Annotated in this window: 111 protein-coding genes and 5 pseudogenes (1 of these 116 running past the window's edge); 30 read left to right on the top strand and 86 right to left on the bottom strand. The window is 51.8% G+C overall.

Annotated elements, in window-relative coordinates; translation table 11 throughout:
• Window positions 1-398: LysR substrate-binding domain-containing protein (locus tag EDM55_RS19210; RefSeq protein WP_259676097.1), on the top strand; the 398-nt coding region annotated here is incomplete at its 5' end.
• A gap of 129 nt (window positions 399-527) precedes the next feature.
• Here EDM55_RS19210 and purU read toward each other — a convergent pair.
• The 5 genes from purU to EDM55_RS19235 form a co-directional block, all read right to left on the bottom strand.
• Entirely contained in the window at window positions 528-1,424 is an 897-nt protein-coding gene (gene purU / locus EDM55_RS19215) for a formyltetrahydrofolate deformylase (protein ID WP_092273584.1), read from the bottom strand.
• Window positions 1,425-1,554: 130 nt separating this feature from the next.
• Window positions 1,555-2,232 carry a TetR/AcrR family transcriptional regulator gene (locus tag EDM55_RS19220; RefSeq protein ID WP_122961112.1) on the bottom strand — a complete coding sequence of 226 codons (678 nt, stop codon included), beginning with the start codon at window positions 2,230-2,232 and terminating at the stop codon, window positions 1,555-1,557.
• A gap of 18 nt (window positions 2,233-2,250) precedes the next feature.
• Complete coding sequence (locus tag EDM55_RS19225; protein WP_092273589.1) at window positions 2,251-3,390, bottom strand: ABC transporter permease; 1,140 nt, start codon at window positions 3,388-3,390, stop codon at window positions 2,251-2,253.
• Window positions 3,387-4,154: an ABC transporter ATP-binding protein gene (locus EDM55_RS19230; protein ID WP_092273592.1), complete on the bottom strand. Its 768-nt coding sequence runs from the start codon at window positions 4,152-4,154 to the stop codon at window positions 3,387-3,389. Before EDM55_RS19230 ends, EDM55_RS19225 begins: the two co-directional genes overlap by 4 nt.
• Window positions 4,154-5,353 carry an HlyD family secretion protein gene (locus tag EDM55_RS19235; protein ID WP_122961113.1) on the bottom strand — a complete coding sequence of 400 codons (1,200 nt, stop codon included), beginning with the start codon at window positions 5,351-5,353 and terminating at the stop codon, window positions 4,154-4,156. Before EDM55_RS19235 ends, EDM55_RS19230 begins: the two co-directional genes overlap by 1 nt.
• Window positions 5,354-5,648: 295 nt before the next feature.
• On the opposite strand from EDM55_RS19235, the gene EDM55_RS31070 reads away from it, so the two are divergent.
• On the top strand, window positions 5,649-5,774 hold the full coding sequence (locus tag EDM55_RS31070; RefSeq protein WP_259676098.1) for a hypothetical protein: 126 nt from the start codon (window positions 5,649-5,651) through the stop codon (window positions 5,772-5,774).
• A gap of 51 nt (window positions 5,775-5,825) precedes the next feature.
• Here the strand turns inward: EDM55_RS31070 and pyrH are convergent, their stop codons facing one another.
• From pyrH to EDM55_RS19275, 7 genes are all read right to left on the bottom strand, one after another.
• The gene (pyrH, locus tag EDM55_RS19245; RefSeq protein WP_122923694.1) at window positions 5,826-6,560 is read right to left on the bottom strand and encodes a UMP kinase; all 735 of its coding nucleotides are present in this window, start codon (window positions 6,558-6,560) and stop codon (window positions 5,826-5,828) included.
• Between the two features lie 166 nt (window positions 6,561-6,726).
• Window positions 6,727-7,245, bottom strand: coding sequence for a ribonuclease FAU-1 family protein (locus EDM55_RS19250; protein ID WP_122961114.1), 519 nt, complete (start codon window positions 7,243-7,245; stop codon window positions 6,727-6,729).
• A gap of 108 nt (window positions 7,246-7,353) precedes the next feature.
• On the bottom strand, window positions 7,354-8,772 hold the full coding sequence (bcaP, locus tag EDM55_RS19255) for a branched-chain amino acid transporter BcaP (protein ID WP_122961115.1): 1,419 nt from the start codon (window positions 8,770-8,772) through the stop codon (window positions 7,354-7,356).
• 93 nt (window positions 8,773-8,865) lie between these two features.
• Window positions 8,866-12,708: a helicase-exonuclease AddAB subunit AddA gene (addA, locus tag EDM55_RS19260; RefSeq protein ID WP_122961116.1), complete on the bottom strand. Its 3,843-nt coding sequence runs from the start codon at window positions 12,706-12,708 to the stop codon at window positions 8,866-8,868.
• Window positions 12,705-16,175, bottom strand: coding sequence for a helicase-exonuclease AddAB subunit AddB (gene addB, locus EDM55_RS19265; protein ID WP_122961117.1), 3,471 nt, complete (start codon window positions 16,173-16,175; stop codon window positions 12,705-12,707). Before addB ends, addA begins: the two co-directional genes overlap by 4 nt.
• A gap of 15 nt (window positions 16,176-16,190) precedes the next feature.
• Complete coding sequence (locus EDM55_RS19270) at window positions 16,191-19,844, bottom strand: AAA family ATPase (protein ID WP_122961118.1); 3,654 nt, start codon at window positions 19,842-19,844, stop codon at window positions 16,191-16,193.
• A complete protein-coding gene (locus tag EDM55_RS19275; protein ID WP_092273619.1) occupies window positions 19,841-21,082 on the bottom strand; it encodes an exonuclease SbcCD subunit D in 1,242 nt (413 codons plus the stop codon). Before EDM55_RS19275 ends, EDM55_RS19270 begins: the two co-directional genes overlap by 4 nt.
• Before the next feature lie 277 nt (window positions 21,083-21,359).
• Here EDM55_RS19275 and EDM55_RS31075 point away from each other — a divergent pair, with 277 nt between their 5' ends.
• Together EDM55_RS31075 and EDM55_RS31080 are read left to right on the top strand one after the other, a co-directional pair.
• The gene (locus tag EDM55_RS31075) at window positions 21,360-21,719 is read left to right on the top strand and encodes an MBL fold metallo-hydrolase (RefSeq protein ID WP_246070891.1); all 360 of its coding nucleotides are present in this window, start codon (window positions 21,360-21,362) and stop codon (window positions 21,717-21,719) included.
• Window positions 21,720-21,768: 49 nt separating this feature from the next.
• Entirely contained in the window at window positions 21,769-22,182 is a 414-nt protein-coding gene (locus EDM55_RS31080; RefSeq protein ID WP_246070890.1) for an MBL fold metallo-hydrolase, read from the top strand.
• 65 nt (window positions 22,183-22,247) lie between these two features.
• Here EDM55_RS31080 and EDM55_RS19290 read toward each other — a convergent pair whose 3' ends face one another.
• The 4 genes from EDM55_RS19290 to EDM55_RS19305 all read right to left on the bottom strand — a co-directional run bounded on the left by EDM55_RS19290 (window position 22,248) and on the right by EDM55_RS19305 (window position 25,742).
• The gene (locus EDM55_RS19290) at window positions 22,248-23,168 is read right to left on the bottom strand and encodes a COX15/CtaA family protein (RefSeq protein ID WP_092273627.1); all 921 of its coding nucleotides are present in this window, start codon (window positions 23,166-23,168) and stop codon (window positions 22,248-22,250) included.
• Between the two features lie 136 nt (window positions 23,169-23,304).
• Window positions 23,305-24,240, bottom strand: a complete 936-nt coding sequence (gene cyoE, locus EDM55_RS19295; RefSeq protein WP_092273630.1) for a heme o synthase — start codon at window positions 24,238-24,240, stop codon at window positions 23,305-23,307.
• Window positions 24,241-24,352: 112 nt separating this feature from the next.
• On the bottom strand, window positions 24,353-24,811 hold the full coding sequence (locus tag EDM55_RS19300) for a DUF420 domain-containing protein (protein ID WP_092273633.1): 459 nt from the start codon (window positions 24,809-24,811) through the stop codon (window positions 24,353-24,355).
• A gap of 34 nt (window positions 24,812-24,845) precedes the next feature.
• On the bottom strand, window positions 24,846-25,742 hold the full coding sequence (locus EDM55_RS19305) for a cytochrome c oxidase assembly protein (RefSeq protein ID WP_092273636.1): 897 nt from the start codon (window positions 25,740-25,742) through the stop codon (window positions 24,846-24,848).
• Between the two features lie 201 nt (window positions 25,743-25,943).
• Between EDM55_RS19305 and EDM55_RS19310 the strand changes: the two genes are divergently transcribed.
• Window positions 25,944-26,624, top strand: a complete 681-nt coding sequence (locus EDM55_RS19310) for a Crp/Fnr family transcriptional regulator (RefSeq protein WP_259676099.1) — start codon at window positions 25,944-25,946, stop codon at window positions 26,622-26,624.
• Window positions 26,625-26,702: 78 nt separating this feature from the next.
• Window positions 26,703-27,086: a carboxymuconolactone decarboxylase family protein gene (locus tag EDM55_RS19315; RefSeq protein ID WP_122961120.1), complete on the top strand. Its 384-nt coding sequence runs from the start codon at window positions 26,703-26,705 to the stop codon at window positions 27,084-27,086.
• Between the two features lie 81 nt (window positions 27,087-27,167).
• On the opposite strand, the gene EDM55_RS19320 is transcribed toward EDM55_RS19315, so the two are convergent.
• The 28 genes from EDM55_RS19320 to coxB form a co-directional block, all read right to left on the bottom strand.
• Window positions 27,168-28,610: an NAD-dependent succinate-semialdehyde dehydrogenase gene (locus tag EDM55_RS19320; protein WP_122961121.1), complete on the bottom strand. Its 1,443-nt coding sequence runs from the start codon at window positions 28,608-28,610 to the stop codon at window positions 27,168-27,170.
• 23 nt (window positions 28,611-28,633) lie between these two features.
• Window positions 28,634-29,137: a 1,2-phenylacetyl-CoA epoxidase subunit PaaD gene (paaD, locus tag EDM55_RS19325; RefSeq protein WP_122961122.1), complete on the bottom strand. Its 504-nt coding sequence runs from the start codon at window positions 29,135-29,137 to the stop codon at window positions 28,634-28,636.
• A gap of 44 nt (window positions 29,138-29,181) precedes the next feature.
• A complete protein-coding gene (gene paaC, locus EDM55_RS19330) occupies window positions 29,182-30,015 on the bottom strand; it encodes a 1,2-phenylacetyl-CoA epoxidase subunit PaaC (RefSeq protein ID WP_122961123.1) in 834 nt (277 codons plus the stop codon).
• Between the two features lie 17 nt (window positions 30,016-30,032).
• A complete protein-coding gene (gene paaB, locus EDM55_RS19335) occupies window positions 30,033-30,374 on the bottom strand; it encodes a 1,2-phenylacetyl-CoA epoxidase subunit PaaB (RefSeq protein WP_092273654.1) in 342 nt (113 codons plus the stop codon).
• 9 nt (window positions 30,375-30,383) lie between these two features.
• Complete coding sequence (gene paaA, locus EDM55_RS19340; RefSeq protein ID WP_092273657.1) at window positions 30,384-31,352, bottom strand: 1,2-phenylacetyl-CoA epoxidase subunit PaaA; 969 nt, start codon at window positions 31,350-31,352, stop codon at window positions 30,384-30,386.
• A gap of 127 nt (window positions 31,353-31,479) precedes the next feature.
• Complete coding sequence (locus EDM55_RS19345) at window positions 31,480-32,304, bottom strand: methyl-accepting chemotaxis protein (protein WP_122961124.1); 825 nt, start codon at window positions 32,302-32,304, stop codon at window positions 31,480-31,482.
• A gap of 111 nt (window positions 32,305-32,415) precedes the next feature.
• Window positions 32,416-33,600: an ABC transporter substrate-binding protein gene (locus EDM55_RS19350; protein ID WP_092273663.1), complete on the bottom strand. Its 1,185-nt coding sequence runs from the start codon at window positions 33,598-33,600 to the stop codon at window positions 32,416-32,418.
• 28 nt (window positions 33,601-33,628) lie between these two features.
• Window positions 33,629-34,378 (bottom strand): ABC transporter ATP-binding protein, encoded by a 750-nt coding sequence (locus EDM55_RS19355; RefSeq protein ID WP_092273666.1) that lies wholly within the window; start codon window positions 34,376-34,378, stop codon window positions 33,629-33,631.
• Window positions 34,379-34,382: 4 nt separating this feature from the next.
• A complete protein-coding gene (locus EDM55_RS19360; RefSeq protein WP_122961125.1) occupies window positions 34,383-35,165 on the bottom strand; it encodes an ABC transporter ATP-binding protein in 783 nt (260 codons plus the stop codon).
• Complete coding sequence (locus tag EDM55_RS19365; protein ID WP_092273672.1) at window positions 35,162-36,175, bottom strand: branched-chain amino acid ABC transporter permease; 1,014 nt, start codon at window positions 36,173-36,175, stop codon at window positions 35,162-35,164. Before EDM55_RS19365 ends, EDM55_RS19360 begins: the two co-directional genes overlap by 4 nt.
• Window positions 36,175-37,053 carry a branched-chain amino acid ABC transporter permease gene (locus tag EDM55_RS19370; RefSeq protein WP_122961126.1) on the bottom strand — a complete coding sequence of 293 codons (879 nt, stop codon included), beginning with the start codon at window positions 37,051-37,053 and terminating at the stop codon, window positions 36,175-36,177. The genes EDM55_RS19365 and EDM55_RS19370 overlap by 1 nt, the downstream gene beginning before the upstream one ends.
• Window positions 37,054-37,197: 144 nt before the next feature.
• Window positions 37,198-38,022 (bottom strand): phenylacetic acid degradation operon negative regulatory protein PaaX, encoded by an 825-nt coding sequence (gene paaX / locus EDM55_RS19375; protein WP_122961127.1) that lies wholly within the window; start codon window positions 38,020-38,022, stop codon window positions 37,198-37,200.
• Window positions 38,023-38,173: 151 nt separating this feature from the next.
• Complete coding sequence (locus EDM55_RS19380; RefSeq protein WP_122961128.1) at window positions 38,174-38,596, bottom strand: thioesterase family protein; 423 nt, start codon at window positions 38,594-38,596, stop codon at window positions 38,174-38,176.
• Window positions 38,597-38,623: 27 nt separating this feature from the next.
• Window positions 38,624-39,823: a thiolase family protein gene (locus EDM55_RS19385; protein ID WP_122961129.1), complete on the bottom strand. Its 1,200-nt coding sequence runs from the start codon at window positions 39,821-39,823 to the stop codon at window positions 38,624-38,626.
• A gap of 43 nt (window positions 39,824-39,866) precedes the next feature.
• Window positions 39,867-41,063 (bottom strand): thiolase family protein, encoded by a 1,197-nt coding sequence (locus tag EDM55_RS19390; protein ID WP_122961130.1) that lies wholly within the window; start codon window positions 41,061-41,063, stop codon window positions 39,867-39,869.
• Entirely contained in the window at window positions 41,063-41,818 is a 756-nt protein-coding gene (locus EDM55_RS19395; protein WP_092273691.1) for a 3-hydroxyacyl-CoA dehydrogenase family protein, read from the bottom strand. The genes EDM55_RS19390 and EDM55_RS19395 overlap by 1 nt, the downstream gene beginning before the upstream one ends.
• Window positions 41,802-42,659, bottom strand: coding sequence for a 3-hydroxyacyl-CoA dehydrogenase NAD-binding domain-containing protein (locus EDM55_RS19400; protein WP_122961131.1), 858 nt, complete (start codon window positions 42,657-42,659; stop codon window positions 41,802-41,804). The genes EDM55_RS19395 and EDM55_RS19400 overlap by 17 nt, the downstream gene beginning before the upstream one ends.
• Before the next feature lie 20 nt (window positions 42,660-42,679).
• On the bottom strand, window positions 42,680-43,459 hold the full coding sequence (locus EDM55_RS19405; protein ID WP_122961132.1) for an enoyl-CoA hydratase-related protein: 780 nt from the start codon (window positions 43,457-43,459) through the stop codon (window positions 42,680-42,682).
• A 9-nt stretch (window positions 43,460-43,468) separates the two neighbouring features.
• Entirely contained in the window at window positions 43,469-44,242 is a 774-nt protein-coding gene (locus EDM55_RS19410; RefSeq protein WP_122961133.1) for an enoyl-CoA hydratase-related protein, read from the bottom strand.
• Window positions 44,243-44,289: 47 nt separating this feature from the next.
• Window positions 44,290-45,606 carry a phenylacetate--CoA ligase PaaK gene (paaK, locus tag EDM55_RS19415; RefSeq protein WP_092273703.1) on the bottom strand — a complete coding sequence of 439 codons (1,317 nt, stop codon included), beginning with the start codon at window positions 45,604-45,606 and terminating at the stop codon, window positions 44,290-44,292.
• Window positions 45,607-45,651: 45 nt separating this feature from the next.
• Window positions 45,652-46,437: an enoyl-CoA hydratase-related protein gene (locus tag EDM55_RS19420; RefSeq protein ID WP_092273706.1), complete on the bottom strand. Its 786-nt coding sequence runs from the start codon at window positions 46,435-46,437 to the stop codon at window positions 45,652-45,654.
• 28 nt (window positions 46,438-46,465) lie between these two features.
• Entirely contained in the window at window positions 46,466-46,852 is a 387-nt protein-coding gene (locus EDM55_RS19425; protein ID WP_092273709.1) for a PaaI family thioesterase, read from the bottom strand.
• Window positions 46,853-46,935: 83 nt separating this feature from the next.
• The gene (gene paaI / locus EDM55_RS19430; RefSeq protein WP_092273712.1) at window positions 46,936-47,397 is read right to left on the bottom strand and encodes a hydroxyphenylacetyl-CoA thioesterase PaaI; all 462 of its coding nucleotides are present in this window, start codon (window positions 47,395-47,397) and stop codon (window positions 46,936-46,938) included.
• Window positions 47,398-47,400: 3 nt separating this feature from the next.
• A complete protein-coding gene (locus EDM55_RS19435) occupies window positions 47,401-47,700 on the bottom strand; it encodes an EthD family reductase (RefSeq protein WP_092273916.1) in 300 nt (99 codons plus the stop codon).
• Between the two features lie 1,131 nt (window positions 47,701-48,831).
• Complete coding sequence (locus EDM55_RS19445) at window positions 48,832-49,143, bottom strand: cytochrome C oxidase subunit IV family protein (protein ID WP_092273715.1); 312 nt, start codon at window positions 49,141-49,143, stop codon at window positions 48,832-48,834.
• Between the two features lie 3 nt (window positions 49,144-49,146).
• Window positions 49,147-49,773 (bottom strand): cytochrome c oxidase subunit 3, encoded by a 627-nt coding sequence (locus tag EDM55_RS19450; RefSeq protein ID WP_092273718.1) that lies wholly within the window; start codon window positions 49,771-49,773, stop codon window positions 49,147-49,149.
• Window positions 49,774-51,618: a cytochrome c oxidase subunit I gene (gene ctaD, locus EDM55_RS19455; RefSeq protein ID WP_092273721.1), complete on the bottom strand. Its 1,845-nt coding sequence runs from the start codon at window positions 51,616-51,618 to the stop codon at window positions 49,774-49,776.
• A 56-nt stretch (window positions 51,619-51,674) separates the two neighbouring features.
• Entirely contained in the window at window positions 51,675-52,694 is a 1,020-nt protein-coding gene (gene coxB / locus EDM55_RS19460) for a cytochrome c oxidase subunit II (protein ID WP_092273919.1), read from the bottom strand.
• 330 nt (window positions 52,695-53,024) lie between these two features.
• On the opposite strand from coxB, the gene EDM55_RS19465 reads away from it, so the two are divergent.
• Window positions 53,025-53,873 (top strand): oxidoreductase, encoded by an 849-nt coding sequence (locus tag EDM55_RS19465; RefSeq protein WP_122961134.1) that lies wholly within the window; start codon window positions 53,025-53,027, stop codon window positions 53,871-53,873.
• Window positions 53,874-53,886: 13 nt separating this feature from the next.
• Here EDM55_RS19465 and EDM55_RS19470 read toward each other — a convergent pair whose 3' ends face one another.
• The 9 genes and pseudogenes from EDM55_RS19470 to EDM55_RS19510 form a co-directional block, all read right to left on the bottom strand.
• Complete coding sequence (locus tag EDM55_RS19470; RefSeq protein WP_122961168.1) at window positions 53,887-54,810, bottom strand: DMT family transporter; 924 nt, start codon at window positions 54,808-54,810, stop codon at window positions 53,887-53,889.
• A gap of 126 nt (window positions 54,811-54,936) precedes the next feature.
• Entirely contained in the window at window positions 54,937-55,293 is a 357-nt protein-coding gene (locus tag EDM55_RS19475; RefSeq protein WP_092273922.1) for a hypothetical protein, read from the bottom strand.
• A 26-nt stretch (window positions 55,294-55,319) separates the two neighbouring features.
• On the bottom strand, window positions 55,320-55,829 hold the full coding sequence (locus EDM55_RS19480; RefSeq protein ID WP_246070895.1) for a GerAB/ArcD/ProY family transporter: 510 nt from the start codon (window positions 55,827-55,829) through the stop codon (window positions 55,320-55,322).
• Window positions 55,733-56,113: a GerAB/ArcD/ProY family transporter gene (locus EDM55_RS31085; RefSeq protein WP_139228110.1), complete on the bottom strand. Its 381-nt coding sequence runs from the start codon at window positions 56,111-56,113 to the stop codon at window positions 55,733-55,735. The genes EDM55_RS19480 and EDM55_RS31085 overlap by 97 nt, the downstream gene beginning before the upstream one ends.
• Before the next feature lie 44 nt (window positions 56,114-56,157).
• Complete coding sequence (locus EDM55_RS19490; RefSeq protein WP_092273734.1) at window positions 56,158-56,388, bottom strand: hypothetical protein; 231 nt, start codon at window positions 56,386-56,388, stop codon at window positions 56,158-56,160.
• Window positions 56,355-57,467: pseudogene (locus tag EDM55_RS19495) on the bottom strand (Ger(x)C family spore germination protein). Before EDM55_RS19495 ends, EDM55_RS19490 begins: the two are co-directional and overlap by 34 nt.
• A gap of 183 nt (window positions 57,468-57,650) precedes the next feature.
• Window positions 57,651-59,039: pseudogene (locus EDM55_RS19500) on the bottom strand (spore germination protein); the annotation flags it as partial.
• A gap of 150 nt (window positions 59,040-59,189) precedes the next feature.
• On the bottom strand, window positions 59,190-59,831 hold the full coding sequence (locus tag EDM55_RS19505) for a SurA N-terminal domain-containing protein (protein WP_122961136.1): 642 nt from the start codon (window positions 59,829-59,831) through the stop codon (window positions 59,190-59,192).
• Between the two features lie 121 nt (window positions 59,832-59,952).
• On the bottom strand, window positions 59,953-60,375 hold the full coding sequence (locus tag EDM55_RS19510; protein ID WP_170184371.1) for a hypothetical protein: 423 nt from the start codon (window positions 60,373-60,375) through the stop codon (window positions 59,953-59,955).
• A gap of 252 nt (window positions 60,376-60,627) precedes the next feature.
• Here EDM55_RS19510 and EDM55_RS19520 point away from each other — a divergent pair, with 252 nt between their 5' ends.
• Complete coding sequence (locus EDM55_RS19520) at window positions 60,628-61,185, top strand: hypothetical protein (RefSeq protein WP_092273743.1); 558 nt, start codon at window positions 60,628-60,630, stop codon at window positions 61,183-61,185.
• 57 nt (window positions 61,186-61,242) lie between these two features.
• Here the strand turns inward: EDM55_RS19520 and EDM55_RS19525 are convergent, their stop codons facing one another.
• Both EDM55_RS19525 and EDM55_RS19530 read right to left on the bottom strand, forming a co-directional pair.
• Window positions 61,243-63,045 carry an ABC transporter ATP-binding protein gene (locus tag EDM55_RS19525; RefSeq protein WP_092273746.1) on the bottom strand — a complete coding sequence of 601 codons (1,803 nt, stop codon included), beginning with the start codon at window positions 63,043-63,045 and terminating at the stop codon, window positions 61,243-61,245.
• Window positions 63,042-64,817 (bottom strand): ABC transporter ATP-binding protein, encoded by a 1,776-nt coding sequence (locus EDM55_RS19530; RefSeq protein ID WP_122961138.1) that lies wholly within the window; start codon window positions 64,815-64,817, stop codon window positions 63,042-63,044. The genes EDM55_RS19525 and EDM55_RS19530 overlap by 4 nt, the downstream gene beginning before the upstream one ends.
• A gap of 209 nt (window positions 64,818-65,026) precedes the next feature.
• Here EDM55_RS19530 and EDM55_RS19535 point away from each other — a divergent pair, with 209 nt between their 5' ends.
• The gene (locus EDM55_RS19535; RefSeq protein WP_122961139.1) at window positions 65,027-67,129 is read left to right on the top strand and encodes a multicopper oxidase family protein; all 2,103 of its coding nucleotides are present in this window, start codon (window positions 65,027-65,029) and stop codon (window positions 67,127-67,129) included.
• Between the two features lie 433 nt (window positions 67,130-67,562).
• On the opposite strand, the gene EDM55_RS19540 is transcribed toward EDM55_RS19535, so the two are convergent.
• Window positions 67,563-68,093 (bottom strand): proline dehydrogenase family protein, encoded by a 531-nt coding sequence (locus EDM55_RS19540; RefSeq protein ID WP_122961140.1) that lies wholly within the window; start codon window positions 68,091-68,093, stop codon window positions 67,563-67,565.
• The gene (locus EDM55_RS30360; RefSeq protein WP_170184370.1) at window positions 68,062-68,199 is read right to left on the bottom strand and encodes a hypothetical protein; all 138 of its coding nucleotides are present in this window, start codon (window positions 68,197-68,199) and stop codon (window positions 68,062-68,064) included. Before EDM55_RS30360 ends, EDM55_RS19540 begins: the two co-directional genes overlap by 32 nt.
• Window positions 68,200-68,324: 125 nt before the next feature.
• Between EDM55_RS30360 and pdxR the strand changes: the two are divergent.
• Window positions 68,325-69,759, top strand: a pseudogene (gene pdxR, locus EDM55_RS19545) (MocR-like pyridoxine biosynthesis transcription factor PdxR).
• Here the strand turns inward: pdxR and EDM55_RS19550 are convergent.
• The gene (locus EDM55_RS19550) at window positions 69,756-70,229 is read right to left on the bottom strand and encodes a DUF4362 domain-containing protein (protein WP_092273757.1); all 474 of its coding nucleotides are present in this window, start codon (window positions 70,227-70,229) and stop codon (window positions 69,756-69,758) included. The pseudogene pdxR and the gene EDM55_RS19550 sit on opposite strands and share 4 nt — an antisense overlap.
• A gap of 705 nt (window positions 70,230-70,934) precedes the next feature.
• On the opposite strand from EDM55_RS19550, the gene EDM55_RS19560 reads away from it, so the two are divergent.
• Both EDM55_RS19560 and EDM55_RS19565 read left to right on the top strand, forming a co-directional pair.
• Entirely contained in the window at window positions 70,935-71,513 is a 579-nt protein-coding gene (locus EDM55_RS19560) for a GNAT family N-acetyltransferase (RefSeq protein WP_122961142.1), read from the top strand.
• A gap of 17 nt (window positions 71,514-71,530) precedes the next feature.
• Window positions 71,531-72,853 (top strand): serine hydrolase domain-containing protein, encoded by a 1,323-nt coding sequence (locus EDM55_RS19565; RefSeq protein WP_122961143.1) that lies wholly within the window; start codon window positions 71,531-71,533, stop codon window positions 72,851-72,853.
• Window positions 72,854-72,871: 18 nt separating this feature from the next.
• Here the strand turns inward: EDM55_RS19565 and EDM55_RS19570 are convergent, their stop codons facing one another.
• Entirely contained in the window at window positions 72,872-74,221 is a 1,350-nt protein-coding gene (locus tag EDM55_RS19570) for a ribonuclease H-like domain-containing protein (protein ID WP_122961144.1), read from the bottom strand.
• Window positions 74,211-76,493, bottom strand: a complete 2,283-nt coding sequence (locus EDM55_RS19575; protein ID WP_092273768.1) for a DEAD/DEAH box helicase — start codon at window positions 76,491-76,493, stop codon at window positions 74,211-74,213. Before EDM55_RS19575 ends, EDM55_RS19570 begins: the two co-directional genes overlap by 11 nt.
• Before the next feature lie 188 nt (window positions 76,494-76,681).
• On the opposite strand from EDM55_RS19575, the gene EDM55_RS19580 reads away from it, so the two are divergent.
• On the top strand, window positions 76,682-78,115 hold the full coding sequence (locus EDM55_RS19580) for a SulP family inorganic anion transporter (protein ID WP_092273928.1): 1,434 nt from the start codon (window positions 76,682-76,684) through the stop codon (window positions 78,113-78,115).
• A 124-nt stretch (window positions 78,116-78,239) separates the two neighbouring features.
• Complete coding sequence (locus tag EDM55_RS19585) at window positions 78,240-78,671, top strand: MarR family winged helix-turn-helix transcriptional regulator (RefSeq protein WP_175530581.1); 432 nt, start codon at window positions 78,240-78,242, stop codon at window positions 78,669-78,671.
• Between the two features lie 80 nt (window positions 78,672-78,751).
• Here EDM55_RS19585 and EDM55_RS19590 read toward each other — a convergent pair whose 3' ends face one another.
• Window positions 78,752-79,912, bottom strand: coding sequence for an iron-containing alcohol dehydrogenase (locus EDM55_RS19590; protein WP_122961145.1), 1,161 nt, complete (start codon window positions 79,910-79,912; stop codon window positions 78,752-78,754).
• A 238-nt stretch (window positions 79,913-80,150) separates the two neighbouring features.
• Window positions 80,151-80,732, bottom strand: a complete 582-nt coding sequence (locus EDM55_RS19595; protein ID WP_092273777.1) for a dienelactone hydrolase family protein — start codon at window positions 80,730-80,732, stop codon at window positions 80,151-80,153.
• A gap of 251 nt (window positions 80,733-80,983) precedes the next feature.
• Here EDM55_RS19595 and EDM55_RS19600 point away from each other — a divergent pair, with 251 nt between their 5' ends.
• Window positions 80,984-82,531: a vWA domain-containing protein gene (locus EDM55_RS19600; RefSeq protein ID WP_122961146.1), complete on the top strand. Its 1,548-nt coding sequence runs from the start codon at window positions 80,984-80,986 to the stop codon at window positions 82,529-82,531.
• A 65-nt stretch (window positions 82,532-82,596) separates the two neighbouring features.
• Here EDM55_RS19600 and EDM55_RS19605 read toward each other — a convergent pair whose 3' ends face one another.
• The 5 genes from EDM55_RS19605 to EDM55_RS19625 form a co-directional block, all read right to left on the bottom strand.
• A complete protein-coding gene (locus tag EDM55_RS19605) occupies window positions 82,597-83,739 on the bottom strand; it encodes an HlyD family secretion protein (protein WP_122961147.1) in 1,143 nt (380 codons plus the stop codon).
• 25 nt (window positions 83,740-83,764) lie between these two features.
• Window positions 83,765-85,327: a DHA2 family efflux MFS transporter permease subunit gene (locus tag EDM55_RS19610; RefSeq protein WP_122961148.1), complete on the bottom strand. Its 1,563-nt coding sequence runs from the start codon at window positions 85,325-85,327 to the stop codon at window positions 83,765-83,767.
• 12 nt (window positions 85,328-85,339) lie between these two features.
• Window positions 85,340-85,999, bottom strand: coding sequence for an efflux RND transporter periplasmic adaptor subunit (locus tag EDM55_RS19615; RefSeq protein WP_092273788.1), 660 nt, complete (start codon window positions 85,997-85,999; stop codon window positions 85,340-85,342).
• A gap of 84 nt (window positions 86,000-86,083) precedes the next feature.
• Entirely contained in the window at window positions 86,084-86,644 is a 561-nt protein-coding gene (locus EDM55_RS19620) for an amine oxidase (protein WP_092273791.1), read from the bottom strand.
• A gap of 99 nt (window positions 86,645-86,743) precedes the next feature.
• On the bottom strand, window positions 86,744-87,358 hold the full coding sequence (locus tag EDM55_RS19625) for a DedA family protein (protein WP_122961149.1): 615 nt from the start codon (window positions 87,356-87,358) through the stop codon (window positions 86,744-86,746).
• Window positions 87,359-87,511: 153 nt separating this feature from the next.
• On the opposite strand from EDM55_RS19625, the gene EDM55_RS19630 reads away from it, so the two are divergent.
• From EDM55_RS19630 to EDM55_RS31095, 3 genes are all read left to right on the top strand, one after another.
• Window positions 87,512-88,438 (top strand): AEC family transporter, encoded by a 927-nt coding sequence (locus tag EDM55_RS19630; RefSeq protein WP_170184368.1) that lies wholly within the window; start codon window positions 87,512-87,514, stop codon window positions 88,436-88,438.
• A gap of 98 nt (window positions 88,439-88,536) precedes the next feature.
• Window positions 88,537-89,157: a DUF1254 domain-containing protein gene (locus EDM55_RS31090; RefSeq protein WP_246070888.1), complete on the top strand. Its 621-nt coding sequence runs from the start codon at window positions 88,537-88,539 to the stop codon at window positions 89,155-89,157.
• Between the two features lie 110 nt (window positions 89,158-89,267).
• Window positions 89,268-89,780: a DUF1214 domain-containing protein gene (locus tag EDM55_RS31095; RefSeq protein WP_246070887.1), complete on the top strand. Its 513-nt coding sequence runs from the start codon at window positions 89,268-89,270 to the stop codon at window positions 89,778-89,780.
• Window positions 89,781-89,947: 167 nt separating this feature from the next.
• Here EDM55_RS31095 and EDM55_RS19640 read toward each other — a convergent pair whose 3' ends face one another.
• Genes EDM55_RS19640 through EDM55_RS19650 form a run of 3 tightly spaced genes read right to left on the bottom strand, consistent with a single transcriptional unit; the run spans window position 89,948 to window position 92,951 of the window.
• Window positions 89,948-90,877: a glycine betaine ABC transporter substrate-binding protein gene (locus tag EDM55_RS19640; protein WP_122961150.1), complete on the bottom strand. Its 930-nt coding sequence runs from the start codon at window positions 90,875-90,877 to the stop codon at window positions 89,948-89,950.
• A gap of 11 nt (window positions 90,878-90,888) precedes the next feature.
• Complete coding sequence (locus EDM55_RS19645) at window positions 90,889-91,728, bottom strand: ABC transporter permease (protein WP_092273803.1); 840 nt, start codon at window positions 91,726-91,728, stop codon at window positions 90,889-90,891.
• Window positions 91,728-92,951, bottom strand: a complete 1,224-nt coding sequence (locus EDM55_RS19650) for a quaternary amine ABC transporter ATP-binding protein (RefSeq protein WP_092273806.1) — start codon at window positions 92,949-92,951, stop codon at window positions 91,728-91,730. The genes EDM55_RS19645 and EDM55_RS19650 overlap by 1 nt, the downstream gene beginning before the upstream one ends.
• A gap of 263 nt (window positions 92,952-93,214) precedes the next feature.
• Between EDM55_RS19650 and EDM55_RS19655 the strand changes: the two genes are divergently transcribed.
• Window positions 93,215-93,763, top strand: a complete 549-nt coding sequence (locus EDM55_RS19655; protein WP_122961151.1) for a GbsR/MarR family transcriptional regulator — start codon at window positions 93,215-93,217, stop codon at window positions 93,761-93,763.
• A gap of 384 nt (window positions 93,764-94,147) precedes the next feature.
• The gene (locus tag EDM55_RS19665) at window positions 94,148-94,711 is read left to right on the top strand and encodes a cysteine hydrolase family protein (protein WP_092273815.1); all 564 of its coding nucleotides are present in this window, start codon (window positions 94,148-94,150) and stop codon (window positions 94,709-94,711) included.
• Window positions 94,712-94,772: 61 nt separating this feature from the next.
• On the opposite strand, the gene EDM55_RS31100 is transcribed toward EDM55_RS19665, so the two are convergent.
• Together EDM55_RS31100 and EDM55_RS19670 are read right to left on the bottom strand one after the other, a co-directional pair.
• A complete protein-coding gene (locus EDM55_RS31100) occupies window positions 94,773-94,904 on the bottom strand; it encodes a hypothetical protein (protein WP_258957831.1) in 132 nt (43 codons plus the stop codon).
• Window positions 94,905-94,970: 66 nt separating this feature from the next.
• Window positions 94,971-95,171 carry a YwbE family protein gene (locus EDM55_RS19670; protein WP_092273817.1) on the bottom strand — a complete coding sequence of 67 codons (201 nt, stop codon included), beginning with the start codon at window positions 95,169-95,171 and terminating at the stop codon, window positions 94,971-94,973.
• A 96-nt stretch (window positions 95,172-95,267) separates the two neighbouring features.
• Here EDM55_RS19670 and EDM55_RS19675 point away from each other — a divergent pair, with 96 nt between their 5' ends.
• The 8 genes from EDM55_RS19675 (at window position 95,268) to EDM55_RS19705 (ending at window position 102,279) form a co-directional block, all read left to right on the top strand.
• Entirely contained in the window at window positions 95,268-95,744 is a 477-nt protein-coding gene (locus EDM55_RS19675; RefSeq protein ID WP_092273820.1) for a hypothetical protein, read from the top strand.
• A 187-nt stretch (window positions 95,745-95,931) separates the two neighbouring features.
• Window positions 95,932-97,542: a response regulator gene (locus tag EDM55_RS19680; RefSeq protein ID WP_092273823.1), complete on the top strand. Its 1,611-nt coding sequence runs from the start codon at window positions 95,932-95,934 to the stop codon at window positions 97,540-97,542.
• A gap of 24 nt (window positions 97,543-97,566) precedes the next feature.
• Entirely contained in the window at window positions 97,567-97,929 is a 363-nt protein-coding gene (locus EDM55_RS19685; protein ID WP_092273826.1) for a response regulator transcription factor, read from the top strand.
• Window positions 97,926-100,004: a histidine kinase dimerization/phospho-acceptor domain-containing protein gene (locus EDM55_RS19690; protein ID WP_246070886.1), complete on the top strand. Its 2,079-nt coding sequence runs from the start codon at window positions 97,926-97,928 to the stop codon at window positions 100,002-100,004. Before EDM55_RS19685 ends, EDM55_RS19690 begins: the two co-directional genes overlap by 4 nt.
• 7 nt (window positions 100,005-100,011) lie before the next feature.
• Window positions 100,012-100,281 carry a response regulator gene (locus tag EDM55_RS31105; RefSeq protein WP_246070896.1) on the top strand — a complete coding sequence of 90 codons (270 nt, stop codon included), beginning with the start codon at window positions 100,012-100,014 and terminating at the stop codon, window positions 100,279-100,281.
• A 150-nt stretch (window positions 100,282-100,431) separates the two neighbouring features.
• Window positions 100,432-100,635: a cold-shock protein gene (locus EDM55_RS19695; RefSeq protein ID WP_092273828.1), complete on the top strand. Its 204-nt coding sequence runs from the start codon at window positions 100,432-100,434 to the stop codon at window positions 100,633-100,635.
• Window positions 100,636-100,707: 72 nt separating this feature from the next.
• A complete protein-coding gene (gene yxiS, locus EDM55_RS19700) occupies window positions 100,708-101,016 on the top strand; it encodes a protein YxiS (RefSeq protein ID WP_092273831.1) in 309 nt (102 codons plus the stop codon).
• A gap of 228 nt (window positions 101,017-101,244) precedes the next feature.
• The gene (locus EDM55_RS19705) at window positions 101,245-102,279 is read left to right on the top strand and encodes an acyltransferase family protein (protein WP_122961152.1); all 1,035 of its coding nucleotides are present in this window, start codon (window positions 101,245-101,247) and stop codon (window positions 102,277-102,279) included.
• 30 nt (window positions 102,280-102,309) lie between these two features.
• Here EDM55_RS19705 and EDM55_RS19710 read toward each other — a convergent pair whose 3' ends face one another.
• The 5 genes from EDM55_RS19710 to EDM55_RS19725 all read right to left on the bottom strand — a co-directional run bounded on the left by EDM55_RS19710 (window position 102,310) and on the right by EDM55_RS19725 (window position 105,489).
• The gene (locus EDM55_RS19710; protein ID WP_122961153.1) at window positions 102,310-103,437 is read right to left on the bottom strand and encodes a histidine kinase N-terminal domain-containing protein; all 1,128 of its coding nucleotides are present in this window, start codon (window positions 103,435-103,437) and stop codon (window positions 102,310-102,312) included.
• Window positions 103,438-103,719: 282 nt separating this feature from the next.
• Entirely contained in the window at window positions 103,720-104,595 is an 876-nt protein-coding gene (locus EDM55_RS19715) for a hypothetical protein (protein WP_122961154.1), read from the bottom strand.
• On the bottom strand, window positions 104,564-104,923 hold the full coding sequence (locus tag EDM55_RS19720; protein ID WP_122961155.1) for an alpha-helical endospore appendage domain-containing protein: 360 nt from the start codon (window positions 104,921-104,923) through the stop codon (window positions 104,564-104,566). The genes EDM55_RS19715 and EDM55_RS19720 overlap by 32 nt, the downstream gene beginning before the upstream one ends.
• 57 nt (window positions 104,924-104,980) lie before the next feature.
• The gene (locus EDM55_RS30365) at window positions 104,981-105,130 is read right to left on the bottom strand and encodes a hypothetical protein (protein WP_170184367.1); all 150 of its coding nucleotides are present in this window, start codon (window positions 105,128-105,130) and stop codon (window positions 104,981-104,983) included.
• A 17-nt stretch (window positions 105,131-105,147) separates the two neighbouring features.
• On the bottom strand, window positions 105,148-105,489 hold the full coding sequence (locus EDM55_RS19725) for a glycosyltransferase (RefSeq protein WP_307723923.1): 342 nt from the start codon (window positions 105,487-105,489) through the stop codon (window positions 105,148-105,150).
• A 170-nt stretch (window positions 105,490-105,659) separates the two neighbouring features.
• Here EDM55_RS19725 and EDM55_RS31110 point away from each other — a divergent pair.
• Together EDM55_RS31110 and EDM55_RS19735 are read left to right on the top strand one after the other, a co-directional pair.
• Window positions 105,660-105,788, top strand: a pseudogene (locus tag EDM55_RS31110) (glycosyltransferase family 2 protein); the annotation flags it as partial.
• A 381-nt stretch (window positions 105,789-106,169) separates the two neighbouring features.
• Window positions 106,170-107,573 (top strand): methyl-accepting chemotaxis protein, encoded by a 1,404-nt coding sequence (locus EDM55_RS19735; RefSeq protein ID WP_170184366.1) that lies wholly within the window; start codon window positions 106,170-106,172, stop codon window positions 107,571-107,573.
• 165 nt (window positions 107,574-107,738) lie between these two features.
• Here the strand turns inward: EDM55_RS19735 and EDM55_RS19740 are convergent, their stop codons facing one another.
• The 9 genes and pseudogenes from EDM55_RS19740 to hisD all read right to left on the bottom strand — a co-directional run.
• On the bottom strand, window positions 107,739-108,224 hold the full coding sequence (locus tag EDM55_RS19740) for a copper amine oxidase N-terminal domain-containing protein (RefSeq protein ID WP_092273851.1): 486 nt from the start codon (window positions 108,222-108,224) through the stop codon (window positions 107,739-107,741).
• Entirely contained in the window at window positions 108,225-108,689 is a 465-nt protein-coding gene (locus EDM55_RS19745; RefSeq protein WP_092273854.1) for a phage holin family protein, read from the bottom strand.
• Between the two features lie 603 nt (window positions 108,690-109,292).
• Complete coding sequence (locus tag EDM55_RS19750) at window positions 109,293-109,436, bottom strand: helix-turn-helix domain-containing protein (protein ID WP_258957834.1); 144 nt, start codon at window positions 109,434-109,436, stop codon at window positions 109,293-109,295.
• Between the two features lie 509 nt (window positions 109,437-109,945).
• A pseudogene (locus EDM55_RS19755) lies at window positions 109,946-110,182 on the bottom strand (MgtC/SapB family protein); the annotation flags it as partial.
• A 33-nt stretch (window positions 110,183-110,215) separates the two neighbouring features.
• The gene (locus tag EDM55_RS19760; RefSeq protein ID WP_246070885.1) at window positions 110,216-110,872 is read right to left on the bottom strand and encodes an ArpU family phage packaging/lysis transcriptional regulator; all 657 of its coding nucleotides are present in this window, start codon (window positions 110,870-110,872) and stop codon (window positions 110,216-110,218) included.
• A 238-nt stretch (window positions 110,873-111,110) separates the two neighbouring features.
• Window positions 111,111-112,058 (bottom strand): 3-hydroxyacyl-CoA dehydrogenase family protein, encoded by a 948-nt coding sequence (locus EDM55_RS19765; protein ID WP_092273860.1) that lies wholly within the window; start codon window positions 112,056-112,058, stop codon window positions 111,111-111,113.
• Complete coding sequence (locus tag EDM55_RS19770; RefSeq protein ID WP_092273863.1) at window positions 112,055-112,816, bottom strand: SDR family NAD(P)-dependent oxidoreductase; 762 nt, start codon at window positions 112,814-112,816, stop codon at window positions 112,055-112,057. Before EDM55_RS19770 ends, EDM55_RS19765 begins: the two co-directional genes overlap by 4 nt.
• 29 nt (window positions 112,817-112,845) lie before the next feature.
• Window positions 112,846-114,159 (bottom strand): GntP family permease, encoded by a 1,314-nt coding sequence (locus tag EDM55_RS19775; RefSeq protein WP_092273866.1) that lies wholly within the window; start codon window positions 114,157-114,159, stop codon window positions 112,846-112,848.
• A gap of 113 nt (window positions 114,160-114,272) precedes the next feature.
• Window positions 114,273-115,343: the 3' portion of a histidinol dehydrogenase gene (hisD, locus tag EDM55_RS19780; RefSeq protein WP_092273869.1), read on the bottom strand. 207 nt of this gene lie beyond the right edge of the window; the window shows 1,071 of its 1,278 coding nt (coding positions 208-1,278); the start codon falls outside the window, past its right edge; the stop codon is at window positions 114,273-114,275.

The following is a 115,343-nucleotide window of genomic DNA, read 5'->3' on the forward strand; positions in this document are numbered from 1 at the left end:
CTCCCACCCACCCATTTGCCGGTCGAGAGATTTCACTGGAGGAGCTCGTTCAAGAGCCTTTTTTGCTGCGTGAGCCGGGCAGCTCCACTCGAGAAAAGCTGTTTTCGCTCTGCCGCGAGCATCAAGTCCAGCCACCGCAAATCGGTCTGCAATACCACGGTCTGTTTGAATCGATCCAATCCGTTCGCGCTGGCTACGGTACCATGCTCGCCCCCGAGCTCGCTGTCCGTGAGCTGATTAGCCGCGGCGAAGTGGGACAGGTCACCGTTCCCGGGATCGATATCAAGCGCCCTCTCTATTTGTGCCTGCGCATGGATGCGAGCAGGCAGCGCCCGGTTGTCGCTCGTTTTGTGGAGACAGTACTGGACTTTTCACCGCCCCGCCTCTATCCGCTATAAAGCAACCGGTTTATAAGCGGTGAGAAGCTACCAACCTCTTTCAAAGCTCTGAGTCGTAAAGCCGGCGGCCAAAAAGAAAAAGAGCCCAATCCGAAACGGATGGGCCTTTGTTTTTGCCAGCATGATTCTTTACGGAAACACAATCGTCTTGTTGCCATAAACCAGCACGCGGTCTTCCAGATGCCAGCCCACTGCACGAGCGAGCACGGTGCGCTCCACCTGACGTCCCAGCTGTTTGAGGGTTTCCACATCTTCCTGATGAGTGACTCGCTGTACGTCCTGCTCGATGATCGGACCTGCATCCAGCTCTTCGGTTACGTAATGAGCTGTGGCTCCGATCAGCTTTACACCGCGGCGATAAGCCTGCTCATAAGGCTTTGCCCCCACAAAGGCAGGCAGGAACGAGTGGTGAATGTTGATGATGCGCATCGCGTAGTCTTCCAAAAAACGCGGCGAGAGGATCTGCATGTAGCGAGCCAGCACGATGAGGTCTGCCCCTTCGGCTGCGGCGATTTGGGCTATTTCTGCTTCCGGCTTGTTCTCTTTGGTAACAGGGATACAGTGGTAAGGGATACCAAAGGACTCTACGGTTTCTCTCATGTCCGGGTGATTGCTGATCACGACCGAGATGTCTGCGTACAGCTCGCCCGAATTCCAGCGCCACAAAAGCTCAAGCAAGCAGTGATCTTCCTTGGATACAAAGATCGCTACCTTTTTGCGCTTGCTTGCCTGCACCAAGGAAAATTCCATCTCGAAGTTTTTTGCAATCGGACTAAATGCAGCCTTGATCACCTCGCAGCGCTCTTCCAGGTTGCTCAGCTCAAATTCAATCCGCATGAAAAAGCGGCCGGATTCCGGATCGGTTGTGTATTGGTCTGACTGTACGATGTTTGCCCCCTGCTGGAACAGGAAATGGGAAATCGCCGCTACGATTCCGGGTCTGTCCGGGCATGATATGAGCATGCGTGCACGATTCTTGTATTTCTCCGTATACGCCTGCCATTCTCTCTCTGATAAACGTTGCATGATATACTCTCTCCTCCATGATGAACAGCAAAAAGTTGTTTGCAATTATACCATTCCCCGCCAGCTTTTCCATAGCCAAAATGGGTCCATCATGATTCACTTATCAATAAAATTTTTATTCACGGCAAAACTATGGTTCCCGATAACCGATTCCGTTCATCAAAATATCGACAGTGAAATCAATCTGCTCCTCGTCGCTATGCTTCTGGAAATCGTCTTTGTCCAGCACTTGGCGAAACAGGATCAACCCAAGCATCGAGGACAACAGCGCACGAAAAACGACTTCAGATGGCAGTGGGCGCAGTTCCTTTGCTATGATTTTGGCTTCAATCAGCTTTTGCACCGTGTCTTTTATTTCCGAAAAAACAGTCGCGATCAACGCTTCCCGGATCTCGTCGTGAAAAAAAGCTTCCTGCAGCAAGATGCGAATCGTTCTTTCGTTGCTCACGATCAAATCCAGACGGTTGCTGTACAGCTCCTGGGCGATTTGCGCAAATGGCTTCTTCGCCTGCTCGCGAAAGATTTCCCGCACGTCCTTTAAAATAAACGGCCCTGCGAATTTGACCAGCACGGGGGCCACGACTGCAAGTAAAATATCCTTCTTGGATTTGTAATGCCGAAAGATCGTGCCCTCTGCTACTCCGGCTTCCTTCGCGATTTCCGCCGTAGAGCTGGCATGGAATCCTTTTTCGGCAAACAGCTTGATCGACGCGCGCAGAATGCTTCTCTGCTTTTCCGTCATCTCGCTCTCATCTTTTAATTCCTCTACGAATTGCAACAGGCCCTCTTCCAAGGATGGCTTGTTCATCTTTTTCCATACGCTCCTCTATTCAATCTTTTTGCGGAAACGAAGCATGGACACCGTCAAGATCAGGAGAAAAAAGATCCCCATCCCCAGCGCGTCCTTCCAAAGCGCCGTCAAATCCACCGCTTTTAAAAAGATTCCCCGCAAAATCTCTAAAAAATAGGTCAACGGGACAAGACCACCCAACCATTGTATCACGAGCGGCATGGATTCGCGCGGGAACATGAAGCCTGATAACAGCACGCTCGGCAGGATGAAGGCAAAGGCGATCTGCATCGCTTGCAGCTGCGTTTTGGCAATCGTCGAAATAAAAATCCCGAGTGTCAGCGTCGTGAGAAGGAACAAAATCGAAAGGCTGACCAAAAGCGAGATGCTACCTTTGACCGGTACGCCAAACCAGTACGTCCCTACCAAAAGCACGAGGCAAAACGAAAAGAGACCAATCCCGACGTAGGGCGTAATTTTCCCAAGCATCAGCTCGAGCGGGCGGATCGGGGTGACGATCAGCTGCTCCATCGTCCCGCGTTCCTTTTCACGCACGAGGGAAAAGGCGGTCAGGATCATCGTCACGTTCTGCATGATGAGGCCAATCAGTCCGGGGATGTTAAAGACGATGCTCTCCATATTCGGATTGAACAAGACCCGTGAATCCAGTGTCAGCGGCGGCTCCAGCTCGCTCATGCCCTGCTTTTGCATACGTGACTCCTGCATAGTAACCGAGCGATTTTGCACGATCAGCTGGGCATTGGAGGTAGCCGTACGAGCGATGTTTGGATCGGAGCCATCGATGAGCATCTGGATGTTGGCTGGTTCGTTTCGATCCCGTTTACGTGCATAGTCAGGAGGAATCACCAGGGCGACACTGGCACTGCCGTCGTCGAGCATCGACTCGATCGCTCGGTAGCCACTCGCATGGGCAGATACTTCAAACACGCGTGTATTCGTGAACTGATCGATCAGCTCGCGGCTGTAGGCTGTCGCGCTTTGATCCCACACCACCATCTTGATATCGTTTACGTCCGTATTGACAGCATAGCCAAACAAAAACAGCATCATGAGCGGCATCACCAAAGCGATCCCTAGGCTCGGGCGGTCCCGCTTGATCTGGATGACTTCCTTTTTCACCACCGACCAGTAGCGTCCAAAGACAAAGCGCTTCATCGCCCTCCCTCCCCTGCGCGAGCCTGTGCAAGCCGGGCTTCCTCCTGCTTGACCAAATCGATAAAGACGTCCTCCAGGTTGTTTGCATCCATCCTCTCAATCAGCTCCTGTGGGGTACCTTGGGCCAGCAGGTTGCCGAAAAAGATAAAGCCGATCCAGTCACACGTCTGCGCCTCGTCCATGTAGTGCGTGGTGACCAGCACGGTAATGCCTTGCCGAGCCAGCTCGTGGATCACGTCCCAAAAGATTCGCCGGGATACGGGATCAACCCCCGCAGTCGGCTCATCCAGAATCAATAGCTCGGGCCTGTGCAGGAGGGCGCAGGAGAGAGCCAGCCTTTGCTTCCAGCCCCCAGACAAGGAGCCTGCGATCTGCTTTTCCCGGCCAGTCAGTCCGGCCATCTCGATGAGCTCTGCCTTGCGCTGCTTGCGCTCTGCTGCATTCAACTGATAGACACCTGCGTAAAAATCGAGATTTTCCTCGACAGTCAAATCCTCATAGAGGCTGAACTTCTGTGACATGTAGCCGATCCGCTGCTTGATCTCCTCACTCTGCGTCATGACATCCAATCCAAGCACCGTGCCGCTTCCAGAGGTAGGCACCAAAAGCCCGCACAGCATGCGAATCGTCGTCGACTTGCCTGAGCCGTTTGGACCTAGGAAGCCGTAGATGGAACCTTTTGGCACACTCAACGTCAGACTGTTCACAGCGACGCGATCACCAAAGCGCTTCGTCAGCTCGTTGCAGGAAATAGCGGCATTCATCATTTTCCCTCCTCCGACGCTCCCGACAAGATCACATCGGCAGGCATGCCTGGCTTCAATTTGTCCAGCCCTTCCGTGATCTGAATCGTGACGGCAAAGACGAGCTTTGTACGCTCATCAGGGGTTTGCACATTTTTGGGGGTAAACTCAGCCTTCTCGGAAATCAGCGTGACCTTCCCCGCAAAGGTCTCACCGGGATAGGCATCGACCCCAATCCCCACGTTTTGTCCTTGCTGCACGAGGTTGAGCTGCGCTTCCGGGATGTATACCTTGAGCTTGAGCTGGTCGGCTTTCATCAGCGTGAACAGGTTTGCATCCGTTTTGGCAACCTCGCCTTGCACAATCGAGGAGCGCAGCAGTATCCCATCTGCAGGAGCGGTAATCCGTGTCTTTTCCAGCAGAAGAGCCGCCTGGTCCAGCTTGGCCTGCGCCTGCTGCTGGGCGGCCAACAGCGCACGTATGGTGTAATCCGTACTGCCCTCTTTGAGCAGATCCAAATCCGCTACAGCCCCCGCCTGCTGTGCTTGTGCTGTTCCCGTCTGCGCGTTGGCGGCTGCAGCTTCACCTTGTGCGGACGCATATTGCGCCTGTGCTGCTGCGACCTGTGCCTCGAACTGGTCTACCTGTGTCTGCGCCTGACTGACGGCCTCCTGCTGGGCCTCCAAGTCCTTTTGGGAAACCGCCCCCTGCTTGAAGAGCGCCCTGGTCTCCGCTAGCCGATTCTGTTGGTAGGAAAGCGTGTGCTTGGCGCCTGCCAGCTGCGACTGTGCCTGTGCCTGCTGCTCCTTTGCTCTGCGTATCCCTGCTTCTGCCTGTTTTTGGCGCGCCTGCGCAGTCCTGATGTTCGCATCCGCCTGTTGAACAGCTGCCACTCCTTTTTGAATCGACGAATCCCGGCTGCCCGCTTTCGCTTCCTCCAGACGTGCCGTTGCTTGTTCGAGCGCTGCCTTCGCCTCGGAGACACTGATCTGGTAGCTTCGCTCATCGATCACGGCCAGCTCCTGTCCTGCTTTGACACGTGTTCCCTCCTCTACCTTTACTTCTGTTACCAGCCCGCCTACTTCCGCTACGATTGGCCATTCATCCGCTTCGATCGTGCCGGATAGAGCAGCCTTTTCCTGAGAAAATCCTGTACATCCTGAAAGTGCAAGTGTGAATACCAGCCCTGCCGTTAGCAGGTAAGGATGAATCCGTCTCATACGATCACCTCTGCTCTTCAATAGTGAGTAGTCACTCATTTAGCGCGAGTGAAAATAGACCGGTCTCCTTTTGGATTGGACAACTGGTCTCATTGAATAATGGTTAGGTCAACTCGATGCGAGTGATTACTCACTTTTTTATTTTGATTATATGCTTCCCATCGCGTTTTCGTAAACCATTTTATTCAGTGACAGATCTCGTCAGCTCAGCCCCGTATCATTTCCCCTTGTGGATGCTTCTTGCTGGAGAGCTGCTCGCTGTAAATCCAAGGGAATATCGCCTGGAGGTATCGTCATGGGCCCCGTGGCAGATCTCACCTCTTATTCCACGATGTATACACTTTGCGCGATCCTCGGTGCAGCGGTGATACTGGTTGCCTACGACCGGCGTTCGCTGACCACCGAGGAAAATGTGTCCTAAACAGGAAGAGCTCTCTCGCCATGAGAGAGCTCCTCGCCTTTTCCGTAACCCCTATTTCAAAACAGCCTCCACGTCCCGCGCGATATACGTCCCAATCTGCTCTCCCTGGCAAATTCTTGCCATCGCACCAGGCTGATCGAAATTGAACACATGCAAAGGCAAACCGTGATCGCGTGCCAAAATCATGGCTGACTGATCCATGACCTTCAAGTCCTTGCGAATAACCTCGTCACAGGAAAGGGCCTGGTACTGCTTCGCTTCTGCATCCTTTCGCGGATCTGCCGTAAAAACACCGTCCACGCCATGCTTGGCGACTAAGATAGCATCTGCTTCGACCTCCAGCGCTCGCTGGACAGCTGGATAATCTGTGGTCACGTACGGCTGACCATTGCCCCCCGCAAAGATCACCACGTAGCCCTTTTCCAGATGGTGTACTGCGCGCAGACGAATGTACGGCTCGGCTACGGCATTGATCGGAACGGCCGTCATGACACGGACTTCCCGGTTCACTCTCGCCTTGAGCACACCGCGGAGCATCAAACTATTGATGACTGTCGCGAGCGTACCGATGTTATCTGCTTCAACGCGCTCGATTCCCCACTGATCCGCCATATTCCCACGGAAAATGTTGCCCCCTCCGATGACGATGGCGACCTCTACTCCCATGTCCAGAAGAGCCAAAATCTCCCCTGCAATGTTCTCCAGCTGCTCAGGATCAAAGCCAAAGCCGTTGTCGCCCGCTACAGCCCCTCCGCTCAATTTCACCAAGACTCGCTTGTAACGCATGCTGCTCCCCCCTCCTGTGATGGTCCATTCTTGCTATACGAAAAAAAGAACGAAAGCAAATGTCGCTCTCGTTCTTTCAGCAAAAGGTATCGGGCTGGCTAATCCATGTGATCATTGTCATAACCTGCCCCTCCCTTTTTTAAGAATCCCCAAACTCTTCATCATTTTAAGCAAAGAAATTCGGAAAGTCAAAAGCATCCCGATCGCCAGCCAAAATTTTCTGCAACAGCTCATCTGCTGTCTCGCAAGCAAAGCGATGCTCCGACTTGCTGATGATTCCTTTTTCCATCGCCTCATCCAGTTCGTCCTGATCGAGCAAGTGCACGCTGCCATCCGGTAATACTACAATATCCAAATAAAGATCGTCGTACCACAAATGACCATTCTGATCCTTGCCATGTGCCTTGCAAATATCTATGTACCACTGCACCACGTTTCCCAATTCGTCCAGCATCTTGGTCACAGCATACGCCTTTCCATGAGGAAAATACTGCAGGTACACATAGCCTCTATCCCCGACACATAGACGTTTTGCTCCTACCCACATATAGGCAGGATCAGTGACCTCCTCCAGTGTCAAGCGAACGGCATAGCCGGTAAAGGATAGCGCTTCTACCCATTTCTCCTGGTAACCTAGACGTCTGACTCGTCTCCAGCCTGGACGATCTGCTCGTTTTCGCTTCATGGCCCGTTCTCCTCATCATTTTCCTTCTCTTCACTCTACCACGAAATGGATCTTTTTGGCAGATACGAAGAAGGCATGCTCCTGTAGACACATGCCTTCCTTACATCTTCATCGATTTTTGGTGGCTTCCTTATGCAAATGACTGTGTCTGCGTCCGTAAAGAAAATAAACGAAAAAGCCAACGACAAGCCAGCCGATAAATCCGAGCTTCGTTATCAGCGGCAAGCTATAAACCAAATACCCGCAAAATATCACGGCCAAAATCGGAACCACGGGGACGAGCGGGACACGGAAAGAGCGCCGCAAATCCGGATTGGTATTGCGCAGGACAACCACCCCGATGGACACGAGAATAAAGGCGAATAGCGTCCCGATATTCGTCAGCTCTGCCAGCTTATTTAGCGGGAGCAGGCCGCTGAAAATCGCGACCAGTATGCCGACAATCAAGGTGCTTTTGCGGGGAACCTGTGTCTGTTCATGCACTTGTGAGAACACCTCTGGCAAGAGGCCATCCCGGCTCATCGCAAAGAACAGCCGTGCTTGTCCGTACATCATCACGAGCAGCACCGTAGTGATCCCGACGATTGCTCCCAGCGAAATAAAGCCTGCCACCCAATCCTGCTGAACGTAAGACAGGGCAAATGCCACCGGATTTTTGACGTTCAGCATCTCGTAGGGGACGATTCCTGTCAGCGTCAGGGAAACCGCGATGTAGAGAACCGTGCAAATCAATAGCGATGCAATAATCCCGATCGGCATATCTCGCTGGGGATTGCGGACTTCTTCTGCCGCAGTCGATACAGCATCAAAACCAATAAAGGCAAAAAACACGGTAGCCGCTCCTGTTGCTACCCCGGAAAAGCCAAACGGCATAAACGGACTCCAGTTCTCAGGTTTGACATAGCCAATCCCGACAGCCAGAAACAGCAGGATGACGACCACCTTGATGATGACCATGAGGGAGTTAAATCGGGCGGATTCCCGCGTTCCTTTCATCAGCAGCATGGCTATGACAAAAATGATGACCACCGCCGGCAAGTCGATGACGGTTCCTTTGGAGGCATCAAACGCGCTGGTAATCGAGGTCGGCAAATGAATGCCAAAACCAGTCAAAAGCCCTTGTGCATACCCGGACCATCCGCTGGCTACCGCCGCTGCCGCCACGCCATACTCCAAAATCAGGTCCCAGCCAATCATCCAGGCTACCAGCTCTCCAAAAGCCGTGTAGCTATATGTGTACGCACTGCCGGATACAGGTACAGTAGAGGCGAACTCTGCATAGCACAAGGCCGCAAAGACACAAGCGAGGGCAGAGAGGACAAAAGAGAGCACCAGAGCAGGTCCTGCATGCTCGGCCGCAGCCACACCGGTCAAAACAAAAATGCCCGTCCCGACAATCGCTCCAATCCCCAGCATCGTCAAATCAAAGGCGCTGAGCGATTTTTTCAAGGCGCCTTCTTTGCTCACTGACTGTTCCAGCAGCGTCTCGGCCTTTTTTTTCCGCAATAATTGCTGACTCAATGACATCGTAGAGTACCCCCAATAATGGCCGCGCTTGCCTATTTTTCCAAGAAGAAAAACAGTTGAAGTTTGAGCCGAATCAGGGGAATTTATGCATCCTTACACGCGAATCGCAAAACCACCGGCGAGCAGGTACAAATAGCTGTCGATTTCCTGCTCTGTCCTTGTGATTTGTCGAATCGCTCTGACATAGAGCTTGAGCTGGCCCTCGTACCTTTTCGTGAGCTCCTCGATAACGGCAGGGGACGGTTCTTTGGCGATCCAGTCTGTCTTGAAGTCGATGAGGATCAATCGACCATCATGGTCCTCCAGCAAGCAGTCGATAACGCCTTGGACAATCACCTGCTCCTGCGTGTGCTCTCCCAGCTCGGGCTCCACTTCATTGGCCGGGATCGTCATCGTGAACGGCAACTCGCGATAGACTACTTTTGCCTGCTTCATCATCTGTCCCAGCGGATCGGCAAAGAAGCGTGCAATCTGGCCCACATCCACCGCTCCCAGCTGTTCCTCGGTCAAGAAACGCCTTGCAGCCAGATCAGCCAGCTGCTCCCTGATATCTGCCTCATCGAGTGGACGTCTCAGATCAAGATGCTGCATGAGCAAGTGCGTGATCGTTCCTTTTTCAGCGCCACTCAATCGATGCGACTTTTGTTCCGACAAAAACTTCGGCTTTTCCGTGATCGATGGCAGGACGATCGGAGTACCACTCTTTCCTGTTCGTGCGTGTCGCTTCAGCTCACTGACACTCCACTTCGCTGCGACACGGGAAGCTACCGGATGAGGATCGCTCCAGCTCAGTCTGCGCTCGATCAGCTCTCGCTTGGCGGCGTCAACCGGACGATCAGGAATCTCTTCTCGTCGGCTCATACGCTCCCATAGAGCAGCCGCGTCTTCTGCTGTCTGTGCTTGCTCTCTTAAGTCATCAGCCAAATAAAAGTGAAAGGACCATTCCGATTCGTCCGGGATCGATCGTACCTGAATCCTCTCTCCCGTTCCCCGATCTTCTGGATAAGAACGAAGCGAGTCAGCTGCTGGATGGCGCAAAAGAGCTCTGCCGACCCAATCTAGGTAGCCTTTTGCCTGTATCAGATCCTCGTCGCTAAGCCGCTCTTCGTCCCCTTGTCTTCCCCATTCCGTTATACTTTTCACCAGATCCTTGGAAGAGCCTAGCAAGATCAGCTTTTCACGGGCACGGGTCAACGCCACGTAAAGAACGCGCATTTCTTCCGCGAGCATATCGCGTCGAAGCTGCTGACGAATCCCTAGCGCTGCAAGACTCGGATATCGCAGCTGCAGCTGTGGCTCGAAAGCCATCGGTCCAAAGCCCAGATCCTTGTGCAGCAAAAACTGGCTTTTGAGATCCATCGTATTGAACTGCTTGCCCATCCCAGCAACGAATACGACAGGGAACTCCAGCCCTTTACTTTTATGGATCGTCATGATGCGCACGACATCTTCATTTTCTCCGATCGTCCGCGCTTCTCCCAGATCATTGCCCGCTTCCTGCATCCGATCGACAAAGCGCAGGAAACGGAACAGTCCTCTGTAGGAGCCTGCTTCGTACTGACGGGCACGATCGTACAAGGCACGCAGGTTGGCCGCACGCTGCTGGCCATTTTCCAGGGCAGCCACGTAATCCAGATAGCCTGTCTCCCGATACAGGACAGACAGAAGCTCTGATAGTGCACCGCGCCGCGCCTGCGTCCGCCAATGCTTCAGTCGCGTAAAGAAGTAACGCAGCCTTTTTTCCCAGCCCTCATCTGCCGCTTGTTCATCTGCGTACTGGACGACAGCCTGGTAGAAGGAACCCGTCGTATAGCGAATCCGAATCTGCGCGAGATTTTCCTCTTTTAAGCCAACGATGGGAGATCGAAGGACCGCCGCCAACGGAATATCCTGAAGGGGATTGTCGATCACTCGCAGCAAAGAGAGCATCGTTTCGACCTCTGTTGCAGCAAAATAACCCGCGGTCTGTTCGGCGTAGACGGGAATTCCCGCCTCACGCAGCTCCTCCTGCATCGTTTCTCCCCAGCCGGAGGTGGCACGCAGGAGAATCACAATATCCCGGTACGCAAGCGGCCGAAGCCCCCCTGCCTTCTTATCAAAAACGAGCAGCGGCGCCTCACCCTCTCCAGGCTCCATCCAACTCCGTATCCGTTTTGCGATCAGGCGTGCTTCCAGCTGGGCTACACTCGCCTCTTCTGCATTTTCTATGGCGTTATCCGGGATGCTGGCTCCTTCAGACTCCTCGCTTCCCTCTGATATAGATGCAGCCTCTGGTTCTGTCTGATCGCTTTTCCTGTCGATGAGAAGAACTTCTGCCTGCAGCCGCCCTTCCTCCACATCTGGATAGCTCGCCCGATTGATCAGCTCTGCGGACAGATCGTAATCAATCTCCCCGACTCCCGGCGACATGATCTGGCGGAACAGGAAATTGACGGTATCCACCACTTCTCGTCTGCTTCGGAAGTTGGCAGCCAGGTCGATTCGCAAACCGATGGGCTCTTCATCACCAGCCAGCTCGGAAGATTCGCCGTCCTTTTGATAGGTCAGATATTTTTCCAAGAAAAGCTTTGGCTCTGCCAGCCGGAATCGGTAAATACTCTGCTTCACGTCTCCTACCATAAAACGGTTGGCTGTACCATTGGTCTCCACATCGCGGGATACCATCTGCAGCAAGGTCTCCTGCACCAGGTTAATATCCTGATATTCGTCAACGAGGACCTCGGCAAATTGCTCGCGCAGCTGCAAGGAGACCTGCGACGGTGCGATAGTGCCGTCCTCCTGCTTCTCCGTGAGCACGCGCAAGGCCAGATGCTCGAGATCGCCAAAGTCCACAATAGACCGTGAACGCTTCTCCAGCTGGAATGCATCAGCAAATGCCGTCACCAGGCGGGCAAGCGTATTCATATGGGGTGCGATGGCATGCAAATCCGCTATATACTGATCGGCTGTCATGGAGAAGTACTGCTCCTCCAAATCGCCCAAAGACTTCTTCACACTATTGCGCAGATCTTGCACCTGTTCTTTGACTTCTTTGCTCGAATCAGCGGCCTTCACTGGCGGCAATTTGGCAAAGGTGACGAGGCTGACTGCCTGCCGCGCTGCTTCCCAGCCAGCTCGGCACGCTTCGTGCGCGCGCTTGAGCGCCTCTGCTTCTGCCTCCAGTAACGGCAAGTAAGCGGCAGGACCTTCTGGCGAGGATGCGAGCGCAGCCGCACGCTGCAGCTTGCCGGCTAGCCCTGCAAGCTCGAGCTCCAGCGAACGCAAGACACTCCGCGCCCACATCAGCCCGTCAATTCCCTTCCGTCCTGCCTCCGCGAACATGTCAGCCGCAGACTGCAGCCACTGCGCTGGCTCCGGATGACTGCGCGAAAACTCGTACAGACGCAGAAGAAGATTTGCTAGAATCTGATCATCCTGCCCATCCAGCATGACATCTGCCAGTGCGTGGAAGTCGGCGTCGTCCTCGTACCAGCTCTCCAGCTGCTCTTCGAGGACATCCTGCCGCAGAAGCTCCCCTTCCATCTGATCCGCAATGCGAAAATCCGGATCGAGATCGATCAAATAGTAATACTGCCGCAAAATCCCCAAGCAAAAAGAATGTAAGGTGGTGATCGTCGCACGTTGAAGCAAAGCCAGCTGACGACGCAAATGAGCGGAATGAGGATCTTCCTTCAGTGCCTTGCGCAAGGCGTCGCCGATCCGATGACGCATCTCAGCGGCAGCTGCGTTCGTAAACGTCACGACAAGCAGCTGGTCGACGCCAATCGGCTCTGTCTCATCCATGATGCGGCGGATGATCCGTTCCACTAGTACGGAAGTTTTCCCGGAGCCTGCAGCCGCGGCGACAAGCACGTTGTTCCCACGTTTGATGATCGCCTGCCACTGCTCATCTGTCCATTGCTCCGGCTTTGCCTGTGCCGGCTGTTGTGTCGTCATAGGCTCATCCCCTCCTCTCCTGACAGCTGTTGTTGTTCAAGCATGCTCCACACCTGCTTGTTGTTCCATTTCGTCAATTGACGATGAGAGTTGCCGCCCGTTTCACCATCGAACTGACAGACTGGCTTGTATGCGCAATAGTCACAAGCTGTCATCGTCCCGTTGGAGTATGGGTCGATGTGAATCGCCCCATTGGTCATTCGTGTACTGATTTCCTTCACAGTGTCACGCACATAGGTCGTCAGCGACTGAAATTGTTCTGCTGTCGCAACGGAAGAGCGGGAAGAGAGCGTCCCATCCTTTTTTATCTCAAAAGGCAAAAGCTCTGATGGCCCTTGCTCTACATGAGCGTCCATCATTCGTGCCAGCTCGGGATCAGCCAGCATCAAGCCCTTCATGCGGAGGCGCTTGGCTCGCTCCCGTGCCGCTTCATCGGAAGACAGGAGCCGTTTCGCTGTCACGAACGGATCTGCTACCTGATAGTAGAAGACCCCTCCCATTTCTGCCTGTTTTCCCAGCCATTCCTCTGCATTCGCTACCACGACATCAAGGTAGACCAACAGCTGCAGGTTGAGGCCGTTCCAAACATCCGAGAGCTGAAGCTGCTTGGGACTGGATTTGTAGTCGATGACCCGCAAATACGGCACGTCCCCATCCAACGATTGATCTACCCGGTCTATTCGTCCAATCAATTGCAGGTCTACGCCGTTCTCCAGCTTGAGTCTCAGACCAGGCAGGTCCCCATTCGGTCCGAAAGCAACCTCCAGCCCAACGGGAGCAAATCGGCTGCGCTTGGCATGCTCGCCAAGGACGTAGATCGCCCTGCCTACCGCTCGCTTTAATTTTCCTGACAGGTAGCGATAGCGCGCCGTCCGCGTCAAAATACTGCTGCGAGTAGCGGGAACCAGCTCTTCGACGACGTCGCTCGCCAGCTGCATGCTGTTTGATTCCGTCAGCTTGCCCCATTCCAGACTGTCCTCGTTCATCTTCTCCACCGCCCGTTTCATTGAGGCGTGGAAAAGCTCCCCTACATCGAAGCGCTCCAGCTTGTACAGCATACGCTCGGACAGCCGCAAGCCGTGCGAGGAAAAATGCGAGAAAGGACAGGCTTGGAAACGCTCCAGACGTGAAACGCTCATTTTCAGCTCAGTACCGTACAAGCCAAAGCTTGTCTCCTGTTTCAGCTCGGCAGGCAGGTTCGAGTAACGCAAACCGGACAGCAGCCATTTTTCTCTCGCCTCATCGCGGGAAGAGCGCAAAAACCAATCGTAGACCTCCCACCAGAATACCGGCAGCTCTCCAGTCTTTTTCATGCCGCGCAAAAGCCTCAATAGATGGTGAAACACACGTCGCGGGCTTCCAAGCAAAAAGGCATCTGTCTTTGCTTCTCCTGTCGGCTCGTTATGGAAAAATTGGTGCGAGACCGCTGGCAGCACTTCCTTTACCCGTGAAAAGACCGAGGAAGGCAGGAGAGCCGCTCCTTCATGATCTGCCAACGCACAGCTGAGCATCAGACGCTCAGAAGGCCGCGTCATCGCCTGATAGAGCAAATAAGGCTCTGCCATCAAGCGCTGCTTGGCACTGGGAGCCAGCTCGATCCCCATCTCGGCCAGCCTTTCCCGCTCGGCTTCATCGAGAATGCCTTCTTCTTTTGGTCGCAGCGGTATGACACCCTCATTGACCCCGAGTACAAACAACGCTTTGACGTCCGGCTGTCTCGAGCGCTCCATCGAGCCTATCAGCACCTGGTCCAGTGCAGGTGGCACCAAGCCAAGCTCGATTGTCTCCAGCCCCGTGTCCAGCACGCGTGCGTACGTCGTGACGTCCATGACTTCCTCGCCCATAACCTCCACGATCTGATCCATTAGCTCAATGAGGCCAGTCCACAGCTGACCATGCACCTGTGCCGTATCCAGATCTCCTGATTCTTCCGCATTTCTCTGCCAGCGCTCCAGCTTGCCAGGGACATCGAGCGAAACTAGCAGATTGTACAAGGCCGTCGTCATAGCCCGTACGTTGATCCCCGTCGCCTGCTTCATTTCCTTTTCAAAAGCAAGCAAAGGGGCACTGTACTTGCGTCGCAAAGCATCTGCTGCTGCGTCCTCCTGAGCCCCTGCTGCCCCGCGGAAGTGCCAGTCGGAATCGTCCGCCCACTGCGAGCCGTAGACCCCGTGTGCCAGCACGTAGTTTTCCAATTGATCGACTTCTTTTCGTGTCGCGTTGTCATCCAGAATATCCAGCGCAAACAAATCAGTCTTCAGACAGCGGAAGACTGCATCGTAACGCCATTTGGTCACGATGACCTCGAGTGCGGAACGAACAAGCTCCACCAAAGGATGATGCAGCACCCCTCTCTTTTGGTCCAGAAAGTGCGGAATGCCGTAATCGGTAAAGATCGTGCTGATCTCATCCGCATACGTCCCGATCTCCCGCAAAAGAATGGCCATGTCCTTCCAGCGGTACCCATCCTCCCGGGCAAGCTTCAAGATGTGCAGCGCAACAGCCTCCACCTCAGAACGCCTGTTGGCGGCAGACAAGAGCGCCACCTCGTTATCACGCTTGGGCTCGGGAGCAGCTCCAGGATCTCCCCATTGAAAATAAACCTGCTCGATATGCTGCAGCCAAGGGCTATTTTTAAAGCGAATCAAATCGTTCTGCAGCAGCGGCTGCTCAATCTGAACGCCTGCTTCCCGCGCGATCAGCTCAAGCGCTTGGTAGGTTCGCAAGGTCGGATGAAACAATCCCAGCTCATCCACGGAGGAATGGCGTTCGGAAGGCTCCAGGGTGAGAGCGATCGTTACCTTTTTTGCATGGCGCATCAGCTGTTCGATCACGCGCAGCTCCTGGTTCGTGAAGCCCGTAAATCCGTCGATGTAAATCTCCGCGCTCTTGATGTAGGCAGATTCGGGAATCATGGTGGCTACACGATTCAGGATATCGTCGGCATCGCAATACCCCTCTGCCAAATAGTCCTCGTATGCTGCCATGATCAGCCGAAGATCATGGAGCTTTTGATTTAAATTTGCACTGCCCCACTCCAAATTCTCCGAGTGGGCAAGTGTCACGCCATACGATTTAAACTCGCTGATCAGACGGCCGAGCTGCGAGGCAAAGCCTGGCTGCAAAGCAGAACGGGCGAACATTTGCAGTTCATCCTTGTACCGCTCCAGCAGCATGCGCAATACCATGTGCTTGCCGAGATCGTCTACAGGAACCAGCGTCAAATCACCCAGCTCCTGCAGCAAGCGATGCCCCAGCCTGCCAAAGCTGAGTACCTGTGTACCCATAACCCCATTTAAGCCGGGCAATGTCGCCAAAGCGTATTCTTCTTGAAAGCTGGCTTGCTCAGGAACGAGCAAAATCATCGGCGTTCCCAGCGGATTAGCTGAGAGATGCTCGCGGATCTGCTGGTGAATCGCTGTTGTTTTCCCGGTCCCTGCCCGCCCCAGCACAAATTGAACGGCCATTTCACTCTCTCCTCGCTATTCCATTTCCAGATGAATCTTGCTTCCCGCTCCCATCGGTTCCGCTGGAGTGACGACCAGCCTACGCGGCATCCGGACGCGAATTTCCGGGACGTGACTGATTACCCCTATCGTAAAGTCGTCCATGCGCAGACGCTCCAATGCATCCATCACTACTTCCAGCAGTTCAGGGTCGAGAGTCCCGAAGCCCTCGTCCAGAAAGAAGAACTCCAGACGTCCACCCCGCATTTGAATTTCCATCGAGAGAGCCAGCGCCAGTGATAGGGAGGTCAGGAATGTTTCTCCGCCTGACAACGTGCTTACAGGGCGGCGCATTCCTCCTGCTGCTTCATCTCGGAGCACAAACTCGCCTTCATCCCCGATTTCCAGCGCGTAGCGATTGGCGGTCATCCGCTTCAGGTGATAAGAAGCATCCCGAGCGATCGAAGCCAGCTTCTCCTCAGCGATAAACTGGACAAACGCTTTTGCTTCAAACAGCTTTTTCAGCTCTTCCAGACGGCTCTGCTCATCCTGCTGCTCTCCCAGCTGTACCTGCAGCAGCAACCATTTTTCGTGATTGCTCTCCATTCGGTCTACCTGTTCCCTCGCTACGGCAACCTGCTTCTGAACCTCGAGGAAGGTCTGCTCCCATGCCTCCCACTCCTGTTTGGCGAGCAAAAACTCCTCACTGGATACCGAGCGGCCAGCCAAAGACTGTACGAGCCGCTCCTCGTCATAGCGCTGCTGATCACGTGCCCGCTCAAAGGCTTCCACTGCGGAAACAGCCTCCTGCAGCTGATCGCGCTGCGCATACAGCTTTCGCACCTGCTCGGCGGATTCCATGCTGTTTTCCCGGAGAGCCTGCTGCATCGCTTCGTATGCTTCAGATCTTTGTCGAGTCAGGACTGCATATGCCTCTGTATGCTTCAACAAATTGTTTTGGACATTTTCTCGAACGGCAGCAGTCTCTTTCCGTTTCTCTTCTGCCGTGGCAACTGCCTGACGCAGCTTTGTGAGCGTCTCTTCGACCATTTGCAGACGCTCGCGTGCAGGCTGTCCTCCAGTTCGCTCCAGCCACTGCACATGCTTTTGCTCCCACAGCTTTTTGCGGTCGGCAAGCTTTTCTGCCGCTGCCGCCTCCCGCGCCTTGCATTCACTGCGGCGCGCTTTCGCCGAATCGCACTGTGCTGCAAGCGTCACTCGCAGCTGCTCTTTTTCGGCGCGAACACTCTGCAGGCTTGCCATTTTCCGGTCACGTCTGCCGATTTCCTCGAAGTGGCGCTCGATTTCCTCGATCAGCAGGTCTTTGCGTTTGGCATCCAGCTCTTCCGCCGCATACCTTACCTTTTCTTCCGCGACCTGCAGACGGCTTTTTCCGTCTGCGATCGATTTTTCCAGTTGCTCTACAATCACCGCGCTTCTTGCAAGCAGGCCTTTTTGTCCTGCCTCTTCCTCACGCAGTACCTCGATCTCTAGGGCAAGCTTTTCCCGCTCTTCTTTCAATCGTTCCCGCTCAGCCTGCTTTGCCAGAAGCTCTTTTTCCTCGTACTGGTACACACGCAGCAAATCTTCAAAAGAGTCCACCGCAGCCCAGGCTTCCCCGTTTTCACGGCACTCTTTTTGCAGTGCTTCCTCGCGTGCAGCCAACGTATCCCACTCGCTTTTCAAAGTGGTAAGCCGCTCTTCAAACGCTTTCTGCTCTACATGGGCTGTAAGCAGTGCTTCCTTGGCCGCCCGAGCCAAGCGTTCTGCTTCGCGCCACGCCTCTTCCGCTGCTTTCACGCGAGCACGCAGCTCATCGCCTTCCGAGCGTGCATCTTCCTGCCCCGTATGGTCTGTTTCCCCGCTCTTGTGGTGTGTGGATCCGCATACCGGACATTCATCGCCGTCCGCCAGACGCTCGCGCAAATAACGAGCCATGTTCTCCTGCTGCCAGCTCTCCAACGAGTCGCGCAGACGCTGGAAGCTCTCCTGCTGCCTTAGCACCTGCCCCTCTTTTGCCTCACTCTCGGCTTGCAGGGCGCTCCAACGGGCTTTAGCGAGCTGCTGCTCTGCCTTTATTCGCTCCCATTTATCCTTCCAGTCTGTTTTTTGCTGGACTAGCTCACGCCACTGCCGTCCAGCCTGCTTCATTTCGTTCAGGATACTTCTTGCCTGCTCCCATTCGCCATCAGTCATCGTCGGCTGGGAATCCGGCGAATTCCATCGCATCTTGGCCTGCTCGAGCTTTTGTGCACTTGCTTCCCATGCCGTGCGATGGTGCTGTGCTTTTTGCATCGCTTCCTGAAGCTGTCGTTCGGCGGCAGTCGCCTCGTCCAGAAGCTCCTGGCGCTTGGAAGTCTCTCGCTCCCACTGCTGTCTGGCTTCTCTCGCCGCTGTCACCTGATCGCGCCATTCTGGAGTAACTACAGCCTCTTTCATCTGCTCGTCCAGCCGCTTCCACTCCTGCTCCCAATTTTGGAGCGCTTCCTCGTCCCGAGCCAGCTGCTCCTCCGTCTGGTTTAGCGCAGCGATCATCTCGCCTCGTTCCCGCTCCAGACCTGTCCATTCTGCCCGGATCGCCGCGAGCTCTGCCTCCCATTCTTCCGCTTGGGCTAGTCTGCTCTTTTGCAGCGTCAAGTCAGGCTCCTGAGCCAAAAGAGATGCCTGTGCCTTCTGGTACTCCAGCTCAGCTGCTTCCGCCAGTACGCGGACGCTGTCCTGCTCCTCGCGGCTTCGCTCGACTGCTTGTCCTGTCGCGAGCCACTCCTGATCCAGCCTTTCCCACTGCTGCACATGCGGCCATACCCGAATACTGGACTCCCACCCGCGAATTTGCGTTTTCTTCGTGTCGATTTCAGGCTGCCTCGCGGTGTACTGCTCCAGCTGCTTGCGTACAGTATCCAGCTCCTGCTGCCATCGGTAAATCTGCTCCAGCGACTTGAGCTTTTCGGCCATCTCCCGCTTTTGCGAATGGAATTCCTGTTCTTTTTCTGCTGCATCCGTCCATGTCTGTCTGGCTGCCTCCAGCGCGTCATATCCTGCGTCGCCCAGAGCTGCGACCTCGAGCTGCAAACGGTGCAGCTGCTCCTTTGCCTGCTCCAGCGCATGACGAACGCGATCGCTCAGTTTTTCACCGTAAATATGCAGGCGGAACATCCTTTGGAGCATCTCGTTGCGCTCGCTGCCTTTCAGCGTCAAAAAGCGGGAAAACTGCCCCTGCGGCAAGACGACCGCACGCGTAAAGTCTTGCAGTGTCAGCCCGATCAGCTCCTCAACCGCTGCTGTAGCCGCTGTCGCTTTGGACTCGAGGACGACATCCGGTTCACCTGTCAGTGCTCCCGATTGGATCAAGCGCACTTCCGGTTGGCGCTTGTTTCCCTTTTTGTCCAGCCCAAATTCCCGCTCTACCGTGTACTGCTTGCGGTCCTCACCCTTTCCCAGCTCAAAGGTAAAGGAGACAAAGACGCGCTGCTCCAGCTGATTGAGAACTTCCTTGGGGTGGTTTCCTCCCCCCAGACGCACGACCTGTCCGTATAAAGCGAGCGTAATCGCGTCCAGAATCGTAGACTTTCCGCTTCCCGTCGGACCGAATATCCCGAACAGTCCGGCCTGGCACAGGATTTCGAAATCTACCTCCTGCAATTCCCGATAGCTGTGCATTCCAGAAAGCTTTAATCGTATTGGCCTCACTGCGCTTCCTCCTCTCCACCGGTTTCCGCAAGCAGCCGCTCAAACATCGCCACCAGACGCTCATCTGGCTGTGCTCCCCGTTTTCTTTCATAAAAGCGGCGGAAAAGCTGCTCCGGCGTCAGCTCAGCCAGCTCCACCCTCTCAGTCTCTTCATCCTGGCGGTCTTCCCTCACAACGACCCGCTGAATTTTGAGGAAATCATCGCTTAATTTGCGCAGACGCTGAAATTCTGCCGGGTCAATCACGTCAGATACATGCAGCTCCAGATCGATCCACGCCCCCGCATCTCTGCCCTCCGCGAGCCACTGCTCTACCTGAGAGATTCCTTCAGTCGCTTTCCAGCGTGCCAATGGACGACCGCTCGTCAAATAAATAATTTCCTCCTGCACCTCACTGCCCGGTACTACCTCGACCAAGACGACAGCTTTGCTCTGTCCTGCCTCAGAAAAGCTGTAGGATAAAGGAGACCCGCTGTAACGCACGAGTGGTTTTTCCCGCAGCTTCTGCAGCCTGTGCAAATGTCCCAGCGCCACGTAATCTGCTTTCTCAGGGAAAGCCATCGGCGATACGGTCATCGCTCCCCCAATTTGAATAGGTCGCTCCGAATCCGTCTCCAGTCCGCCCATGACAAATAGATGGCTCGTGACCAGGTTAACCGTATCGTCACGAAAATGGCGGGAAAGCTCCGTAAGTAGCTGCCCGATCCGCTCGGAAAAAGCGAGCTGCATCTGCTCTTGGGAGAAGCTCTCGGACAAAAGCTCCTTCAAGCGGGACTCCGATGGGTATGGCAAAGCCAGCACGACTGCGTGATGCTCGCATCCCGGCACCGCAAGCTCCAGCCAAGACGGACCGCCATCGACGATCCGCACGCGCCCCTCTACGGTCTCCTCAGGTGTCAGCGGCGATTCCTTTGGCAGACCCAGCAGGACAATCCCGTGCTTCGTAGCCAATGGCGCAGCCGCTCTCACTCGCTCAGGCTGATCGTGATTGCCCGCGATGACGACCACTCCCCTAGTGCCTTCCGCAGACAAACGTTCCAGCGCTTCGTAAAACAGCTCTTCCGCCCAGGCAGGAGGGTTTACGGAATCGTACACATCTCCCGCGATCAGCACCAGATCCACGCTTTTGTCATCCGCAATCTGGCACAGCTCGTCCACAAATGCAGCTTGCTCGATCCGGCGGTCCCTGCCTTCCAGCTGACGCCCGAAATGCCAGTCCGCTGTATGTAAAATGCGCATGCCCTTCATCCTCTCGTCACGATCATGTGTTTGCTTTTTTTATTGTAACAAAAGACAGCGAGGTGCGCGGTTGAAATTTACTCCACTTCGAAGTAACTTGGGAAACGAGCCCATGGAAAACCAAGCAGGAACCAGACCCAAAGACCGCGAAACCCATTCAAGCACAACCTGTCGCAAATGCAGAGAACTTCCGCCTTGTGATGGAATTTTTCCGTCATCCACACCCCCAGAGCAATCGCCTTTATCTTTTTGATCCCGGAAAGGAGCTCCTTTTCCCATGATTCAATACACCAATGATCGTGTCACTGTTTTTCAAAGCGCCCTGTTCCAGACAACAACAACCGTCATCTCGTTGGATGAGGGGATAATCGTCATCGACCCAACCTGGCTCCCCGGTGAAATCCAAGAAATACAAAGCTTCGTGCAATCGATTCGCGGTGACAAAGAGCTATACCTGCTGTTTACTCACGGAGACTTCGACCACATCATTGGCTACCGCGCTTTTCCTGATGCCAAAACGATTGGCAGCTACGGTTTGCAGCACCATCCCAAAAAGGATTACAAGCTGCGGCTGATTCACGAATTTGATGCGACCTATTATTTGAAGCGCGACTATCCGATCGAATTTCCCACATGACATCGTCATCACGGAGGAATACCAGCAGGTCACGCTCGGTTCCACGACCTTGCACTTCTACCTGGCACCCGGTCATTCTGCAGATGGTCTATTCACCGTTATCGATTCGATCGGTGTCTTCGTAGCTGGCGACTATCTTTCCGATTTTGAGCTGCCGTTTATTTACGACAGTGCCAAAGCTTATAAAAGGACAATAGAGCTCGCCTCGCGGATCATCGGCGAGCATCGCATTTCTCTTCTCATTCCCGGTCACGGGCAAGCAACAGATGACGTGGCTGAGATGAAGCGCCGCGTTCATCTGTCAGCGGATCATTTGGAAAGATTGACGCAGGCTGTCATCGCAAATGACGAAGCCACGCTTTCCACCCTGGAAAAAGAACACGCCTTCTTCTCTCCTACCACACAGGAGTCTCATCAGGAAAATGTTCGCATCATCCGCCTTGAGTACACAGACAATCGCTGAACGAAAATACAAAGCCGCTTACCTGTTAACGAGGCAAGCGGCTTCTTTCGTGACTTCTATTTTCCCTACTGTTTCTTTCTTGGTATCTTCAAGCGCGGTGATTTCAGCGACTGCAGACACATGTAGCAGATGACGCCGAACAAAATCGTAATGATCATCGAGTGCAGAAGCGTCGCGTACAGATGCAGCTGGAACAAGACAACGAAACCACCGCTGAACACCTGGAGGACGACAAGCACGAAAGCGATAACGCTAGCTCCGTACAAATCACGGCGCGTTTCTTTAAAGTGCTTTACTGCGTAGATCAGGTTGATCAGCATCAGGATCAAGAGCAGCATCGCTCCCAGCCTGTGCGCAAAGTGGATACCCGTCTGTCCCGACAGCTCTGGAATCAGCTTGCCCTGGCACAACGGCCAGTCGCTACATGCCATACTGGAGCCCGTATGCCGTACATAAGCGCCGAGATAGACAACCCCGTACGCGTAAATCGTTACGCCCCAGATCCAATTGCGAAATCCTTTCGGAGCCTCGGCTTGTACCATGCCCTCCATCCGATCCCGCTGCAAGACGAAGCCTGTCAGCAGAAACACGCCGGTAAACGCCAGCAAAGAGAAACCAAAATGGAGTGCAAGAACTGCTGAGGACTGCGGCCAAATCACGGCAGAAGCACCGAGAATGGACTCCAGTACAATAAAAAATATACCGAACAGGGCTAGATTGCGAACCTCTTGATTGCCCCGATAAAAGCGCCAGCACATGACCGAGAAAAGCAGCACGATGATGCCGGCAATACCCGTAATCAGGCGATGCGTATATTCAATGATCGAAGCTAACGTATACTCCGGGACCCATTTGCCGTTGCAAAGTGGCCAGTCATTTCCGCATCCCAGACCGGAATCCGTCTTGGTTACAAGCGACCCGGCTACCATGACGATAAACATGACGAGAGTAGCAAGAACGGCGAGAGGCTTCAGCCATTTTTCCATAGTGAATACACCCTGTTTCCTGTGAGGATGGAGGTCTGTCGTGCGTAAGACCTCTTGCGTTTGTCCTCTCTTACATTAATGAAACATCCCCTGCTAAGCAAGGGATGTTCCGTGAACATTTCGTGAGTGATATGTGTCAATAATAGTGCACCATGGTGCTGATGACGATGGCTGCACAAAAGACAGTCAAATACAGAATGGAGTAGCCGAAAAGCTTGCGTGCCCACGCCAAATCATCCTTGGCACGGAAGCCTTGGAACAGAAGCACCATGTACACGATGCCCATAATTCCCATGACGATCAAATAAACGTAGCCTACGCTTCCGTGAATGAAGAGCAGAAGAGACGCTGGGAACAGGACAGAGCCCCACAGCACCATTTGACGCTTGGTTTCTGCAAAGCCTTTCACTACTGGCAGCATCGGCAAATTCCCTGCGCGATACTCTTCGGTTTTCAGCATAGCCAGCGCCAAGAAATGCGGCGGCTGCCACAAGAACATGATCAGGAACAGCAGCCATGCAGCGGGATCCATACTGTTCGTAACCGCTACCCAACCGATAACGGGCGGAGCTGCACCGGAAATACCGCCAATGACCGTATTCAACGTTGTAACACGTTTGAGCGGTGTATAGATCAGCACGTAAAAAATATGTCCGATCAATCCCCAAACCGCTGCCAACGGGTTCGCGAAGACTGCGAGAACAGCCAGACCCGCGAGCAATAAGCCAATCCCTACCAGTAATGCATTCCGAGGGGAAATGCGCCCGGTAGCAACCGCCCGGGTTTTGGTACGCTTCATTTTCAAATCGAGTTCGCGATCATAAAAGTTGTTTAACGCCGCACCAGACATGATCACCAAAGCGGTGCCAAGCATGGTGAGGATCGCCAGTTTCCAGTCTGGAAAACCGAATGATGCCAACCACAGAGCAGAAAAAGTGGTCATCAGGTTGGACATGGTAATACCAGGCTTTGTCAGTTCTAAGTAGTCGCGCCATGTTGCCTGTTGTACCGATTGCGCCTGCAAGACAGTATCAGCTTCAAGCGAATCTTGCATCGTTACTCGCTGATCCACAGTTTGTACCTCCTGTCTGAATCTATCTGAACATCCGAATTTGCAATAGACAAACTAACTTTCATTGTAGCCAATGCCCGTAAAGCAAGTCAACTTGCCGGGTGTACTTCCATTACCTTCCAAAGATAACGTCAAGCACGCCAGCCGTCTCCCCACCCGGGTAAATCAAGTAAAGCAGTGTGTAGACGGTAGCACCTGTAATGGCTGTAACAAACCAAATAATCGACGTCCACGGACCGATCTTTCTATGCTTTGCAATCTCATTTTTGTACGCGAATCGCAGCGTAATCAATCCCATCACTCCCCCTACCGTTGCCAGGGTAATATGGAAGATCAGGAAGGTTTGATAGATCGGCTTGAGACTATCCGGTCCACCGAAATGCGTGTTCCCTACAAAAGCCGTACGGGATACGTAAGTAATGAAGAAGATCGTCGCACAGATGGCGGCCCACTTCATGATTTTCATATGCTTCTCAATTTGTCGCTTCGCAACCGCGTACCAGCCAAAAGCAACCAGGATGCCGCTAATGACGATAAACGATGTACTTATCGTAGGCAACAAGATGGACATTTCTACACCTCATTCACGTAATTACGTCTCTTTTTCAAACGCTGCCATCTTCTGCAGCAGGCGATTTCATTATAAGGGAGGCAGACTGCTGTTCCATAGGAAGATCGTCCTGCTTCTCCTGTTTATACCAGTTGTAGAAGACGTAGGCAAGCACAGATCCGTAAACAAGCTCTTGGACAAGCTTCATGATGATTCCGCCCAGTCGCTGATCACTGAAGGTCGTCAGGCTTTCAAACAGTTGAGGTGCCTGCATGTACGTAGTATACAGCGGGTTCTCTGCGAAAATAATCAGCGCACAGGCTGGCGTGATCAATACGCCATTGGCGAAGATGTACGTGAGCTTTTTCAATCCCGCCAGTTGCTTTTTACTATCGGAAAGCGGGCTGACAATCGGCCACCACATCGCAAAGGCAGCTAGCAGCAGCACAATATGGTAGACGGACATCCATTCATGGTTCTGGGACGCAGCGTCAAAAATGAATGGAACATGGTAGAAAGAGAACAGTGTATTGAACAACAGGGCAGCCACCAACGGGTGCGTCACGAGGTTAAGTATAGTCCGCATGACCTTCGGCTGAAAAACCCTCGCCAGGAGCCACTCTGGAATGGCCAACAAAACAAGCGGTGGCAATGCAAAATAAAGAATCGATTGCTGTAGCATGTGAAGACTAAACAGGTAATGATGGCCGTAATAACTGATGGGACTCCCTTGTGCCGCATAAAACAGAATCAACGCAAATACAAACAAGATTTTTTGTCTCGTTGATGCCGGTTTGGCATGGGCAAGCTTTTGGCGAAACGGACCCGTCAATAAAAAATAGGCAACCGCAAAGAGCAAGGTCAGCAACATGACATCCGGACTCCATAAGTCGGAAAAGGTCGCGCCGCCTGCTCCTGATGGCAAACCATGCAGGTGCTGCTGATTATCCATGAATATCCTCCCTTCATACTAGAAAGGGTCCCTCTATACATTCTCCATTATACCGTTGAACCCAAGTACTTTCTCGACTAAAAATGAACAAAGTGTTGACAAATACCTAGGACGAGCTGTGGCAATAACTTCAAGACCGATAGGAACACCTCTTCCCTATGATAAACTATAATTGGACAAAACGATCATTTAGGGGCGGTTATGATGGATCCTCTGAAAGTGAATGATGCCATTCGCTATTTCCCCTGCTTCTCGGCACTCTCTCCCACGGATTGGTCACTGGCGGAAACCGTTCGTGTATCTCCCTCCACCCTGCATCCCATAACGACAGGGCATTATTTGACGCATGCAATCTTTATCCTGTCAGGCTGTATTCGAATCTATAAAATCGGTTCTTCTGGAAGAGAAGTGACACTCTATCGCGTTCGGTCGGGAGAATGCTGTGTGCTCATGATGGCAAGCATTTTGGGAGAAATGGAGTACGAAGCCTCCGTAGAAATTGAGACAGATACCGAGGTGCTGCTTTTTCCCGTTGAGTCTTTCAGAGAATGGATGAATGATTACAAACCGGTTAGACAGTATGTTTACAGACAGTTCATGGACAGGTTTACACATGTATCTAGCTTACTTGAGCAGATTGCTTTTGGCTCCGTCCGTGAGCGTATCGCGACTTATCTCATCTTGCGTCAAAACGAGCTGCGAACTGCCTCAGAATGGATTGAGACTACGCACGAGCAAATGGCCATTGAACTCGGCACAGCCCGTGAAGTAGTTAGTCGACTGTTGAGAGATTTTGTGCATGATGGCGCCATTATCGTGCAGCGAGGAAGAATAGCTGTAACCGACTCCAACAAATTACTTTCTTATACATCGCCTCTGTGACTTTATCACGGAAACCTCCTTTTCACATCGATACAATGATCATGCTAGAAGTTCACACTCGATAAGGAGGTATTTCTAATGAGTCACTATTACCACCAAGATGACCTGAAAAAGATTCCTGAGCTGGTGCAGCTTGCCCCTCGTGCTTCTTCATCCTTTTTGGCATTTGAACAAGAGGTCTATACGTCCACGGGAGCGATTCCGTTAAAGACTAAGGAGCTTATAGCCGTCGCCGTTGCGCATGTCACGGGTTGCCCCTATTGCATCGATACGCATGTTCAAAGGTATAAGGAATTAGGAGGTACGCCAGAGGAAATCGTGGAGGCCGTGCTTGTCGCAGCTACTACCAGAGCTGGCGCGGTCCTCAGTCATGCCACACAAGCCCTGATCGCCTTCAACCGCCCTCACCCCCTGCGAACTATAGAGGGAAATGGTAGCACGGGGCCTGAGTGTTTTTGTTAAAGAGTTCTCATAACCGACAAAGAAGGGCAATCCCGAGTAGACCAGCTACTCTGGGATTGCCCCTTTCTTGTATTTCGTTTATTACAGTCCGAAAGATACGAACTTCGTTTCCAAATACTCATCCATTCCGAAGTGTCCGCCTTCACGACCGATTCCGCTCTCTTTAAAGCCGCCGAATGGTGCTTGCGTTTGTGTTGGCGAGCCGTCGTTGATGCCGACGATGCCGTACTCCAGCAGCTCAGCCATACGGAAGCAGCGGGAATTATCGCGAGTGTAGACGTACGCTGCCAGTCCATAGCGGGTATCGTTTGCCTGTTTTACCACTTCTGCTTCATCGGTAAAGCGAACGATTGGCACTACCGGACCAAAGGTTTCTTCGTAGGAAATTTTCATTTCATCGGTTACGTCTGTGATGACAGTTGGCTCGCAGTAGAAGCCTTTCGCATAATCGCCTTCTGTCATGCGTGCGCCACCGTATACGACTTGGCCGCCTTTTCCTTTTGCGTCTTCGATGTGCTCCAGAACCTTGTTCAGTGCACGTTCGTTGACGAGTGGACCGATTTCGGTTTCTTTTTGACGACCGTCGCCTACCTTTGCCTTTTTCAGACGCTCAACCAGCTTCTCTGTGAAGGCATCTGCTACATCGGCATGCACGTACAGACGGTTGGTGCAAATGCACATTTGACCGGAGTTGCGGAATTTGCTCTCAAACAGACCTTTTACCGCTGCATCCAGATCCGCATCAGCAAATACGATGAACGGGGCATGACCACCAAGCTCCATGCTCACGCGCTTCACTTGCTTCGCTGCACCTTCCATCAGGAGCTTCCCTACGCGAGTGGATCCGGTGAAGCCGATTTTGCTGAGCTTCGGATTGTTGATGAACTCATCTCCGATTGCTTCCGGCTTTCCGATGACGAGGTTTACGACACCCTTTGGAAAGCCAGCTTGCTCGATCAGTTCAAACAAGCGGATGGCAGACAATGGTGTGCTTTCAGCTGGCTTCAGTACGACTGTGCAGCCTGCCGCAAGCGCTGGAGCGATTTTACGCGCTACCATGTTCACCGGGAAGTTCCAAGGAGTAATGGCACCCACCACACCGACAGGCTGGCGCAGAACCATGATGCGTTTGTTCGCTACCGAAGATGGGATGGTTTCGCCGTATACGCGCTTCGCTTCCTCAGCATACCAGACGAAGTTGTCAGCTGCGCCGAGCACTTCCCCTTTGGCTTCACCGAGCGGTTTTCCCATCTCAGCGGAGATAAGACCAGCCAGCTCATCGCGGTGGCTTTTTACGAGCTCAGACAAGTTGTACAGATACTTGGAGCGTTCACGTGCTGTCAGGCGAGACCAAGTGCCAAATGCCTCATGTGCTGCATCGATTGCCTTTTTGGCTTCGCGGCCGTCCCCAAATGAAACGGACCCGACGGATTCTCCTGTTGCTGGGTTGATGATCTGAAGGAATTCTCCGCTTTCAGCAGATACCCATTCCCCATTGATATACATTTGCTTGCTCTCTCCCATGACACTCGCTCCTCTCAATTCCCTTAATAGATTGGTTTTAGAGCCTCAAACGGATTTTTGCAGTGCTTGCAATACAAAATACTGCGGCAGGCTGCGGGTCCAAACAAGTTTTCAATCGTTGTATACGGAGAATCACAGTAAGGACAGGTCACTTCCCATGTATCTCCAGGCTGAAAGCCAACAGGTGGCGGGGCGATGCCGAAGCTCTTCAATTTATCTCGGGCATCCAAGGCGATCCGATCGGAAGTCCAGGCAGGGTCGTAGACAAAACGCACCTGTACTTCGTTAATCCCTTCCCCTTCCACCAGTTTCTCTGAGATGTTCTTCTTCATAATTTCCAGAGCGGGACAGCCGACAAAGGTAGGCAGAACTTCTACGTAAGCGACGCCGGATTCTACCTTCACCTTGTGAATCATGCCCATTTCCACCATGCTAATCACTGGGATCTCTGGATCTTTCACTTCCTGCAGCAGCTCCCAGCATGTCGCCTCTTGATGTTCATGAACGTGCTCATTTACTTGCGCCATGCAGATCACTCCTTTTTATTGCCATCGTCCTCGCTCGCGTTTTCTTACCAGCTTGCTGCCGGATCGATGCGATATACCTCGGACAGAGTAGCCAATGCTTGTATCAGATCAGCGGTGTGCTCCCCGGCGCGGCCACGCTCCTTAGCTGCTCCCGGCTCACCCGGCCAGCTCAGATTCGCCGCTTCAAAAATAGCTTGGGTTTCTTTGAGCCAAACCTCGCGAAGAGTTGCTTCCGCTTCAATCAGACCAAAGCCCGTGATCGAAGCTGCATTCGGACCGAGATCGCTCAGCTCTCCTGCGTCGCTCCATACTTTTGCGATCGCTGCTTCCAGACGTGCGCGAGCATCCGGTGTGCTGTTTGCCAGCTGCTTCAGCCATACTTGCCAGTGCATCAGGTGATAGCGATGCTCCGTCAGCATTTTGCGGCTGATCAGCGTGAGTGGAGAATAAGAGGACTTGAGCAGCGATTCCAGGCGAACCTTTTTGTGCAAGCCGTATACATAGCTGCGCACGATTGCGTAAGCCCAGTCGTAGTGCGGATCGTCGTTGTACCCGCCAGCACCGTTTTGGCGCTCGACTAGAATGGCGTTGCGGAAAGCAGATGCCTCGCGAAGCTGCGCCAGGTCGTCAGCTTTGCCTACACCGAGCTCCTCGAGCATTTCGTAGTACATAACCGCGTGTCCCATCATATCCTGAGCCATGGAGGAAAACGCTACATCTTCTTCAATATGCGGTGCAAGGCCGAGCCATTCCGACCCACGGTAAGCCAAAATAAAATCGTCATCGGCAAGCTGGAAGAGAAGATCAACCAAGGCTTGCGTATACTCCTGATTTTTCAAAGCTTCTTGTGCAGTTTCTACCTGTAGAAGTTCGCCCATGATCATGTTCCTCCTTCTTAGCTGCCACTTTTGGTGTTGTGCTGTGCCTCGTACTCATCTTTATGACGGCGCCATCTGCCTTGCAAATCGCCGTAGCCTTTTGTTTCCCGATAGCTCTTGTTGTCAAGACGCTCCAGGAAAGGACGCTCCTCTGGCGGCAGTCCGTGGATGTCGTCTCGTTTGACCACCCACAGGTTAAAACAAGGCTCGCGGCGCAAGAAGTTTTCCCGTGCCATGGAAAGCGCGACTTCCGCATTTGGTGCCAAGAGACTAAATTGGTGTACAAATGAGGCGCTTACCGTTTTTTGGCTAAACACTTCATAGATGACAAAGTTCTCGTTGTTGGTTTGGTTACTCATCGCACTCACCTACCCTACCTGGCGGCCATACGACAGAATCGCATCACGCACCCATTTGGTTTCTTCATAGGACATTTCACGCAAGTGCAGTCGGTGGGCAGAACGTGGGCCTTTTCCTTTGACAATCTGCTTGAATTCTTCCCAATCTGGCTGCTGGTAAATCCATTTATCCTCTGCTTCATCAAAGTAGATCGTTTCATCTGGAACGGTAAAGCCAAGGTGGAAGATGCGTGGCAAATACTTCTTCAGGAAGATTTGACGCAGCTCCTCGTTGGTTTGCGAACGGATTTTGTAGCGCATGTTCGACGCTTGGTTACTGGTGATGTTGCCGTTCTCAGGCGGTCCGAAGAACATCAACAGGGATGGCCACCAGCGAGTGATCGATTCCTGCAGCATTTGGCGCTGCTCTTCTGTACCCTCCGCCAGCTCCAGTACGATACTCTCCCCGTGCTGTGCATGGAATTTCTCCTCCGCACAGATCCGGTGCAGGGCACGTGCATAAGGTGCGTAGGAAGTATCCAGCGACATGGATTGCGTAATGATCGCCGCTCCGTCAACGAGCCATCCGATTACACCCGCGTCCGCCCATGTAGGCGCTTCCATGTGAAACACATTATGAAATTTCAAGCGGCCAGCGAACAGATCTTGCATGATGTCCTCACGCGTTTTACCCAGTGGAGCAATCAAGTCCTCAGCGACACGCAAGAGCAGCTGTCCGTGTCCCATCTCATCCTGTACCTTTGCCATGATCGCCAGCTTGCGGCGCAGGGTGGGAGCTTTCGGTACCCATTCCTTTTCTGGCAATGCCCCCATGATCTCGCTGATGCCGTGCATGGAAATCAGTTTGATCAATTGGTTACGGTAATCGTCAGGCATCCAGTCGTCCGCTTCGATTTTTTCACCGCGGTCAATTTTCGCTAAAAACGCTTCCATTTTGGCATCTTCTGTCAGATCTGAATGTTCCAACTGTGTATTCATGGTGAAGACCTCCTTTACGTTCATCGCTTGTCTATGGCATATAATTTATAATACGTTTTTATAACGTTATAATAACATAACGTCATACGATTCTGCAATAGGTGTAATCGTTTTCAAGCCAGACGAATTATTCCATTCTCCCTGTAGACATTGCGGTTTCCCTCAGTTGCTCCGCCATTTTCCGCAGCTGCTGCATGACTGCATCCAGCTCTTGAATACGAGTGGACTGCTGCAGGCTGTGATTCATCGTTTTCTCCATTTCACCAGTGACGGTACCTACAAGCTCGTTCATTTCATCCAATATGCGAAAAATGCTCTTGGCCGACGTTGAAGTCGTCTGGGAAAGCCTACGGATCTCTTCCGCCACGACGGAAAAACCCCTTCCTGCTGCTCCTGCCCGTGCTGCTTCCAGCACCGCATTCAACCCCAGCACGTTGGAGCGAGTCGAGATGTCGCGAATGAGTTGATTGATTTGGGAGGTTTCGGCAATCTTCTTTTCCATCGTTACGGCAGTATCGGACAAGATATGACTTGCTTGTGCCAAATCGTTCGCCTCTTTTGCCAGACTTTCTGTGTGCACCGCAATATTTTCGAGCGCCCCCGTCAAGTTTTCAGCCAGTGCGCGCAGCTGGTCTTCTCGGTCTGTCGTCACGCCAGTGGCCAAGCACCCGACCACCTGGCCGTTTTCAACGATTGGATACCCTACCGCAATATAGGGAATCCCGTACACCTCTTTTCCAATCTTACGCACGACTCTGCGATTCTCTGCTACCGCCGTCGCATTGATACTCCCCGCTCGGAGCTGATCTCCAACCTTGATCCCTAGATTCAGATCAGATGCGGGATAGTACGCCAAAAATTTCTCCCTGTCCGTCACCCCTACCATGCAATCGAACAAGAAAGCTTTATGCAAAATCGGAGCTGCCATCAACACGCTATTTAACAGGGACATATTCATTCCTCCTGCGAATGTGATAGGAAGGCGTGGACAAAAACAGCCGTTCTTCCCGCATCTGTCCGTTGCGGAAAGAACAGCCGTCTTACCCTTCAGCCTTGTCGTTCTTTATTTAAGAATCTGAAATTTTCCATCCTTGACTTCAACCATGATCATGCTGTCCTCCGTGAGGCCGTTGTGATCTTCTGCAGAGAACACGAATTCACCGGTTACCCCGACGTACTTCACTTTCTCCAGGACCTCATTCAGCTTGGACGCATCGCCGCCTGCCTGCTTCAGTCCTTCGACCATCAGGTTCAAGCCGTCGTAGCCATAGCCTGCAAAACCGTCTGGCTCTACATTGTAGGCTGCCTTGTACCCGTCTACGAATTTTTTCACGATGGCTGCCTGCGGATCGTCCGCAGCGATTTGGTCAGAAACAAGCAGCTTGCCCGCTACCATCAGGACACCTTCGCCAGCATCGCCGACGAGCTCGAGGAATTTGCTGTTAGCAGAACCGTGGGAGCTGATGATCGGAATGCTCAGGTTCAGCTGCTTTGCTTCTTTTACAATCGTTGCAGGTCCTGGATTCGTTCCCGCCACGATCAGTGCTTGTGCATCCGTTCCTTTGATCTTCGTCAGCTGGGAGCTCATGGACGGATCTTTGGTTCCGTATTTTTCTTCGGCTACGATCGTGATTCCATACTCAGGCGCGTATTTTTGCAGCTGCTGAGTCCAACCGCTGCCGTATGGGTTGCTGTCGTTGAGCAGAGCGATTTTGGTAATGCCTTTTTCTTTCAAGTATTTATAGATGCGCTTCGTTCCGTGCACGTCCGTGTGTGGGGTTTTGAAGATGCCTGCACGAACGGGATTAGTCATCTGATCAGCCGCTGCCATCGAGATCAGAGGAATTTTTTCCGCTTGGGAAAATTCCGCCATTCCCAGGGAAGGACCGCTGCCCGAGGAACCGAGCAAAGCCACGACTTTTTCCTTGGAAACCAGCTTCTTGACTGCTTTTACCGCTTCTGTATTGTCGGATTTGTCATCTTCAAAAACGACCTCGACCGGACGGCCATCTACACCGCCTGCGCCGTTAATTTCTTTCACCAGCATCTCTACTGCCTGCTTCTCAGGTACACCGAGCGGGCTGTTTGGACCCGTCAATGAGAACACGGCACCCAGCTTAATCGGTTCTTTGCCGCCTGCTGCACCTGCTTCTGCTGCCGGCTTTGCACCGCCACCACAAGCGCTGAGCAAGACCATGGAAGCGAGTGCGATTGGAAAGAGCCACTTCCTCGATTGATTTTTTTTCATGAATAATCCCCCTATCATTTTTCTTTTTCTATTGTCCAACCGCATCATGGGCATGTCCCAGATAGGCTGATTGCACACGCGGATCGTTGCTGATTTTCTCAGCTGTGCCTTCCAGCATGACGACTCCCGTAGAGAGCACGTACGCTCGATCGGAAATCGCCAATGCAGCACGGGCATTTTGCTCGACCAAAAGAACTGTTGTCCCCCACTGGGAGCGAATCTCCTGCACGATCGTCAAAATTTCTTTGGCGATGAGCGGTGCAAGACCTAGGGAAGGCTCGTCCAACAGCAGCAGCTTCGGCCTGGAAAGCAGCGCTCTGCCAATTGCCAGCATTTGCTGCTGACCTCCCGACAACGTCCCTCCCAGCTGCCATTTGCGCTCCGCCAAGATCGGAAAACGCTCGTACACCGTCTCCATTTCTTTGGCGATGTCTCGCTTGCTTGTCTTGGGCATTCGATGAGAGGCGCCCAGCCACAGATTGTCTTCGACGGTCAATGTGGAGAATATCTGTCTGCGCTCAGGCACATGCGCCATTCCCCTCGCCACAACCAGCTCGGCCTGCACGCGGGTAATGTCCTGCTCGCGGAATTGTACGCTTCCCTCTTTGGCATCGTGCAGTCCGCAGATACAGTTGAGTAGTGTCGTTTTGCCCGCTCCATTTGAGCCGAGGAGCGATACGATTTCACCTTCGTTTACTTGCAGGTCGATCCCGTGCAGGACTTCGACGGGTCCATATCGCGCCTTCATGTTGCTCACTTGCAGTATCGCTTTTCCCATCTCTTCACCCCCGACTCTCTACCTGTTCTTCTGTTCCGAGATATGCTGCAATCACACACGGATTTTCCTGGATTTCACGCGGGGTTCCTTCCGCAATTTTGCTGCCCTGATCCAAAACGACGATGCGATCAGCGATGGTCATAATCATGTCCATGTCGTGTTCGACGAGAAGAATTGCCGTTCCATTTTCACGAATCTCCTGGAACATGCGGCTCATCTCTGCCGTCTCGGTATGATTGAGACCGGCTGCAGGTTCATCGAGCAGCAGCAGCTTCGGCTCCGCTACCATCGCACGGGCGATTTCCATCAGACGAAGCTTCCCGTACGGCAAGCTGCCCGCATGCGAGGAGGCCAGCGAAGAGAGCCCTACCTTTTCCAGCCACGTATGCGCCCGCTCCTGCATCGTCCGCTCTTCCCGTCTAGCAGTCGTCAAGCTCATTCCGCAAGAAAACAAACTCGAATGCGTCTTGGTGTGCATTCCTACCATCACGTTTTCCAGGACTGTCATATCGTCAAAGGTCTGCAGGTTTTGGAAGGTTCTCGTAATTCCCAATTTGGCGTATTCATATCCAGGTACGCGGGTCATTAGCTGATTGGCAAAACGAATTTCTCCCTCAGACGGTGGGATGACACCTGACACCATGTTGAGAACCGTACTCTTCCCTGCGCCGTTTGGACCAATCAGAGCCAGAATCTCTCCCTGCTTCACCTCAAAATCGACGTGATTCACAGCGCGTACTCCGCCGAAATCTCGAGAAAGGTCTTGTACAGTCAGCAGTGTCGTCATATGGCAGCCTTCCTTTCCACCCGCTGTTCTGCATTGGCAGCGGCTTTTTTGGCCTGCGCTTTTTCATACAGGGAGCGGATCCGCGGCACCAGACCCTCCGGCATGAACATCACGATCAGCACCAAAATGCCCCCGAACACAATCGTATCGACGTCCCCTTGCAAGCCTGGAACTACCTCGCTCAGCATCACGAGTCCTTCACTGATGAAGCCGATGACCAAGGTTCCGATCAACGCCCCCCAGATGCTCGTCATACCGCCGATGACCACCATCGTCAAAAACTTGATGGATTCATGCATGCCAAATGGCTGCGGATCGAGAATTCCCATGTAGTGCGCGTACAGACCGCCGGAGATCCCGGCAAACATACCGCTGACGACGAAAGCATTCAGCTTGAATTTTCGTACATCGATACCCATGGAAGTAGCGGCAACCTCGCTTTTATGAATCGCCCGGAACGCCCGTCCGATGCGGGAATGCATCAGATTCAGCGAGAAGAGCAGCACGCAGGTAACGATTCCCCAGATCAGGTAGTACATTGAAAGCTCGCTGCCTCCGAAAAAGGGAACCTGCGGAATGCTGATCATGCCGCTTGCTCCGCCCGTGACCGGCTCCCACTCTTGTATACCGATCTGGACAATGTAGCCGAAAGCGAGGGTCGCCATCGCCAGGTAGTACCCCTGCAAGCCAGCAATCGCCCTGCCCAGGATGAAGGCAAACACTGCTGGAACAATCGCAGAGGCTACCAAGCCTACCAGCGGGGTCAACCCGAACTTGGTCGTCAGAACCGCCGACGTGTAGGCACCGATTCCCCAGAAGGAAGCTTGTCCGAGCGAGATTTGGCCCGCAAGTCCCATTACCAGGCAAAGTCCGATGGCGACGATGGCTTGCAAACCGATGATGATTCCAACCGAGCGGTAATACTCATCCGGCATGACAAACGGAAAAATGATCATGAGTGCCAAGTAAATCCCTAAGCTTTTTCCCCACTTCTTCGTCAGTTGTTTCATCATAGCCCTCCTTTCCCTACACTACGTTCTCCAAAGATGCCGGACGGCTTGACCAAAAGCATCACGATCAGCACCAGAAAAGCTATGGCGTCTTTCATACCGGAGCTGATGTAGCCTGCCCCGAGCGATTCGACGATTCCAAGAATAAAAGCGGCTACCGCTGCACCGAGTGGATTTCCCAGCCCTCCGAGAATAGCAGCAGAGAAGCCTTTGATTCCGAGCAGCACACCGATGTCATACGAGGTCACGCTGAGCGGTGCAATTACGATACCGGCAATGGCTCCTGTCGCCCCGCTGATCCCAAAGGCGAGCATGCTCATTTTCGCGGGGCTGATCCCCATCAGACGAGCCGCCATCGGATTGACCGAACAGGCGTTGATCTTTTTCCCGAGCATGGTCTTGTCCATCAAGTACCACAGCAGGAACAGCACAATCAGTACAGCCGCGAGAATCCATACGCTTTGCTGGGCGATATTGACGCCCCCGAGTGAAAACGGCTGGTTGCTGGTAATCGGATCGAGAGAGTACGCATCCTTGCCCCAGATCAAGCTCGCCAAACCGCGGATCAGGGTGGATATCCCGATGGTCAAAATGATCAAGCTGATCGGGCTTGCCTTTTTCACGTAAGCGATTACATATTTCTGCATCAGCACCCCGATCAATGTGACGATGAGGATCGCCAGAAAAGCCGCCAGAGCGTACGGGACATTCATGCCGATCATAGCAACGGTGACCATCCCTCCCAGCATCAAAAATTCTCCCTGTGCCAGATTGATCACTTTGCTGACGTTGTAGATCGTGATAAAACCTACAGCGACGATGGCGTAGATGCCTCCACTAACCAAACCGTTTGCGACGTACTGCAAAAGCTCCGTCATAGTCGTGATGTACCCCCTCAAAATTCAAACTTTCTACAATCACCCATATGAAACGCTTACATTTTATAATATGGAAATCTAACAAATAATTAGAAACGCCCTAGCATCTACTAGGGCGTTTCTAGTGTACAGCTTGTGCCTTGTTTATACTGGCGCAGCTTCATACACGGTCTCAAAGAAACGAACGGCCCCGGGATTTAACAACTGATAGTAGTTTTGGAACAGCTTGTCCGCTTCTTTGCCTAACCATAGCTCTGGCAGTAATTCCTGTGGCAAATCAGGGTCGATAAACAAAAATTTGCGATACTGATGGACCAGCTTCGTTTTGTTCACAAAGCACAGGCTATCAGGAACTTCCTTCTTTTGGCGAATTCTCTCTTCCAGCTCATCGTATTCGGCTTGGTAGCTGTCGATGAACTCTTTGTACTTCGCATTGATCTCATCGATATTCCAGCATTTCTGCACCAGCTGTTTGGGATCGCTCCAGCCAACATGCTCAGCAGCAAACAGTTCCACGTACTCGGTAATCTCTTGGGTCTCCGTCAGCTCCTGAATCGCTTCGCGCAGATTGTTCGGGCTGATCCATGTGCTCGTCGTCAGCATGCCAAAGCCCATATAGCCAAGCTCCTTGCGCAGTTGATCGCGCAGTGCCCTGCGCTCTTCGGGAATGTTGTAGCTGACCATGCACCACTTGCCGTCCCAAGCGCTCGATTCTACTTTGTAGATCCTCGCTGCCGCCTCCTCCAGCCGTTTCTTGCCGCGTTCGGATACGGAATAAAAGCTGCGATTTCCTACCTTCCGTGACTCCAACCAGCCCTGGCGAAGCATCCGAGATATCGCGGCGCGAACAGCTGGCTCTGATAAACCGAACTCTCCCATGAGTTTGGTCAAACTGCCGATCCAGATTTCACTGCCGTAATGGCGGACGTATTCCCCATAAATCGTAAACAGCATGGATTGTGGCTTCACTTTTCTTCTACCCCCAGATCGATTCATCACTCACTGATGAGAAATTGTATCACATTCTTTGCATATGCGTGAATCGATCCAGGTTATATAACGAAATAATTATATAACGCTTTTCTCACGTCATTATATTAAAACGTTTGCGAAGAGTCAATCAATTCTGGTTATTTTTTTCGTCGATTTCCGCTTGAAGTTTCTGGAATCGACGATGCATGTCTTCCTTGTTGAAAATCGCTTGTGTAAACAGTCCTACTCCGACGCAGTTGCAGGAGGTGTCTGCCGTTACCTCGCAGACAACCCGCTTCTCCGTCACCTCCACGCAAACGGCGCGAAAGGTAACCTTTTGCCCTGCCACAGCTGGTCCGACATGCTTGACCTCGATGCCAAAGCCGGAGCCTTCCTCATGCTCTTCCAAATGGGGAAGCAGGACGTAGCGCCCCGCTTTCTCCATGTAGTAAATCATGCTGACCGTCGACAACACGGGATGAATGACTTCGCCGTCAAAGACAGGGAACATTTCTTCTGTGACCGTCACAGTGAATTCCGCTGTCGTCCCTGGCTGCAGTTCCTTTTTCAAAGCAGCAACCTCCTGTCCGGTCGATCCTTACACGCGCTCGATAATCGTCGCGATCCCTTGGCCCACACCAATGCACATCGCAGCTAAGCCGTAGCGAGCATCGCGGCGCTCCATCTCATACAGCAGGGTGGTCAGAATACGCGCACCGCTTGCGCCGAGTGGGTGCCCCAGTGCAATCGCGCCGCCGTTTACGTTTACCAGCTCAGGATTCACGCCAAGCTCACGTACACTAGCGACTGCCTGAGCGGCAAAGGCTTCGTTAAATTCAAACAGATCGATCTGATCAATCGTCAGCCCAGCCTGCTTCAGCGCCTTGCGAGTAGCTGGCACGGGTCCGATTCCCATCACGGACGGATCAACCCCTGCAACGGCAGAAGCTACGATACGTGCACGCGGCTTCAAGCCAGCTTCCAGGGCAGCTTCCTGATCCATGATCAGCATCGCGCAGGCCCCGTCATTAAGTCCGCTGGAGTTACCAGCCGTTACGGTACCATCTGCCTGAAAAGCCGGTTTCAGCTTTTGCAGCTGCTCGATGGTCGTCTCTGGACGCGCATGCTCATCGCGCTCAAACACAGTGACATCGCCTTTGCGTCCACGGATTTCCACGGGAACGATCTCCGCTTCCCATTTGCCTTGCTCCAGTGCTTTCGCATAGTTTTGCTGGCTGCGCAGCGCAAACGCATCCTGATCTTCACGGCTGATTCCGTATTGCTCAGCCACCTTCTCAGCCGTTTCACCCAAGCTGATCGGCGGATACATTTCTTTCATCTTATCGTTTACCAGACGCCAGCCCAGTGTCGTATCGACCAATTGCTGATTGCCGCGTTGAAAAGCAGTGCTCGGCTTCATCATTACCAGCGGGGAGCGAGTCATGCTCTCTGTGCCTCCCGCGATGTAGACCTTGCCTGCCCCTGCTTTGATCGCAAATGCACTCTGGTTGACCGCTTCCAGTCCGGAACCGCACAGTCGGTTTACTGTGACACCCGGCACTTCCACTGGCACGCCAGCCAGCAGCAGAGACATACGCGCTACGTTGCGGTTGTCCTCTCCCGCCTGATTGGCGCAGCCGAAAATGACGTCGTCAATCGATGCAGGATCAATAGCGTTACGCTCCAATAGCTTGCTGATTACATGTGCTCCGAGATCGTCCGGGCGCACGTCTTTGAGGGCTCCCCCAATGCGGCCAATCGGTGTCCGTACAGCATCGATAATTACAGGTGTATTCATCTATGGTTCCTCCATCCTGTCCTAGGTTTTCTCCTATACAGCTCTATAGCGCTTCTACCAAAGTCGCCAGTCCTTGCCCTCCGCCAATGCACAGGGAAACAACCCCGTAACGTCCTTTGCGACGGCGCAGCTCATACAGGATGGTTCCCGCCAGACGAGCGCCGCTGCAGCCTAGTGGATGTCCCAATGCAATGGCTCCCCCGTTTACGTTGGTTCGGTCAGCAGGAAGACCCAGCTCGCGCATGCAAGCCAGCGATTGGGAAGCAAAGGCTTCATTCAGCTCAAACAGATCGATTTGATCAACCGTCATATTTACTTCCGACAGCAGCTTGCGGATGGCTGCGACAGGTCCGATGCCCATGATACGCGGATCTACACCGGCACTCACAAAGTGAACGATTCGGCCCAATGGTACCAAACCGGACTCTTTCAGCTTTTCCTGGTTCATGAGCAGCAAAGCAGCCGCACCATCGTTGATTCCGGAAGAATTTCCTGCGGTGACGCTGCCATTTTTACGGAATGCCGGTTTCAGCTTGGCGAGTGACTCCACACTGGAATCACGGCGCGGGAACTCGTCCGTGTCAAAAATCGTCTCTTCCCCTTTTTTGCCACGCAGGGTCACAGGGACAATTTCCTCGCGAAACAGCCCGGCATCGATCGCCGCTATTGCACGACGCTGGCTCTCAGCGGCAAAAAGATCCTGATCCTCGCGGCTGATCCCGAATTGCTCCGCCACGTTTTCCGCGGTATCCCCCATCGTCAGTTCGCCGTAGAGAGAAATGGGTGCTGAACGCGGACCGCCAAAGGACTCGATCAGGGTCTGGCCACCGCGTTGATATGGCTGTTCAAATTTCTCCATGATGTACGGGGAGCGCGTCAGGTTCTCCACGCCGCCAGCCAGCATGACGCTGCTGTGTCCAGCCTGGATGGACTGCGCTGCGAGATTGACTGCTTCTAGTCCAGAGGCACATACCCGGTTTACGGTCAGTCCTGGTACGCTCTCCGGCAATCCTGCCTTCAGCAAGCCGACACGGGCAATGTTTATGAAGGGACCTGCCGAGATGACATTCCCCATAATTACGCCATCGACGGCTTCTCCTGACTGTCCAGCCTGGCTGAGTGCCCCGTTCAAGACATGTGCAGTCAGATCGTCGATCGGGGTATTTTTCAAGCTGCCACCCAGCTTGCCAATCGGTGTACGTACTGCTGCCGCTACAAATACGTCATTGTTTGCTGGCATTACCCTTCACCTCCACCGGCTTCTCGATAGCTGTAAAACCCGATACCGCTGCGCACACCATAGCGTTTTGCCAATACCAGCTTGCGCAGCAAAGGAGCTGTGCGATAGCGCTCCTCCGACAAATCGCGATGCAAACCACGGGAGATAGCGTAAATCTCATCCAGCCCGATGCGATCTGCCCATTCCAGCGGCCCGTACGGATAGTTCGTTCCCTTTTTCATCGCAGTGTCGATGTCTTCTGGAGTCGCAGCCTTCTCCATTACTGTGAAAGCTGCTTCATTTATAATCAGTGTCAAAATGCGTGGGAAAACCAGGCCGACCTCATCTTCTACGATCTCAACCTCTTTGCCGAGCGAGTGAAAGAACGATTGGACAACCTCAAGTACATCTGACTCTGTTTGCAGCGCAGGAGCCACTTCAAACAAAGCGCGCTCTGCCAAAGGCACCAAGGTCCCAAAGCCGCAGATGCGCTCAGGAGACTCTGTCCAGGACGCTGCTTCTGTGGCCGTAATCGCCAGCGAAGTCGTAAGGATCGGTACGGACGGCGAAAGCATGCGGTCGAGCTCGGACAGCTGCTCCTGTTTCGCTGTCAGGTCCAAATTGTTTACTTCTACTGCCAGAAAAATGGATTCTGGCTCTGCAGCCCCTTCTGCAAGGGTCACAACGCGATAGCCGCTGTCTGTCATTATTTGATGCAGCTCTGCGTAAAGAGGGCTGTCCCCCGTGAGCAAAACTGTCTTATTTGCTGTAGTCATAGAAGCCATCCCCCGTTTTTCTGCCCAAGCTGCCTGATTGAACCATGCGTTGCTGAATGCGGCTGGGCTTGAATCGTCCTTCGTGGAAGAAATCCGTATAGACGGACTGGGTCGTCGCAAAATTGATATCGATTCCGATCATGTCCTGCAGCTCGAACGGTCCCATTTTGAAACCGCCTGCCTGCTTCATGATCCGGTCAATTTGCTCCACATTGGCTACGTTATCCCCGAGAATGCGCAGGGCTTCATTATAATAAGGTCGCGCGACGCGATTCACGATAAATCCAGGGGTGTCCGTCACGAGTACAGGAACTTTTCCCAAATCCACGGCAAATTGATAAGCCGCCTGGACATTTTCCTCGCTGGACTTTTTCCCGCGGATCACCTCGATCAGAGGCATCACCGGCGCCGGATTGAAAAAGTGGAATCCGAGAATTCGTTCGGGATGAGTCAGTCCTCCTGCAATTTCCGTGATGGAAATGGAAGAGGTATTGGTCAAAAGCAGGGCATCGCTTCTGCATATCCGGGTAAGATCACCAAAAATGCTCTTTTTCAGATCGAGTCTCTCTGGTACGGCCTCGATCACGATATCAGTTGGCGCCAGTTTTTCTATGTCGGATACGAATTGAACACGCTCCAACGTCTCTTGTTTTTGCTGCTCGCTGATCTTTCCTTTTTCCACATCCTTGGACAAAATCGAAATGAGATAGCTCTTCGCTTTTTCCAAGACAGTCTGGTTCGCGTCCAGTAGCAACACTCCATGTTCCCGGCGGGCGCAAACGAGAGCAATCCCTGCCCCCATCGTCCCTGCCCCGATAACGCCTACTGTCTTTCTCTCCACTCTACTCAACCTCCTAGCACCTATCTGCCTGTAAAGCGCGGTGCGCGTTTTTCCATGAAGGCCGTTACCCCTTCTTTGTGATCCTCTGTGCTGCCTGCAATCCCTTGGGCATACGCTTCGTAATTGAGTGTCTCCTCCAAGCTCATATCCAGACCTTTGTTCATCGTCCGTTTGATCAGGCCGATCGCTCGGGTGGGCAGAGTTGCAAGCTTGCGAGCATACGCCAGCGCTTCCTCTTGGAACGTATCTGCAGGATATACCTGATTGACCATTCCGATCCGCAGCGCTTCTGCTGCTGAAACCTTTTCTCCTGTCATCGCCAGCTCCAGTGCTTTGCCGAGTCCAACGATACGCGGCAGGAAGTAGCAGCCTCCTGAATCCGGTACCAGTCCGATATTGACAAAGGCATTTACGAACGAAGCCTTCTCGGAAGCCAGGCGGATGTCACACGCCAGCGCTACACTCATACCCGCGCCTGCTGCCACGCCGTTGACAGCTGCGACAATCGGCTTCTCTGTTTTTTGAAATTGGAGAATCATCGGGTTGTAGCGATCGCGTAAAAATCCTCCGAAGTCGACTTCGCCGCCACCGGCTACATCGCCCAGATCCTGCCCTGCATTGAAAGCACGGCCTGCGCCTGTCAGAAGGATGCAGCGCACGCTTTCATCCTTCTGCGCTTGCTTGAGCGCATCCGTGATTTCCTTGTTCATCCGCTCGGTAAAAGCATTGAATTTATCCGGTCGATTCAGAGTAACGACTGCAACGCCATCCGATACCTCGCATAGAATCGTCTCGTACATGGCCGCCTCCTAGTTTCCCGTAAAACGGGGTTTGCGCTTTTCCAAAAACGCCTGCATGCCTTCTTGCCGATCCTCACTTGCGAGGAGCAGGTAAAAACCGTTTCTTTCGTAATCCATGCCTTCCTGAAGCGGCAAATCATCGGCTTTGTGCGCAGCTTTTTTGATGACCTGCACTGCGAGTGGGGGCTGCCCAGCAATCTGCTTGGCCAGCTTGAGCGCTTCCTGGTAGTAGACTTCGACAGGAACCACGCGATTGACCAGCCCGTATTGCAAGGCCTCCTTCGCCGTAATCGGATCTCCTGTGAGCAGCATCTCCATGGCTTTTCGCAGTCCAACCGCCCGAACTAGACGCTGCGTCCCACCAGCACCCGGCATGACACCAAGCTTGATTTCCGGTTGACCGATGACCGCTGTCTCCGAAGCAATCACGATGTCGCAGTTCATCATGAGCTCGCAGCCACCACCGAGCGCAAAGCCACTCACTGCACCGATAATCGGCTTGGAGATGAGCGAAATGCGGTCCCAGACGGCAAATTGGTCCCGTTTCATGATTTCAATGGCGGATGCCTCTGCCATTTCATTGATGTCTGCACCCGCTGCGAAGGCTTTTTCGTTACCCGTGAGCAAAATCGTCCGAATCTCAGAATCCTTGTCTAGGTTCGTAAGTTCTGTGACCAGCTCGTCGATCAGCTTCAAGTTCAACGCATTGAGAATTTTCGGTCGATTGAGCGTAACAATGCCAACCCCATCCTCACGAGCAACGGTGATGTATTCATAAGACACTTGGCTCATCCTCCCTTTCCTTCGCCAAACCGTTGATCAAAGGAAACTTACGCTTTGTTCCGGTTGTCTACGATGCGCATCGCTTTGCTTTCGCTTCTCACGAGAGAGTTTGGTGGCAAGAGACGCAGCACGACCGTTACACCCAGCGAACACTTGATATCATGTCCAATTGCTTTCTTCAAGGGAACAAGATCAGGGCTGTCGATACTGCCGATCTCGCTCATGTACTCAGGTGTCAATTCACAGTGAACTTCAAAGCGATCAAGCGCTCCGTCACGCTCAATGACGACTTGGTAATGGGGAGCCAGCTGTTTGAAAGTCAGCAATACTGCTTCAATCTCAGTCGGGAACACATTGACCCCGCGGATGATGAGCATATCATCGACGCGTCCTTTGATGCGGGACATGCGAAGCGTAGTACGACCGCATTTACATGGAGCTGGATTCAGAGAAGCAATGTCACCTGTCCGATAGCGAATCACGGGGAACGCTTCTTTTGTCAAAGAGGTAAAGACGAGCTCACCTTCTTGTCCGTATGGCAGCACTTCTCCTGTGTTTGGATCTACGATTTCCGCCAAGAAATGGTCTTCTGCGATGTGCAAGCCATCTTGTGCTTCGTGGCATTCAATCGATACGCCTGGCCCCATTACTTCGCTCAATCCGTAAATGTCTACCGCTTTAATGTCGAGTGCTTCTTCCAGCTGTTCACGCATTTCTTCGGACCATGGCTCCGCACCGAAAATGCCGTATTTGAGACTTGTCTCGCGTGGGTTAATTCCTTGCTTTTTCATTTCTTCCACGATATTGAGCACGTACGAAGGAGTAGCTGCAAGTCCACGCGGCTGGAAGTCTTCGATCAAGGTAATTTGACGAGGGGTGTTCCCTCCGGAAATCGGAACCGCAACTGCGCCCATGCGTTCGATGCCATAGTGCAGCCCCAAACCGCCAGTGAACAGTCCGTAGCCGTATGCATTATGGAAGATATCGCCTGGCTCACCGCCCGCGCTACAGATCGCACGTGCAACGATTTCCGACCAGTTTTCAATGTCATTTTTGGTGTAGCCTACAACGGTTGGCTTCCCTTTTGTTCCGGAAGAGCCATGGATACGCGAAACTTCTTTCATATCGACAGCAAACAGATTGAAAGGATAATTCTCGCGCAAATCTTTTTTCTTCATAAACGGAAGCTTCTGGATATCATCAAGGGTCTGGATGTCTTCTGGTTTTACACCAGCTTCGTCAAATGCTTTTTGATGAAAAGGGACTCGTTCATAGACACGTTTTACGGTTTCTTGCAGACGTTTCAATTGCAATTCTGCCATTTTCTCTCTTGGCAGCGTTTCCATTTCCACGTTAAAAATCATACCGTTCCCTCATTTCTCAACATTCCTGTTGTTATTTTCTGGTTGTTATTCGCCTTTAAACACCGGTTTGCGTTTTTCGCGGAACGCTTCAAGCGCTTCTACCCGGTCTTTCGTCGGAATAATCACTTCATAACACATCGTTTCTACATCCAGACCCGTCTGCAAATCGACACTGGAGCCGCGATCAATCGCCAGCTTGGCTTGATAGACAGCAAGTGGTGCATTGGCCAGGATCTCTTGCGCCAAGCTTACACCCAGCTCGTACAGCTGTGTCGTATCGTTTGCGAGACCGCTTACAAAACCAAGTTCGAGGGCATCGGCAGCCGTAATTCGGCGAGCCGTCAAAATCAGCTCCTTTGCCTTGGAAGGTCCAATCAGCCGAGACAGTCGCTGCGTTCCTCCTGCTCCCGGGATGATTCCCAAGCTTACTTCGGTCAGACCCATTTTGGCTTCAGCCACTGCATAGCGGAAATCACAGGCCAGCGCCAGCTCAAAGCCTCCACCAAAAGCAAAGCCGTTGATCAGGGCTATGGTCGGCTGCGGCAGTCTTTCCAGTGCTGTAAACACATCTCTGATTTTGCGAACGTTGCGGCGAACCTGCTGCTCTGTCAAGGTACGACGCTCTTTCAGGTCTGCACCTGCACAAAAAGCGCGACCCTCGGCTTTTACCAAAACGACGCGTACTTCTTTGGAGTCCAACCGAATCTCTTCGATGATTTCACCCAAGCGATCCAGCGTATCATAATTGAGTGCGTTCAGCTCATCAGGACGATTGAGTGTGATGACGCCGATATGCCCGTCTCGTTCGAATCGCACAGCTTCCTGATTCATATTGTCCTCCTCGCCCATTTGCAAAAAATTATGCCTGTTTAACTCGTGCGTAGGTACCCGTTGCCACTGCGACAAGCTTGCCGTCACAGGTCACGCGCGCTTCCATGATGATCAAGGTCTTGCCGCTCTTCAGCACACGGGACTCTGCTTCCAAAAGCTCTCCGCGTGCAGGGTACAAATACTGAATCTTGCTTTCTACTGTTACGCATTGCTGAACGCCATCGACGTGAGGTGCGGCACCATGCCCCATCGCAACGTCCGCCAGTGTGGAAGTAACACCGCCATGAACGACTCCATCAATACTATTGAACAGCTCTGGGCGTATTTTCAGAGCAACCTTGCAGCCCTCTTCATCTCGATGAATAACCTCGATCCCCAGATAGTCATTAAACCGATTGCGGATATGCTCTGACATTGCTGCGTCTCCTTTTTTCCTCGTATCGCGTAAAACAGGGAAAGGAGCCTTTCGCATCAGCTTCGGGCATCCTTTTGCTGGGGTTATTTTGCCTCGTGATCCTCAATCGATACGAAGTAATCGTTCTTGCGGTAAGCTAGCGCATCCAATGTCGCGATCAGCTCGCTGTCGCTTTCTACGCGAATGCGATACCACGCTGTACGGTTGTTTTTCTTTTCCTCGGTGGCCGTGGCAACGAGGCGGTTCCCTTTAAAGCCTGCTGCCAAAAAGCCGATGTTCATCGAAAGGGCAACGGACGTTTTTCCGTAGGAATTACAGGCAGCTGCAAAAACGAAGTCTGCCAGCGAGAAGATCACTGCTCCATGGGCGGTTCCATGGGCATTCAGCATATGCTCCTCCACCGTCAATTCGGCAGTCGCCGTTCCCTCTCCCAGTTCGATCAACCGAATTCCAAGGAACTGTGCATATTTATCTTGCGTTAGCTTTTCACATATCTCGTTGTATCTCTCTTGGTGAAGCTTGCTTTCATCAATCGTTTGGCGCATAGCTTACACCACTTCTGCAAAGTGCATCGTTACGACTGACCCTGCAAAGCCACGCAGGTCCTTACCAGCAGCGCGTCCTTCTGGAGATGACAACGCTTCCAACAAAGCTTCTTTGGATTCAAAGTACATGTTTGCGATCAGATGCAGGTCGCTTTCGCCCATTGGTGTGCCGTAAATTTTGTTTACTTCCATCTTGATCAGGCCTGGCATTTTTTCTGCCAGCGGGGCATGAACTTCATAATAATGCTTGTCAAATGCCTCGACATCCTCCGGTTTACGATAAACAGCCACCAATTTTACCATCATGATCCCTGCTTTCCTATTAGAAATTGTCTAAACATGTGACGTGTAATTAATATAACGTTATTTTAACGCACGTTATAGTTTTTATTATATAAATACTTCAGAATCGGCGCAAGCATTTTCCTATTGCCCTGTTCCATCGTTCGACAAAAGCAAGAGGCCTCTCTCCCACTATATGGCGAAAAGCCTCTGTACATTATGGAAATGTATGAAAAGCGCGGTATTCATTTGGTCAGACTGTAGTGGAGGAGCGGAAAAAGGAGAAAGCGCTCCAGCTTCTTGGGTCCCCTGCAGTGAGGTCATCCCTGTACAGCTCCATGGAAAAATCGAAACCGCGTCCAAAGTGGCTGTTTCAGGATGTGTCCCAGAGGTGGACGCTTAAGACCGTGTTTCCCTTTTTCCATTCCGCTTCGGCTGGTGCCCCAAAGAACTTCGCTTATTTCTCCTTTTTCCTGGGCCAGCTTGGGGTCTTACTCCCTTAGAATGAACTTCGAAGCGTGAGAGCTTTTGGTCAAAAAGCATTTTCTACCTTGATCCACAGCAGAACAAGGCTACTAGAAACCGCAAAAGCTCGCTAGAGAAGCAGGTTTCCAGGCGGAGCGACTGCGGAACCCTGCATAGCGGAGCAAAGAATTCACGGGATCAAGAAGCGGTACCTCTGTATTCGCTACGAAGCGGCTACGACTTTACCGCTTCCCCGTGAATCGTTGTGGAGCGGACAGTCTACCCTTCCCCGCAGGGTGCAGCCTGGAGCGCAGATCGGAAACCTGCTTCTCCTCACCTCAGTCATGTTGCTCGACAGTGAGCATTTTCTCCCTCGAACCACAGCAGAATCAGGTTGCTAGAAACCTCAAAAGCTCGCGGGAGATGCAGGTTTCCAGGCGGAGCGACTGCGGAACCCAGCTTAGCGGAGCAATGAATTCACGGGGGCAAGAAGCGGTACCTCTGTGTTCGCTACGAAGCGGCTACGACTTTACCGCTTCCCCGTGAATCGTTGCGGAGCGGACAGTCTAGACTCCTTCGCAGGTGCAGCCAGGAGCAGATCGGAAACCTGCTTCTCCCCACCACAGTTATGTTATTCGACAGAAGAAAAAAAGAGAGCAGACACGAATGTCCACTCTCTTTTTCCTTTTAAATCCAAACCCAGAACACGAATACGATGATCGCCAGCAGGATAACGAACAGTCCTGCGAAGATGCTGATCCGTGCAAACTCATGACCTTTTTGGTCCATGTGCATCCAGACGAAGAGCTGGAAAAGGGCTTGAACAAAAGCCAGAACCACAATGAATGGTACGGTAAAGCCTACCGGAATTACTTCGAAGGCAACGGCGATAAACGCAAGTGCCGTCAATACTAGAGAACCGATGAATGCAACGAGATGTCGTTTTGGACTATCGTGCTTCACTTTAGGCTTACGCACTTCTTCTGTATGTGCTCCCATTGTTTATCCCACCTTTCCACCGATCATACCCATGAGATATACCACGGTAAAGATGAACACCCATACTACGTCAATAAAGTGCCAGTACAGGGAGGCCAGGTAGAACTTTGGAGCGGTTACTACCGTCAGACCTTTTTTCGTTGCCGATACTTGCAGAAGGATGATCCAGAGAATACCGAAAGCTACGTGGCCTCCGTGGAATCCTACGAGTGTATAAAACGCGGAGCCAAACGCACTCGTCGAGATCTTATGTCCTTCGTGCACGTAATGCATGAACTCATAAATCTCCAAGCCCAAGAATCCGAGACCGAGAATAACGGTAATGGTCAGCCAAACTTGAATCTGCTTCAGATTTTTCTTGTGCAGAGCAAGCGTCGCCATTACAGCTGTCATGGAACTCGTCAACAGAAGCAGTGTCGCTGCTGCAACCAGTGACATGTCGAATAGCTCTTGCGAAGTCGGACCGCCATTTGCCTGATCGCGCAGGGCAATGAATGTAGCAAACAAGGAACCGAAGAGAACAGTCTCCCCACCAAGGAAGAGCCAGAAGCCAAGAAGTTTATTCTTGCCCTCAAGGGTGGCTTTTTCCGGTTCGTCAGGCAAAACTGCATTTGCGTGATGTGTAGCCATTTAAGCCTTAACCCCCTTATCCTCGATTTCGTCCTCATGAATATGATAACCAGGATCGTCTTTTACCGAGCGTGTAAACATGCAGGCGAATGTCACCAGCAAGCCGATTACCACTACCACGTAGTTGTGGTACATGAAACCGTATCCCGCGATGAACAGACCAACAGACATCAAGAACGGCAAGAACGACGGTGATGGCATATGAATATCGCCAAGCGGTTCTGCAGGTGTCATACCTTTGTTGCCCGCCACTTTTTCGATCCAGAAAGCATCCAGACCACGAACCAGTGGAGTTTGAGCGAAGTTGTACTCCGGTGGAGGCGAAGGAATCGACCATTCCAGTGTACGTCCATCCCATGGATCTGCAGGTGCGCGCTTGGAGCTTGCTGCCGTCACGAAGATGTTTACAAGGAACAGGATTGTACCAATCGTCATACCGAACGCACCAATAGTACTGATCATGTTACCCATATCGAGGTTTTGATCTTTGAGGTAAGTGAAGACACGACGCGGCATCCCCATCAGACCCAAGAAGTGCTGCGGGAAGAATGTCAAATGGAAACCGATGAAGAACGTCCAGAAGTTCCATTTTCCCAAAGTTTCATTGAGCATTTTTCCGAACATTTTTGGCCACCAGTAGTGCAGACCCGCGAAGAGCCCGAATACGAGACCCCCTACGATAACGTAGTGGAAGTGAGCAACTACGAAGTAGCTATCATGGTATTGGTAGTCAGCTGGCGGAATAGCAAGCATAACCCCTGTCATACCACCGATTGTAAAGGTTGGAATAAAGCCTACTGCCCACAGATTTGCTGATGTGAAACGAATTTGACCGCCCCACATCGTCAACAGCCAGTTAAAGATTTTAATCCCTGTCGGTACGGCAATCAACATGGTTGCCAGACCAAACAATGTGTTCGCGATTGCACCCAGACCTGTTGTGAACATGTGGTGAGCCCACACCATGAAGCCGAGGAAGCCGATCAGCGCCGTTGCAAATACCATGGAGCTGTAACCGAACAGGCGTTTTCTTGCAAAGGTAGAAATAACTTCAGAGATCACACCAAATGCAGGAAGAATCAAAATGTATACTTCGGGGTGACCGAAGATCCAGAAGAGATGTTCCCAAATGACAACGTTACCACCCGCATCCGGATTGAAGAAGTTACCTCCGAACAAGCGGTCAAACATCAACAGAACCAGACCCACGGTAATCGCAGGGAATGCGAACAGGATCAGACCGGATGTAACGAAAGCAGACCAGGTAAACATCGGCATACGCATGAACGTCATACCTGGAGCACGCATGTTGATAATGGTAACCAGGAAGTTGATACCACCAATCAGTGTACCGATACCGGCGATCTGCAGACCCAATACGTAGAAGTCTACACCGTGGCCACTATATTGGTTCAAAGCCAAAGTTGTATAAGATGTCCAACCAGCGTCAGGTGCGCCACCCAAGAACCAGCTTGTATTCAGCAGCACTCCCCCGAAGAAGAAGAGCCAGAAGCCAAGAGAGTTCACGAACGGGAACGCAACGTCGCGGGCACCGATTTGAAGAGGAACAACTGCATTCATCAGAGCAAAGATGATCGGCATTGCTGCGAGGAAGATCATCGTGGTACCGTGCATGGTGATCAATTCGTTAAACGTCTTGGCACCTACCACAGAAGACTCCGGATACATCAGCTGCAAGCGAATCAGCAGGGCTTCAAAACCGCCAGCCAGGAAGAAAATCCCACCAGCAATCAGATACAGGATCGCGATTTTCTTATGGTCCACTGTCGTGAGCCAATCCCACAGCCCTGAGCGATTTGGTGCGTGAGAATCATGTGCAGACACAGGTTTACCTCCTTTTAAGCGTCACTGCCTATGACGGGTAATATCTTGTATGAATCTTACTTCACGCTAAGTGTTTGCAGATAATCGACGAGCGCCTTCGTTTGCGCATCATCCAGGTTCAAGTTAGGCATGTTGTTGCCTGGCTTGACCTTTTGAGGATCTTTCAGCCACTCTGCTACGTTTTCAGGCGTGTGAGCAAGAATCCCTGCTACGCGTTCACGATCTGCAAAGTTCGTCAGGTTTGGACCCATTTTGCCGCCTTTACCGGCAACAGCATGGCATCCCAAACAGCTCTTGTTGAAGATTTCTTGACCTTGAGCAGCACTTGCAGCAGTAGCAGCAACTGGTTCAGCGGCTTGAACGCCCTTCATGCCATTTGCCCAGCTGTCAAACGCAGCTTGATCCATTACTTCTACCTTGAAGTCCATCAAGGCATGGGACGCTCCACAGAGCTCCGCGCATTTTCCGTAGAAAGTGCCTGTTTTGTCAGCTTGCAGCCAGATTTTGTTTTCTTGGCCCGGGTTGGTATCGATTTTACCGCCCAATGCCGGAATCCAGAATGCGTGCATAACATCTGCTGACGTTACATGGAATTGAACTTTTTTGCCGACTGGCAGAACCAAATCCTGCGCAGTTGCTACACCAAGGTCTGGATACTCAAATTCCCACCAGAATTGGTGTGCTGTCACTTTCACTTGAAGCGCTTCTTCTTTTGAATACTCCTTATGAAGCTCGAAACCAGTTGTAACGGTCGGGATTGCCATTACAATCAGAAGCAGGAATGGAATTACTGTCCAAAGAATTTCAAGTGCATGATTGCCTTCCACCTGTTTCGGAATTCCTTGCTGTCCCGGACGCTTACGGTATCGAATAAGGACGTACGTAAAGATCAGCATAACGACAATAAAAACGCCGATCATGATAGCGGAGGACAGCTTCATCAAGTCAAACTGCATCGCTGCAACCGGACCGGAAGGCTTGAGCGTGGAGAGCTCATCTTTGCCACAACCGGTTAATGCCAGCGCCAGCAGACCAAATAGCGAAAGCTGACGCCAAAACTGTTGCCAACCCTTCATACCCATGAACCCCTCTTTCTTCGTGTTGGTAACGTTCTAGCCACGCTTGCAACTAGAAGTTTATCGCACTCTTTCACTTGTGAGGATGGCCTCAACTACTTTCCCCAAATATGATACCCATTTACGAAAAGTATTAGCAACCATTCCAGAAACAAACAAATAGAGTTAGGGATAGCAGACCTCTACCCGCGCGTGGTAACCATTTAAGTATACATAAATTTTCCTTAATCTAAAGGCAGTTTGTTATCATTTTGTTAACAAATTTATGAACAAATTTGTGAACTTTCGTGTTAATACAGACCTAAATTGGTAGGAAAAAGGAGAAAAAATATGCAAAATAGGCCTGTGGCACTGGTTACAGGTGCCTCTAGCGGGTTTGGCATGCACGCTTCCTGTGCATTAGTCAAGGCTGGCTACCAAGTAATTGCTTCCATTCGAGACATCGGAAACCGAGGAGCACTTGACAAAATGGCAAAAGTACATATAGCAACGGAACATATGGAAGTCATGCCTCTGGATGTTACAGATTCAGAGCAGATCGCAGCAACTATTTCTTCCATCGTTAGCCGCTACGGGAGAATCGATTTACTCCTCAATAATGCTGGATATGCCTGCGGCGGCTTCGTTGAGGAACTCTCTCTTCAGGAGTGGCGCAAGCAATTTGACGTCAACGTGTTCGGTCTCATCGATGTCACACATGCTGTCCTCCCACACATGCGTCAGCAGCAAAGCGGCCGCATCATCAACCTCAGCAGTATCAGTGGGCGCTTCGGCTTTCCAGGGCTTGCTCCCTACACTGCCTCGAAGCACGCTGTGGAAGGCTTCAGCGAATCCCTGCGCCTGGAGATGCTGCCTTTTGGTGTGGACGTCGTTCTGATCGAGCCTGGATCATACCGGACTTCCATCTGGGAAAAGGGGATCAAATCGAGCACGAAGGAGCCTCATTCCTCGGCCTCTCCCTATCTCGAGCAAATGCAAAAGCTGCGTGCTGCCGTCTCCCATATCATGGAGAACGCTCCCGAGCCAGATGAGGTCGTAAAAACGATCGTACATGCCGCCACCACGCAAAAGCCAAGACTGCGCTACCCGGTAGGAAAGGGTGTCGGACTCACCATCGCTGCAAAGAATCTCTTACCTTGGAGATGGATAGAGGCCATCGTCTCCAAACGAATGAGGTGAGCCCCTCCCTGCTTTAGAACAAGCTCGTTTTCTTCGGCTGGGGTAAGCTCGACACGTAGCTATGTAGTACCATCCCGAAGATGACCAGCAGCATCCCTACATTGGACCACAGCCCTGGCAGCGGCGCGCTCAGGAGCATCATTTCAAGCATGACGGCAAAGACGACTTCTCCCGCTTGCGTAGCCTCGACGACAGCCAGCTGCTGGGCGTTTCCCTTTGCCAGATCCGTCGCTTGGAAAAAGAGCACTGTCGCCACGATCCCGGAGGAAAGAGCTACGAGCAAGGATTGCAGTGTTTGTCCACTGCTGGGCGCCCCTTCCGTCACAAAGCCAATAATCGCGAGCAGCACCCAAAACGGAAGACTGGCAAGCGTCATTCCCAGCACCCTCTGGTAGGCGTCGATCCGCCCTTTTGTCATCGCCATCATCTTTCGGTTTCCCAAAGGGTAGGCAAAGGCAGCCACCACGATCGGACCTATCCCGAGCAGCACTTCCTTCATTCCGACGGATGCTGCCTCGTGCAATTGCATCAGACCAACCCCGGCCAAGATCAGCATGGACATGAGCAGCCCCTTGTAGGGGATTTTCTGCCCAAACAGCGGAACGAGCAAGGAACCCGCGATGATCGTCACCTGCCATGTCCCGGCAATCAGCCAGCCTGGACTATAAATCGCCGCGAAACATAGCGGTGCATAGAACAAACCAAATCCGACAAAGCTCCACACCCCCCATTGCCAGGGGGTTGCTTTCATTTCCTCCCAAAGTGGCTGCAGCCCTCGCCGCATGCCGACAATTACCAAAAGAAACGGCACCATAAACAAGTAGCGAAGGGACGCACTGTAAAGCCAGCTGCCGCCGGATAGCTCCATCGCTCTGTTCAATACAAAGGTCGTCGCGAAAAAAAGCGATGCAACCACTCCCAATAGAATCGCCCTCATGATTTCCCCCTCACCCATCAATCAGGTTTACTCTCTTCTTTCAGTAGAATAGCTCGGGCTACCCCTGCTGTCAAAGCCAACCAAAAACGCGCACCTCAAAAGAGAGTGCGCGTCATCCATGTAAGGCTATTCGTATTCGGATACTCTCCCTGTCTGAATAAGCCAGCCATGCTGCAAATATTCCGCAACTCCATAAAAGATCGCCACGAAGCCTGCTCCCATCGGCGTGATCTGAATCGCAGCGGGCAAGATAAACGCGCTGACGTACGTAATCACAAAGCCTGCAATCATATCAAGCGCTGTCGTCAGCCATAATGTTCCTGGCCGCAGGATGATTCTCTCCAGCCAATAACCCGCGAGTGCCAATACAAAGCCTACGCCAATTGAGTAATAAAGAGATAAATAATTCACTTCCGGAAACAGCGCATCCGCCAATACTACCAACACCGGACTTACGAGCAGCTTGATCAATAAACCGTCCACGCTCATCTGCCTCCCTCATTTGGTTTCTACAGTATTCCCACTTCTGTCCATTCTACTGCACGATTTTTTTGCGGAACCCTGCTATGATCAGCAAAAATAGGGGAAAGAGAATCCCGAAAGAAAGGTGCGTACGTCCCCCAGACCGGAATCAGCTCATACAAAGTGGAGGTAGTCGGGATGAGAACAAGCGCAAACACAATATTGCACATCGAAAGTGGCAGCAGGAGAAATCGATACTCCCGCAGACCAAACACATGTGCCAGACCGTAGCTGGGGAATGTCAGTCTCGCTGTTTGATCGTAGCCTAGCACAAGGAGACAAAGCGCTGTCGTGATGATTAATGCAAGTCCGCCAACCACCATTCCGGTGATGAGAGATTTTCCGTTATTCTCTGGTCGGTTGACCATTGGATAGATCATCAGGACAGTCACCCCTTCCATTAAGGGAAATCCAGCAAATGGCAGAGCAGCCCGGATGACTGGCCCCACTCCGTTTTCCAGGACAGGCAGGATATTTTCCAGCTTGGCATTCGGCACGACAAACAAAACGAGAATGCCAAATAACAGGAGCACCCACGGAAAAAAAGCAGCTCCGTGTAAGCCATCAGGGTCAGCCCAGTAAAGCGCCGTCCCAGCGCATGTATCAGTGCTATACTCAGCAGGCCAATGACCATCGCAAGAATCGCTGCTATCCATGCGTCCCGTTTGGCGACAGTTGCTAACGGCCCTGGCATGATCAAAACAGCACTCCCTAGAATGTAGAGTACAGTCATAATCGTCAATTGTCGCGAGCTGATTTTGCCTTCTTCCCACATGCGCATCCGTTTCCTTCCTGTGAAGGCTCGACCGTCGAGCTGACTTAGGTCTATAGCAGCTGTTCAACCATTTTGTACAAAGGAGAGAACAGCTTGAGCAGCCAATCGATCGGGTTTGGCATATCGATCTGCAAGCATTTGGCTATGCTCAACACAGCAGCCAGCAAAAGCAGAATCAAAAACGCCCGAACTTCCCGCCTGTAACCTTTTTTGAGCAACGACGGTATTTCCAGCCATGCAATCAAAGCTACGACGGAAAGAATACCTGATATCGCCCACATAGACCCTGCCCCTTTATTCCTTGTTCATTTCCTGCAAGAACGAATTGCTGACCGTACCCAAACGGCCGTATTTTCACTTCAACCTTGTAATCTACCGGAAGCTTGGCAAATTGAGCGTCCCAATCCTTTTTCCAGGCCTTCCAAGCGGTAGCATTTGCCCGGTGGACAGCTTCTCCAAATCCAAAGATGTCTACCTTGTACTGCTTTTGCACTTTAGACACGGTTTGATTCATCAAGTCTTGGACTCTCTTGGAGGCAATCTTTTCAATCTCTGCGATGCTGTTGGTCTTGGTCAGATCGAGATGACATGCCATCTCTCCCACGTTTGCCTCGATACGCGATTTCACCTCGATACGTGGCTGTCCTTTCTCCACAAAGCCTTTCACTTTGGTATCTGATCGAATCACTTCGATCACCATTTTTCAGCCACCGGGGCATGCCAGATCGCCGACCGTGCTTTTGATGTTGTTCAGAATAAAGTTGTAGCCAATGCTGTCATTCTGGTTCAGCCAGCCAATCAATTTGTCTTCCTTGAACACTGCCAGCCCTGTGTATTGCAGGGTTGCGGCGTTGTCTATTTTTTCCAGATTGGCATTAGTTTGTCCGATCTGAGCATTGCCGTTGATTCGAAGACCAGTCAGAACAGGCTGTTTGCCCTCGCTAACCAGATCAGCGATCAGTTGGTCCAGCGTAACAGTCGTACTCGGTGCCCAAGCTTTCGCCGATGCAGCCAAGGAATGGAACAGATTGTTGGCAGGGATTTTCTCAATCGGCGTCAAGATTTTCAGCGCCTCCTCAGCCGTATGCCCTTCTTTGGCAACGACGATGTAGAAATCCGTTAGCATTTCCTGATCGCGCGATACGAAATCAAGAACCTCTCCGAGTCCATCCTTCGCCACTGCTTCGCCAATGACCAAAATGCGCAGATGGGAATTGTATATTTTCCGAGGCGATACCGTCGTCATTTTCCGCAGAGCCTCAAAGATCGTGGGCGCAGACATATGATACATCGTGACTGGCGTACGGCCACTTGTACCGCCCTTGTTTGCCGCCACTTCACCTGGATCGACCACCTGCACAGAAAACCGATATTGCTCCCCATCTTTGTCTACGCCAAAGCCGCAAGCTCGTTCAGTTCACGCCGATTCCAGCAGCCAGTCAGAACGATAGTCATCAGTAGCATGATGATAATCAGTCGCCGTTTCTTCATCTGCACTCCCCTTTGCTGTCGATATGTCCAGTGGCTGCTGATTACCCCTGCGCTTTGGTTTGCGTGTCGGTTTGTTTTGGGCACGGACTATATTGTTCTGCGAAATGAGATGGGGACGTGTCCGTAATGCCCAATGCGGCAATCGCAGCAGCGTATCCTTTTGATCTTGAATGTTTAGCGGTGCCAACGGACTCATGTAAGGGACCCCAAAGGATCGCAGGCTGCACAAATGCAAAACCAAGAGCAGTAAGCCGACGATTACGCCAAAAATACCGAAGGACGCCGCCAGAGCCATCAACGGAAAACGCAGCATCCGCACGGCGATGGACATATTGAAAGCTGGCAAGACAAAGCTGGCAATCGCCGTAATCGAAACTACGATGACCATGGCAGCAGACACGATTCCCGCATCTACAGCGGCCGTCCCGATCACCAGGGTTCCTACAATGGACACGGCTTGCCCAATAGCTTTTGGCATCCGCACGCCTGCCTCCCGCAAAATTTCGAAGGTCACTTCCATCAGCAGCGCTTCGAAAAACGCAGGAAAGGGAACACCTTCGCGCTGTGCCGCCAAGCTGATTAATAGCTGCGTGGGCAGCATCTCCTGATGAAAGGTCGTAATCGCGATGTATAACGACGGGCCCAATAGCGCGATAAAAAAGCTGACATACCGCAGCCCACGAAGCAGCGTGCTAATGTCTGCCCGCTGGTAGTAATCCTCTGCAGCCTGAAAAAAACCGACGAACAGAGCTGGTGCTACCAGCACAAAAGGCGTGCCGTCCACCAGGATTATCACTCTGCCTTCAACCAGCTCCGCAGTCGCCACGTCGGGACGCTCCGTATTGTTCATAGTCGGAAAGGGTGTAAAGGTTTCGTCCTGGATCAACTCTTCAATATAACCGGTCTCTAGGATACTATCGATACAGATTCGGTCAAGCCGCCTTCGTACTTCTTCAACGACCTTGTCATTGGCGATTCCTTTGATATAGGCGATTGCCACATCCGTATGCGTCACATTCCCAATGCGGCGAATTTCAATCCACAGGCGCGGGTCCTTGATTCTGCGTCGGATTAACGACGTATTTGTCCGCAAATTCTCGGTAAAGCCTTCTCGTGGACCGCGAATCACCGTCTCTCCGGAGGGCTCTGTCACACTTCGTTCTTCCCAGCCTATCATCCCAACTGCAAAGCCTTCGTCATAACCATCTAGCAAAAAAACGCAGTAGCCGGATAAAAGACACGTAAACAGAGAGTTGACATCGCATACCTCCTGGATGTCCCCCACGGTCATAACGGACTCTTTCAGAAAGTGCAAAACACCATCCGACCTGTCGAGCTCCCAGGAGAGCATCGTTTTAGGCAGATCGATCATCAATGTTTCCAAAAGAAAGTTTTGGATAGAGGCGGTGTCTACCATTCCATCGATATAAAAAAGAGCTGCATGAAAGCTCCGCTCGCTGCCAAATCATTACAACCAGTTTTTCCTATTGCGTCTGCTTATAAACGGATAGTCGCAGGGGAAGCACAAAAAGACCCATGCCGCATTTTTTAGGCGACACAGGTCTTTTCGTATCGTATAGGCGATCTTGCTTTATGGCGTGGCAGGAACACTTGCATCTGCTGCATTTTCGACAAAGCTAGGATCATACCATTCTACTTTGTGGGTTTTTTCGATCGTTTCCATCCATTTGCTGTAGTTTTCACTGCGATTGTTCTCAGACAGCATCGATTTGATCTGATCGTGGACTTTATCCAATGCAGGAGCAGGCGAGCCCATATGCGCTTTGTTCGCTTCATAGTACTGCTGGATTTGCTCATCCGTTACAGGAAACGCCTTGTCCAACAATTTGTCGCGAGTTAGCAGCACTTCCATTTTACTGCGCAAGGTCTTCTCATCCATCCCCATCCCGCTCAGGTACTCCTGGAAGGCTTGGTCGGATCCGATCTGCTGTTTCATCGCATTTACTTCTTTATCTATATCTTCCTTTGAAACGGATATATTTTGCTGTTTCGCTTCCTGCTTGATCAGAGATTGGGCAACAAGCTCATTTGCCATCTGTTTTCCGTACAGATTTTTCATTTCATCATACAATTGATATTGCGTGATCTCCGTATCCCCCGCTTTGACGACAGCTGGGTCGAGATCCTTTTGACCTGCCTGATAAACACCCAATACGACAAGTCCTGCCAACAGGATAGATGCCGAAAGAATGGAAACATCAAACTTCTTCACGTAGAAATCCTCTCTTTCTTTTACTTATCCTCCAGTATAGACAGGAGTTGCGGTAGAAAAATGGAACGTGTTTACACAGGTTTTCCACATTTCATCTATTTTAAACGCGAAACCTCCGCCCTCACATGAACCAACGCGTAAAAAAAGAGGTAAGAACGGAGGCGATCACGGGGCCCAAGACTGCCCATATTTGCAGAAAACGCTCTTGCTTTCTTCCTTTATCTCCTTCGATGATCTGTGCTAGATTGTCTTTGTCCGTCTTCTCGTTGTTCAACAGCTGCATGATGATATCTTTCTCTTTATCTGTTATCCCTGATTTCATTGCTATTTCCGTTTGCAATTTCGTTAATGCCTGCACGAGCTCTGCGCGCACTTCCTCCATCCGTTCCAAGCGGTGCTCTATACGTTCCAGCCATTTCGTGGCAACTGTTACTTTTCCTTCAAGCTTGTCAATTCGTTCCTCGAATTTATCCAGGCGTTGATAGATCCGTTGCAAATGCTGCAAATCGAATTCCTTCTGGGAATCTTTTTCTCCTGGCGTCATGGGTCCACCTCCTCCGTCCTTTGTAATATCTTGTATATGAGGACCAGAAACGGATTGCTTGTACTCCTACCCGATTTTTTGCCCGACAGCAAAAAAAGGCAGAGCAGGACTGTTTCACAAAATGGGACAAATCCCTGCGTCATCTGCTTATACCTTGTCTCACTCTCACGCATATAGTAGCGATAGCAAATGAAAAAGTCGGTTCCTTTCATTTGACTACTTCAAGCGAAAGACAGTGAGGAAGGGATTCAAGTGGCAAAAAAGAAAAAAGAGGAATCGCTCGTAGGTCGTTTCGTAGCCGTAAGTCGCGGAGAAGCCGATTCCAGAACCGGAATCTTGCTTGCAGACCAAAAAGACCACCTGGTTCTGTATAACGGTCGCGATGGGATCGTTTACTACACGAAGAACGGAATCCAAGGTTTTACTCCATACGATGAGGAAGAATCTGCGGACAACTCTCCAAGCACGGATGGCACCAACGAGGAAGTCCATTATTTCGATGGCAAAAACTTCTCGTCCATACTCGCGAGCTTGCTGTGGTCCCCCGTCCGATTCAATCGTGGTAACGAAGATCAGGTCGACGGCATATTGGCAGAAGTAGGCGAAAAAGAAGCTGTTTTGGTCAACGGGAATGAAGTACGCAGACTTCCTCTCTCCGCCATTCGTGACATCGGTGACATCGTGGATGAACAACAGGGCGAAGAAGAAGTAGAGAATCAGGAAGAGGAGGGTGACGAAGCAAACGATAATCCCGCCTCCCAGAGAAACTGGAGAAAGCGGCATCGCAACAATCGTCACTCCAGGAGGTAAAGAAAAAAGGGGCGCTGCCATCCAACTGGCAATGCCCCTTTTGCTATTCCTTCCCTCTTAAGTACCCAACACCCGAAATTGCGAGAGTACGAGATCGTAGTATACACCTCGTCGGTCCATCAAGCTGGTGTGATTGCCCTGCTCGATGATCGTTCCGTGGTCGAGCACGACGATCGTATCCACCTCCCGGATGGTGGAAAGCCGGTGAGCGATGACGATCGCTGTCCTGCCCTTGAGCAACCGCTTCAGTGCCTGCTGCACCTTTACTTCCGTCTCTGTATCAATACTTGCGGTTGCTTCGTCCAGAATCAGTATCTTCGGATTGGCGAGCAGGGCACGGGCAAAGGATAGCAGCTGCCGCTCTCCCTGCGAGAGCACATTCCCTCTCTCTTCAACCTCTGTGTGATAGCCATTGGGCAGTCGACTGATAAAAAAGTCGGCGCCGATCGCACAAGCTGCCTGAATGACTTCCTCGTCCATCGCGTCCGGTCTTCCAAAGCGGATATTGTCCATGATCGAACCTGAAAAAATGAAGGTATCCTGCAAAACGATGCTGACTTGCGAACGAAGAGTCTCCAATCGGACTTGCGTAAGGTCAACTCCGTCTATTTTCACTCTGCCGCCTGTAGGATCGTAAAATCGACAAATCAAATTGACGATGGACGTCTTGCCTGATCCCGTATGCCCCACGAGTGCGATCGTTTCGCCTGCCTTGATCTTTAAATCAATGTGGTGCAGAACATCTCGCTGCCCGTCATAGGAAAACTGGACATCCTCCAAAGCAATGCTTCCCTGAATATCGGTCAGCTCCACTGCCTCCTGCTGTTCGGGCACAGAAGGCTTCTCATCGAGAAATTCAAAGATTCGCTCTGACGACGCCATCGCCATCAAAAGTTGGTTGTACACCTGCCCCAAGCGGGAAATCGGCTCCCAGAAGTTGCCCAAATAATAAGCGAAGGCAACGAACACGCCAATCGAGATCGTATCCGCCTGAATGAGCGTGGCTCCAAGCCAAATCAAGATCGCTGTACCGATGGCACCTGCCATATCCACGATGGGACGAAAGGTTGCACTTCGCTGTGTGGCTGTCCGCCAGGCTTCAAAGTTGTCCATGTTCATCCGCTCGAAAAAAGCCAGATTCTCCTGCTCCTGGGTAAAGGACTGCGTGACGCGGATGCCCTGAATGCTCTCATTCAAATGGGAGTTAATCTTGGATTGCTTGAGACGCACGGTCTGCCATGCCAAGCGAATCTTCTTGCGCAGCTGAATGGAGATGAGGAACATGAGCGGCAAAACAATCATGATCCCAAAGGTCAGCGTTGGGCTCAGCACGAACAGCATGACGAGAATGCCGATCAGCATCACGATATCGATGAAGATATTGACGACGCCATTCGTAAACAAATCCTGAAGCGAATTGATGTCGTTGGTGATGCGGACCAGAATGGAGCCTGCCGAGCGCTTGTCAAAAAAGCGATGGGACAGTCTTTGGATATGGGTAAACAGCTCTTGGCGCAAGTCGTAGATGACGGAATGCCCCAATTGATTCGTCCAGCGAATCCGCAGGGCACTCTCCATCCATCCCAATACATACAGTCCCATGATCATGCCCGCTACCTGGAACAGATCCATCAGATTCTTTTTCTGGATCGCCTCATCGATCGCGATACTGATCAGAAACGGTACCCCTAGCCGAACCAGTGTCACTACCGCCAGAGAAAGGATGGCAAAAGGAAGCCATTTGCCCAGATACGGCTTCATGTAGCCCATCAACCTGGTCATTTGTGTCCAGTTGTACGGCTTGTCGATCACGTTCTCGACGGAGTATTGAAAGCGATCGTGTTTTTGCCTGCTTTTCATATCCGGCTCCCCTCCGCCTGCTGCGCCTCTTGATCCCGATCCTGGAACTGTACGTCGTAAATGCGTCGATAAGCTCCTGCAGGCAAAGCTATCAGTTGTTCATGAGTCCCCCGCTCGATCACCCGTCCAAGCTCCATCACGAGAATCTCATCTGCGTGCTTCAATGACGAGATCCGATGAGCGATGATAAAGGTCGTTCTGCCTACCATTACCTCTCGCAGTGACTGCTGGATCCGGTATTCCGTCTCCATGTCCACGGCAGAAGTCGCATCGTCGAGAATCAGGATGCTCGGCTTGACCAAAAAAGCCCGGGCAATGGCGATTCGCTGTTTTTGCCCACCGGACAAGCCCAGCCCCCGCTCACCTAGAAGCGTGTCATAGCCATCTGGAAGCTCCCTGATAAAATCGTGTGCCTGCGCGTAAGCAGCTGCCTGGATGACCTCCTCTCTGCTCGCATCTGGCCGTCCGTAGGCGATGTTGTCGTAAATGGAACAGGAAAAAAGGAACGATTCCTGAAAGACGACTCCCATATTCCGCCTCAAATGCTGGGGTGAATAGCTCTCGCTGCTTTTTCCATCGATGAGGATGGTTCCCGCTGTCGGTTCGTAAAAACGGGAAATCAGCTGAGTCACACTCGTTTTTCCCGATCCGGTCGCGCCGATCAACCCGATGATTTTTCCCGGCGGCGCTTGAAAGCTGATCGACTGCAGGGCATGCTCATTGGCTTCGTTGTAGGCGAGGCCGACATCGATGAACTGCACATGCCCCTTTATCGGAAGCTCCTCTTCATGGCTTGCGGCTGCTGGCACATGGCGACGATCATCTTCCTCGTATAGAACCTGCAGCAAGCGCTCCCCTGCCGCTTTCGACTGTGAATACGAGTTGAGAATAAAGCCAAGCTGCATCAACGGGCCGATAATGAACCAGACCAGACTGAAGAAAGCGACCAGTTCACCTAGCTTCATTTGATCGTGAATGACCAGCCACCCGCCAAACACCAGCAAAGCCACCACACATAGATTGCCGAACAGCTCCATCAATGGAAAAAAGGTCCCCCAGATCCGGGCCGTCGAGATGTGATTTTCCTTATAATTCAGATTTTTGTCCGCAAACCTATTGATCTCGAAGTTTTCGCGTGATAGTGCCTTTACCGTATTCATCCCGCTGATATTTTCCTGGACCTTGGTCGTCAGGGAGGCAAAAGCTTCCCGGATATGCTTGAAGGCGACATGAACCCGTTTGTCAAAGCGATAGGCAGTAAACCCGACAAACGGCATGGCGCACAGCGTAACCACCGCCAAGGACGGATGCAGATACAGCATGATGGCAAAGCCAAAGCCCGTGAGCAGTAAGAAGTTCAGGAACTGGGCTGAGCCAAACGACAAAAAGAACCGGAAGACCTCTACATCCCCCGCCAGCCGAGACATCAGATCTCCTGTTTTTGCATTGTCGTAGTAGCGAAAAGGGAGGTATTGCAGCTTCCGATACAATTCGTTGCGCAGCTCATACACGGTCGATACACCGAACAAGTCACCGAAATATTGATGGTAGTACACCGCGACCCCTTTGATCCCCATCAGCAAAACGAAGCCGATCGCCAGATAAGGTACGAGTGCGTACTGCCTACGGGTAAAGACCTCGTCGATCGTGTACTTCAAAATAAGCGGGTAGATCACGGTGACGGCCGTCACGATAAACAACGACAGAATCGAAATACAGAAATAGCGCTTATAGGGCCAAAAGTACAACTTCAATCGTTTAAAGGTTTCCAAGACCAGCTACCTCCTGCAAAGTGGAGTGTTGTCAAATGAAGCTCCGACACATATCATATGGCTCCATTACGCGAGTCAGACCACAGAACGAGTCAGACCACAGAACGAGTCAGACCTGAGACGGAGGCAAAATCATGCCTCAGTACGTTTGGGTCTTCCCGCTTCCTCTTTATGATAGAACGTGAACTTATAATCAGGAGGAAATACGCATGCCGGATTTTCAAGCACTTGCCGGGTTCGATCAAGGCCTTCATTTGATTCTTTTGCTCTTGACGCTGCTCCCGGCGCTTCGGATCGGCAGCCTCGTCTTTCGACCTGCGGGGTATGCCATGGCGAAGAGTGCCCGCTGGAACCTGCTTTGGATCGGTACAGCGCTGCTTGTAGCACTCGCTCAATGGGGAACGACCTGGATGCTTTATGAATCATTTGGATGGATGTACATAAAAGACAAGCTGCTCGGTTTTCTCCCCCTCATTTTCTTGCCAGCGGTCGTGACAGCCTTTGTCACGGTACCACGTCTCTGGCGGCTGGCGACGCACGGACCGATTGTCACTCCCTTTGCCATCACATCGGACAATACTAGGACCAGCGGGGAAATGGAGAAGATCAGGCGGCATAAAGCAACAGCACCCGAGATGATCGTACCTGTTTACACGTTTGCCCTTGGCGCCATCCTCGCCGCTATTCTGCAATTTTTCATTCCCGCAGTCACACTGCAATGGGACCTGCTTTTTATTTTCTGGGGGTGCCTGATCGCTGGCTCCTCCGCTTTTTGGATTTGGCAATCGTGGCAGCAGCAGCGCTTAGGACACTCTGGAACGCTTACTCGATCGGGTTTCGTCATTCGATTCCTCCGCGGCGTATTCGTTCTCCTGCTGCTTTCCGGCGGCTCGCTTACCTGGTTCAGTCAGGCGATGCATGCGAGCAGGCTGCCTGATCAGATGAGCATGGCCCCCGTTCATGGTCAGCACTCTCCTGCCTTTTCTGGCCCATCTGTCTCTGTGACGGAGCTGACGGGTCCTCGAACGGGGGTACCTGATCGCCAGTTTACGTTGACCGCCCAAAAAACGATGCGCAAGCTTCCCTCTGGAAAAACCATCGAGGCATGGACCTACAATGGCCAATATCCCGGACCCGAGCTGCGCATGAAGCAAGGAGAATTGGTCGAAGTCGTGCTGAAGAACAAGGACATCGATGCAGGTGTCACCCTCCACTGGCACGGTTTGAATGTGCCGAATGCAGAAGATGGAGTCGCAGGTGCCACTCAGGACGCCGTGCTTCCCGGCGAAACGCATGTGTACCGCTTTGTCGCAGAGCAAACCGGAACGTACTGGTACCATTCCCACCAGCAATCCGCCGTTCAAGTAAAAAAGGGATTGCTGGGCGCACTGATCATCGAGCCTGCCACAACGCCAAATCCAGCCCCCTCACCCCAGCTTGATCTTGCACTCGTCCATCACAAGCTTGGATCTGGAGAAAGAATTACACTGAGCGGCATAACGGGAAGCACGACAAAGACAGCTGCTCCGGGAACCTCTGTCCGCCTGCGGCTCATTAATGCGGACAGCTTTCCAGCTACCTTCCGACTGCAGGGAGCATCGTTTCAGGTTGCAGCCATTGACGGAAATGACGTGCATGAGCCGAATCTGATCGCAAATCAGCAGCTGCTTCTCGCAGCAGGCGGGAGATATGACGTCATTTTCACGATGCCGGATCATCCTGTTTTTCTTTCTCCATCGAAAACAGATAATGACAACGGCCTCTTACTCAGCCCACACGGCTCGGGAGATGCACCTGCTCCTCTCCCCGACCTGCCTTATTTTGACCCTGCCAGCTATGGGAGTCCTCTGTCGCTGCCTTTCACGCTTCAAACCGCATACGATCGGGACTTTCAGCTCGTTTTCGACGTTCAGTTCGGTTTTTATAACGGGCGTCTGGATGGGCTTTGGACGATAAATGGCCGTGTCTTTCCGAATACGCCCATGCTTCATGTGAAAGAAGGCGATCTCGTCAAAATGACTTTCGTAAACCGCAGCTTCATGGACCACCCGATGCATCTGCACGGCCATCACATGCTCGTGCTCAGTCAAAATGGCAAACCAACTACTGGCAGCCCCTGGTGGACCGATACGTTGAATGTGGCTCCAGGAGAGACCTACATCGTCGCTTTTCGCGCTGATAATCCTGGTCTGTGGATGGATCATTGCCACAATCTCAGCCATGCTGCTCTGGGAATGAGTATGCATCTGGTGTACGAGGGCATCTCCTCTCCTTTCCTCATCGGTAGCCAGACACGCAACCAGCCGGAATAATGGATTGTCCTAGATCAAAAGAAAGCCTGTTGAAGTAAAAAAACAGCCTGAATGCATATGTGCATGGGCTGCTTTTCTTATGATGAGTGGGCTTATCTGTTTTTTCGCTTTTTCCGGCTTCTCTTTTGCTGCCTCCTGCTGTCTGGTACCCGTTCCAATCTGCGAAGCTTCTGCTTTCGGACGAGCAAGACTGCCCTGAGTGAAGTTCGATGTGGCATCCAGATTCCCTGCTCGCTTTTGCTCCTCTTTTTGAGGCGGACCGGAACGCCGCTATCCCAGCCCAGTGATGGCAACTCTTCCTTAACTCGCAAAACCATATAAACAGGCATGCACCTGTATAGACGGATTGTTGCGTGAAAAAGCTACACTTGCCTAAAAAAAGCCTCCGCATTGGCCTGTCTGCCGTGCGGAGGCTTTTTGGTCTCATGTCCACCTATCCTTCGTACCCTAGACGGGTGGTTCTTACTGGATCAAGCATGTCTGCGATCGCTTTGTGTACGTTCGGCGGATACTCCGCGAGCCGGTGGCATAAATAGAGATACCACTCCTTTCCATAAGGAAGGTACAGCCGCACCGGTACGCCCGCTTTTCGCATGCTCTGTGCCAGCTCTGGCCGCACGCCATACAGCAGCTCCAGCTCCACCTGAGGCAGCTTCAGATACTCTCTCTTCTGAAGCTCATCGATAATCTCCTGATCGTGAGTAGCGATTGCACAGTCATGACCAGCCTCCACACACAGCTTGGCAAGCTGCAAATAACGCTCGTTCAGCTCAGCCGATCGCCCGAATGCCAGGTTCTGAGGCTCCTTGAAAGCGCCCTTCACCAGACGGATTTTCCCCGGAAGTACCAGCACGCGCTTGAGATCCTCCACGGAGCGATGCAGATGTGCCTGTACCGTAATCCCAATATTCGCGTGGCGCTGTGCCAACTGTTCATAGGTGGAGAGAATCGCTTGCTGCCGCAAGCAGCAGCGGGTAAAGCAAACGGGAGCTCAGTACCGTTTCCTTGATTTCTTCGTCGCGGGCTATCGTTCGCAGCACCTCTGCCGTTATTTGCTCGTCTCTCGTCATCCAGCTCTCTTCCCCTCAAGCGAATTGAACTTCTCTCTATCAACCTACCATGGTAAGCTGAAGACGATTAGATCCAGTTTGCTGTGATTTTCATAGGTCCAGTTTGCAAGGAGGTCTCTCTCGTCTTGACGTGGATAACGATTGATCGGGACAAGCCGATACCTTTGACCCGACAGCTGTATACAGAATTGCGCGGACAGATTCTTCGCGGGGACAGGAAGGCGCAAGACAAGCTGCCGTCAACGCGTAAAATGGCAGAGGATCTGGGCATTTCCCGCAATGTTGTCATCGAAGCGTATGAGCAGCTCTTCGCGGAAGGCTATATGGAGAGCAGGAGGTTCCGGGTACTTCGTTTCTGCCGGAATCTATTTGGAGCAGCACGCACGCAAAGAAACCCCGCCTATTTCCTCGGGAGAAAACAAGGCAGAGTCCTTGTCGATCATCGACTTTCGCTCAGGCGTCCCTGATTTGACACATTTCCCCCGGCAGATTTGGGGAAAAATGGTCCAACGCGCATGCCAGGAGGCTCCCCTATCCGCCTTTGGCTACGGACGTCCTGAAGGCCGCCTCGAGCTGCGACAGGTCGTCAGCCGTTACTTGTATCGAACGCGTGGCGTCCAGTGCAAGCCTGAGCAAATCATCGTCACGTCTGGTGCCACCCAAGCCCTCACGCTTATTGCCAAAGTCCTGCTCGGCCAAGGCAAGAGCGCCGTAATCGAGGACCCGATCACCCAAGACATTCAAACCATTTTCAAAGCGACAGGGGCGGTGCTTCGTCCTGTTTCCACAGATGAGTACGGACTCATGACAGAGCAGCTGCCATCCCGCGAAGAGTCAGCACCAAGCTTTGTTTTCCTCACACCTTCCAACCAGTTTCCACTCGGCGGGACATTGCCCATCCAACGCAGGCTGCAGCTGATCCGCTACGCTCGCCTGACTGATTGCTACATCGTAGAGGATGACTACGACAGCGAATTTCGCTACGACTCTGCCCCGATCAGTTCGCTCCAAGGACTCGCCGAGGAGCGTGTCATCTACATCGGATCCTTCAGCAAAATCCTTTCTCCCGGGCTCAGGCTTGGCTACCTCGTACTGCCACCGGACCTGGTCGAACGCTACCGGGACGCCAAATGGTACTCCGACCTGCATACACCTGCGCTCGATCAGCTGGCTCTAGCCATGTTTATCGAGGAAGGCCATCTGGAAAAGTACATCAGCCGGGTGAAAAAGTTGTATCGAAAGCGCAGGCAGGCACTGTGCGGGGCACTGGAACAAACCTTCCTTGGAACAACGGATATACGGATTCTAGGCGCATCTGCCGGCTTGCACATCGTTGCGGCCTTTGCCGATATTCCTTTTACTCCTGCGTTATTGGAAAAACTGCAAGTTGCCGGTGTCCGCGTCTATCCGGTGGAGGAGCACGCGATATGCCCTGGCAGACACGTAGACAAGATCATCTTGGGATATGGCAACTTATCGGAGGAAAAAATCGTGGAAGGTGTCAAACGCCTCTACTCTGTTTTGTCTGTGGCGGGTAGCCTATCTGGCGAAAACCTTTAGTTCGACAGCTCAAAATATTGACCGAATTCTTTGTCGCAGCCTTTTAGTATGTATTCGTTCTTTCCCTTGCTTTTGCTCGCGATGGCGATTCCTTCACAGGTAGTCGTTTGGCGCCCTTTGTCCTTTCCGCCATATTTGTCCATCGAATCATCATAAGTAAAAACCACTTTCTGTCCGTCGTACACCAGCTCTTCGAAAGTCGGATCGCCTTCAATCGTGTAGCTCGTGATCCGCACCTGATCAGGCGTTTGTTGAGCGACATTTTTCATGAACTGCTCCCATCGCTCCCAGTTGGCTATTCGGCTATGCAAATTCACGACATCCCCATTTTCGATGGCCTTTTCCGCTCGATAGGGATCGGTTAATTCGGGAAACGCTGGCGTGCTCTCGCCGCCTGCCTGCTCCTTTTGCCCGCAGGCAGCGAGGAGACAGACCACTGTCAGCAGTAAGGATATGGTTTTCATTTGCATTTGCACTTGCTCTCCCCTTATCTCTTTTTCGTATATCGTTTATACGAGAAATTCGCCCATTTTGTTTCGAGCATTTTTTTTGCTTCATCTGCGGTTCAAAATGCGCTCGTGCGTCTTCGTTACTTCGTCCTGATCAGAGGTTTTGTGCTCAATAAAACAGCAGCAGTCCAGGACATTTTTTTGTCCATGGCTGCTGCTGTCTTTTTTTGGGGTCAGTCTATTACGAGTTTTCCTTCGATGAACGGGAATCGGGAATCACAGATTCCTATCTGCGACGCCGACAGCACTCCGGTGGACAATTCCTGCAATGATCTGGACACCGCCACCTGCGATTTCTTCCGTACCCATAACTTGATTCTGGTGGTGGAGTCCCATGCCTTTGCGATGGGGAATACGAGGAAGGGTAATACGCGGATTGGTTGTAAGACGAGGATTGGGATGACGACCAATTGGAACTTGGATAATACATGCTGTCGCCCTCTTTCTTGTTAAATTTGGATGACTCTATGTGTATATGCAGGAGAGCATTCACCCGAATAGACGAGTAACATCCCGGATCACAAAATGAGGAAGCTGCCTAGGTCTAATTCCTTGCCTTTCAAAAAGATTTCTGGCTTGTTTCATTCCATTCAAACTCTACCTATTCCTGACAGCAGTTCCTCGTTATACTAGAAAATAACAGCACACGGAAAGGGAGAGTCTACGATGACATTTCATGAAGAAGCAGCACTGCTGCCTGTTCGCTTTTTGGAGGGGGAGCGCGTCTATTTACGTCCCATTGGTTTGGAGGATACGGATTGGTATTTTCGTTCCTTGTACAATCACGAGGGCCGTCTTCTCACAGGCACCCAAAAGCATTATTCACGTGAACAAATCCAGCAGTATATCCAGAGCAAGGCACAGGATTCCTCCAGTGTGCTGCTGCTCATCGCGCAGCGGGACAACGACCGGGTTATCGGAGATATTCAGATCGGCGCTATCGACACATTCAACCGAAACGCTTTTCTCCGCATCGCCATCGACCAGCAGGAAAACCAAGGGAAGGGCTTTGGCAGCGAAGCCATCCGTCTCATGCTGGATTACGGGTTTGGTATTCTCAATCTCCATCGGATCGAGCTCAATGTCTTCGCCTATAACGAACGTGCCATCCATACGTATGAAAAACTCGGCTTTCAGCGGGAAGGCGTGCAGCGCCAAGCTCTCTATTACAATCACGCCTATCACGACTCGATTCTCATGTCGATGCTGGCAGAGGAGTATCGGGCGAAATACCTCGGATTATAGAAAGAGGCAAAAGATCGATGAACACAACCGCTGCATTGGAAAATTACGTGGAGGGTTATGAAGAGAGAGGATACTTTAGCGGTACCCTGCTCCTTGCAAAGGACAATCAAATCCTCCTCCAAAAAGCCATGGGTTATGCAAACTTCGAGCACGGCGTAAAAAACACGACCAAAACCAGATTCCGAATCGGTTCGATTACCAAGGGCTTTACCGCGATGGCGATTCTGCTGTTGTGCGAAAAAGGTCTGCTTCGTTTAGAGGATCCGATTCAGCTCTACATGGAGGACGTGACTTACGAGGATAGAGTGACCATCCATCACCTGCTCACTCACACCTCGGGAATTCCGAACTTCACAAGCCTGCCGGACTATTGGGCCACTACCATGAGATTGCCGACCACGCTTCAGCAAATCGTACGGTCCATTGCCCGTTTGCCACTGGACTTCGCACCGGGCACTCGTTATGAGTACTCCAATTCAGGCTACATTCTGTTGACTGCCATCATCGAAAAAGTGTCCTCCACCTCCTACGCGCGCTTTCTGCGTGAGCATATCTGGCTTCCTTTAGGGATGCTGGACACGGGCTGTGAGGAAAACCGCGCCGTGGTCAAAGGACTGGCAACCGGATACACCGTCTGGGAAGATTTCATCCATACAGAATATATCGATATGACCATCCCACGAGGCGCTTACGGCATGTATTCGACCGTCGAAGATTTGTGGAAATGGGACCAAGCCCTGTACACAGAGCAGCTTATTTCCGCAGAGTGGATGGTCAAACTGTTTGAACCCCATGCGAGTCACTATGGATACGGTTGGGCTGTCCATCATCATGGGGGAAAGAAGGTCATCAGCCATTTCGGCGATATCAATGGATTTCAAAGCGACCTGTACCGCTGTGTGGATGATCGCCTCGTCGTCATAGCACTAAGCAATGTAAACCTGACTCCTGTCACGAAACTCACAAGAGACTTGGCCAAAATCGCGTTAGGTGAGCCTGTCGAAACCCTTTCCCGGCAGAGCTGCTTCATGCAAGAGACGGCCGATGCAATCGCTCAAAGCGTCGGGACCTACATCGACCCCTCCAACGAGAGAATGCGGGTGGAAATCACAGAAGAGCCTCTTGGAATCTTTGTCACTCATCCCAAAATGTACGGAGTTCCTTACAAGTTCCGATTGCGTCTCGTGGCGCACACGGCGGAATACGCGGAGTGGGTGACCGATGTTGTAAACGAAACATTCCGGGTGTTCTTCCCCTCCGATCACAGGGGCTACGACCTGCTGTTTACCGATGAATACGGAAAGGTAGAAAAGCTGTCGACCAAAGCAAAAAGGAGCTGATCCATTTCAGCTCCTTTTTCACAGCATTCCACGCATATCTTCCTTTGCTTCCAGACGCTCAATCCGTTTTTGAAAGGCAAGTTCCTCCGCTTTCGACCGATTGCGCAGCAGGCTCCCCCGCTTCTTCCATTGCTCATAGGCGAGTCTTGTGTAATGCAGAGCCTTCTCCCAATCCTTCAACTGATGCTCGTACAGCTTCGCCGCCTCGATATAGACTTCTTCCGGTACATACCCGGGTGACGACATGCACGATTCCCAGATGTGCAGAGCGCTCTTCCAATCCTTTTGTTTTTTGTACAGATGACCGACTGCTAGCTTGGCACGGACACTCCACGGATGGTCGCTGTGGGCCACAGTCAAATACGCTTGCAGCGCCGTTTCTCCATCTCCCAGCGCTTCGAACCAGCGGGCGATTTCGTAGCGTTCCTCCTGGGACACCTCTTCCCTCTCGTGCATGAGAAGCAATCGAGAAACGTGGATGTAGAGGGTGATCAGTGACAACACGTCAATTTCGTTGTGCCGCAGCACGCCTTGGATCACGTCCGGGTCCTTGGAGTGGAGGAAGTCAAAATAACGAACAGGAGCCAGATAGCCTGGCAAATCGTCCTCCCGATACACATCCAGCTTTTCCTGCTCGATGATCGCAAGACGGCACGACTCCAGCTCGTCCTTCCACAATCTCCTCGCGCCGTGCAGCAAATCCAGGTGGCCAAAAGTCGGCAACGCCTGCACCTGATCGCGAATCAACGTATGCCGGGTACGCACCTGCGGCCAGTCAAACGATTTGCCATTGAAGGTAACCAGGTGGGACGACTGCTTCGCCTGCTCCAAAAACGAATGGTACAGCGTCACTTCCGCGGTAGGAGCCGGCAGAAAATGCTGACGAACTACCACTTCTTCCCCTTCTACGCGACTATAGCCGAGCAAAAAGACAGTGTTTCCCGCTCCGCCTGACAACCCCGTCGTCTCGGTGTCAAAAAACAGCAGGTCATCGGCCCGCTTTCCTGCCGCAGACAATGGATGCAGTCTGCCGGACGCCTCCCACGCGGCGATCGTGTCGTGGAGCTGGGCAAAGGAGTAAGCTCCATGCTGCTGGCGGAGCGGGTAGCGGACTTCGCGGATCATGACGTGCTCGTCCTCCCAGACAAACGGCCTCGCCTGCATGCTCTGCCATCGGTCCGCATACGGAATATCAGGCTGTGCGGTCTGATCTGGTGTCTGTACTTCCTGTTCCACGATTGCATCTGTTTGCGCCGTCTCTGCTGCCCCTCCTTGCAAAGCCGCTTGGACTTGTTCCGCTTCCCTGCTCTTGTCATTCTCCAGAGAGAGATGCCCCTTCATCCGCTGCAGCTTGGATTTAAGAGACATACGCGCTACCTCCCTGGGCTACACGAAGCAGCGTCATCGCCAGCTCCTTGCTGCCATCGTCAGTGGCTCCTACGCAGGAGGGGCAACCAGATTCGCACGGACACGATACGATCATACGCTCCGCTTGTGCCAGAATCGTCTCCATTTCTTTGTACACTTGCTCGGAAAGCCCAATTCCACCGGGGTATCGGTCGTACAGAAAGATCGTCGGCTCCTGGGAATGCACGGCTTTGCGCTGCGGGATGACATGCAAATCCATCGGGTCGCACATGACGAACAGCGGTGCCACGTGCTGCAATACATGTGCCAAGCCGACCAGCCCCCGCTCCACGTCCTCTGTCCCGATCTCCTCCAAAAGCGTGTCGGAAAAGCCAATCCACGCGGCATTCGTGTGCAGCTCCTCCTCCGGCAGATGGATCGGTCCGGAACCGATGTTTTCATGCGTTTCAAACTTGATCTTCTTGAAGATCGTCGCCATCGCGTGGACGGATACTTCCCCGTAGGCAAAGGCGCGTTGTCCCTCCCGGCGGTATTGATCCTGCTCCAGGACCTTCAGCTGTACGGCCAGATTGGCATCTGTGTAGTAATCGACGGATACCTCCCGCACATACGCCTTCTTTTCCTCGTAATCGAGCTTTTCTACCTGGTACTGCGTCCCTTGATGCAAGTAGATCGCTTCCTCGTGGAGCAGCGTCATCGAGCTGAAACGGTCCATTTCCCCGATTACCCGTTCATTGCCGCGCTCGGTGATATCAATGATCACCACGTTTTCCTGGGAAGCCGACCGCAAACTGATGTTGTGTGCCGGGAACGAGTCATTCATCCAGAACCATTTGCCTTTGGAATGGTGCAGCACCTGCTCCTCGGTCAAAAACTCCAGAATTTCCACAATCTCTGCACTCCCGAACGTTTCGCCCTCACGAAACGGCAGCTCATAGGCCGCACATTTCAGGTGGTCGACGAGAATGATCAGATTGTCTGGATTGATCCGAGCGGTCTCAGGGCTGCGGTCAAAAAAGTACTCCGGGTGAGCGATAACGTACTGATCGAGCGGCGTAGAGCTGCCGACCATCACAACAACGGATTCCCCCTGCCTTCTGCCTGCCCGTCCCGCCTGCTGCCACGTGCTGGCGACCGAACCTGGGTAACCCGTAATGACGCATGCCTGCAGCTGGCCGATGTCTACCCCCAGCTCCAGTGCATTCGTGCTGACGACACCCATGATGTCCCCGTTGCGCAAGCCCCGCTCGATCTCCCGACGCTGACTGGGCAAATACCCGCCGCGATAGCCCTGGATGGTCTTCGGACCCAGTTTGCGTTTGATCAGCTCTTGCAAATACGTCAGCAAAATCTCTACGCGGACGCGGCTGCGGGCAAACAGGATCGTCTGAATGCCGTTGACCAGAAATTGCTCGGTAATGTCCCTGGCTTCGAGAGTGGCGCTGCGCCGGATATTCAGCTGCCGATTGACCACCGGCGGATTGTAGAACAGAAAATGCTTGATTCCTGCAGGCGCACCGTTGTTGTCCACCAGCTCCATTTTCTCTTCCGTCAGCTGCTCTGCCAGCTCTTTGGGATTGGCAATCGTCGCTGACGTGCAGATAAATTGGGGGTAGCTGCCGTAAAAGGCACAGATGCGCTTTAGCCTGCGAATAACGTTGGCGACGTGACTACCAAAAACGCCGCGGTATGTATGCAGCTCATCAATCACTACGTATTTGAGATGCTCAAAAAAGGATACCCACTTGGTGTGATGCGGCAGGATCGCGGAATGCAGCATATCCGGGTTGGTAATGACGATATTGCCTGCCTTGCGCACCATTTGGCGGATATTCGCCGGCGTGTCTCCATCGTACGTCTCCGATTTGATGGACAATCCCATCTCGGTGATCAGCTCGTGCAACTCGCTCTTTTGATCCTGTGCCAATGCTTTGGTCGGAAACAGGTAAAGCGCTCGTGCCTGCGAATCCTCTGACAGCGTCTGCAGAATCGGCAGGTGGTAGCACATGCTTTTTCCTGAAGCCGTCGGAGTCACCGCTACGATGCTTTTTCCTTCGCGCACATGGCGAAAGGATGTTTCCTGGTGGGTATATAAGGAAGGTATCCCTCGCTTTTCGAGAGCTTCGCGGATTCGTGCGTCCAACTGACTCGGAAACGAAACCGTTTTGGCGTCACGCGCAGGTATCGTTCTCCAGTGCGCGATATTCGCGAGGAAGCGTTCATCCTGGCGGAAATGCTCCAAAATCTCAGCCATGCTTTTTTTCATTTTCATCGACGTCACCTTCTTTGATTCAATTTTACGAATGGATGTTCGTGATGTAAATGAATTTATTCTGGATAAATGATAGCTCGTTTTGTATAATGGGGAACTGTACTCAACGGCCCCGACTTTTCTGCAAGGGGAAAGTCAAGAAAACCAAGACAAAGCGAGGTAACAATTTGAACATTCAACAACTGAAAATGGATTGGTTCTCCAATGTACGCGGTGACGTACTGGCTGGAATGACCGTGGCCCTGGCTCTGATTCCTGAAGCGATTGCCTTCTCGATTATTGCCGGTGTGGACCCTATGGTCGGACTGTACGCTTCTTTCTGCATTGCTGTGACGATTGCCTTCGCTGGCGGAAGACCCGGAATGATTTCGGCAGCGACTGGTGCCATGGCTTTGCTGATGGTCAGCCTCGTAAAAGAGCACGGTTTGGAGTACCTGCTTGCAGCCACTTTGCTGACAGGGGGCATCCAGTTCCTTCTGGGCATGCTCAAGATCGGAAGGTTCATGACTTTTGTTCCCCATTCCGTTGTGATCGGATTTGTCAATGCATTGGCAATCCTGATCTTTCTGGCGCAATTGCCGCATTTTGTGGAGGCCTCCTGGGTGATGTACGCGATGGTGCTAGGGACGCTCGCGATCATCTACATTCTCCCCCGCTTTACCAAGGCTGTTCCTCCCGCATTGGTAGCCATTATCGTGATGACGGCTATAACGATCTTTGGCGGACTGGATCTGCGTACGGTCGGAGATATGGGGCAGATTACGCGCAGCTTGCCGATGTTCCATATTCCTGTCGTCCCATTGAATCTCGAAACGCTGCTGATCATCCTGCCCTACTCGTTTCCTCTGGCGCTCGTGGGCATTCTCGAATCACTGATGACTGCTTCGATTCTCGATGAAATGACGGATACGCGCAGCGATAAAAACCGCGAAGTCAAAGGACAAGGCATCGCCAACCTCATCAACGGCTTTTTCGGGGGAATGGCTGGCTGCGCCATGATTGGGCAATCCGTCATCAACGTCAAATCCGGCGGTCGCGGACGCTTGTCTACCCTTGTAGCTGGCGTTTTCCTCCTGTTTTTGATCATGGTCTTAGGCGAAATCGTACAGCAGATTCCGATGGCCGCACTGGTCGGTGTCATGGTGATGGTCTCTATTGGCACGTTCGACTGGCAATCGATGAAAAATCTGCGCAAGATCCCTGTCAGCGATTCGCTCGTCATGCTTGTCACAGTCGCGATCGTCGTCGCTACGCATGACTTGGCAAAAGGCGTAATCGCCGGAGTGGTTCTGAGTGCTGTTATCTTTGGCTGGAAAATGGCTCGTCTGAAATCTACAGAAGAGCTGAACGAGGATGGAATCAAAGTATATGTCATCTCCGGTCAACTGTTTTTCGGCACCATGACCCACTTTATCGAGCAGTTCGACTATCAGGCAGATCCGGAGCACATCATTATCAACCTGAGTCGATCTCACATCTGGGATCATTCCGCTGTGACAGCTGTCTCCAAGGTCGTCGCGAAATACCAGCAGCTCGGCAAGCACGTTTCGATCGAAGGATTGAACGCCGAAAGCAGGTCCTTAATGGAACGGGTCGGCATTTCGGCACCGTCTGGTCATTGAGTATTTTCATAGATACACGCAAACAAAAGCATTTTGCTCCTCTATCCTTTGGGGACAAAATGCTTTTTTCTATGCCCTACAACTCATAAGCGATTTGTTATAATAAAGAAGGGTGATGTTCGTGATGAACGATCTACTGAAGTACGCCTTTCGGATTCGCGCAGCGATGAATAAGATGCAACGAGAAATTACGATAGAAATGCAAAAACAGTTCGGCGGCGATTTGACGAGACCGCAATTTTATTTGCTTACACTCATATCGGAAGAACAGCCTTGCAAAATCACACAATTGGCACAAAAGCTGGGTGTGCGCCCGAGCACCATCTCCACGATGATCAATCGCTTGGTTGACGGTGGCTTTGTCTCTCGCGTGTATGGACAAAATGATCGTCGCAATGTGCTCGTTTCCATCACAGATCGCGGGAAAAGTGTCCTGACGAAGGATATTGAAAACTACGGAAAAGTGCTCGAAAAAATTATTGGGGCGCTGGAGCCGAATGAATTGGAAACGTTTACGAAGACCTTTGAAAAGATGGTCACCATTCAGAATCGCTGAGGGGCAGATAGGGACAAGAAAAAGACCGCGAGCTTGGTCACACGGGAAGTGTGACGAGGCTTGCGGTTTTTCCTTGTTTCTTACGCGCGGTACGCTTCCTGTAATATAGCCAGATAATCCTCGGCGGTGATCGTGCGGACATTGCTCGGCGTCGAACCGTTCTTCATCGACAGCTCTACGATTCGCGGGAAATCCTCTTCCCGTACACCTGGCAAATCCTTGAGTCTCGGTATTTGCAGGCTCTGTGTCAGCTCCGTTATTCCTCCGATCAGCTTGTCAATCGCTTGGTCTTCAGTATCCGCATCGCTGGCAAAGCCCATGTAGCGAGCCAAAGCTGCATGCATTGGCTTGTTATCAGCTGCGTTGAACTTGAGGACGTATGGCAGAAACACCGAGTTGGCAACGCCATGCGGAGTATCGTACAAGCCGCCTAACGCCTCCGCCAGACAATGGACAGCTGCCACATCCGCTGACCCGAAGCACAGACCTGCCATCAGGCTTCCTTCCAGCATCGCATGGCGTGCCTCTTCATCTTGACCGTTGGCGTACGCCGCTGGCAGCGCCCGTACAATCGTTTGCATCGCCTTCGCTCCGAAAGCCTGCGAGATGGGATTGGTCACCTTGCAGGTGTACCCTTCGATGGCGTGCACCAAAGCATCGACCCCCGTTGCCGCTGTAACCGCTGGCGGTACGCTGTAAGTCAGGACCGGGTCCAAGACAGCCAGCGTAGGACGCAGAGCGGCATGCTTCAACGTCATTTTCCGATGTGTAGTCGATTCTGTAATAACAGCCGAGCGCGTCACTTCCGAGCCTGTCCCCGCAGTAGTCGGTATACATACAATGGGCGCAATATTCGTATACGGCAAGCGGCCGTCCGCATAATCCGCAGGTGCCCCTCCGTTTGGACCGCAAAGAGCGATGGTCTTGCCCGTATCCATCGCGCTTCCTCCACCGACTGCGACGACTACCTCGGCAGCAGCCTCACGGAACAGAGCCGCCCCTTCCAGGCATTCAATATCCCGTGGGTTTTGACTCAGCGCATCAAACAGCGTCACCGAAAAGCCCGCTTCTGCAAGCGCTGACTGGATCGGCCCCACCAATCCTGCGCGTATGACGCCGGGATCACTTACCAGAAATACAGATTTGCCTATTCCTCGTGATTGCAGAAGTGCCGGCAATTCTTTTGTTTTTCCACTCCCCATTTCGATACGAGTCGAGCAAAAATAGCTGAATGCTTTCACAAGAATCCCCTCCTACGGTTCAATGATCATAAAGTAATAGACCGGAACCCCTTATCGTACACGGAGTCTCGGTCTTCTAAATCACTAGGTATTTGAAAATTAGTTTTAGACTCAACGTTAGAATGAAGCAATCCACGGATCTAAAATGAATAATAAAGATATAGACTGCCTCATTGAACTTTCGAACCCGCTAGCGTAACTGGCACTCGCATGAATGTGACTGTTCCTAAGCAAACGCTCAGTTATCCAAATGCTGGAGGAATTTAAGTACACGCTGCAACAGCAGGGTCGTTGCGTTGGCGTCATACGACGGCAAACTGCTATCTGCGAAGAAATGCTGATTTCCTGGGTACAAAAAGAGTTCGGCATGATCGGCTGTAGCCACGAGCTCGCGTGCCGCCTCAATGTCACCCTCATCAACGAAGTAGGGATCAGCGTCCATGCCATGAATTTGCACCGGCAGTTCCGCCGGCCAGGTAGATCCGAACATCGAGGTCGGAACGCAAGAGTAAAACAACAATGCACCACGAGCGCCTTCACGAGTCTGAGCGAGCTTCTGAGCTGCAACCACACCGAGCGAAAACCCCGCGTAGATGATCTCACGCGGAAACTCACTGGCCACACGTATACCTCGCTCTGTTATCTCTTCGAAGCCGATCTCATTGACATAGGCCATGCCATCCTCGATCGTGGTAAACAAATGACCGTCGAAAAGGTCAGGAACATGAACAGTGTGACCTGCCCCTCTGATTTTGTCGGCGAAATCATTAATACCCTTTGTTAGTCCCAATGAGTGGTGGAACAAAAGAATCTCTGCCATTTCTCTTCTCCTTCCAAGATCTAAAATAATGAAAATTGTGGCTCAATCGATTTCGCTTCCTTACTGTCGTTATCCTGCTTGTTAGCGTAGCAAAGCTGCCGGTCATCATCGCGGCAGCTTTGCTGTGTTTTTTCGTAATAAATCCGGTGAGCTTAACTTTGCTGCCATCTACAACAACTTTATTATTCGGTTGCCGCCCCTGTAACATTCCTTTTTTTCCCACGTCCGATAGACAAAGGGGGTCTATAGAGATGAAAACATTACAGAAGGCTGGTACTGCCACTGCTTTGATTGCACTTCTGGTCGGCTGCAGCCCAAGTGGGCAAAGCGCGCAGCAGCCTGCTTCGTCTGCACAAGCGGGGAAATCGGAAAGAGAGCTCTCGTCCCAGCCGAAGAGCACCGCAAGTCAGGCTGCCGCGCCACGAGATTCCATGGCTTTGAAAAGACCGTTGCCATCGCCACCTGGCACAGATGCCATGTACTTTAAAAATTACGGCACCAATCCGTTTATCTCCACCGATGAGGACAATCTTTCCACTTTTGCTGCAGATGTCGATACCGGCTCCTACACCATTACCCGCAGTTATATTCAGGAAGGCTCGCTTCCACCTGCTGAGGCAGTCCGGGCAGAGGAGTTTATCAACTATTTTCCTGCCAGCTATCCCGCGCCAGCTGGTAAAACCTTTGGCATTCAAGTCGATGGCGGCCCCTCTCCCTTTGGGTCGGGCTATCAGCTCGTGCGAATCGGGATAAAAGGGAAAGAAATCGCCCCGGAGAATCGGAAACCGGCTCATCTCGTATTTGTCATCGATGTCTCTGGTTCCATGGATCGGGAAAATCGCCTGGAGCTGGTCAAAAAGAGCTTGCGAGTCTTGGTCGAGCAGCTCCAGCCCACGGATACGGTGGGCATTGTCGTGTACGGTTCAACAGGACGCGTCATCCTCGATCCTACCTCCGCTGAAAACAGACGGACAATCCTGTCAGCCATCGACGAGCTTCAGCCCGAAGGCTCCACCAATGCCGAAGAAGGCTTGCAGCTAGGCTTCGAAATGGCAGAGCGCGCATTCGAGCGCGGTGCCATCCATCGGGTCATCCTCTGCTCGGACGGCGTAGCCAATGTCGGGGAGACTAGCGCACATGGCATCCTCCGCTCCATCGAGGATTACGCACGCAAGGAGATCCACCTTAGCACATTTGGCTTTGGCATGGGCAATTACAATGACACGCTGATGGAACAGCTCGCGGACAAAGGAGAAGGCCAGTACGCCTACATCGATTCGTTTTCCGAAGCACGTCGTGTCTTTATGGAAGCTTTGACAGGGACCCTGCAAACCATCGCCCGAGATGTCAAAATTCAGGTCGAATTCGACCCGAAGACCGTGGATCGTTACCGGCTGATCGGCTATGAAAATCGGGACGTCCGTGACGAAGACTTCCGCAGCGACCAGACAGATGCAGGCGAAGTCGGAGCTGGCCATACGGTAACGGCCCTCTACGAAGTGAAAGTGAAAAACGAATCAGCCGGCAAGCTCGGCGATGTACGAATACGCTATCACAATGCTGCGACCCAAAGAGTAGAGGAAACAAGCCAGCCGCTGCAAATTCAGGCGAAGCTGTCCGGCGAGCTGCAATTTCTGGCTGCAGTGGCCGAGTATGCAGAAATTCTCCACGAAAGCTACTGGGCAAAGGACGAATCCTTGCGTGATGTAATCGAGCTGGCTGAAACAAATGCGTCTGGAGAGCAGCAGCTCGAGTTTGTGCGTATGGTCAAGGACTCTCTCGCCATACGGGGTCACTAAAATAAAAGGAACCTTCCAGCACTTCAGCAGGGAGGTTCCTTGTTTTCTCCTAGAAACGTACCCATTTACAGGCTGACGACCCCGGTCATCCCGGAGCGCAGGGCACCTTCTTTGTTGTCGATCATGATTTTGACCGTAAACGTATCGGTACCCGGGTCTGCTTTGGGACTGATCCGCTCTACACTGCCGCGATAGCTTTTGCCCAAGGCATCGACCGCCACGTCGACTTCCTTTCCTACTGCGAAGTTTCCGAGCTCTGCCTCTGTTACACCGATCACGACGTAGACCTTTTCTGTATTGACGACCGTCATCGCTTGCGTGCTCGGGCTGATCATCTCGCCTGCATGGATGTTTTTGGTGCTCACATAGCCTTTGATCGGGCTTTGGATCGTCGCGTTTTTTAGCTGGTACTCGGCGTTGTCGACCACTGCCTGCGCCTTTTCCACCCCGGCGGCAAATTGGGCGATCTGCTCAGAGGTTGCGCCGTTTTTCGCCTTGTCGTACATCGCCTTCATCTGCTCCACGTTTGCTTCCAGAGCCTGCAAGGTTGGCTGTGTCGCCCCCTGCTTCGCCATCGCCAGATCTTCCTGGCTGCGCAAAAACTGCGCATCGGCCGTAGAGTAGGCAGACTCCGCGTCTTCCCACGCTTGCTTGGCGACAGCGCCTTGCTGGTAAAGCTCGTAAATTCGCTCTTTTTTCGCTGCAGCCAGCTCCTTGCTCGTTTTCGCGGACTGAAAAGCAGCCTCTAGCTGGGTCAGCTCTTCCGGGCGTTTGCCGTTCTTTATATCCATGTACTTCTGCTGCGCCTGACGCCAGCCCGCTTCGGCGTAAAGCACCTCCTCCTTGCGCGTGCCCTTTTTCGCTTCCTCCCACTTCGATTTCGCCAAAGCCAGATCGGCCTTTGCCATCTGCAAGCTGGCCGCGAGCTCTTCCTGCTCCAGGCCAAACAGCGGAGTTCCTGCATCGAGCACATCGCCCACATCGCGGAATACTTTCGCTACTCTTCCGGACGACTTGGCGTAGATCGTTACTTCCTCGATCCCCTCCACTTTGCCCGTATACGTATGAACGGATTCCTTGGTTTGCACGGATGGCTGGCCAGCGCTCGCAGCGGCTGTCAGCGCAACCGGCTGCACCTGCCCACATCCTGTCAACACGACGAGCAAAGCAATCCCTGCTGCTGCACTTCCCCATGCTTTTCTCTTCATCAGGTTACACCCTTCCTTCCTGTTATTACTCCAGCATCGCTGACTGGGATGGTTGTTCCTTTGTACCCTGCAGCGCTTCCTTGTTTTCCCCTGCAACCAACATAACGAGAAAAGCCACAACTAAAATCCATGCTGCTACGAGCAAGCTGTCCTGCAATGCCTGTATGGCCGCATATTTTTTCACCAGCTGCCCCATGAGCTGCAGGGCGGATGCGGCGGCTTCCTGCAGGGAAAGCCCTTTTGCCACATACATTTGCTGCCACTGCTCCAAAGCGGTCATCACCGGAGGCTGTGTCGCTGTCACCTGCTCGCTGGCGTGGACTGCATGCTCGACACTGCGATGAGTAAACAGACTGATGAGGCCCGCGATCCCGATCGAGGTCGCGATCTGACGGGAGATGTTCGTAATGACAGACGCTGCCGGAACACGCGCCGGGTCTCCAACTGCTAGGAGCGGAATCTGCATCGAGGTCATGAGGCACATCCCCAGCCCTACTCCGCGCAGGGCGAGCAGCCACTGGAGCGTGCTCACGTCCGTGTCCAGATCGATTCGGGAGATCAGAAAACCAGATCCCAGGCAAAAGATCAGACCCGTCACAATAAACGGCTTCAAGCCCACCCGAGCTGCCAGCATTCCGCTGATCGGCGTGACGATACCCGAAGCAAGCGCTTGAGGCAGCATGAGCAGCCCTGTATCCATCGCCGTCTTGCCGAGCATGTTTTCCGAGTAGATCGGCAGCAGGTAAATGACTCCGAAATTGCCGACCATGATCATGCTGTTCACCAAAAGTCCGAGCGTAAAATTGCGATTGGCGAGCAGACGGACGTCGACCAGCGGATGTTCTGTCGACAGCTCACGGATGACGAACAAGGTGCCGCAGATCAAAGCCGTGAGCAGCAGAGACACGATGTAAAAGGAGTCCCAGCCCTCCTTTTCGCCTTTCGTAACGGCGAGCAAAAGACTGACGAGTGCGGCTGCCGACCATACAAAGCCAGGCAGATCAAAGGGGTGATTCTTTTTCACTTCCCCTTCTCGCAAAAAGCGCCAGACTAACAGCATCGCGATGATCCCAAACGGAATATTGACTGTAAAAATGAACCGCCAATCCATATGCTGCACAAAGTAACCGCTCAACGTCGGACCTACAGCGGGAGCGACAAACACCGAGATCCCGAAGACCCCCATCGCTGGCCCCAACTTCTCCCGTGGGACGACGAGCTGAATCATCGACTGGCCGATTGTCATCATCAGCCCGCCACCTGCTGCCTGAACGATCCTAGCAGCGATCATACTGCCATTGCTCCACGCCAAACCGCAAAGAAGCGAACCGACCGTGAACAACAAGAGACTGACCAAATAGCTTTTTTTGATCCCAAAGCGGACTCCTACGAAGCCTGCGAGTGGAATGACAGCAGCCATCGTCAGCGTGTAGCTGGTCACTACCCACTGAATGTCCTCGGTCGAAACCCCAAACACATGCATCATCTCGGGAATGGCGACGTTGACGATGCTCGTATCCAGGACAGCCATGAAGGTTCCCAGCACAATGGCCAGCACGCCAGGCCAAAAGTTTTCCTCTCGACTCATTCCCTCACATCCTTATCTCACGTGAATCTTGACTTTTGCATTCAAGCCAGGCTGAAAATCATACGGTCCTTCCGTAAAGGCGATCTTGATCGGAATGCGCTGCGTCACCTTGGTGAAATTCCCCCCGGCATTGGTGGGCGGCAGCAAGGAAAACGTGGATTGCGTCGCTTCCCCGATTTTCGTGACCGTCCCCGTGAACGTACGTCCCGGGTACATATCCAGCTCGATTTCTACCTTTTGCCCGAGCGCAATGTAGCCGGCATCAGTCTCTTCCACATTCGCCTGCACGTACAGCTGGTGTTTATCGACGACCAGCGCAACAGTATTGCCTGCTCCGACCACTTCTCCTTCTTTGGCCGCTCGCTGCAAAATGACCCCGGTGATCGGCGAACGGATAGCCGTGTTTTCCAGCTGCACGCTGCTCGTGGCATTCACCTGCTCCTGCTCCGCAATGATTTGGCCGCTTTGTACCTCGCTCCCCTCGTCGATCCGGACGCTTTTGAGCTTTCCAGCGACTTTGGGAGCTATTTTATAGATGTCGCCTGTTACCATCGCATCCTCTGTTTTCACGTAGAAATACCCTTGATAGCCGTAGTAGCCGACGACGATAGCGACCACCATGAGAACTGCCAGTAGGATGACCTTCTGTTTTTTGGGCTTTTTCTTTTCCAATGAAGCTCCCTGCCTTTCTTTGCATACCGACTGGCGGTTTGTTGATTTCCGAAAAAGGAAGAGCTTTTTTCATCAGCTCTCTCGTTATCCTTGCCTATTCAAGAAAAAGCGTTTGACGATCGGGCGTACCAAAATCGTAGCTGCCAAGCCGATCATATTCCACACGTGCACCAGCGTGACGCCTGCCTCTCCCGAGATGATTCTCATCGCATACAAAGCCGAGCAGATCAAGGATAAGGCGAAGGCAACCGCCCAGATAAGCGTCAGCCAAAAGTTGGAGAGGTAGAACAGGCGATGTGTTGTAAATGCTTCCGGTACTACTTTTTTGGCGTACTGGAGGGTAAAAGGCTTTTTGATCACGAGAGAAATGGCGGATGCCAGTGTTAAAATCCCGTACATGAACAGCTGTGTGAAGTCGAACAGATGAAACGATGGAAGCAGCAGGGCAACCCAGATGCCAAAGAAAAAGTAATAGACTTTGATTCGGATGATCGTTGTGACTTCCCCGAATTTCTTCTTTTGAAACAGGTAGATCAAAACGGAGAGCACAAAGCCGATCGTAAGCCCAAGCGCAGGCGGTTCTACTTGAAAGGCGACAAAAAAGGGAATCAGATCAACGAAAATCCAAAATAAGGTTTGAATCATGACGGACACTCACTCCTCGATTCGTTCTTTATGTTGTCATTTTACAAACCGACCGACGGTTTGTAAAGACTTATTTTTTCCATTCCTGTCCTTTTTCTTTCAACCGGCTTTTATGTTTTGCCGCCATTTTACAATGAGGTAGGTAGCCAGACCGAGCGCAGCGGCAATCAGCAAAAAGGTCAAGCCGTAGTGGCGAATGTAGACAACTACCTTGAACCACTCCCGCTCCAGCGTCCTTCCCAATAGCAAAAAGGTCAGACTCCAGATCAATGCACCAGCGTAAGAAAATCCGGCAAAGCGCCGAAAATCCATGGAAGCGATCCCTGCCAAATAAGCGGTAATGTGTCGGACACCCGGTAAGAAATAGCCAATCAGCAGCAAGTACGACCCGTAGCGGGCAAACAGCTTCTGCGTGGACTCGATTCGTTTCGGCGAAATGTGCAAATAAGGACCTACCTTGATCAGCAGCGGCAGTCCCCATTTCAATCCAATAGCATAGCTGATGGAAATGCCTGCTGACGCACCTAAAAAAGCGCTTAGGAGCGTGTACGGCATCTGCAGAACCCCACGGGAAACGGCATACCCCGCGTAGGTCATCAACACCTCGTCCGGGATGGGCACCCCCAAGACACCTAGCGCCAAGGCAAAAAAGATCCCTACATATCCGTATTTCATCAAAAACAAATCCAAATGATGTTCCACAGCTACCTCCATCTCCTTGTCCTTTTACATCCTATTCTTCCCACATTCGACATCATGCTCGCTTTTTTCCCCCTTGCCGAGAAAAACAGCCTTCCCTTTCTATTACCCGAGGAGTACAATTCTTTCCAATCATCTGAATTCTATTTTGAAGAAACGAGGAATACCATGTCTGTCTTTCTCACTACCTCCGGCCAGATCATTGCCCCTATCGTCGTACTGATCGGGATCGGCGCCATCCTTCATCGCGCTTTTCGTTTGGATATGAATACTTTGTCCAAGCTCATTCTTTATTTTTTTGTCCCGGCGATCGCTTTCGTAAAAATCTATGAAGCGAAGCTGTCTTTTGCCCTGCTTTTGCAGGTGATTGGTTTTTTGCTGCTGCAGTTTGTCTTGCTGCTGATCCTCACAGAAGGTATCAGCAGGCTGTTTCGCTTTTCCAAAGGATTTTCCGCCAGCTTCTCGAACAGCGTGGTTCTCACCAACAACGGAAATATCGGAATCCCTGTAAACGATCTCGCTTTTCGCCACGATCCACTCGCTATGTCCATTCAGATTGTTGTCGTCGTATTTGAGATTTTGGTGACCTTTACCTTTGGACTGCTTAAAGCAAGTGCTGCCACAAAGGGCTTGCTCGGCTCGATTCGTCACTTTTTTCGGCTTCCCGTTTTGTATGCGATCATTCTTGGCCTGCTGTGCAATCTTCTGCAGCTTTCTGTCCCTGACTTTTTGTGGGTACCAGCCAAGCAGGCAGCCAATGGCATGCTCGCCATAGCACTGGTCAGCATCGGCGCGCAAATCGCTTCTGTAGCTCTGAAAAAGAATACGTGGCTGGTTGTGGCGAGCAGCTTCTTGCGTTTGATTGTCTCTCCCATCGTTGCGTATGGGGTAATTACGCTCCTCGGACTCGATGGCATTACGGCACAAGCTCTCTTCATTGCCAGCGCCATCCCCACTTCACGAAATAGTGCAGCCCTGGCACTGGAATACAACAACGAACCGGAATTCGCTGCCCAAGCCGTGCTTGTCTCCACGCTGCTGAGTACGATTACACTCACCCTCTGCATCTCGCTCGCAGGCTCACTGTTTCCGTGACACTCTCCTAGCCGCCGCTATGTGCATAAAAGCCCCTCCTCCGCGAAGAATACGGTTGGACCATCATTTTCCGTCTTTCGAGGGGGGACTGCTTTTTTATGAAGAGATACATCCGCTACAGCCTGCTGACTTTCTGCCTCTTGTCGCTCATTGCGTTCACAATCCAGCCTGCTCCCCGCGTGCTCGCAGCCTGGGACTCGAAAAAACCGGATAGCCGAACCCAGCAGCTCGTGCAATCACGGGAAAATTTCGCGTATGCGCTAGGGCTCCAAGCCTACATCTACGGCTATCCCCTCGTCCTCGTTGCCAAAACGATGGGAGAGATGACAAACCAGCCGGCCCCGCTCAGCCAGTTCGTCTACATGGATGCCGTAGCGACGCCCAGCTTTCGGACCATCGTTACGCCAAACTCGGATACGCTTTATCTGAACGCTTGGCTGGATTTGTCCCGCACCCCTGTCCTCCTCCAGGTACCCGATAATCCGCAAAACCGCTACTATACGGTACAAATGCTGGATGCCTATACAAATACCTTTCACAATGAATCCAATCGCGCTACGAAGCAGCAGGCCAGGCAAAGTGTCATCGTCGGCCCCGATTGGAGAGGACCACTGCCTGCAGGCATCCATAAAATCTACGCGCCGACCAATACCGTCTGGCTCTTGGGGCGCGTGGGATTCGCAAAAATCCACCCCCTGCCTGTGACTTTGTTCTGCTGAATCAGTTTGCTCTGGCAGGAATCGATGTACAAAATGGGTTTGATCCCGCTCAGATCGATCCGGCGAGCCGGGCAGGTCTGCTGCGCGCTTTGCAGGACGGTCCATCTGTCGTGGAAAACGGTTTTCTTCCTTACACGACTGTCCGAAACGGCTGGGGCTCTTTTTTCCCTATCGGCACATACGGTGATCAATTTCTCGCACGCGCCTTCATTGCCTACTCCGGTATCGGTGCCAACGTTCCAGAAGAGGAAGCCTACTTTCGTGCCTATACGGACGGACAAAACCGGCTTCTTGCGGGCGAGAAATCGTATACGCTGCATTTTGACCGTGACCAGCTCCCCAAGACGACAGCCCTTTGGTCAATCAACGTCTACGACAACGAGCTGTTTCTAGCAAAAACAGAAGCTGGCCGCGCCTCGGTACGCAGCAACAACGGCACCTTGAAGCTAGGTCCGGACGGCTCTCTCGACATCGTGCTGCAAAAGTCACCTCCCCGGGATCCACATGCGAACTGGCTGCCTACTCCGGCAGGAAATTTCAATCTTGTTCTACGCGTCTTTGCACCTATCTCCGGCTCATTGGGTCCACGACATGCTTGGCCGCCTGTGCGTGAAAGCCGTTAGTCACCATTTTTAAAAAGCTATGCACGAGTAAGCTGTCTGTCCCTGCTATTGCAAGCGGCGGACACGGCTTTTTTCGTTGCGCAAAAAGAAGCCTCGGTCCCGAAACAAGTTCGAGCCGAGGCTTCATTACTAGAGGTTGGAGAAATAGTCATACTGACTTTACTGGCTTACTTCTTCAGATCTTCGATGGAGTTTACGTTCATGTAGGTTGGAACTGCCAGCCCCAGCTTGGTACCGTTCAGGTTTGGACCGAGATCCTCTACATTTTCGCCCAATTTCTTAAAGTAGTCTTCATGTGTCGTCGGCAGCCAAGCCGCTACCATACCGTCCACGTCACCATTGGATACACCTACCCACATTGGGCCTGCCTCCACTTGGCTCAGCTCTACCTGATACTTCAGCTTTTGCTCCAAAACGGCTTTCACGACGTTCGTGCTGGCAATCTCGGAATCCCATGCCACATAGGCGAGTGTCAGCTTTTTGCCTTCAGCAGGCTGGATGCCCTCAACCCATTTGTTGACGGTTTCCTCGTTGTTTTTCACCCACTGCGCCGCAGCTTCCTCCGGCTTTTTCCCGTCCGCGATGTCGAGCATAACCTTTTCCATATCCTCTGGCTTCCACTCGAACTTGTCCAGGAAAGCATACGCGCTCGGTTGATCCTCTTTCAGACCTTTACGGACGATGGTGTGAATTTGCTCATCCTTGCCGTAAGCGCCTTTTGGGTCCTCGAGGTACTTCATCTCGAATTTGGAGAACATCCAGTGCGGTGTCCATCCCGTCACGATAATTGGCTTCTTATCCTTGTACGCCTGTGTCAGTTCTGCTGTCATGGCTGCGCTCGAGCCCTCAACCAGCTCCCACCCTTGCAGGTCGTAGTCTTTTATCGCTTTTTCCGTTGCTTTCATCAAACCGGCACCTGGGTCAATACCGATAATTTTGTGATCGACTTGCTCACCGACACTGCCTTGAGCCGATTCCGTATTTCCTGCTGGCGGCTGGCTGCCCTCCTGCGGTGTGTTACTGCTTCCGCATCCCGCTAGAAACATGCTCATCCCCAGTGCGACTGCCAATCCTTTGATCATGGTTACCTTTTTCATAAAAACCCCTCCTACGCGTTTTTTCTCTTTCCCACCCCTTGCGTGATGCGATCCAGCAAAATCGCCATGATCACAATCGCGAGACCTGCTTCAAAGCCTTGACCGATATTGATCTGCGTCACGGCGCGGTATACATCCGCACCCAATCCTTTCGCTCCAATCATGGAAGCGATCACGACCATGGACAGTGCCAGCATGATGCTCTGGTTGATCCCTGCCATCATCGTCGTTTTCGCAATCGGCAGCTGTACTTTCGTCAGTTTTTGCCAGTAGGTCGATCCGAAAGCATCGGAAGCCTCAATCAAATCAGCAGGGACTTGGCGAATCCCCAGATTGGTCAGGCGGATCGTCGGCGGCATCGCAAAGATCACCGAAGCGATCACACCTGGTACCTTCCCCAGCCCGAAGAAAAAGATGGCGGGAATCAAATACACAAAGGCCGGCATCGTCTGCATGAAGTCGAGCAACGGCGTGACGACTTTCTGCACCGATTCGTTTTTCGCGCACCAGATCCCCATCGGAATCCCGATGACGACGGATATCAAAGCGGCGGTCAACACCAGCGCAAGTGTTTCCATCGAGTGCTCCCAGTAACCCAGGTTTTGAATCAGCAATAAGCCAATGAAGGTAAAAAGAGCCATCGTCCATCTTCCTGCCCGATAGGCCATCAGCACAAACAGGATAATGACAAGCCAAAACGGCAGTCCTGTCAGGATCGCATTGAACAGATCGACTGTCCCTCCGATGGCTGCGGATATCAGGTCAAACACAAACCCCAAATTTTCGTCCAGCCCGTCGACGATGACCTCAATCCACTCGTCGAGAGGCAGCTTTGGAAATAGTTGACTCATTATACTTTCACCTGCCCTTCTTCTTCAGTCGGCAGTGTACTTTCCTGATTGACTTTCCCTGCCAGGCCGCCCAATACGGCTCCTTTTACGATGATCCCCAGCAAACGATCATGCTCACCGATCACGGAGACGGGGATATCGGAGAACGCCACGAGGTCAAACAGCTCGTTTAGCAATGTCTGCGGCCCCACCTTTGGCACGTCTCTGCGCATGACTTCTTCGAGCGTTTTGCCGTGCATCTTCGCATCGTTAACGGCATCGGCTGTGAGTACCCCGAGCAGCGTCTTTTTCCGATCGACGACATACAAGCTGGATACGCCTCGGTCCCGCATCAGCTGCAAGGCGACACTCGGTCCGCGATCCAGTGTAATCGTCTCCGCCCGCTTCATGACATGCTCAGCCGACAGGACTTTCGAGCGATCCACATCTTCCACGAAGCGCTCTACGTACTCATTGGCTGGATTCGTCATGATTTCTTCCGGCGTACCAATTTGTACGATCGCTCCATCCTTCATCAGGGCGATGCGATCCCCGATTTTCAGTGCTTCATCCAGATCATGCGTAATAAAGATGATGGTTCGCTGCATCGAGCTCTGCAATTCCAGCAGCTCATCCTGCATGTCTTTGCGAATGAGTGGATCGAGTGCGCTGAATGCCTCGTCCATCAACAGCACATCAGGATCATTGGCCAGTGCCCGTGCCAGACCCACACGCTGCTGCATCCCCCCGGACAGCTGGTCGGGATAGCTCTGCTCCCAGCCGCCGAGTCCAACGAGTGTGAGCGACTCTTTGGCTCTCTGTTCCCGTTCGCTCTTCGGCATATTTTGGATTTCCAAACCGTAAGCCGCATTTTCCAGCACCGTTCTGTGCGGAAACAATGCGAATTTCTGAAAGACCATTCCTAGCTTTTTACGTCTGACTTGCTGAAGCTGCTCTGCATTCATACTGACGATGTCTACACCGTCAATCAGAATTTTGCCCTCCGTTGGTTCGATCAAGCGGTTCAACAACCGGACCAAGGTGGACTTCCCGCTACCCGAGAGCCCCATGATGACAAAAATCTCACCCGCATGCACTTCAAAGCTCGCTTGATTTACCCCGAGAGTCAGACCGGTTTCTTTCAATATTTCCCCTTTGGTCTTTCCCTGCTTTACGAGAGGTAACGCGCGCCCTGGCTGGCGTCCAAAGATCTTCGTCAAGTTTTCTACAGTAATCTTGGGCATATGGTCACCTCCAACTTTCTGCCCGTATTCCGGACGATCACTACCCTTACAATTGTATCGGGGCTTCATTTTTCCCTCAAATTGGGTGAGGACCGATAATCGGGCATTTTTAGCGTTCAGAAAAAACTTTACGTACTTTTCTTACCGTATTCGCAGAATAACTCGTATATACTGTACAATATCTCCATTTACTTTTCCCAGTTAGAAACGTACAATCTTAAACAGGTTACAATTGAAACACCAGAGGAGCTGCTTTTTTCAAAATGGATACCAAACAGGAAAGAATCCTTGAAAAAGCCCAGGAACGCGTGATCGAGACACTTGCTCGGAACATGGATTTGTACGGTATTACCATGTCGACAGGACTGTTGTATGGCACGTTGCTGTTTCAGGACAAGTCCATGACGCTCGATGAAATGGGTGAAGCGCTCGGAATGAGCAAGACCAGCATGAGTACCGGCGTTCGTACGTTAATGGACTTAAATATGGTAGAAAAGATATGGAAAAAAGGAACGAGAAAGGATCATTATGAAGTCAATCTGGACTGGTACCAGAACTTCATCGATCTCTTCTCCGTAAAATGGAGACACGCTTGCGAGCAAAACGGCATGAGCCTGAAAAAGTCACTGCAGGAGCTGAATGCCCTCCTCGAAGCAGAAGGTCTCTCGGATGAAGACAAAGAACGTGTCAAACTCAGCATCGAGCGCATCGAGAATGGGCTGGAGTACTACCATTGGCTGTCCCGGTTGATCGATTCCTTTGAGTCACACGATATCTTTCAGTTTGTACCGAAAGAGGAAATTGAGTCATAGACTTTGCCCAAGCATAAGAAAACCTCTATCGAGGCCAGTTCGAGGAGGAGCGACCGCGTTTTAGCGGAAAGTTTTCATGCGCTCCGGAATTCATAAGCCTTACGCTTATAAATTCCTATACGTTCAAGAAAGACCAGCTCGTACACCGTAAAAGGTCGAGAGCTGGTCTTTTTTGTCTATAACTTCCAGTATCTTCATGCTATACTTCTTTTGCAGGCTGGCTGCTTGCCAGATTTCTGCAGATTTGTATCGTTTATATGAAGAAAGGAGTTGGCGAATATGAACACAATCAATCTTCGGAATACTCATACAGCTATCGAATTGAAAAACACGCAGGAGGGGGAGCTGCACCGCTAATCTCCCCCTCCACCTAGGAGGATGTTCATGAACCACAAGACAGCTCTGCTCGTTATCGATGCCCAGGTCGGAATCATCGAGGGCACCAACAACGATTCCGTATTTGCAAAAGACTCGTTGGTCCACACCATTCAAGCTCTGATCGAGCAAGCGCGTACACGCTCGATCCCTGTTTTGTTTGTACAGGATGAAGATGTGCGAGATGGACTTGGCGAAGAGGCATTTGCCATTCATCCGTCCCTCTCCCCTCTCCCGAATGAGCCGGTCGTCTGGAAACGCGCGACGGATTCCTTTCATGGCACTGACTTGCACGAGCAGCTGCAGGAACTCGGGGTCACCCACCTGGTGATCACCGGCTGCAAAACCGAGTATTGCATCGACAGCGCCTGCCGCAAAGCCACGACACTCGGCTACGACGTTACACTGGTCAAAGACGGACACTCGACATCGGACAATGCCGCCCTGCGCGGAGAGCAAATCGTCGCTCATCACAACACCTGCTTGCACGGTTTGAGCAATCTGCATCCGTTCATTATCGTGCGCCCTTCAGAAGAAGACGTACTCGTGCCAAGTCACGACTCTTACCGCTAGACAGAATAATGGAAGATAAAAAACGGGCTGCCCCCTGTGGCTTTGCCCGTTTTTCTATGCCCTACTTTTCTTTGGCAAGCCCAAAGCTGTTGTGCAGAAGCTGCTCCAGCTCTGCATCCGACTCGATCTGCCTCGTGGTTTTCGCCGTCCCGTTGGTTTCAATGAATGTATCCTGCCGCTCCTGGTCAGGCACAAGGACTCGTAATCGATACGAATGTCTTCGATTTTCACACCCATTTGGCTCTCCTCCTGTCCTTCCCTAGCGCTTGGGATAGATCTCCTGCACCCTGCCGACCTGGCCATCCGTGAGTCGTACCTTGATGCCGTGCGGATGTGTGCCGGAATTGGTCAATATATCTTTGACGATTCCCCGCGTACGCTTCCCTGTGCGTTGATCCTGCTTCAATACAATATCGACCTCGAGACCTGCTGCGATGTCTTTGCGATTTTTTCCGTTCATCATTTCTTCTCCTTTTTCGACAATCCACGATCTTTTTCGTTCTTTCCATAAGCTATGATATAATCGACAAACAAAACTATCTCATCGGAGGAATCCATGCTTACTTTTGAAGAAAAACTGGCGATTATTGAATCTTTCCCGCAGCTGACGCGCAATGATGTCTCTCTGAAGCGGGTGAACTTTCATTATGAAGGCAGTTTGCACGAGAAAAAAACAGTCGTGTACCATCTCCATCCGAATGGCAACGGCTTCGTATATGGTGCGTTCTTGAAAGGCTATCGCAAAGATGACAAAGGCCTGGTCAACATTCGCGATTTCTCGGCAGAGGAGCTGCGAACCATCATCGAAGCTTCCATCGAAATGCTGTCTCACGCTCGTCCAGTCGCTCCACAAGCAAACGCTGGCAAGCAGGAGCTTGCGGAAACGTGGATCGACAAGCAAAACAACACCTTGCAGCTCCAGCAGGAAGACTCACTGTGGAACGTCTACCATGGCTTGAACCTGGAAGCTTCCTTTGAATCGTATGTGGAAGCAGAGAACTACTTGAAAGAAGAAGGGTTTAGCCGTCAATAACGCTTTTCGCACCTGTGTCCCAATTCCCTCTTCCTGACCTTCTCCCCCTGCACGGGATTAACTCTCCAGCAACAGCACATTTTTCACTCGCTAGATGTACCATACCAAAACATAAACGTGGAAACAATTGGCCAAGCAGTCTACCCTGACTGCTTGGGTTCACCAGACTACAGGGGGATCGTACGGCATGATGAAGTATCGAGAAGCACTCATGACCCAGATTCACAGGCAGCTGGAGGCGTGGTTCGATCTCCCCCATGAAGAATTATACCGGTTTCTGCATTCCTTAAAAGGAACCTCAGGAACAATTGGACTCACCGATTTGTCCCAGCTGTCCCAGACGCTTCTGGACAAGCTGGAAGCGATGCCGCCCAAAAAGTGGCAACCTGCTGAGTGGCGTGAATTTTTGCTAGCGCTGATCACTTTATGCTATGAACAGCGCACGGAACAAGACCTGCTATTGGACAATCCGAACCATTCACGGGAAAACTGCTACGAAAGCCAGCCTCTCGTGTTGATATTAGATGATGATGTCACCTTATTGATGTATGTAAAAGAATATTTGGAGAAGCGCAACTGGTCCGTCATCGCTACCGTACATCCGCATAAAGCTTTGGACTATTTTCACGACATGAATCCCGACTGTCTCATTGTCGATCTCAACATCCCCGAAACAGGCGGCTTTCAAAACATGCAAACACTCGGCGAAAAGATCCGAAAACAATTTGTCCCGACGACGGTCATCAGCGTGAACAGTGAGCGCGAAACCCGGCTGCGTGCCTACCGCATGGGTGCCGACGATGTCATGTCCAAGCCACTTGATATGGAGGTGCTGGCCGTGCGTCTGGAACGTCAATTATACCGCAAGCGCTGGGTAAACCGGATCTTGTTTCTGGATGAGCTGACCGGCGCCTACAATCGCAATTTTCTGCTGGATACCTACCAGCGGCTGCTGGGCGATGCGATGCGGGCCGATGCTCCTTTGTCGCTCGCTTTTTTGGACATCGACCATTTCAAAAAAGTGAACGATACATACGGGCATCTGGTCGGGGATGATGTCCTGAGCCGGTTCGCTTCCTTTATCCAAAGCAGTGCAGCCAAGAACGACATCCTGTTTCGCTATGGCGGCGAGGAATTCATTCTCCTGATGCCGCAAACGGCGGTAGCAGAGGCGAAGCTGCGCATGCAGCAGATGCTTGACGAGTTTTGCACCCTGACCTTTGAATCCGCCAGCGGTCCCTTTTCCTTGAGCTTTTCCGCAGGCGTCGTACAAATAACAGATGCGGAAAAACCGTTTCCTTATTGGCTGGAGGTTGCCGATACTTCTTTATATAAAGCAAAAAGCTTGGGGCGCTGCCGCATCGAGGAAGCTGTTCTCTCCGAAACAGACGCCGCTCCACAAATCAAGCTCAAGGTGGCCATCATCGATGACGATCCGATGATTCGCACGATGCTGACCGAATCCGTGAAGGCCGGCTTTGAGGGCTGGATCCATGCCGATATTCAGGAGTTCCGAGACGGCGAAATCTTTTTCCAGGGAGATTGGCACCGGGGACCTGAGCCTTATCTCGTCATCCTGGATGGCATCATGCCGATGATGGACGGTCTGGAAGTGCTGCAGCGAATTCGCGCTTTGCCCAATAGCAAGCACTTTACCGTCATCATGCTGACGGGCAGGACCGAGGAACATGATATTGTCCGGGCTCTGCAGCTGGGAGCAGATGATTACATGACCAAGCCTTTCAGTCCTAAGGAATTGGAAGCACGGATCAAGCGGCTGGTCAAACGAATGGTTTAGGAGAACAAGTTGGAGTGAAGACTTATGGCGCATATATTACTTGCGGAAGACGAGCCTGTCCTGCGCATGCTGATCGGCGATACGCTGGAGGACGAGGGCCATCAGCTGGACATCGCCTGTGATGGAGAGGAAGCCTTGCAAAGGATCGAGCAAAGCCACTACGACCTGATCATTTTGGATTACATGATGCCCAAGCTGACTGGCTACGAGGTCTTGCTCCACATCAAACACATTCCGGAGAAAGGCAGCTGCAAAATCATGATCCTCTCCGCGAAAAGCCAGCATGCCGAGCAGGAAAAAATGCGTGCAGCGGGCGCGGATGCCTTCATTCCCAAGCCGTTTAGCCCGATGGAGCTGGTACGGGTCGTGGAGGACATGCTTTCATGAGCGAAATCAGGCAGATCTTGAAAAAAAGCATCACTCGCCGCTTCACTGCCATGATGCTTACGCTTCTGTCGCTTCTGGTTGCCGGGGCAGTCATCGTGCTGTACATGAACGACTCCTCCTTCTCTCAATATCAGACAACACTCAAAGCTTCCATGGAAAAGCGCGTGCTCGTGGAACAAATCGTCGAACACACGAACCAGATCTTTTTTCGTGCACGGGGCTATTACGCCTTTTTAAATCCGAATGAATACAACCAATTGTTCGTGGAAAAGCAAAAGCTGGAGCAGGCGATCGCCGCCTATAAAAAGCTGCCGCTCACCTCACAGGAGCAGGTCGTTGTCTCCTCGATCGAGTCGTTTCAGAGCAACTTTTTCACGAACATCTTTCCGCTGGCATCTGGGTACGCAAAAGCAGGAGATTACGAAGCGCTCCGTGCGTTTTCGTCGAGTGGCGTGAATCAGGAAGTAAATAACCTGATGAGCTATGCTGCCAACTACAAAAAGCAGAACGAGCAGCTGCTGCTGCAAGAAAACCGCACGCTGTTCGCCAATGTGATCAGCCAAAGCCAATGGTTCGTCCTCTACATCGTGGTCGTCCTCATCTTCTCCATCTGGGTAACGAGACGAACCACCCGCGATATCGGCGCCCCTCTCGAACGTCTTTCTGTAGAGGCAGATCGCTTTTCCCGCGGGGAGCTTCCCCATTTCCAAGACCTGCACCGCGTCGACGAAATCGGAAATCTCGCCCGCTCTCTCGACTATTTAATCCGGCAAATCCAGGTCAAGGAAGAAACCTTGATGGCACAAAATGAAGAGCTGCAAGCCCAGCAGGATGAGCTGATGATGCAGCAGGAGGAGCTGATGATGCAGCAGGAGGAGCTGCAGGAAGCACTCGCCAAGATGGAGGACAACGAGCGCTACCTGCAAAAGAGAAACCGGCTGATTCAGTCGCTTGCCAATACACTGGACAAGCAGGAGCTGCTGCAAAGCATTATCCGGAACATCGTCGAGGTGATGGATGCGGACAAAGGTGTCATCGTCCTGATGAACACCGATCAAGACGTCTCCAGCTTTGGTGTTTCGGAGCTGGGAGTGGATCAGTTTTTACGGGGACTTGATCACGGCCCGCTCGTTCGCGTACAGGAAACCCGGGAGCCCTACGTGCTTGTACGAGAAAGCACAGATGCCGAACGAGGCTACCAGGAAGCCTATTCGCAGACCTACGAGCTGTATCTGCCTGTGCTGCATGCCGATCAAGAGCTCGTCGCCTGTATCGTCGTCTCTCGCATCGGCCGTTCTCTCTCCCCTCAGGAGCAGCAAATGGCCATGGGACTTTCCGAGCAGATCTCGTTGTCTTTGGACAAGCTTGCCATGCACGAGGAGACGGAAAAGCAGCGCCAGATCACGCAAGATATGCTCGATACCATCCAAGAGGGCGTTCAGCTCGTGGACAACAATGGTGTAACGGTGCAGGTGAACCGTACTTTCCGCGAGCTTCTGCAGTTTGATCAGTGTCCTGCAGGTCAGCCGTTGGAGCTATCCGGATACTTCCGTCACATGGACGGCCTCATATGCGATCACCAAGAGCTCGTCGCTTTCGTGAAAACAGCGCTATCTGAAGATGGCACAGGCGGATTCGCAACCCATCTCATCGAGCTTACTCATCCGCACGTCCGGTACATCCAGCTGTATGCAGAGCATTTGTTCCGCGATCAGAAAAAATGGGGGACCCTGCTCGTCTACCGAGATATTACCAAGGAATACGAAATCGACCAGATGAAGTCGGAGTTCGTCAGTACAGTTAGCCATGAGCTGCGGACTCCGCTCGCCAGTGTACTCGGATTTGCCGAGCTGCTGCTGAACAAAGAGCTGAAGCCGGAGCGCCAGCAGCGCTACATGACCGCGATCTATCAGGAAGCGAAACGGCTGACAGCCCTGATCAATGATTTTCTCGATCTGCAGCGGATGGAATCGGGGCGACAATCCTATGAGGAAGAGCAATTCGCGATCGATCAGCTGATCAACTGGCCTGGGTCTATCCATCGTCCTGGAAATCGTGCGCGTCCATCAAGGTGAAGTCACCGTGGTCTCGGAGGAAGGGACTGGCAGTACGTTTACCGTCAAGCTGCCGTTGTCTGGCAGTCCTGGGTCAGCGGATCAAAACCGCCTCTCTCCCCCTTTCCAATCGATACCGCTACACCCGAATGGACAGATCGTCCTCATTGAAGATGACGCGAACCTGCTGGAGCTGTTACGTGACGAATTGGTGGGCTCAGGCTTTACGGTCTATCCTTTCTCCAAGGCCACTCCTGCCCTGTGGGCTTGCATCCACTGCCTTTTTCTCTCCCGATAAATTTCCAGAAAACTTCCCGTTATGTCTATGGGAAACTATGATTTTTCTGTATCGTACAAAATTGCAATAGGCCAGAAAATCTTGGTATATTCGCGGGCATTCCATCACACATTAATAGAGGTAAAAGTCCCCTGCAAAGGAGGAGTTCATTTGTATTTCTCTAAAAAAGCAATCGTTCCCGTCGAAGAAGAGGAAACAGATGTGTGGATGTGCAGCAATGATGGCTGTACGTGCTGGATGAGAGATAACTTTTCCTTTGACGAAAGCCCCAGCTGCCCATTCTGTCAGTCACAAATGGTGAAGGATACGAAAATGCTCCCCGTTTTAACAAATCATAGCAAGCGCCATTCCTAATTGTGCCTTCTCTTTTTTGCCTAGCGGGCCTACAATAAACTCATGACGTACGTTTGTTAGAGGAGTATGCCCATGAACCGAAAAGAGATGGAAGAACAAGTGATTCAAGCCTACCAGCGAGACGAGGGAATGATGATTCTCGTGTTCGCTCAGTGGTGTGTCAACCACGGTCTGGATGCACAGGAAATCTATCGTCGTGCCTATCCCGATCAGGCCTCAAACCCTTTGCTAGCACAGATGATGGAGAATACCGTCCCCAAAGAAGAAGCGGAGGAAATTCCCGATACCACCCTGCTCGGGGTTCTGTCCCTCTTTGGAAACGACGACTTGGCGTTTGTGGTCAGCGAAGAAATGGAACGGCTAAAAAAGCATAGAGGGTAAAGGAGCAAAGTCACACAAAACGGGTGTGGCTTTTTTCTTTGTTTCTTTTGCAACTTCCATGTACAGGTAAACCGTCTAATGTTTACATGCTTCCATACAAGTAAAATCAAATATAATTCTAAGAAACATTTTTTATCGTATAGGGATACGTCGGATATCCGCAGTGTCAGCCATTCGGAGTTTATTGTTTGAGCGATCGCAAGTCGACAAATATAAATGGAGAATGCTATGTATACGGATTCGAAAATCTTGAAGTCCTTGTTTTACATTCAGATGATTTCCAGCTTCTTGGTGGTAGTCGGACACTTTACTGCCTCCGTGCTTTACTTTAACGATCCTTTTTGGGTAGTCGCCTTAAATCAGATCAGTCGATACGGCACCGTCCTTTTGACGATCGCAACCGGCTATCTGACTGCCTACTCGTTTGATAAGAAGCAGCCCTCGTTTCGCGAGTTTTTCAAAAGCAAGCTGATCTACATCTTCATCCCGTTTCTCGTATCCGGGGTGCTCTACCATTACTTGCTGAAAAATGGGATGCCTCACACCGTGGGTGATATCGCCAACATTGTCCTGGGCAAAACAGGAGACCATCTTTACTTCGTGTTCATGATTTGCCAGTACTATGTAGTTGCCTACTTTTTACGAAATGTCATTACCAAGCGCAACATCCTTTACGTCATCTGGATCTTGCTCGCTGTGCAGTACGTCTACATCCATTACCTGCACCAGGGCTGGCTGGGCTTGACCACACGCCATATGCTTCCTACCTGGATCTTTACCCTGTATATGGGGCATCTGATCTACTGGTATCGGGAGTGGATCCTCACGTTTTTACGGAACAACCGCTCCATCCTCATGGTGGTGACCGGTGTTTCTACTGCGGCTGCGATCTATTTTGTCGTTTCAAGCAAGCTTTTTGTGGCTGTTCATCTGACATTTGTTTTTGCAACACTGCTTTCTTTCCTTGTGCTCATGGTCTTTTTCCTGGAGCTGGTCGACCATCTGCATATCAAATTTCGGAAGGGCCTCACCTACTTTATCTTCCTGTTTCACTCGGCATTCCTCATTTTGTTCAAAGACTTTTTCTATCAGGTCTTTGGCGAAGTATCCTGGATCTTTCAGAATACCTGGTACTCTCTTCTGTACCTGCTTGGAATTTTTGTGTGCAGCGCTCTCTTTTCCGTCCTGCTGGTTCAGCTGGTCAAGCGACTGGAGCGTGCGTGGGCAAGCATGGGGAAAATCCGGAGGGAAAGACTGCAATAACGAACTTATGCTTTACAGAAAAAAGGCCTCTCAGTCGAGGGCCTTTTTTTCGTGCATGCGTCCCATGGCGGGCTGGAACTGCATCGTAAACGTGGTGTTTTTTTCAGAGGACTCGCAGGTAATGGTTCCTGCGTGCCGCTCGATGATCTCCTTGCAGACGTATAGCCCAATCCCTGTCCCAAGCTCCTTCGTCGTAAAAAACGGCTCGAAAATAACAGAAAGCAGGTCAGGGGGAATCGGGATTCCGTTGTTCGAGATGGAGATTTGGGTGATGCCGTTGACTTGAGAGACACGTATGCCCACTACTTTTTGGCCTGACTTGCGGTAGAGGGCATCCAGTGCATTGGAAATGATGTTGATGAAGACCTGCTTGATCTCATCACGGTAGCCGGTCAGCTCGCACTCCGGGTCAATCCAGCACTGAATATCTGCATTGACGTCTACGATATTCGGGTACAAAAACGCCAGGATTTCTTCAAAGAGCTGCTGAATATTGAATACCTCGCTCTTTCGTGTGATGACCCCTTTTTTCGAGACCAGCAAAAATTGCGAGACCCGATAATTCAGCTGATGCAGCTCATTCACGATGATGTCGACGTACGGAAGATTCGGATGGTCCTCTTTCAGGAGCTTGGAAAACCCGATAATGGAGGTCAGCGGATTCCGGAACTCATGGACAAAGCTGGAAGCCATTTGTCCCAAAATCGTAAGGCGGTCTTTGTGAGAGCGCTCGATAAACAGCTTCTTTTCCGCCAAGTCGTTGTTTTTTAGCTCCGTATATTTCGATACGGCGTGTACCAGAAAAACATCAAAGCACTCGTTAATCTTGACGATTGCGGGTACCAGAATAGACGGTTCAAAGGATCCCTTCTGCAGCAGCTCCAGGATCAGGCTTCGTCCTAGGCAGACATTGTAAACAAAATCCCCGATATTGATGTCCGCCTGATTGCGCTCGTTGGCAACTTTAAACGCTAGCTGTTTAATATCCTCATGCGTAATTTGCTCGCGAAAATACCCGACCACCATTCTGTACATGGCCTGTCCGTTGAGATGAATAAAGCCTTTAAACTGATCGTGTTCGGAAGCTACTACTTGTTCTCGAAACGTCTCCACGATTGCTGTTTCATGCTCATCCAAATATGTAGTCAGTTCATTCATCTGCCACCTGTCCCCACTTCGCATGTACACGCATAATATTTGCAAACATTATACTATATCCTGCTTGTTTATTATCCAAATCTTTTGAGTTGTGGGCATTTTTCCTGTTTTCTCCTTTTCTCTCCCAGTTTTAGGAATGAAAAAGGAAGGCGATCACGAAGACAGCCCTCCCCTCCCTTGAAGACCTCCTCATTTTCCACAATCAGAAACGGGTTTCCCACGCCTATGCGCCTGAGGTTTTCCCCTCATCTTCATGTATGATCAAACGGCAAACGCTCTTTGCTACTCATCCCACTTTCTTACGTCCCGATCTGTTCGCGACTTTTGCTTCCATCCGCCCCACACACTCTCATGTAACCACGGCTTTCCAAAAGAAGGTTGTAGAGGCTTCATATGGACTCTTACCTTTGTCTGTTCAGAATTGCTCCCGCCCTCCTCTCCTTCTTTTAAAGGGATTGCCGTCTGAATGTCCGAAGGGGGGCGCAGGGAAGCATGCGAAGGTTTCCACGTTTGTTGTATCATTCGCAAAAGATCCTCTTCCTCATGGGACGAGTCTCCCCTTTGGCTCTCTTCCGGAGACAACAGCATTTGAAGCAACTCCCCCTTTTGTCTCCGTATCCGAAAGATCTCCTCCAGCACATTCTGCATTCCAGCTTTCCACTTCTCCAGTGCTTCTAGTTCTACATACTGAGCGGCTTGTAAACACAATAAAAGAACTCCCTCGGAAAAAGAGTCCGCCGCTGCCACTGCCTTGCCATATCTCTCCTCTACAGTGGGGGAAATGTTTGCGTATCGCCCGCCCTTGCTCCTGACCAGCAGACGAGGCAGCAGCCTCGTAAGCCGGTTAAGAGAGACCCCATGCAACGCAGCGATGGCTTCCAAGCAACGCTGTACCGATTCAAGCCAGTGGAAAAACAGAGGAGTCCCTTCTGGCGGGAACTGCCCTTTCTTTATTTGCTGGGTAAAACCTTTCATCAAGGCTGTCAATGCATTCTCTGCCGCGTGTTCGGCCTCGAACATTCTCCAAAAGCGATCTTGCTGCCCTTCCTCTCCTCCATTGCGGAGCCATTTTTGTACTTCTTTGTGGAGCCATTTTTGTACTTCTTTGTGGAGCTGCTCCGCTTGCTTAGTTGTCGCCATCGTCATTATCGACGTCATCGCCATCGCCTTCATCGCCGCCCTTTTGTCGCTCACTTTCCCTGACTTGGCTTTCCAGCTCCAAAATATTGTCGAGCTTGAATTGCGAAAGGATTTGCTTGCTGACGATACTCCGCAGCATCCGTTCCACGCTTTGGTTTACCCGAAGGAGATCTTCCAGACTAACATCGTCCTTTTCCAAAAAATGCTGAATTCTTTCACCCTCTGCGTTCATAATATGGGACAAACTGATTTCTTCCATGGCGATCGAGGCCAACAACAGATGAATGACGTCTTCTCGCTTCAGTGTAATGTTAGGAGTAATATCTGGAATATTGGATAGCGACATCCCTGCACCCCTCCATTTCTCAAAGTAAGTTTTAGCCACCAAACCCCTGCGACTTAATCATTGCGCTTGCGCACGCGCTGTAAAGTAGGCTTCGTTGTACACCACGCTGGGATGCTTGGGATTGTACATTTTGGCCAACTCATGATGAATCCGCGCTTTCTTCGGATCGCCCACGGCCGCCAAATACTCATGGAAAGCCCATGCCATTGAAAGCGGCAAGCTCTTCACACAAGCCGATTTCTGCGCAAGTACTGAACGGGCTTTCCCTCCTCATCCAATGTGAGGTGATAGGGCATGGAGACGGCGTCGTAATCAAAATCTTGCTGCTCCTTCAGGTGGTGGAAACGAGCACGGTCCTGCTCCTCCAATACGTCATCTGCGTACAGCCAAAGGATATAGTCCTTCGTGGCCTTTCCAAACGTAAAGTTGCGTGCAGCAGAAAAATCATCGATCCAGGCAAAATCGTAAACCGTGGCACCAAAGGTTCTGGCAATATCCTTGGTGTAATCGGTGGAGCCTGTATCCACGATGATCATCTCATCCACCAAATCCCGTACGCTCGTCAAACATGAACCAAAGTCCCCTCCTCGTCACGAACGATCATGCACAAGCTGATCGTGAACATGCAGACCGCTCCCTCCCCCCAAAACATTACTACCATCCTATTTCCACTTGCCTTGCAATATGTATCCCGGCATTTCATAAGGATAACCACGGAAGGAACGGTGAGAGGTTGATGACAGCTCCCTTAATCTCTCTGTGCATGATCGCCAAAAATGAAGCGGAGCAAATTTCGCTGGCTCTGCAAAGCGTGCTTCCCATCGTAGACGAGATCATCGTGGTCGATACGGGCTCGACGCATGCGGGGAGCATGGCCTGGTGTTGGCAGCTTCCACGCTTATTCTGCTCTCGCCCGCTGCATGGAGAAAATGGGCAAACAAAAAGAGGCACGCGTATACTCGCAACGCGCCCCGGCCTGACCACCTACAGCTGGAAAGAGCAGCCCCTGCACTGCGGACGCTTTCCCAACAATATTTTCGAGTGCCCTCCTTCCTCAACCGTTACCGTGTCAAGCACTTAGGCTGGTCCTCCCAAGAGATTCGCCATGAAAAGTAAGAATACCTGACACGAATCTACCTGATTTGGCGGTTTTTTTTTGAGAAAGAGAACTTGTAAAAAAACCAGACATTAATGTAAGATTATATAACATAAACATAACGTGTATTTACAGAGGGGAATGAGTCATGTGGGGTTATTACTGAAAATCGTCAACGCGTACAAAAATCCTTCCGCCAATGAGACCGCTGCAGAAAATCAGCTCTTGACCGACGATATTGTAGTGGCGACAGACAGGCTAGAATCCATCGTAGAGCGCATCTACAACGAATCCGGAAGAATCGAGAGGGCTTCGGGCAATGTACTGACGATGAGTGAGAGCATTTTGCGCAATCAGACAGAAGCTCTCGACGGTGTAGAGACCTTGACCCACTTCCTGCAAACGGTTCAGCACCGCGCTGAAGATACCTCTGCACAAGCGAAGACCATGCGCGAGACGAACGCCTCTCTGGAAGAAGACCTGCGCCATGCCACAAAAGCACTGGATCACACCAGTGAAACGTTTACCAGCCTGTTCGAAAATACGATGCGTACGACCCAATCCATTCACTTTCTGCTCGAGCAAATGAAACACATCGCGGAAATCCAAAAGCTGCTGAAAACGATGGTGGAAGAGACTAGTACACTGGCTATGAACGCCTCGATTGAAGCCTCTCACGCTGACACTACTGGCCGCAGCTTTGCCATCGTCGCAGACAGGATCAAAGAGCTGGCTGACCAAGGCAGGCGCAATCTCCTCGACATCGATCCCCTCCTCCACAACATCCAGAGTACCTCCCGAGAAGTCCTCACTGTCCTGGACAAAAATCGAAGCCTTATCGCAGCAAACAAGCAGGAGCTGGGGGACAGCCATCGTTTTCTAGGCCAGGTTCAAGGCCGTTTCGATGTCCTCGAACAAATTATTTCCGAGAATGAGACTTCTTGCCTCAAGCAGGTCGAGACTGTGCAAAACATGACCGGGCAGCTGTCGCATCTCCTGAACAAGTCAAAGGAAAGCACTCAGCTGGCTTCCGATGTACAGAGTATTTCTGCCAGTCAAAACAACATCGTCAGACAGCTGCTCGAAGCGAGTAAACATCTCACGGATATCTCCGATGAGTTTTCCGTAGTAGTCAAGCAGCACAGCGATCCTGCAGAGATTATCGACAATCCACAATTTACGATCGACACCTTCGCCCAATGGAAAAGCCAGATGGAGGCGTGGGCGAGCCGGGAAGACCTCCTGTGCTCCTCCCCAGATGCGCTACAGGAGATTTTTCAGGCATGGATGAGCGAAACGGCTGCGCTGGAGGCCATATGGCTCAACAATGCGGATGGGGATTTCCTGCACTCGCTGCCACCGGCTGGCATACTCAATGCCAAAAGACGCCAGTGGTTCACCGGCGCACTACAAGATGGTTTTTATATCTCCGCCCCCTACATTTCCGCTATCACCAAGCGACCGTGTGTCACCATCTCCACCTACCTCGTGGACAAGGACGGAACCTGCGGTGTGCTAGGCGCAGATATTCACTGCAACGTGATCGAAGAATAAGAAAAAACCCCCGCTTCTATCGTTTTCCTGCCAGATCAAATGGCATAGGAAACATGGCGGGGTTAGTTATTCACAGGCATTTGAGAAAATTGTGAATAAGTCTGAATTATCTGTGGGTATCAAGCAATACAGCTGTGGATAGTTTGTGGATGCCATTTTTTCGTTTTAGCCGGTATTTGGCGATTTCGGTACTAAAGTAACAGTTCTGCTGGCCGACTCCCAGGAAACTTCCCCGTTCAAGACTTCGGCAAGCTTTCTGGCTGCGGCGTAAGCGATCCCGTTTTCGATAGAAACATCCAGCAGCTGCCCGTTCACCGTCACCCTTTTCGTGTCAGCTTCCCATCCCACTACTCCCCCAACCGCCTCTGCAACCATCCGGACAGGCAAATAGGAGACACCAGCACGCAAAATCCCCTTAGCTGGAAGTGCCACCTGTATGTTACAGTAATCCACATAACCCTGTGGTTTTTGTGGATTACTTGTTAGTAAGCTGTGGATATCTTGTTTGAAACGATTCCATGCCTCTGCTGCTCCCGTACCAATCGTGCAGTTATTGGGGTACGCACTTAGCTGCTTTACCGCTTTCGGCGTAATGATGATTCCAGGTCTTGCCATCTTGTTGGTCAAAAGCATCTCCGTGATCTGCAGCATTCATTCTCCTTCTTTCTGCTTCATCGCGCGTTCGGTTTTTGCTTTCATCTCGGACTCTACCAGATTGGCGATCGCCTTGGGTACGGGCCAGCCTGCCCGTGCCGCATTGGCGGTCAGGCTGTTCCATGTGTGATAAATCAGCCCAAAGGTCACGCCATAAAAAAGAAACCCCGGCGTTGCCATCACCCTGTCCAAGAGGTTCGCCAGAGCAGGCAGAGCCAGGAAAAATAGCGTTCGCGGTATGCGGCTCAGTCCGTACTCGGAAGAATAGGTCTGGTCCTGTTTTTTGGCTGCTTGGATCCCCGTCACCCAGTCAAGGGCAATACAAAACAGGAGAACCACCAAAATATCCGTTCGCCCAGGTCCATACAAATAATGAAAGATAGGGGCAGTGATCGTTCCCGCTGTCGCTGCCCACCCATGTGACGGGGATGCTGCATGCTCCAAGATTTCTAGAAACTCCATGTGCTCATCTCCCTCCTCACCCCCTTGGGGTCAATGGATAAGTTGTTAATAAGTCTTTTCAGTGCAGGTTGAAGAATGTGGATTTCGGTGAAAAGAAATACCCCGGGGATGTCCCGAGGGTCGTTGGTGAATTATTTACTTTTCCATAGTGATGAAGCTCCAAATAATAAAGCTCCAGTGGCGCATCCTGCTAAGCGCTGTCAGCATTGGGCATCTCCTGCACTTCCCCACTTAGATTTACTGGCACAGAATCGATCGTACGACGTCCTAATGAAAGATTATCGGCAGGGGATGTTAGAGCGATTGATGGTAATCTATTATCCTCGTAATTAACTATTACGGTGTATTGATAGTAATAGGCATACGTCCTCGTATCTGTTGATGGTTTGGTTACGGTGCCCAAGTAACTGTGATACCAGGTACTCCCACTTTGCCATGCAGTAACACTAGAAACCGATTTTAAATTTGGAATTGTTAATGTCTGCGTTTGACTTCGAGATGTACTTTCTGGATATGTTTTACTTGTGGTTGCCAAAATCGCCTCTTTAGGACAGCGTTCTCCAACTCCAACCGCTTAATATAGCGTTCCTGATCGACGTACTGCTAGCGGCGTCCTCGTGTGTCTACCAAACCAAACTCGCCTTGCTGTTTGTATTTACGCATCCATACCTTGAGTCGTCCAATATCTTTGATCCCTAATTCCTTCGCCACTGCCGCCTCCGTCATTCCCTTCAATCTCATCTCAATAGCCCTTTGCTTTAACTCCGCACTGTACGTTTCCTACTTCTTTTCCCTTTGTCCCCATTACGAAAAGCACCCCCTAGAATGAGTATCGTCATTGAGAGGTCTTTTCTCAATGTCCATTCTAAGGGGTGCACTTTATGGCTCAGGAGGCTCTTTCTGAAGTCTTTGTTTGTGTTTCTTTCTTTTGCTTGGCTTAAGTATAAACCACCTCACTTTCCAATGGGGAAAATGAACGGGAGTGTAAAGTTCTGTAAATATTTGTCTACCCTCTTGCTTGGAAAGCCCTTCGCTCTCGAGTTGAAACCTTCGAAACCTTCGTCGCTTTCGTCAAACAGCAGAACATCGCGGAGTTTAAAAAGAAGAAGACGATCTGAGAGAAATCGCTTTGACAGCGTTTCTTTCGATCGTCTTTTTCTTTTCCGTTTGCTATTCGCTTACTGTACCTCGACAGCCCGCACGCCTGCGTATCTTTGCAGCATCGGAAGGAGCTGAGCGATCTCGTAGGAGCCAGGCAGCTTGACGGTAACCTTTTGTGCGACGAGCACGAGTATGGTCGTTCCAATTCCGAGCGTGTACAGCCCAGCACCGATGGCCATTCCCATCCCGGCAGTCGCCCAGATTCCGGCAGCTGTCGTCAGTCCTTTGACTGTCTGACGCTGCATGAAAATCATCCCTGCCCCGAGAAAGCCGACCCCACTCACGACCTGCGCCGCGATCCGAGAAGGGTCCAGCCCCAGATTGTTCGGAAATTATAGCATGGCTCCTACAGGGGGGCAGCGTTACTAGCAGGAGCGAATTTGCTGGGCCACTCCGCCGTACATGGCCCACGCCATCTTCGTGACAGCGCTTCTCTTGATTTCGTAGTAACGCTGACGGGAAACCCCGATTTCCTTTGCGATCTGATTATTCTTGTCTCCATCCAGCAGGGCCTCCAGAATCAGCCTCTCTTGCTCATCAGGAATCATCTCTACCGCTTCATCGATTCTGGCGATTTTGTCCTGGAGGCTCTGCAGCCTTTTCCACTTGCGCTCTCGACGCGCGACTTCGGCATGCGTCTTGTCCCCGAATCCCCCGATCGCTTTCGGCATGGCAAAGTCCAGCCCGTATTGAGCGACCATCCCTTCCCCTGCCTCGCGTAAAAAACGCTGAATGCGGCTAACCTCCAGCTGCATGTAATTGTAGTCGCGGATCTCCTCTTCCGTCCGCTGCACCACTTCAAGGGCTGGCTCCACTTTTGGGGCAGAATTTCGCAGAGGGCGCTGCTGCCCCGAAGTCTGCTGTCCCTCTGCGAACTTGTCCCATTCCGGGCAAGCTTCGACTTTCCCCACATGCTTGTCGTGCACCTGGCAATGCGTCTTTCTCCCCCAACCTGTAGCCGGGCAGCCCTCACATACGTGCTCGCGCAGTTCCTCTTTGCTCATACATGCTCGTGTTGCCATATGGATTCCTCCCTGTAACCATCTATGTGTTTTACGTGATGAACGCGAAAATAGGAACGTTTGTTCTCTTTTGTAGTACAAGTATCTCATACAAAATTCCATTGTTCAAGATCTTTCTACTAAAAAATAGAAAAAACACGCCCTCCCAAATGGAAGTGCGTGCCGTTCCGTTATTTTTTCTGTGTATAAACTGTTTGTAATTAGGATTTATCTGTGTATAGCTTGTGGACAATTTCCTTCAATCCGTTTGCCGATCTTTTTTCAGCCACTCGATCAGCTCTCGTTCGCGGGCCTTGTTCATCCTTTGCGACTGCTCTGGCGACCACTCGTAAAAGCCCTGTCCGTTTTTCTGCCCGTAGCTGCCTGCATCTACAAGACTTCTCATGGTCGAAAGAGACTCCTGCTGTGTCCCCAGATCCGGGAACAAGTAGCTGGAGATGGCATCGAACACATCCAGACCTCCCATATCGGCTGTCATAAAGGGACCTGTGACGGGCAAGCGGCGTCCGATGCTGTAGCGAACGGCCTTATCAATATCCTCGATCGAGGCAGCCCCTTGCTCATAGATGTACTGGGCTTCCCGGAAAAGCGCGTACTGCAGGCGGTTCCCCACTGATCCGAGAATGTCCTTTTTGACGAGGATCGGCTTCTTGTCCATCGCTTCGAGCAGCACCATCGCTCGCTCTACAGCGGTATCTGCTGTCTTTCCCCCCCGAATGACTTCGACAAGCGGAATGAGATGTCCCGGATTCCAAAAGTGCGTGACCAGCGTCCGCTCGGGGTACTCGATCTGGCTCGCAATAGCTGTAGGACTCAATCCTGATGTGTTGCTCGCCAGGATCGTGTCCGGGGAGCACAGCGCCTCCAGCTCCTGGAACATCTTTTGCTTCATCTCCAGATTTTCCGGGATACCCTCGATGACAAAGCTCGCCCCCTGGACGCATTCCGACAGAGACGTGGTGAACCAAATTCGTTCTTGCACCGCAGCCTTCTCCTCTGCAGACACGACCTCGTATTCAACGAGAATCCCTAGCTTTTCGGCTACACCATCCTTGCCGCGCTGAATATCCTGCAGACTCGTTCCCCAGACCTTTACGTGCAAGCCTGCCATCGCAGCGGACAGAGCGATCGAGTGCCCCATCGTACCTGCTCCGATGATCGCCAAGCTTTCCACTGGCTTCCTCATATCGCGGTCCAACCTCCATCCACCTTGATGGTTTCGCCCGTGATGAAGTTTGCCATGTCGGAGGCGAGGAACAGAACAGCCCCGGTAATATCCGATACTTGCGCGAGCTGTCCTAACGGAATTCTCCGCAAAACATCCTGGTAAAATTCCCGGTCCTCGAACATTTTCTTGGTCAGATCCGTCTCGACAAAGGTCGGTGCAACCGCGTTGACCTTTACCCCATAGGAAGCCCACTCCACTGCCAACGCTTTCGTCAGCTGCACGGCACCGCCTTTGCTTGAGCAATAGGCTGAGCGCTTGATATACCCGACAAAGGCCATTTGTGACACCATGTTAATGATGCGTCCCCCACCGTTTTCCGCCATATGCTTCCCGGAGTGCTGCGAGCAGAAGAATGTACCTTTCAGATTGGTGTCCAGCACGCGATCCCAATCCTCTTCCGTGACGTCAAAGGCAGGCTTGGCGATGTTGATTCCCGCATTGTTGACCAGTACATCGAGTCCACCGAGTGTGGCAACCGTGTCATCGACCATCTGGTAAATACTCTGCACATCCTGCATATCTGCCGACAAAAAGTAAGATTCTGCTTGGAATTCGCGCAATTCTTGTACCGCTGCTTCCAAATCTGCCGCATTACGTCCGGTGATCATGACTTTTGCACCGAGTTTGGCAAAGGCGAGAGCAGCGTCCTTTCCAATACCTTTGCTGCCTCCCGTGATGAGGACCTTCTTTCCTTTCAGCTCTTGAAAGTATGTCATCTCCGCTAATCCCCTTTCGACAGCCTTTCTTACATCCCAAGCGAGAACAAGACAACAGCTAGAATGACTCCAAAAATCGGAACTATCACAGTCATCGCACCAAAAGCCGGATATGCATCTTTATGTGTCTCTCCTGCAATGGCTCGAATGGTCGTAACGACATACCCACCATGCGGCAGAGAGTCAAGGGACCCTGACGAGATCGCGACAACCCGGTGCAACGCTTCAGGATTGACCCCCATATCCATATAGTGTGGAGCAAGCAATGGCAGCGCAATTGTCTGTCCGCCAGAGGCTGACCCTGTGAGACCTGCAATGATACATACAGCCACTGCACTTCCTATCAGCGGACTGCCAGGGATACTCGTCATCATGTCTACTGCACTCGCAAAAGCAGGAGTCGCCTTGGCTACTCCACCAAAACCAACGACAGCTGCAGTGTTCGCAATGGCAATCAAAGCCCCCATCGTGCCTTCTGATACGGCGTGCCAGAAATTGATAAAGTACTTTCGATGGAGCAAGTAGGTAGCAATTACTCCACCCAGCAAAGCGAGAATCAAGGCGGATTGTGCCAATGAATTGTGGAATACAAACGAGATGACCAGAACGACCAGGAGCGGAATCATACTCACGATAGGATGAGGTAAATTTTCTCTCACATCCCTATTGTCCGTTTCCCGCGAAACGAAGCGCTCCCCTTTTTGAACCGCTTTCATAATCATCCGTTTTAACCACCAGTAACCGAAAATCATCATGAAAACAGCAACGACCAAGCTTACTTCCCAGCCTGCATACGGTGTCGTGTGCAAATATGGAATCGGAATCCAGTTTTGAATTTCAGGTGAACCAGCCGAAGTCATCGTAAAAGTCGTGGAGCCAAAGCCAAGAGCCGCCGGGATAAAGCGTCTTGGCAAATTCGCCTCTCTAAACAAGCTGATGGCCATCGGATAAACGGAAAAGGCAACGACGAACAAGCTCACGCCGCCATATGTCAAAACCGCGCAGGCAATGACGATCGCAAGCGCTGCGTTTTTCATGCCAATTTTTTCAACGATCCATTTGGATACACTGTCCGCAGCTCCGCTATCTTCCATCAGCTTTCCAAAAATTGCGCCAATGAGAAACATTAAATACCACGATGTAATAAATCCAGTAAAACCGCTCATGTAATTGGCAACGAAGTTCGCTTCTCCTTCAGCAGCCAGCTGCGGGAAAAGTGGCAGTCCATTACATACAGCGACAAACAAAGCAGAGAACGGAGCAACAATTAACAAGTTCATGCCTCTCATAGTCAAAATGATGAGAAGGGCCAAGCCTCCAATCAAACCAATCATACTAATCATCCGAATCACTTCCCATCTTCTGCGTAATTACTTAGTGCCTGGAGCCTCGCTCGGAGGAGAGGAGCCTAGCTGTCGCGGTGCTCGCTCCCCTTCCTTGCAAGACAACATCCCACTTACTTCTTTCCGTAGCGGCGCACACGGAGCAACGCCTGCTCGGCATGTCCTGCGAAGTTTTCCAGCTGGCACAGACGCGCTGCGTATTCTCCGATGTAGGCACTCGCTTCTTCGCTTACTTTTTGGTAGGTGACCGTTTTCAGGAATTTCCCGACCCACAGTCCGCCTGTGTAACGAGCCGCGCCTTTGGTTGGCAGGGTATGGTTGGTTCCGATGACTTTATCGCCGTAAGCTACGTTGGTCTCCGGGCCGAGGAACAGGCAGCCGTAGTTGGTCATGTTGTTCAGGAAGAAATCAGGGTCCTTCGTCAAAATTTCCACGTGCTCAAATGCGAGACGATTTGCCTCAACCAGCGCTTCCTGCTCATCCTCTACCAGGATGATTTGACCGTAATCACGCCAGGAAACACTTGCTACATCTGCTGTCGGAAGCACGGTAAGCTGACGCTCGATTTCTTTGATCGTCTCTTCGGCCAGCTTTTCCGAGGTCGTGATCAAAGCACCTGGAGATGTCGGTCCGTGCTCGCCTTGGCCGAGAATATCGGTCGCGATCATTTCGGCATCTGCTGTTTCGTCTGCAACAACCAATGTTTCCGTAGGCCCTGCAAATAGGTCGATCCCCACACGGCCATACAGCTGGCGCTTCGCTTCCGCTACAAAAGCATTTCCTGGTCCCACGAGCATATCGACCGGCTTGATTGTTTCGGTACCGACTGCCATTGCGGCCATCGCCTGAATGCCGCCGAGAATGTAGATCTCATCTGCTCCTGCCATATGCATCGCAGCTACCGTAGCTGCTGGAATTTCTCCGTTGATGGGAGGTGTGCAAGCGATGACGCGTTTGACACCCGCTACCTTTGCGGTCAGTACGCTCATGTGTGCCGAAGCGACCATCGGATAGCGTCCGCCCGGGATATAGCAGCCTACACTATCGACCGGGATGTTCTTGTGACCCAGAATCACACCTGGCAAGGTCTCCACTTCGATGTCGAGCATGGATTTACGCTGTTCTTCTGCAAAACGGCGTACGTTGCTCTGTGCAAATTTGATATCATCGATGGTCTGCTCCGG

Source organism: Brevibacillus centrosporus, assembly GCF_003710815.1.
Taxonomy (GTDB): Bacteria; Bacillota; Bacilli; order Brevibacillales; family Brevibacillaceae; genus Brevibacillus; species Brevibacillus centrosporus.

Excerpts from the sequence above, each read along its gene's own strand:
- purU (WP_092273584.1), bottom strand. The coding sequence starts at position 1,424 with ATGCAACGTTTATCAGAGAGAGAATGGCAGGCGTATACGGAGAAATAC.
- EDM55_RS19220 (WP_122961112.1), bottom strand. The coding sequence starts at position 2,232 with ATGAACAAGCCATCCTTGGAAGAGGGCCTGTTGCAATTCGTAGAGGAA.
- EDM55_RS19225 (WP_092273589.1), bottom strand. The coding sequence starts at position 3,390 with ATGAAGCGCTTTGTCTTTGGACGCTACTGGTCGGTGGTGAAAAAGGAA.
- EDM55_RS19230 (WP_092273592.1), bottom strand. The coding sequence starts at position 4,154 with ATGAATGCCGCTATTTCCTGCAACGAGCTGACGAAGCGCTTTGGTGAT.
- EDM55_RS19235 (WP_122961113.1), bottom strand. The coding sequence starts at position 5,353 with ATGAGACGGATTCATCCTTACCTGCTAACGGCAGGGCTGGTATTCACA.
- EDM55_RS31070 (WP_259676098.1), top strand. The coding sequence starts at position 5,649 with ATGGGCCCCGTGGCAGATCTCACCTCTTATTCCACGATGTATACACTT.
- pyrH (WP_122923694.1), bottom strand. The coding sequence starts at position 6,560 with ATGCGTTACAAGCGAGTCTTGGTGAAATTGAGCGGAGGGGCTGTAGCG.
- EDM55_RS19250 (WP_122961114.1), bottom strand. The coding sequence starts at position 7,245 with ATGAAGCGAAAACGAGCAGATCGTCCAGGCTGGAGACGAGTCAGACGT.
- bcaP (WP_122961115.1), bottom strand. The coding sequence starts at position 8,772 with ATGTCATTGAGTCAGCAATTATTGCGGAAAAAAAAGGCCGAGACGCTG.
- addA (WP_122961116.1), bottom strand. The coding sequence starts at position 12,708 with ATGACGACACAACAGCCGGCACAGGCAAAGCCGGAGCAATGGACAGAT.
- addB (WP_122961117.1), bottom strand. The coding sequence starts at position 16,175 with ATGGCCGTTCAATTTGTGCTGGGGCGGGCAGGGACCGGGAAAACAACA.
- EDM55_RS19275 (WP_092273619.1), bottom strand. The coding sequence starts at position 21,082 with ATGCGCATTTTACATACAGCGGACTGGCATTTCGGGCGTCAGCTGGAA.
- EDM55_RS31075 (WP_246070891.1), top strand. The coding sequence starts at position 21,360 with ATGATTCAATACACCAATGATCGTGTCACTGTTTTTCAAAGCGCCCTG.
- EDM55_RS19290 (WP_092273627.1), bottom strand. The coding sequence starts at position 23,168 with ATGGAAAAATGGCTGAAGCCTCTCGCCGTTCTTGCTACTCTCGTCATG.
- EDM55_RS19300 (WP_092273633.1), bottom strand. The coding sequence starts at position 24,811 with ATGTCCATCTTGTTGCCTACGATAAGTACATCGTTTATCGTCATTAGC.
- EDM55_RS19305 (WP_092273636.1), bottom strand. The coding sequence starts at position 25,742 with ATGGATAATCAGCAGCACCTGCATGGTTTGCCATCAGGAGCAGGCGGC.
- EDM55_RS19310 (WP_259676099.1), top strand. The coding sequence starts at position 25,944 with ATGATGGATCCTCTGAAAGTGAATGATGCCATTCGCTATTTCCCCTGC.
- EDM55_RS19315 (WP_122961120.1), top strand. The coding sequence starts at position 26,703 with ATGAGTCACTATTACCACCAAGATGACCTGAAAAAGATTCCTGAGCTG.
- EDM55_RS19320 (WP_122961121.1), bottom strand. The coding sequence starts at position 28,610 with ATGGGAGAGAGCAAGCAAATGTATATCAATGGGGAATGGGTATCTGCT.
- paaD (WP_122961122.1), bottom strand. The coding sequence starts at position 29,137 with ATGGCGCAAGTAAATGAGCACGTTCATGAACATCAAGAGGCGACATGC.
- paaC (WP_122961123.1), bottom strand. The coding sequence starts at position 30,015 with ATGGGCGAACTTCTACAGGTAGAAACTGCACAAGAAGCTTTGAAAAAT.
- paaB (WP_092273654.1), bottom strand. The coding sequence starts at position 30,374 with ATGAGTAACCAAACCAACAACGAGAACTTTGTCATCTATGAAGTGTTT.
- paaA (WP_092273657.1), bottom strand. The coding sequence starts at position 31,352 with ATGAATACACAGTTGGAACATTCAGATCTGACAGAAGATGCCAAAATG.
- EDM55_RS19345 (WP_122961124.1), bottom strand. The coding sequence starts at position 32,304 with ATGTCCCTGTTAAATAGCGTGTTGATGGCAGCTCCGATTTTGCATAAA.
- EDM55_RS19350 (WP_092273663.1), bottom strand. The coding sequence starts at position 33,600 with ATGAAAAAAAATCAATCGAGGAAGTGGCTCTTTCCAATCGCACTCGCT.
- EDM55_RS19355 (WP_092273666.1), bottom strand. The coding sequence starts at position 34,378 with ATGGGAAAAGCGATACTGCAAGTGAGCAACATGAAGGCGCGATATGGA.
- EDM55_RS19360 (WP_122961125.1), bottom strand. The coding sequence starts at position 35,165 with ATGACGACACTGCTGACTGTACAAGACCTTTCTCGAGATTTCGGCGGA.
- EDM55_RS19365 (WP_092273672.1), bottom strand. The coding sequence starts at position 36,175 with ATGAAACAACTGACGAAGAAGTGGGGAAAAAGCTTAGGGATTTACTTG.
- EDM55_RS19370 (WP_122961126.1), bottom strand. The coding sequence starts at position 37,053 with ATGACGGAGCTTTTGCAGTACGTCGCAAACGGTTTGGTTAGTGGAGGC.
- EDM55_RS19385 (WP_122961129.1), bottom strand. The coding sequence starts at position 39,823 with ATGAATACACCTGTAATTATCGATGCTGTACGGACACCGATTGGCCGC.
- EDM55_RS19390 (WP_122961130.1), bottom strand. The coding sequence starts at position 41,063 with ATGCCAGCAAACAATGACGTATTTGTAGCGGCAGCAGTACGTACACCG.
- EDM55_RS19395 (WP_092273691.1), bottom strand. The coding sequence starts at position 41,818 with ATGACTACAGCAAATAAGACAGTTTTGCTCACGGGGGACAGCCCTCTT.
- EDM55_RS19405 (WP_122961132.1), bottom strand. The coding sequence starts at position 43,459 with ATGTACGAGACGATTCTATGCGAGGTATCGGATGGCGTTGCAGTCGTT.
- paaK (WP_092273703.1), bottom strand. The coding sequence starts at position 45,606 with ATGATTTTTAACGTGGAAATGGAAACGCTGCCAAGAGAGAAAATGGCA.
- EDM55_RS19420 (WP_092273706.1), bottom strand. The coding sequence starts at position 46,437 with ATGAATCAGGAAGCTGTGCGATTCGAACGAGACGGGCATATCGGCGTC.
- EDM55_RS19425 (WP_092273709.1), bottom strand. The coding sequence starts at position 46,852 with ATGTCAGAGCATATCCGCAATCGGTTTAATGACTATCTGGGGATCGAG.
- paaI (WP_092273712.1), bottom strand. The coding sequence starts at position 47,397 with ATGCGCCAAACGATTGATGAAAGCAAGCTTCACCAAGAGAGATACAAC.
- EDM55_RS19435 (WP_092273916.1), bottom strand. The coding sequence starts at position 47,700 with ATGGTAAAATTGGTGGCTGTTTATCGTAAACCGGAGGATGTCGAGGCA.
- EDM55_RS19445 (WP_092273715.1), bottom strand. The coding sequence starts at position 49,143 with ATGGGAGCACATACAGAAGAAGTGCGTAAGCCTAAAGTGAAGCACGAT.
- EDM55_RS19450 (WP_092273718.1), bottom strand. The coding sequence starts at position 49,773 with ATGGCTACACATCACGCAAATGCAGTTTTGCCTGACGAACCGGAAAAA.
- coxB (WP_092273919.1), bottom strand. The coding sequence starts at position 52,694 with ATGAAGGGTTGGCAACAGTTTTGGCGTCAGCTTTCGCTATTTGGTCTG.
- EDM55_RS19465 (WP_122961134.1), top strand. The coding sequence starts at position 53,025 with ATGCAAAATAGGCCTGTGGCACTGGTTACAGGTGCCTCTAGCGGGTTT.
- EDM55_RS19470 (WP_122961168.1), bottom strand. The coding sequence starts at position 54,810 with ATGAGGGCGATTCTATTGGGAGTGGTTGCATCGCTTTTTTTCGCGACG.
- EDM55_RS31085 (WP_139228110.1), bottom strand. The coding sequence starts at position 56,113 with ATGCGCATGTGGGAAGAAGGCAAAATCAGCTCGCGACAATTGACGATT.
- EDM55_RS19490 (WP_092273734.1), bottom strand. The coding sequence starts at position 56,388 with ATGTGGGCGATATCAGGTATTCTTTCCGTCGTAGCTTTGATTGCATGG.
- EDM55_RS19510 (WP_170184371.1), bottom strand. The coding sequence starts at position 60,375 with ATGACGCCAGGAGAAAAAGATTCCCAGAAGGAATTCGATTTGCAGCAT.
- EDM55_RS19525 (WP_092273746.1), bottom strand. The coding sequence starts at position 63,045 with ATGAAAAGCAGGCAAAAACACGATCGCTTTCAATACTCCGTCGAGAAC.
- EDM55_RS19535 (WP_122961139.1), top strand. The coding sequence starts at position 65,027 with ATGCCGGATTTTCAAGCACTTGCCGGGTTCGATCAAGGCCTTCATTTG.
- EDM55_RS30360 (WP_170184370.1), bottom strand. The coding sequence starts at position 68,199 with ATGACGAGAGACGAGCAAATAACGGCAGAGGTGCTGCGAACGATAGCC.
- EDM55_RS19550 (WP_092273757.1), bottom strand. The coding sequence starts at position 70,229 with ATGCAAATGAAAACCATATCCTTACTGCTGACAGTGGTCTGTCTCCTC.
- EDM55_RS19560 (WP_122961142.1), top strand. The coding sequence starts at position 70,935 with ATGACATTTCATGAAGAAGCAGCACTGCTGCCTGTTCGCTTTTTGGAG.
- EDM55_RS19565 (WP_122961143.1), top strand. The coding sequence starts at position 71,531 with ATGAACACAACCGCTGCATTGGAAAATTACGTGGAGGGTTATGAAGAG.
- EDM55_RS19570 (WP_122961144.1), bottom strand. The coding sequence starts at position 74,221 with ATGTCTCTTAAATCCAAGCTGCAGCGGATGAAGGGGCATCTCTCTCTG.
- EDM55_RS19575 (WP_092273768.1), bottom strand. The coding sequence starts at position 76,493 with ATGAAAATGAAAAAAAGCATGGCTGAGATTTTGGAGCATTTCCGCCAG.
- EDM55_RS19580 (WP_092273928.1), top strand. The coding sequence starts at position 76,682 with ATGGATTGGTTCTCCAATGTACGCGGTGACGTACTGGCTGGAATGACC.
- EDM55_RS19585 (WP_175530581.1), top strand. The coding sequence starts at position 78,240 with ATGAACGATCTACTGAAGTACGCCTTTCGGATTCGCGCAGCGATGAAT.
- EDM55_RS19595 (WP_092273777.1), bottom strand. The coding sequence starts at position 80,732 with ATGGCAGAGATTCTTTTGTTCCACCACTCATTGGGACTAACAAAGGGT.
- EDM55_RS19600 (WP_122961146.1), top strand. The coding sequence starts at position 80,984 with ATGAAAACATTACAGAAGGCTGGTACTGCCACTGCTTTGATTGCACTT.
- EDM55_RS19605 (WP_122961147.1), bottom strand. The coding sequence starts at position 83,739 with ATGAAGAGAAAAGCATGGGGAAGTGCAGCAGCAGGGATTGCTTTGCTC.
- EDM55_RS19610 (WP_122961148.1), bottom strand. The coding sequence starts at position 85,327 with ATGAGTCGAGAGGAAAACTTTTGGCCTGGCGTGCTGGCCATTGTGCTG.
- EDM55_RS19620 (WP_092273791.1), bottom strand. The coding sequence starts at position 86,644 with ATGATTCAAACCTTATTTTGGATTTTCGTTGATCTGATTCCCTTTTTT.
- EDM55_RS19625 (WP_122961149.1), bottom strand. The coding sequence starts at position 87,358 with ATGGAGGTAGCTGTGGAACATCATTTGGATTTGTTTTTGATGAAATAC.
- EDM55_RS19630 (WP_170184368.1), top strand. The coding sequence starts at position 87,512 with ATGTCTGTCTTTCTCACTACCTCCGGCCAGATCATTGCCCCTATCGTC.
- EDM55_RS31090 (WP_246070888.1), top strand. The coding sequence starts at position 88,537 with ATGAAGAGATACATCCGCTACAGCCTGCTGACTTTCTGCCTCTTGTCG.
- EDM55_RS19640 (WP_122961150.1), bottom strand. The coding sequence starts at position 90,877 with ATGAAAAAGGTAACCATGATCAAAGGATTGGCAGTCGCACTGGGGATG.
- EDM55_RS19645 (WP_092273803.1), bottom strand. The coding sequence starts at position 91,728 with ATGAGTCAACTATTTCCAAAGCTGCCTCTCGACGAGTGGATTGAGGTC.
- EDM55_RS19650 (WP_092273806.1), bottom strand. The coding sequence starts at position 92,951 with ATGCCCAAGATTACTGTAGAAAACTTGACGAAGATCTTTGGACGCCAG.
- EDM55_RS19655 (WP_122961151.1), top strand. The coding sequence starts at position 93,215 with ATGGATACCAAACAGGAAAGAATCCTTGAAAAAGCCCAGGAACGCGTG.
- EDM55_RS19665 (WP_092273815.1), top strand. The coding sequence starts at position 94,148 with ATGAACCACAAGACAGCTCTGCTCGTTATCGATGCCCAGGTCGGAATC.
- EDM55_RS19670 (WP_092273817.1), bottom strand. The coding sequence starts at position 95,171 with ATGAACGGAAAAAATCGCAAAGACATCGCAGCAGGTCTCGAGGTCGAT.
- EDM55_RS19675 (WP_092273820.1), top strand. The coding sequence starts at position 95,268 with ATGCTTACTTTTGAAGAAAAACTGGCGATTATTGAATCTTTCCCGCAG.
- EDM55_RS19680 (WP_092273823.1), top strand. The coding sequence starts at position 95,932 with ATGATGAAGTATCGAGAAGCACTCATGACCCAGATTCACAGGCAGCTG.
- EDM55_RS19685 (WP_092273826.1), top strand. The coding sequence starts at position 97,567 with ATGGCGCATATATTACTTGCGGAAGACGAGCCTGTCCTGCGCATGCTG.
- EDM55_RS19690 (WP_246070886.1), top strand. The coding sequence starts at position 97,926 with ATGAGCGAAATCAGGCAGATCTTGAAAAAAAGCATCACTCGCCGCTTC.
- yxiS (WP_092273831.1), top strand. The coding sequence starts at position 100,708 with ATGAACCGAAAAGAGATGGAAGAACAAGTGATTCAAGCCTACCAGCGA.
- EDM55_RS19705 (WP_122961152.1), top strand. The coding sequence starts at position 101,245 with ATGTATACGGATTCGAAAATCTTGAAGTCCTTGTTTTACATTCAGATG.
- EDM55_RS19710 (WP_122961153.1), bottom strand. The coding sequence starts at position 103,437 with ATGAATGAACTGACTACATATTTGGATGAGCATGAAACAGCAATCGTG.
- EDM55_RS19715 (WP_122961154.1), bottom strand. The coding sequence starts at position 104,595 with ATGACGTCGATAATGACGATGGCGACAACTAAGCAAGCGGAGCAGCTC.
- EDM55_RS19720 (WP_122961155.1), bottom strand. The coding sequence starts at position 104,923 with ATGTCGCTATCCAATATTCCAGATATTACTCCTAACATTACACTGAAG.
- EDM55_RS30365 (WP_170184367.1), bottom strand. The coding sequence starts at position 105,130 with ATGGCATGGGCTTTCCATGAGTATTTGGCGGCCGTGGGCGATCCGAAG.
- EDM55_RS19740 (WP_092273851.1), bottom strand. The coding sequence starts at position 108,224 with ATGCTGCAGATCACGGAGATGCTTTTGACCAACAAGATGGCAAGACCT.
- EDM55_RS19745 (WP_092273854.1), bottom strand. The coding sequence starts at position 108,689 with ATGGAGTTTCTAGAAATCTTGGAGCATGCAGCATCCCCGTCACATGGG.
- EDM55_RS19760 (WP_246070885.1), bottom strand. The coding sequence starts at position 110,872 with ATGGCAACACGAGCATGTATGAGCAAAGAGGAACTGCGCGAGCACGTA.
- EDM55_RS19765 (WP_092273860.1), bottom strand. The coding sequence starts at position 112,058 with ATGAGGAAGCCAGTGGAAAGCTTGGCGATCATCGGAGCAGGTACGATG.
- EDM55_RS19770 (WP_092273863.1), bottom strand. The coding sequence starts at position 112,816 with ATGACATACTTTCAAGAGCTGAAAGGAAAGAAGGTCCTCATCACGGGA.
- EDM55_RS19775 (WP_092273866.1), bottom strand. The coding sequence starts at position 114,159 with ATGATTAGTATGATTGGTTTGATTGGAGGCTTGGCCCTTCTCATCATT.